This is a genomic window from Streptomyces sp. NPDC005820 (assembly GCF_040630255.1).
In the GTDB taxonomy this organism is placed as follows: Bacteria; Actinomycetota; Actinomycetes; order Streptomycetales; family Streptomycetaceae; genus Streptomyces.
Window position 1 is genome coordinate 1 of record NZ_JBEXXE010000044.1, and the last position, 104111, is coordinate 104111.

The 104111-nt window shown below is 70.4% G+C and carries 94 protein-coding genes, 1 other RNA gene, 4 pseudogenes and 1 riboswitch; of the genes and pseudogenes, 46 read left to right on the forward strand and 53 right to left on the reverse strand.

The features are described from left to right. Positions 1–455, forward strand: a pseudogene (locus tag ABZ464_RS39825) (IS200/IS605 family accessory protein TnpB-related protein); the annotation flags it as partial. 41 nt (positions 456–496) lie between these two features. Further along, entirely contained in the window at positions 497–1231 is a 735-nt protein-coding gene (locus ABZ464_RS39830) for a phosphotransferase (protein WP_359286260.1), read from the forward strand. Between the two features lie 29 nt (positions 1232–1260). Here the strand turns inward: ABZ464_RS39830 and ABZ464_RS39835 are convergent, their stop codons facing one another. Further along, a complete protein-coding gene (locus tag ABZ464_RS39835; protein WP_359286263.1) occupies positions 1261–1725 on the reverse strand; it encodes a nuclear transport factor 2 family protein in 465 nt (154 codons plus the stop codon). A 113-nt stretch (positions 1726–1838) separates the two neighbouring features. Next, positions 1839–2864 carry an MBL fold metallo-hydrolase gene (locus tag ABZ464_RS39840; RefSeq protein WP_359286265.1) on the reverse strand — a complete coding sequence of 342 codons (1026 nt, stop codon included), beginning with the start codon at positions 2862–2864 and terminating at the stop codon, positions 1839–1841. Positions 2865–2969: 105 nt separating this feature from the next. Here ABZ464_RS39840 and ABZ464_RS39845 point away from each other — a divergent pair, with 105 nt between their 5' ends. From ABZ464_RS39845 to ABZ464_RS39855, 3 genes are all read left to right on the forward strand, one after another. Continuing rightward, on the forward strand, positions 2970–4427 hold the full coding sequence (locus tag ABZ464_RS39845; protein ID WP_359286268.1) for an aldehyde dehydrogenase: 1458 nt from the start codon (positions 2970–2972) through the stop codon (positions 4425–4427). Between the two features lie 7 nt (positions 4428–4434). After that, positions 4435–4668 carry a ferredoxin gene (locus ABZ464_RS39850; protein WP_055635455.1) on the forward strand — a complete coding sequence of 78 codons (234 nt, stop codon included), beginning with the start codon at positions 4435–4437 and terminating at the stop codon, positions 4666–4668. A 624-nt stretch (positions 4669–5292) separates the two neighbouring features. Continuing rightward, positions 5293–5571: a hypothetical protein gene (locus ABZ464_RS39855; RefSeq protein ID WP_359286269.1), complete on the forward strand. Its 279-nt coding sequence runs from the start codon at positions 5293–5295 to the stop codon at positions 5569–5571. Here the strand turns inward: ABZ464_RS39855 and ABZ464_RS39860 are convergent, their stop codons facing one another. Continuing rightward, the gene (locus ABZ464_RS39860; protein WP_359286271.1) at positions 5572–6195 is read right to left on the reverse strand and encodes a TetR family transcriptional regulator; all 624 of its coding nucleotides are present in this window, start codon (positions 6193–6195) and stop codon (positions 5572–5574) included. A 226-nt stretch (positions 6196–6421) separates the two neighbouring features. Here ABZ464_RS39860 and ABZ464_RS39865 point away from each other — a divergent pair, with 226 nt between their 5' ends. The 3 genes from ABZ464_RS39865 to ABZ464_RS39875 are packed head-to-tail and all read left to right on the forward strand — an operon-like array spanning position 6422 to position 9611. After that, positions 6422–7804 carry a glycosyltransferase family 4 protein gene (locus ABZ464_RS39865; RefSeq protein WP_359286273.1) on the forward strand — a complete coding sequence of 461 codons (1383 nt, stop codon included), beginning with the start codon at positions 6422–6424 and terminating at the stop codon, positions 7802–7804. Then, entirely contained in the window at positions 7798–8544 is a 747-nt protein-coding gene (locus tag ABZ464_RS39870; RefSeq protein WP_359286276.1) for a class I SAM-dependent methyltransferase, read from the forward strand. Before ABZ464_RS39865 ends, ABZ464_RS39870 begins: the two co-directional genes overlap by 7 nt. After that, on the forward strand, positions 8541–9611 hold the full coding sequence (locus ABZ464_RS39875) for a prenyltransferase (RefSeq protein WP_359286278.1): 1071 nt from the start codon (positions 8541–8543) through the stop codon (positions 9609–9611). Before ABZ464_RS39870 ends, ABZ464_RS39875 begins: the two co-directional genes overlap by 4 nt. A 91-nt stretch (positions 9612–9702) precedes the next feature. Here the strand turns inward: ABZ464_RS39875 and ABZ464_RS39880 are convergent, their stop codons facing one another. Continuing rightward, positions 9703–9993: a hypothetical protein gene (locus ABZ464_RS39880; RefSeq protein ID WP_359286281.1), complete on the reverse strand. Its 291-nt coding sequence runs from the start codon at positions 9991–9993 to the stop codon at positions 9703–9705. A gap of 148 nt (positions 9994–10141) precedes the next feature. Between ABZ464_RS39880 and ABZ464_RS39885 the strand changes: the two genes are divergently transcribed. Further along, complete coding sequence (locus ABZ464_RS39885; RefSeq protein WP_359286284.1) at positions 10142–10615, forward strand: hypothetical protein; 474 nt, start codon at positions 10142–10144, stop codon at positions 10613–10615. A 12-nt stretch (positions 10616–10627) separates the two neighbouring features. On the opposite strand, the gene ABZ464_RS39890 is transcribed toward ABZ464_RS39885, so the two are convergent. The 5 genes and pseudogenes from ABZ464_RS39890 to ABZ464_RS39910 all read right to left on the reverse strand — a co-directional run bounded on the left by ABZ464_RS39890 (position 10628) and on the right by ABZ464_RS39910 (position 15427). Then, entirely contained in the window at positions 10628–11638 is a 1011-nt protein-coding gene (locus ABZ464_RS39890; RefSeq protein WP_359286287.1) for an LLM class F420-dependent oxidoreductase, read from the reverse strand. A 113-nt stretch (positions 11639–11751) separates the two neighbouring features. After that, the gene (locus ABZ464_RS39895) at positions 11752–12564 is read right to left on the reverse strand and encodes a DUF5336 domain-containing protein (protein ID WP_359286290.1); all 813 of its coding nucleotides are present in this window, start codon (positions 12562–12564) and stop codon (positions 11752–11754) included. Positions 12565–12733: 169 nt separating this feature from the next. Further along, positions 12734–12904: pseudogene (locus tag ABZ464_RS39900) on the reverse strand (N-acetylmuramoyl-L-alanine amidase); the annotation flags it as partial. Between the two features lie 5 nt (positions 12905–12909). After that, entirely contained in the window at positions 12910–13788 is an 879-nt protein-coding gene (locus ABZ464_RS39905) for an N-acetylmuramoyl-L-alanine amidase (protein WP_359286477.1), read from the reverse strand. Positions 13789–13960: 172 nt separating this feature from the next. Further along, positions 13961–15427, reverse strand: coding sequence for an MFS transporter (locus ABZ464_RS39910; RefSeq protein ID WP_359286293.1), 1467 nt, complete (start codon positions 15425–15427; stop codon positions 13961–13963). A gap of 239 nt (positions 15428–15666) precedes the next feature. Between ABZ464_RS39910 and ABZ464_RS39915 the strand changes: the two genes are divergently transcribed. Together ABZ464_RS39915 and ABZ464_RS39920 are read left to right on the forward strand one after the other, a co-directional pair. Then, the gene (locus ABZ464_RS39915) at positions 15667–17370 is read left to right on the forward strand and encodes an MFS transporter (protein ID WP_359286295.1); all 1704 of its coding nucleotides are present in this window, start codon (positions 15667–15669) and stop codon (positions 17368–17370) included. Positions 17371–17561: 191 nt separating this feature from the next. Continuing rightward, a complete protein-coding gene (locus tag ABZ464_RS39920; RefSeq protein WP_359286298.1) occupies positions 17562–18215 on the forward strand; it encodes a class I SAM-dependent methyltransferase in 654 nt (217 codons plus the stop codon). 637 nt (positions 18216–18852) lie between these two features. Here ABZ464_RS39920 and ABZ464_RS39925 read toward each other — a convergent pair. Together ABZ464_RS39925 and ABZ464_RS39930 are read right to left on the reverse strand one after the other, a co-directional pair. Further along, positions 18853–19485, reverse strand: coding sequence for a response regulator transcription factor (locus ABZ464_RS39925; RefSeq protein ID WP_359286479.1), 633 nt, complete (start codon positions 19483–19485; stop codon positions 18853–18855). Between the two features lie 32 nt (positions 19486–19517). Further along, positions 19518–21056 carry a histidine kinase gene (locus ABZ464_RS39930; protein ID WP_359286301.1) on the reverse strand — a complete coding sequence of 513 codons (1539 nt, stop codon included), beginning with the start codon at positions 21054–21056 and terminating at the stop codon, positions 19518–19520. A 362-nt stretch (positions 21057–21418) separates the two neighbouring features. Here ABZ464_RS39930 and ABZ464_RS39935 point away from each other — a divergent pair, with 362 nt between their 5' ends. The 3 genes from ABZ464_RS39935 (at position 21419) to ABZ464_RS39945 (ending at position 24426) form a co-directional block, all read left to right on the forward strand. Continuing rightward, the gene (locus ABZ464_RS39935) at positions 21419–22276 is read left to right on the forward strand and encodes a MaoC/PaaZ C-terminal domain-containing protein (RefSeq protein WP_359286304.1); all 858 of its coding nucleotides are present in this window, start codon (positions 21419–21421) and stop codon (positions 22274–22276) included. Between the two features lie 83 nt (positions 22277–22359). Next, the gene (locus tag ABZ464_RS39940) at positions 22360–23436 is read left to right on the forward strand and encodes a Zn-dependent alcohol dehydrogenase (protein ID WP_359286307.1); all 1077 of its coding nucleotides are present in this window, start codon (positions 22360–22362) and stop codon (positions 23434–23436) included. 24 nt (positions 23437–23460) lie between these two features. Next, complete coding sequence (locus ABZ464_RS39945; protein WP_359286310.1) at positions 23461–24426, forward strand: 3-oxoacyl-ACP reductase; 966 nt, start codon at positions 23461–23463, stop codon at positions 24424–24426. Between the two features lie 92 nt (positions 24427–24518). Here the strand turns inward: ABZ464_RS39945 and ABZ464_RS39950 are convergent, their stop codons facing one another. Continuing rightward, entirely contained in the window at positions 24519–24677 is a 159-nt protein-coding gene (locus ABZ464_RS39950) for a hypothetical protein (protein WP_359286313.1), read from the reverse strand. Positions 24678–24773: 96 nt separating this feature from the next. Beyond that, positions 24774–25922 carry a hypothetical protein gene (locus ABZ464_RS39955; protein ID WP_359286316.1) on the reverse strand — a complete coding sequence of 383 codons (1149 nt, stop codon included), beginning with the start codon at positions 25920–25922 and terminating at the stop codon, positions 24774–24776. Between the two features lie 512 nt (positions 25923–26434). Between ABZ464_RS39955 and ABZ464_RS39960 the strand changes: the two genes are divergently transcribed. The 3 genes from ABZ464_RS39960 to ABZ464_RS39970 are packed head-to-tail and all read left to right on the forward strand — an operon-like array spanning position 26435 to position 29487. Continuing rightward, positions 26435–27289, forward strand: coding sequence for a Nif3-like dinuclear metal center hexameric protein (locus ABZ464_RS39960; RefSeq protein ID WP_359286319.1), 855 nt, complete (start codon positions 26435–26437; stop codon positions 27287–27289). Further along, positions 27286–28029 (forward strand): C4-type zinc ribbon domain-containing protein, encoded by a 744-nt coding sequence (locus ABZ464_RS39965; protein ID WP_359286482.1) that lies wholly within the window; start codon positions 27286–27288, stop codon positions 28027–28029. Before ABZ464_RS39960 ends, ABZ464_RS39965 begins: the two co-directional genes overlap by 4 nt. A gap of 12 nt (positions 28030–28041) precedes the next feature. Continuing rightward, positions 28042–29487, forward strand: coding sequence for a bifunctional RNase H/acid phosphatase (locus tag ABZ464_RS39970; RefSeq protein WP_359286322.1), 1446 nt, complete (start codon positions 28042–28044; stop codon positions 29485–29487). Here the strand turns inward: ABZ464_RS39970 and eda are convergent. Further along, entirely contained in the window at positions 29459–30121 is a 663-nt protein-coding gene (gene eda, locus ABZ464_RS39975) for a bifunctional 4-hydroxy-2-oxoglutarate aldolase/2-dehydro-3-deoxy-phosphogluconate aldolase (RefSeq protein ID WP_359286324.1), read from the reverse strand. The genes ABZ464_RS39970 and eda overlap by 29 nt on opposite strands. An 80-nt stretch (positions 30122–30201) precedes the next feature. Continuing rightward, the gene (yaaA, locus tag ABZ464_RS39980; RefSeq protein ID WP_359286485.1) at positions 30202–30984 is read right to left on the reverse strand and encodes a peroxide stress protein YaaA; all 783 of its coding nucleotides are present in this window, start codon (positions 30982–30984) and stop codon (positions 30202–30204) included. A 76-nt stretch (positions 30985–31060) separates the two neighbouring features. On the opposite strand from yaaA, the gene ABZ464_RS39985 reads away from it, so the two are divergent. Then, the gene (locus ABZ464_RS39985; RefSeq protein ID WP_359286327.1) at positions 31061–32494 is read left to right on the forward strand and encodes an RNB domain-containing ribonuclease; all 1434 of its coding nucleotides are present in this window, start codon (positions 31061–31063) and stop codon (positions 32492–32494) included. Here ABZ464_RS39985 and ABZ464_RS39990 read toward each other — a convergent pair. After that, a complete protein-coding gene (locus ABZ464_RS39990; RefSeq protein WP_359286330.1) occupies positions 32445–33059 on the reverse strand; it encodes a hypothetical protein in 615 nt (204 codons plus the stop codon). The two genes, ABZ464_RS39985 and ABZ464_RS39990, sit on opposite strands and share 50 nt — an antisense overlap. Then, positions 33056–33856, reverse strand: coding sequence for a MerR family transcriptional regulator (locus tag ABZ464_RS39995; RefSeq protein ID WP_359286333.1), 801 nt, complete (start codon positions 33854–33856; stop codon positions 33056–33058). The genes ABZ464_RS39990 and ABZ464_RS39995 overlap by 4 nt, the downstream gene beginning before the upstream one ends. Positions 33857–33999: 143 nt before the next feature. On the opposite strand from ABZ464_RS39995, the gene ABZ464_RS40000 reads away from it, so the two are divergent. The 3 genes and pseudogenes from ABZ464_RS40000 (at position 34000) to rnpB (ending at position 36143) form a co-directional block, all read left to right on the forward strand. After that, on the forward strand, positions 34000–34821 hold the full coding sequence (locus ABZ464_RS40000; protein WP_359286336.1) for an AraC family transcriptional regulator: 822 nt from the start codon (positions 34000–34002) through the stop codon (positions 34819–34821). Between the two features lie 52 nt (positions 34822–34873). After that, a pseudogene (locus ABZ464_RS40005) lies at positions 34874–35620 on the forward strand (DMT family transporter); the annotation flags it as partial. A gap of 115 nt (positions 35621–35735) precedes the next feature. After that, positions 35736–36143: RNase P RNA component class A (gene rnpB / locus ABZ464_RS40010), an RNA gene on the forward strand. Between the two features lie 525 nt (positions 36144–36668). Here the strand turns inward: rnpB and ABZ464_RS40015 are convergent. The 5 genes from ABZ464_RS40015 to ABZ464_RS40035 are packed head-to-tail and all read right to left on the reverse strand — an operon-like array spanning position 36669 to position 41744. Then, on the reverse strand, positions 36669–37328 hold the full coding sequence (locus ABZ464_RS40015) for an ATP-binding cassette domain-containing protein (RefSeq protein ID WP_359286339.1): 660 nt from the start codon (positions 37326–37328) through the stop codon (positions 36669–36671). Beyond that, on the reverse strand, positions 37321–38331 hold the full coding sequence (locus tag ABZ464_RS40020; RefSeq protein WP_359286342.1) for an ABC transporter ATP-binding protein: 1011 nt from the start codon (positions 38329–38331) through the stop codon (positions 37321–37323). The genes ABZ464_RS40015 and ABZ464_RS40020 overlap by 8 nt, the downstream gene beginning before the upstream one ends. Next, the gene (locus ABZ464_RS40025; RefSeq protein ID WP_359286344.1) at positions 38283–39170 is read right to left on the reverse strand and encodes an ABC transporter permease; all 888 of its coding nucleotides are present in this window, start codon (positions 39168–39170) and stop codon (positions 38283–38285) included. Before ABZ464_RS40025 ends, ABZ464_RS40020 begins: the two co-directional genes overlap by 49 nt. After that, on the reverse strand, positions 39160–40128 hold the full coding sequence (locus ABZ464_RS40030; RefSeq protein ID WP_359286488.1) for an ABC transporter permease: 969 nt from the start codon (positions 40126–40128) through the stop codon (positions 39160–39162). The genes ABZ464_RS40025 and ABZ464_RS40030 overlap by 11 nt, the downstream gene beginning before the upstream one ends. Positions 40129–40154: 26 nt before the next feature. Continuing rightward, a complete protein-coding gene (locus tag ABZ464_RS40035; RefSeq protein WP_359286349.1) occupies positions 40155–41744 on the reverse strand; it encodes an ABC transporter substrate-binding protein in 1590 nt (529 codons plus the stop codon). Positions 41745–42064: 320 nt separating this feature from the next. On the opposite strand from ABZ464_RS40035, the gene ABZ464_RS40040 reads away from it, so the two are divergent. Both ABZ464_RS40040 and ABZ464_RS40045 read left to right on the forward strand, forming a co-directional pair. Next, a complete protein-coding gene (locus ABZ464_RS40040; protein ID WP_359286351.1) occupies positions 42065–42901 on the forward strand; it encodes a hypothetical protein in 837 nt (278 codons plus the stop codon). Then, on the forward strand, positions 42898–43566 hold the full coding sequence (locus ABZ464_RS40045) for a class F sortase (RefSeq protein WP_359286354.1): 669 nt from the start codon (positions 42898–42900) through the stop codon (positions 43564–43566). Before ABZ464_RS40040 ends, ABZ464_RS40045 begins: the two co-directional genes overlap by 4 nt. A gap of 10 nt (positions 43567–43576) precedes the next feature. Here the strand turns inward: ABZ464_RS40045 and ABZ464_RS40050 are convergent, their stop codons facing one another. From ABZ464_RS40050 to tsaD, 3 genes are all read right to left on the reverse strand, one after another. Further along, on the reverse strand, positions 43577–44386 hold the full coding sequence (locus ABZ464_RS40050) for a MucR family transcriptional regulator (RefSeq protein WP_359286357.1): 810 nt from the start codon (positions 44384–44386) through the stop codon (positions 43577–43579). Positions 44387–44509: 123 nt separating this feature from the next. After that, positions 44510–45082 carry a GNAT family N-acetyltransferase gene (locus ABZ464_RS40055; protein WP_359286491.1) on the reverse strand — a complete coding sequence of 191 codons (573 nt, stop codon included), beginning with the start codon at positions 45080–45082 and terminating at the stop codon, positions 44510–44512. Continuing rightward, complete coding sequence (gene tsaD / locus ABZ464_RS40060) at positions 45079–46128, reverse strand: tRNA (adenosine(37)-N6)-threonylcarbamoyltransferase complex transferase subunit TsaD (protein WP_359286359.1); 1050 nt, start codon at positions 46126–46128, stop codon at positions 45079–45081. The genes ABZ464_RS40055 and tsaD overlap by 4 nt, the downstream gene beginning before the upstream one ends. Before the next feature lie 140 nt (positions 46129–46268). On the opposite strand from tsaD, the gene cbiE reads away from it, so the two are divergent. Genes cbiE through ABZ464_RS40075 form a run of 3 tightly spaced genes read left to right on the forward strand, consistent with a single transcriptional unit; the run spans position 46269 to position 48731 of the window. After that, on the forward strand, positions 46269–47543 hold the full coding sequence (cbiE, locus tag ABZ464_RS40065) for a precorrin-6y C5,15-methyltransferase (decarboxylating) subunit CbiE (protein WP_359286362.1): 1275 nt from the start codon (positions 46269–46271) through the stop codon (positions 47541–47543). Then, positions 47540–48289, forward strand: a complete 750-nt coding sequence (cobM, locus tag ABZ464_RS40070) for a precorrin-4 C(11)-methyltransferase (protein ID WP_359286365.1) — start codon at positions 47540–47542, stop codon at positions 48287–48289. The genes cbiE and cobM overlap by 4 nt, the downstream gene beginning before the upstream one ends. Continuing rightward, complete coding sequence (locus ABZ464_RS40075; RefSeq protein WP_359286368.1) at positions 48279–48731, forward strand: GNAT family N-acetyltransferase; 453 nt, start codon at positions 48279–48281, stop codon at positions 48729–48731. The genes cobM and ABZ464_RS40075 overlap by 11 nt, the downstream gene beginning before the upstream one ends. Here the strand turns inward: ABZ464_RS40075 and ABZ464_RS40080 are convergent. Continuing rightward, positions 48718–49854 (reverse strand): cobalt-precorrin-5B (C(1))-methyltransferase, encoded by a 1137-nt coding sequence (locus ABZ464_RS40080; RefSeq protein WP_359286371.1) that lies wholly within the window; start codon positions 49852–49854, stop codon positions 48718–48720. The two genes, ABZ464_RS40075 and ABZ464_RS40080, sit on opposite strands and share 14 nt — an antisense overlap. An 18-nt stretch (positions 49855–49872) precedes the next feature. Between ABZ464_RS40080 and ABZ464_RS40085 the strand changes: the two genes are divergently transcribed. The 3 genes from ABZ464_RS40085 (at position 49873) to ABZ464_RS40095 (ending at position 52572) form a co-directional block, all read left to right on the forward strand. Then, positions 49873–50643 (forward strand): cobalt-precorrin-6A reductase, encoded by a 771-nt coding sequence (locus ABZ464_RS40085; protein ID WP_359286374.1) that lies wholly within the window; start codon positions 49873–49875, stop codon positions 50641–50643. 191 nt (positions 50644–50834) lie between these two features. Next, positions 50835–51920 carry a HoxN/HupN/NixA family nickel/cobalt transporter gene (locus ABZ464_RS40090; RefSeq protein ID WP_359286376.1) on the forward strand — a complete coding sequence of 362 codons (1086 nt, stop codon included), beginning with the start codon at positions 50835–50837 and terminating at the stop codon, positions 51918–51920. A gap of 52 nt (positions 51921–51972) precedes the next feature. Then, positions 51973–52572 carry a cadmium resistance transporter gene (locus tag ABZ464_RS40095; RefSeq protein WP_359286377.1) on the forward strand — a complete coding sequence of 200 codons (600 nt, stop codon included), beginning with the start codon at positions 51973–51975 and terminating at the stop codon, positions 52570–52572. On the opposite strand, the gene ABZ464_RS40100 is transcribed toward ABZ464_RS40095, so the two are convergent. Genes ABZ464_RS40100 through ABZ464_RS40110 form a run of 3 tightly spaced genes read right to left on the reverse strand, consistent with a single transcriptional unit; the run spans position 52569 to position 55973 of the window. Continuing rightward, a complete protein-coding gene (locus ABZ464_RS40100) occupies positions 52569–54065 on the reverse strand; it encodes a precorrin-2 C(20)-methyltransferase (protein ID WP_359286379.1) in 1497 nt (498 codons plus the stop codon). The genes ABZ464_RS40095 and ABZ464_RS40100 overlap by 4 nt on opposite strands. Continuing rightward, positions 54062–54706 (reverse strand): precorrin-8X methylmutase, encoded by a 645-nt coding sequence (locus ABZ464_RS40105; RefSeq protein ID WP_359286381.1) that lies wholly within the window; start codon positions 54704–54706, stop codon positions 54062–54064. Before ABZ464_RS40105 ends, ABZ464_RS40100 begins: the two co-directional genes overlap by 4 nt. Further along, on the reverse strand, positions 54696–55973 hold the full coding sequence (locus ABZ464_RS40110) for a cobalamin biosynthesis protein CobG (RefSeq protein ID WP_359286493.1): 1278 nt from the start codon (positions 55971–55973) through the stop codon (positions 54696–54698). The genes ABZ464_RS40105 and ABZ464_RS40110 overlap by 11 nt, the downstream gene beginning before the upstream one ends. A 101-nt stretch (positions 55974–56074) precedes the next feature. Beyond that, positions 56075–56150: riboswitch (cobalamin riboswitch) on the forward strand. A 53-nt stretch (positions 56151–56203) separates the two neighbouring features. Here ABZ464_RS40110 and cobN point away from each other — a divergent pair. Continuing rightward, the gene (gene cobN, locus ABZ464_RS40115) at positions 56204–59794 is read left to right on the forward strand and encodes a cobaltochelatase subunit CobN (protein WP_359286383.1); all 3591 of its coding nucleotides are present in this window, start codon (positions 56204–56206) and stop codon (positions 59792–59794) included. 231 nt (positions 59795–60025) lie between these two features. Beyond that, the gene (locus ABZ464_RS40120; RefSeq protein WP_359286385.1) at positions 60026–61144 is read left to right on the forward strand and encodes a substrate-binding domain-containing protein; all 1119 of its coding nucleotides are present in this window, start codon (positions 60026–60028) and stop codon (positions 61142–61144) included. Here the strand turns inward: ABZ464_RS40120 and ABZ464_RS40125 are convergent. Beyond that, positions 61101–61583, reverse strand: a complete 483-nt coding sequence (locus ABZ464_RS40125; RefSeq protein ID WP_359286386.1) for a MarR family transcriptional regulator — start codon at positions 61581–61583, stop codon at positions 61101–61103. The genes ABZ464_RS40120 and ABZ464_RS40125 overlap by 44 nt on opposite strands. 397 nt (positions 61584–61980) lie before the next feature. Here ABZ464_RS40125 and urtA point away from each other — a divergent pair, with 397 nt between their 5' ends. The 5 genes from urtA (at position 61981) to urtE (ending at position 66826) form a co-directional block, all read left to right on the forward strand. Beyond that, complete coding sequence (gene urtA, locus ABZ464_RS40130; RefSeq protein ID WP_359286389.1) at positions 61981–63234, forward strand: urea ABC transporter substrate-binding protein; 1254 nt, start codon at positions 61981–61983, stop codon at positions 63232–63234. Between the two features lie 106 nt (positions 63235–63340). Continuing rightward, on the forward strand, positions 63341–64228 hold the full coding sequence (gene urtB / locus ABZ464_RS40135; protein ID WP_359286391.1) for an urea ABC transporter permease subunit UrtB: 888 nt from the start codon (positions 63341–63343) through the stop codon (positions 64226–64228). After that, positions 64225–65349 carry an urea ABC transporter permease subunit UrtC gene (urtC, locus tag ABZ464_RS40140; protein WP_359286393.1) on the forward strand — a complete coding sequence of 375 codons (1125 nt, stop codon included), beginning with the start codon at positions 64225–64227 and terminating at the stop codon, positions 65347–65349. Before urtB ends, urtC begins: the two co-directional genes overlap by 4 nt. Then, positions 65346–66128 (forward strand): urea ABC transporter ATP-binding protein UrtD, encoded by a 783-nt coding sequence (gene urtD, locus ABZ464_RS40145; protein WP_359286396.1) that lies wholly within the window; start codon positions 65346–65348, stop codon positions 66126–66128. The genes urtC and urtD overlap by 4 nt, the downstream gene beginning before the upstream one ends. Before the next feature lie 5 nt (positions 66129–66133). Then, the gene (urtE, locus tag ABZ464_RS40150) at positions 66134–66826 is read left to right on the forward strand and encodes an urea ABC transporter ATP-binding subunit UrtE (protein WP_359286398.1); all 693 of its coding nucleotides are present in this window, start codon (positions 66134–66136) and stop codon (positions 66824–66826) included. Positions 66827–66902: 76 nt separating this feature from the next. Here the strand turns inward: urtE and ABZ464_RS40155 are convergent, their stop codons facing one another. Then, positions 66903–67355, reverse strand: coding sequence for a Fur family transcriptional regulator (locus ABZ464_RS40155; protein WP_359286401.1), 453 nt, complete (start codon positions 67353–67355; stop codon positions 66903–66905). Between the two features lie 146 nt (positions 67356–67501). Between ABZ464_RS40155 and ABZ464_RS40160 the strand changes: the two genes are divergently transcribed. Next, positions 67502–68143, forward strand: a complete 642-nt coding sequence (locus ABZ464_RS40160; protein ID WP_359286403.1) for a superoxide dismutase — start codon at positions 67502–67504, stop codon at positions 68141–68143. Between the two features lie 241 nt (positions 68144–68384). Here ABZ464_RS40160 and ABZ464_RS40165 read toward each other — a convergent pair whose 3' ends face one another. The 3 genes from ABZ464_RS40165 to ABZ464_RS40175 form a co-directional block, all read right to left on the reverse strand. Next, complete coding sequence (locus tag ABZ464_RS40165; protein WP_359286406.1) at positions 68385–69836, reverse strand: hypothetical protein; 1452 nt, start codon at positions 69834–69836, stop codon at positions 68385–68387. Continuing rightward, positions 69833–71146: a DUF4365 domain-containing protein gene (locus ABZ464_RS40170; protein WP_359286408.1), complete on the reverse strand. Its 1314-nt coding sequence runs from the start codon at positions 71144–71146 to the stop codon at positions 69833–69835. Before ABZ464_RS40170 ends, ABZ464_RS40165 begins: the two co-directional genes overlap by 4 nt. A gap of 321 nt (positions 71147–71467) precedes the next feature. Beyond that, positions 71468–72838 carry a site-specific integrase gene (locus tag ABZ464_RS40175; RefSeq protein WP_359286410.1) on the reverse strand — a complete coding sequence of 457 codons (1371 nt, stop codon included), beginning with the start codon at positions 72836–72838 and terminating at the stop codon, positions 71468–71470. 229 nt (positions 72839–73067) lie between these two features. Here ABZ464_RS40175 and ABZ464_RS40180 point away from each other — a divergent pair, with 229 nt between their 5' ends. The 3 genes from ABZ464_RS40180 (at position 73068) to ABZ464_RS40190 (ending at position 77479) form a co-directional block, all read left to right on the forward strand. Then, positions 73068–73337 carry a helix-turn-helix transcriptional regulator gene (locus tag ABZ464_RS40180; RefSeq protein ID WP_359286413.1) on the forward strand — a complete coding sequence of 90 codons (270 nt, stop codon included), beginning with the start codon at positions 73068–73070 and terminating at the stop codon, positions 73335–73337. A gap of 355 nt (positions 73338–73692) precedes the next feature. Beyond that, positions 73693–75570, forward strand: a complete 1878-nt coding sequence (locus tag ABZ464_RS40185) for an AAA family ATPase (RefSeq protein ID WP_359286416.1) — start codon at positions 73693–73695, stop codon at positions 75568–75570. A gap of 1 nt (position 75571) precedes the next feature. Continuing rightward, complete coding sequence (locus ABZ464_RS40190; protein ID WP_359286418.1) at positions 75572–77479, forward strand: UvrD-helicase domain-containing protein; 1908 nt, start codon at positions 75572–75574, stop codon at positions 77477–77479. 95 nt (positions 77480–77574) lie between these two features. Here ABZ464_RS40190 and ABZ464_RS40195 read toward each other — a convergent pair whose 3' ends face one another. From ABZ464_RS40195 to ABZ464_RS40265, 15 genes and pseudogenes are all read right to left on the reverse strand, one after another. Beyond that, positions 77575–77751, reverse strand: coding sequence for a hypothetical protein (locus ABZ464_RS40195; RefSeq protein WP_359286424.1), 177 nt, complete (start codon positions 77749–77751; stop codon positions 77575–77577). After that, positions 77748–78482 carry a hypothetical protein gene (locus ABZ464_RS40200; RefSeq protein ID WP_359286427.1) on the reverse strand — a complete coding sequence of 245 codons (735 nt, stop codon included), beginning with the start codon at positions 78480–78482 and terminating at the stop codon, positions 77748–77750. The genes ABZ464_RS40195 and ABZ464_RS40200 overlap by 4 nt, the downstream gene beginning before the upstream one ends. After that, entirely contained in the window at positions 78479–80821 is a 2343-nt protein-coding gene (locus tag ABZ464_RS40205; protein WP_359286429.1) for a hypothetical protein, read from the reverse strand. The genes ABZ464_RS40200 and ABZ464_RS40205 overlap by 4 nt, the downstream gene beginning before the upstream one ends. Before the next feature lie 38 nt (positions 80822–80859). Next, positions 80860–81378, reverse strand: coding sequence for a hypothetical protein (locus ABZ464_RS40210; protein WP_359286432.1), 519 nt, complete (start codon positions 81376–81378; stop codon positions 80860–80862). 367 nt (positions 81379–81745) lie between these two features. Further along, the gene (locus ABZ464_RS40215; protein WP_359286434.1) at positions 81746–82048 is read right to left on the reverse strand and encodes a hypothetical protein; all 303 of its coding nucleotides are present in this window, start codon (positions 82046–82048) and stop codon (positions 81746–81748) included. Positions 82049–82173: 125 nt separating this feature from the next. Then, positions 82174–83049: a hypothetical protein gene (locus tag ABZ464_RS40220; RefSeq protein WP_359286436.1), complete on the reverse strand. Its 876-nt coding sequence runs from the start codon at positions 83047–83049 to the stop codon at positions 82174–82176. After that, the gene (locus ABZ464_RS40225; RefSeq protein WP_359286437.1) at positions 83046–83762 is read right to left on the reverse strand and encodes a ParA family protein; all 717 of its coding nucleotides are present in this window, start codon (positions 83760–83762) and stop codon (positions 83046–83048) included. Before ABZ464_RS40225 ends, ABZ464_RS40220 begins: the two co-directional genes overlap by 4 nt. 202 nt (positions 83763–83964) lie before the next feature. Further along, entirely contained in the window at positions 83965–84534 is a 570-nt protein-coding gene (locus ABZ464_RS40230) for a helix-turn-helix domain containing protein (RefSeq protein WP_359286439.1), read from the reverse strand. Next, positions 84531–85859, reverse strand: coding sequence for a helix-turn-helix domain-containing protein (locus tag ABZ464_RS40235; RefSeq protein WP_359286440.1), 1329 nt, complete (start codon positions 85857–85859; stop codon positions 84531–84533). Before ABZ464_RS40235 ends, ABZ464_RS40230 begins: the two co-directional genes overlap by 4 nt. A gap of 887 nt (positions 85860–86746) precedes the next feature. Continuing rightward, positions 86747–87577: a hypothetical protein gene (locus ABZ464_RS40240; protein ID WP_359286499.1), complete on the reverse strand. Its 831-nt coding sequence runs from the start codon at positions 87575–87577 to the stop codon at positions 86747–86749. Positions 87578–88127: 550 nt separating this feature from the next. Beyond that, positions 88128–88874: pseudogene (locus ABZ464_RS40245) on the reverse strand (transposase family protein); the annotation flags it as partial. Positions 88875–89302: 428 nt separating this feature from the next. Next, positions 89303–90496 carry a DSD1 family PLP-dependent enzyme gene (locus ABZ464_RS40250; protein WP_359286443.1) on the reverse strand — a complete coding sequence of 398 codons (1194 nt, stop codon included), beginning with the start codon at positions 90494–90496 and terminating at the stop codon, positions 89303–89305. Beyond that, positions 90493–91386: an ornithine cyclodeaminase family protein gene (locus ABZ464_RS40255; RefSeq protein ID WP_359286446.1), complete on the reverse strand. Its 894-nt coding sequence runs from the start codon at positions 91384–91386 to the stop codon at positions 90493–90495. Before ABZ464_RS40255 ends, ABZ464_RS40250 begins: the two co-directional genes overlap by 4 nt. 97 nt (positions 91387–91483) lie before the next feature. Further along, on the reverse strand, positions 91484–91900 hold the full coding sequence (locus ABZ464_RS40260) for a RidA family protein (protein ID WP_359286449.1): 417 nt from the start codon (positions 91898–91900) through the stop codon (positions 91484–91486). Between the two features lie 26 nt (positions 91901–91926). Beyond that, entirely contained in the window at positions 91927–92637 is a 711-nt protein-coding gene (locus tag ABZ464_RS40265) for a PAS domain-containing protein (protein ID WP_359286452.1), read from the reverse strand. Between the two features lie 246 nt (positions 92638–92883). Between ABZ464_RS40265 and ABZ464_RS40270 the strand changes: the two genes are divergently transcribed. The 6 genes from ABZ464_RS40270 (at position 92884) to ABZ464_RS40295 (ending at position 98798) form a co-directional block, all read left to right on the forward strand. Beyond that, positions 92884–94443: an amino acid permease gene (locus tag ABZ464_RS40270; protein ID WP_359286455.1), complete on the forward strand. Its 1560-nt coding sequence runs from the start codon at positions 92884–92886 to the stop codon at positions 94441–94443. 53 nt (positions 94444–94496) lie between these two features. After that, the gene (locus ABZ464_RS40275; RefSeq protein ID WP_359286458.1) at positions 94497–95510 is read left to right on the forward strand and encodes an asparaginase domain-containing protein; all 1014 of its coding nucleotides are present in this window, start codon (positions 94497–94499) and stop codon (positions 95508–95510) included. 4 nt (positions 95511–95514) lie between these two features. Beyond that, positions 95515–96717 (forward strand): threonine synthase, encoded by a 1203-nt coding sequence (locus ABZ464_RS40280; RefSeq protein WP_359286460.1) that lies wholly within the window; start codon positions 95515–95517, stop codon positions 96715–96717. 472 nt (positions 96718–97189) lie between these two features. Beyond that, entirely contained in the window at positions 97190–97387 is a 198-nt protein-coding gene (locus ABZ464_RS40285; RefSeq protein ID WP_359286463.1) for a transposase, read from the forward strand. Beyond that, the gene (locus ABZ464_RS40290) at positions 97374–98477 is read left to right on the forward strand and encodes a hypothetical protein (RefSeq protein ID WP_359286464.1); all 1104 of its coding nucleotides are present in this window, start codon (positions 97374–97376) and stop codon (positions 98475–98477) included. The genes ABZ464_RS40285 and ABZ464_RS40290 overlap by 14 nt, the downstream gene beginning before the upstream one ends. A gap of 12 nt (positions 98478–98489) precedes the next feature. Continuing rightward, positions 98490–98798 (forward strand): transposase, encoded by a 309-nt coding sequence (locus ABZ464_RS40295; protein ID WP_359286496.1) that lies wholly within the window; start codon positions 98490–98492, stop codon positions 98796–98798. A gap of 419 nt (positions 98799–99217) precedes the next feature. Here the strand turns inward: ABZ464_RS40295 and ABZ464_RS40300 are convergent, their stop codons facing one another. The 4 genes from ABZ464_RS40300 to ABZ464_RS40315 form a co-directional block, all read right to left on the reverse strand. Then, positions 99218–100012, reverse strand: coding sequence for a maleylpyruvate isomerase family mycothiol-dependent enzyme (locus ABZ464_RS40300; protein WP_359286466.1), 795 nt, complete (start codon positions 100010–100012; stop codon positions 99218–99220). 249 nt (positions 100013–100261) lie between these two features. Next, complete coding sequence (locus tag ABZ464_RS40305; RefSeq protein WP_359286469.1) at positions 100262–101419, reverse strand: L-dopachrome tautomerase-related protein; 1158 nt, start codon at positions 101417–101419, stop codon at positions 100262–100264. A 231-nt stretch (positions 101420–101650) separates the two neighbouring features. Then, positions 101651–103150 (reverse strand): MFS transporter, encoded by a 1500-nt coding sequence (locus ABZ464_RS40310; RefSeq protein ID WP_359286471.1) that lies wholly within the window; start codon positions 103148–103150, stop codon positions 101651–101653. Positions 103151–103251: 101 nt separating this feature from the next. Next, positions 103252–104111 (reverse strand): NAD(P)/FAD-dependent oxidoreductase (locus tag ABZ464_RS40315; RefSeq protein WP_359286474.1); only part of this gene is annotated, 860 nt, incomplete at its 5' end.

The window sequence follows — 104111 nt, forward strand, 5'->3', positions numbered from 1 at the left end:
GCATGCCGACCGGCAGGCTCCGCGCCCGCCTGACCTCCATGGCCGATACCACCGGTATCACGGTCATCGCCGTGGACCCGGCCTACACCAGCAAGCGGGGCGCCCAGCACTGGCAAAAGCCCCTCACCGGCAAGACGCGCAAGACGACCCGTCACGATGCCGCGGGCATCGCGATCGGGCGACGCGCCCAGGGGCACCCGATCCGGCGACGGACGACACCGCCCCGTGCACACCAGAGCGATGTGCACGGGCATCGGACCGTCCAGGCCGATCGGCGTGCCCCCCGGGCGTGAGGGACCCCGCCCCGCATCCCCGGACCACGGACCCGATCCGTGCCGTCGGACGCGGCGAGTACACGGGCGACCAGGACAACCAGAACCGTTCGGGATGTCCGCAGTGACCAGGCATGGGTCCAAGACTCACTCCTGCTCACTGATGAGGAACGGTGGCTGTGAGACCCGCGCCGCAGCTCGCCCCGCCCCGCTAGGTTTTGGCCATGACCACTACGGGGAGCGCGCCGGTCCCGGGCAGACTGCTCGGCTCCGGCCGTACGGCGGACGTGTACGAGATCGACGGGGCGTGGGTGCTGCGCCGCGACCGGGAGGGCTGGAGCGACGCGGCCGCCGAGGCGGCGGTCATGGAGCACGTACGGCGGCACGGCTATCCCGCGCCCGCCGTACGCACCGCCGCCTCGCGCACCGACCTGGTGATGGAGCGGCTGGAGGGGCCGACGATGCTCCAGGCGTTCGCGGCGGGCACGCTGGACGCCGCCGCGGCGGGCACCCTCCTCGCCCGGCTGCTGCGCGCACTGCACGCCGTACCCGGCCGCTCCCCGTCCCTGCCCGGTGTGCGCGTCCTGCACCTCGACCTCCACCCCGAGAACGTGATCCTCACCGCCGACGGCCCCCGGGTCATCGACTGGGGGACCGCGGAGGACGGCGATCCCGGCCTGGACTGGGGCATGTCCGCGGTGATCCTCGCCCAGGCCGCCGTCTCGGCCGAGCCGTACGCCGGTGTGGCCCGCGCGACCCTGACCGCGCTGCTCGCCGACCCTTCGGGGCTCGACCCTTCAGGGCTCGACCCTTCCGGGCCTTCCGGGCTCGACGAGAAGGGCCTGGCGGAGGCGCTGCGGCGGCGGGCGGCGAATCCGACGATGAGCGGGGAGGAGGTCGGACTGCTGGCAGCGGCCGAGGAGTTGATCCGGTCGCTGTCCGCCCGGGACCTGCCCTGAAGCGTGTGGGAGAAGGCTGCGAACGCGCTTCAGAGGCGGGGTGTGGGGCGGTCGCAGGGCAGACGCAGGGTGCGGGCCTCGAGCAGCCAGGAGCCGTCGGGGGTGCGGCGCAGGGTGTCCTCGTAGTGGCCGATCCCTACGGGGGCAGGGGCCTTGGCCGGAGCCGGGGTCGGACTGGGGATGAAGGCCGGGACGGGTTCCACGCGGAAGGTCGTGAAGTACGAGGTCGCCGTCGCCGTGTCCGGGGACGTCACCCGGACCCGGACGTCCGCCATCAGCCGGCGGGCGTGCCGGTCGGCGGGGCGGGAGCCGAAGTGGGCGCGCAGGGCGGCGCGCCCCTTCACCAGCCGGTCGCCCTCCGGCCAGGTCCAGACGCCGTCCTCGGTGAACAGCTCGGCCACGGAGCCGGGTTCGCCGAGGTCGAGGCGGCGGACGAGGTCGAGGAGCAGACGCTGGCAGGCGCGTTCGGCGAGAAGCTGCGCGATCGGGTCCATGGGTGACGGCACCTAGGGGTCCGGGACAGAGGTGGCAGCACCGTAGGCCCACGGCGTGAACGGAGCGGTTCCCTCCCGTGAACGGCACCGCTCCTGCGCGCCCCCGGCTTTCCCTAGGTGGCCACGTACGTCATGGGATCGCTCCCCGGCACCGCCTCCGCCCGCCCCAGCTTCACCAGGCGCCGCAGATGGGACTCCGCCTCCGAGACGGCGATGGTCCGGGAACCGTAGGGGATCTGCTCCCAGGGGCGGTTCCACTCCATGCGCTCGGCGAGCTGCCAGGGGGTGAGGGGGGTGGCGAGCAGGGTGAGGAGGCCGGTGAGGCGGGTCTCGTGGTGGGTGAGCAGCTCCCGTACCCGGGACGGGGCGTCGGTGAAGGGGTGCTGGTGGGCCGGGAGGACCTCGGCGGGGGCGAGGCGGCCGACGCGTTCTAGGGAGTCGAGGTAGTCGCCGAGGGGGTCGGTGACGGTGGTGTCGTCGGGGTCCTCGTAGAGGCCGATGTGGGGGCTGATCTCGGGGAGGAGATGGTCCCCGGAGAACAGCCGGCCGTGGCCGGGGAGCCCGGCCGGGTGCTCCTCCTCCAGGTGGAGGCAGACATGGCCTGGGGTGTGGCCCGGCGTCCAGATCGCCCGCAGCCGGCGACCGGGCAGTTCGAGAAGCTCACCGGGGACGATCTCCCGGTCGGGCAGCGCAGGCGAAAGCCCGGGCAGCGTACGCCGCCGGGCCGTCCGCATCGGCGCGATGTGCTCCTCGGGGGCGCCGGCCGCGGCCAGCTTGTCCGCCATGTACGCATACCAGCGCTCGGTACGGGTCTCGCGCGCCCGGCGCACGATCGAGGCGTCCGCCGCGTGCATCGCCACCCACGCCCCGGACACCTCCCGCACCTTGCCCGAAAGCCCGTGGTGATCGGGATGGTGGTGCGTGATGACGACCCCGTGCACCTCCGACACGGCCGTACCGCAGGCAGCGAGCCCGTCGACGAGCGCGTCCATCGACGCCGGATCGTCCCACCCCGTGTCGACCAGCACCGGCCCCCGGTCGGTGTCCACGACATACACCAGCGTGAACCCCAGCGGATTGTCCGGAATCGGCACCCGCAGCGACCGCACACCCCCACCATGATCGAACGCCACCGCCATCTGCCCTCCGTCCCCCGGCCGATCCATGGCCATTGCCCACTATAACTAGAACTGGTATCAGTTTCTGAAACACCGTCAGAAATGATGCGGACGAAGGCAGTGGCCATGGCTGAGCTCGTGGAACACGGAAAGCTGTTCATCGGCGGAGAGTTGACGGATCCCCTCGGCGATGCCGTCATCGAGGTGATCTCGCCGCACACCGAGGAGGTCATCGGGCGGGTGCCGCATGCCTCGGCGGCCGATGTGGACCGGGCCGTCGCCGTCGCCCGGCGGGCCTTCGACGAGGGGCCCTGGTCACGGCTCTCCCTCGACGAGCGGATCGCGGTCGTCAGCCGGATCAAGGACGGCATCGCGATGCGCCACGAGGAGATCGCCCGCGTGATCTCCTCCGAGAACGGCTCCCCGTACTCCTGGAGCGTCCTCGCCCAGGCCCTCGGCGCGATGATGGTCTGGGACGCGGCGATCACCGTCGCCCGGAACTTCACCTACGAGGAGCGCCGCGACGGCGTGCTCGGGAAGATCCTCGTGCGGCGCGAGCCGGTGGGCGTGGTCGCGGCCGTCGTCCCCTGGAACGTGCCGCAGTTCGTCGCCGCCGCCAAGCTCGCGCCCGCGCTGCTCACCGGCTGCTCGGTGATCCTCAAGCCGTCGCCGGAGTCGCCGCTGGACGCCTACCTCCTCGCGGACATCGCGCGCGAGGCCGGGCTGCCGGAGGGGGTGCTGTCGATCCTGCCGGCGGACCGCGAGGTCAGCGAGTACCTGGTCGGGCACCCCGGCGTCGACAAGGTCTCCTTCACCGGCTCGGTCGCGGCGGGCAGGCGGGTCATGGAGGTGGCCTCCCGCAACCTCACCCGCGTCACGCTGGAACTCGGCGGCAAGTCGGCCGCGATCGTGCTGCCGGACGCCGACCTGGAGTCCGCGGTCGCCGGGATCGTCCCGGCCGCCTGGATGAACAACGGGCAGGCCTGTGTGGCCCAGACCCGCATCCTGCTGCCGCGCTCGCGCTACGACGAGTTCGCCGACGCCTTCGCCGCCGCCGCGAGCGCCCTCGTCGTCGGCGACCCGCTGGACCCGGCCACCCAGGTGGGCCCGCTGGTGGCCGAGCGGCAGCAGCGCCGCAACCTCGACTACATCCGCATCGGCCAGGAGGAGGGCGCGAAGGTTCTGACGGGCGGCGGCCGCCCGGCCGGCCTGGAGCGCGGCTGGTACGTCGAGCCGACCCTCTTCGGCGACGTCGACAACTCCATGCGGATCGCCCGCGAGGAGATCTTCGGCCCGGTGATCTGCCTCCTCCCCTACGGCGACGAGTCCGAGGCCCTGAAGATCGCCAACGACTCCGACTACGGGCTGAGCGGCAGCGTGTGGACGGCGGACGTGGCGCACGGCATCGGGATCGCCCGGCAGGTCCGTACGGGGACGTACTCCGTCAACACCTTCAGCCTCGACATGCTCGGCCCGTTCGGCGGCTACAAGAACAGCGGACTGGGCCGGGAGTTCGGGCCCGAGGGCTACGGCGAGTACCTCGAGCACAAGATGATCCATCTGCCGGCGGGCTGGGAAGGCTGAGAGGGCCATGGGGGACCGTTGGCACGTGGAGGTCGACCGCTCGCTGTGCATCGGCTCGGCCCAGTGCATCCACCACGCCCCGGACGGCTTCCGCCTCGACACCGCCCGCCAGTCCCACCCGGTCGCCCCGGACGCGGACGCGAACGAGCGGGTGCTGACGGCGGCGGAGAGCTGCCCCGTGGAGGCGATCGCGATCACCCTGCTGGACAGTGGGGAGGCGGTGTTCCCTCCGGAGGACTGAGACTCCCGAAGGAGCGGAGAAGCCGACTCCCGAAAGGACGGAAAAATCTTCCCCTCAGGGGGTTCCATCCGCTTCTGTCCGTCTTATCCTGTTATTGGCCTACGAGGCGAGTGAGGGAGTCCGACCGGAGTAGCCGACCGCAGCGCGACGCGAAGGCATCCGCTGAGGCCGACGTCGACGGTAGGGCTGAGAGGCCGGAAGGCAGCAGTCGGGCCGGAAGGCGACCCCCAACACCTGATCCGGACCATGCCGGCGAAGGGAACCCGTCTCGTAGGTTTTCGCGTGCCGGTGCGTGGCCTGGCCTGCGGCCATGACCGAGCACGAGCAGCGGTACGGCGCGGCCGACATCCGGGTCGTCGAGGGCGGCGAGGCCGTGCGCCGGACGCCGGGCATGTACTTCGGCGTCGGGCTGGACAGTCCGCAGCTGCCCACACGGGCGTTCGCCCAGGTGGTGGGCTGGTCGCTGCACCCGGCCACGGCGGTCGCCCCCGTGCACGCCCTGCGCGTCGAGGCGGAGATCCTCGGCGACCTCGCCTTCACCGTCGTCGACGACGCGTCCGAGGCGCTGGGGACGGACGGAGCGCCGCGCCCGGGCTTCGGCTCACTGATCGGCCCGTATCGCTGGTGCGGCTGGGCGGCGTCCGTGGTGAGCGCGCGCACGGTGGTCGAGGTCTGGCGGGACGGCCTCGGCTTCCGTCAGGAGCTGGCGGCCGGCCGCTGGGGGAGCCGGAGCGGTTCACCCCGCCGACCGGGTCGGGCACGCGGACGGTCTTCGAGCTCGACGAGGCGTCTCTCGCCCCCGGCGCGGCGATCACCGCCGACCCGGGCTCGCTGGACCTGCACGGTGCGGCGTGCGGGGAGTCCGACGGGCCGGCCCGCCTCCTCCTGCGTGACCTGCGCTGATCAGCCCGAGGCCCGCCCCGGGTCCGTCACGTCGATCAGGCGGCACACCGTCTCGATGTCGATCCGTACCTGGGCGATGGACGCGCGGCCCGAGAGCCAGGTGATCAGGGCCGAGTGCCAGGTGTGCTCGATGACGCGGACCGCCGACAGCTGCTCGGGGGTGGGGTCGGTCAGGCCCATCGCGTCGAGGATGATCGCCGTCGTCTGGCGGGAGACCTGGTCGACCTCGGGGGAGACGCTGCGGTCGGCGAAGGTGAGCGCGCGGACCATCGCGTCGGCCAGATGAGGCTCGCGCTGCAGGGCCCGGAAGGCGCGCATCAGGGTCTCCGCGACCCGCTCCGCCGGGCGCTCCCCGGACGGCGGCTTCTTGCGGAGCGTGCCGTGCATGTGCTCCAGCTGGTCCTGCATGGTGGCGACCAGCAGATGCACCTTGGAGGGGAAGTACCGGTACAGCGTGCCGAGCGCGACCTGCGAGGACTCCGCGACCTCCCGCATCTGCACCGCGTCGAAGCCGCCCCGGCTCGCCAGTTGCGCGCTCGTGTGCAGGATGCGCCGGCGGCGGGCCTCCTGCCGCTCCGTGAGGGGGGAGGAGGCCGGGCGCTGGGGGGAGTCTTGCGCAGGCATGGGGTCCCGTTCCGTTCCGTGACAGTCGGTGAGGGTCGGTGATCACACAGCATGGCAGGGCCGCCGGGGCGCGGTGAGCCGTGGCGTGAATCACCTGATCCACTTCTCCCGGCACCCCTACCAGCCGGTAGATTCGGAGCCTCCCGAACGATCAAGTCTGAAACTTGTTCTAGATTAGCGTCTCGTCGTAATCTCGCGGGACAGTGCAGGCAGAAGGGGGCCCGGAGTGACCGCTGAGGCCAGTCAGGCGGGGTCCCGACATGACCTCGCCGCTGACGGCGGGCGACCGCTCGACATCGCGCTCCTCACCTATAAGGGGAACCCGTTCTGCGGCGGCCAGGGCGTCTACGTACGGCACCTGTCGCGTGAACTGGTCCGGCTCGGCCACCGCGTCGAGGTCATCGGCTCACAGCCGTACCCCGTACTCGACGAGGGCTACGACGGCCTGAGCCTGACCGAGCTGCCCAGCCTCGACCTCTACCGCTCCCCGGACCCCTTCCGGACCCCCGGGCGCGACGAGTACCGCGACTGGATCGACGCCCTCGAGGTCGCCACCATGTGGACCGGCGGCTTCCCCGAGCCGCTCACCTTCTCCCTGCGCGCCCGCCGTCATCTGCGCGCCCGGCGCGGTGAGTTCGACGTCGTGCACGACAACCAGACCCTCGGCTACGGGCTGTTGGGTGACGTGGGCGCTCCTCTCGTCACCACCATCCACCACCCCATCACCGTGGACCGGCAGTTGGAGCTCGACGCCGCGGACAGCTGGCAGCAGCGACTGTCCAAGCGCCGCTGGTACGCGTTCACCCGGATGCAGAAGCGCGTCGCCCGACGGCTGCCGTCGGTGCTCACCGTCTCCGGCACCTCCCGCAAGGAGATCGTCGACCACCTCGGCGTCCGCGACGACCGGATCCACGTCGTCCACATCGGCGCCGACACCGACCTGTTCTGCCCGGACCCGTCCGTGCCCGTCGTGCCCGGCCGGATCGTCACGACCTCCAGCGCGGACGTCCCTCTCAAGGGCCTGGTCTTCCTCGTCGAGGCGCTCGCGAAGGTGCGCACCGAGCACCCCGACGCCCACCTCGTCGTCGTGGGCAGGCGCCCCGCCGAGGGGCCCGTCGCCCAGACGATCGAACGCTACGGCCTCGAAGGCGCCGTCGAGTTCGTCAAGGGCATCTCCGACGCCGAACTCGTCGACCTGGTGCGCTCGGCACAGGTCGCCTGCGTGCCCTCCCTGTACGAGGGCTTCAGCCTGCCCGCCGCCGAGGCCATGGCCACCGGGACCCCGCTCCTCGCCACCACCGGCGGCGCCATCCCCGAGGTCGCCGGACGCGACGGCGAGACCTGCCTCGCCGTCCCGCCGGGCGACGCGGGAGCGCTCGCGGCGGGCCTCGGCCGGCTCCTCGGCGACGCCGACCTGCGCGCCCGCCTCGGCGCGGCCGGACGCGACCGTGTGCTGCGCAACTTCACCTGGGCACGGGCCGCCGAGGGAACCGTGGCCCGCTACCGCGAGGCGATAGCCGGGGGTGCCCACCGGCCGGCGACCGGGGTGCCCCAAGATGTTGACGTCGTAAACCGAGCATCCGATCGCGAAAGCAGGGCCACGTGCTGACCGTCGACTTCTCCCGGTTCCCGCTCGCCCCGGGCGACCGAGTCCTGGACCTCGGCTGCGGCGCCGGCCGGCACGCCTTCGAGTGCTACCGACGCGGCGCCCAGGTCGTGGCCCTCGACCAGAACGGCGAGGAGATCCGCGAGGTCGCCAAGTGGTTCGCCGCGATGAAGGAGGCCGGGGAGGCGCCGGAAGGCGCCACCGCCACGGCCATGGAGGGCGACGCCCTCGCCCTGCCCTTCCCCGACGAGTCCTTCGACGTCGTCATCATCTCCGAGGTCATGGAGCACATACCCGACGACAAGGGCGTGCTCGCGGAGATGGTCCGGGTGCTCAAGCCCGGCGGCCGCATCGCCATCACCGTGCCCCGCTACGGCCCCGAGAAGGTCTGCTGGGCGCTCTCCGACGCCTACCACGAGGTAGAGGGCGGCCACATCCGCATCTACAAGGCCGACGAACTGCTGGCGAAGATCCGCGAGGCGGGACTCAAGCCGTACGGCACCCACCACGCCCACGCGCTGCACTCGCCGTACTGGTGGCTGAAGTGCGCGTTCGGCGTCGACAACGACAAGGCGCTGCCGGTACGGGCGTACCACCAGCTGCTGGTCTGGGACATCATGAAGAAGCCGCTGGCCACCCGGGTCGCCGAGCAGGCGCTGAACCCGCTCATCGGCAAGAGCTTCGTCGCCTACGCCACCAAGCCGCACCTGCCCCGCACCGACGTCGAGGCGGCCGCCCGGTGACGACCCCCCGGACAGAACACCTCGTCCTGCCCGGGGTCCTCACCGCCGAGCAGGCCGCCGCGACCGTCGCCGGCATCCTCGCCGTACAGCGGGAGGACGGCGCGATCCCGTGGTTCCGGGGCCATCACCTCGACCCGTGGGACCACACCGAGGCCGCGATGGCCCTGGACGCGGCCGGCGAGCACGAGGCCGCCGAGCGCGCCTACCTGTGGCTCGCCCGGCACCAGAACGAGGACGGCTCCTGGTACGCCGCCTACGCCGACGGCGCCTTCGACGACGTCACCGACACCGGCCGCGAGTCCAACTTCGTCGCCTACATCGCCGTGGGCGTCTGGCACCACTACCTCTCCACCGGCGACGACACCTTCCTCGACCGCATGTGGCCGGCTGTCTACGCGGCCGTCGAATGGGTGCTGCGGCTCCAGCAGCCGGGCGGGCAGATCGGCTGGCGGCGGGGCGACGACGGCATCCCGACCGCCGACGCGCTCCTCACCGGCTCCTCCTCCGTCCACCAGGCGCTGCGCTGCGCGCTGGCGATCGCCGAGCAGCGGGAAGAGCCCCAGCCGGACTGGGAGTTGGCCGCGGGCGCGCTGCGGCACGCCATACGGCGCCACCCGGAGCGGTTCCTCGACAAGGACCGCTACTCCATGGACTGGTACTACCCGGTGCTGGGCGGCGCGTTGACCGGCCCTGAGGCCAAGTCCCGTATAGAGGCGGACTGGCAGCGCTTCGTCGTCCCCGGACTCGGTGTGCGGTGTGTCGTGCCCAACCCGTGGGTGACCGGCGGGGAGTCGGCCGAACTCGCCCTGGCGCTGTGGGCGATGGGGGAGTCCGACCGGGCGCTGGAGATCCTGCAGTCCATTCAGCATCTGCGGGACGCGGAGTCGGGGCTGTACTGGACCGGGTTCGTCTTCGAGGACCAGGCGATATGGCCGCAGGAGCTGACTACTTGGACTGCGGGGTCCTTGCTGCTTGCGGTGGCTGCGCTGGGTGGGCATGAGGCCACCTGTGCGGTGTTCGGGGGGGAGCAGCTGCCCTGGGGGCTTGAGGTGGACTGCTGCGGGTGACGCGCCATCGGGGCTGGTCGCGCCCACGCGGCGGAGCCGCATATCGACACAGCCCCGCGCCCCTGACGGGGCGCTCCTGTCGGAGGCGCCTTCAGTGGCGGTGGACTCGATTGGCTATGGCGTGTCCTATGAACAGGTACACCACCGCCGCCAAACCGTAGCCCGCCACCACCCTCGCCCACGCCTCGTCGAACGTGAACAGGTCGTGGGACCAGCCGGCGAGCCAGCGGGCCAGCTCGTGGATGAACTGGACGAACTCGTTGCCGCGGTTGGCGTCCAGCAGGTACATGAGGATCCACAGGCCCAGGATCAGGGCCATCACGTCGGCCACGACCGCGATGACGGTGCCGGCCTGGTTCGCGCCGTTGCGATATCGGGACATGTACACCGGGTTACCGCTCCCGCGCGTCCGAAACCCGCCCCACGAAGGACCGTCATTTCGCTCCCTTCGGCGTGGAGTTGACCCTTCCGGGGGACTCCGTTCGAAGGGGTCGCCGATGATCCTGCCCCCTTGAGCGGCAGGAGGGCCGTTGTCCGACTCCGCAAGACACGCGATCGAGGAACCGAGACTCACCACCCGCCGATTACGCCGCCGGCGGGTGCCCCGGTACGTCGTCGCGCTGCCCCTCGCCCTCGACGCCAAGACGGCCTCCAAGTCGGACTTCTTCAAGGACCCCGAGGTACGGCGGCTCCTGCTCCGGCACGGCATCCGCGTCGACATCCACCGGCTCGGCTCACGCGGCATCGCCACCCAGTCCCTGAAGGCATTGGACGTCGTCTTCCCGTCCGGGCAGCCCGCCGACAAGCTCGTCCTCGACCGGCAGGAAGGTTCCGTCGCCTCGGTCCGGCCCTTCGTCACCCCCCTCGTCCTCGGCACGTTCCGCGGCTACGCCGAGACCCTGGTCAAGGCGGGCGTGGCCGAGCCGCAGCAGTCGGACGGCGGCGGCGACACCCTCCGCGAACGCGGCGAACTCACCCTGAACCCGATCGCGATCTTCCTCTGAGCACACCGGCCTTCAGGCGTTCAGGTCGGCCAGCACCCGCAGGGTCTCCGGGTCCGGGGCCACGACCAGCAGATCCGTCACCGGCCCCTTGCGCCACGGCTCCAGCCGCTCCGCGATCCGTTCCCGCGGCCCGACCAGCGAGATCTCGTCGGCGAAGGCGTCGGGCACCGCCAGCACCGCCTCCTCCCGCCGCCCCGCGAGGAACAGCTCCTGGATCCGCCGCGCCTCCTCCTCATACCCCATGCGCCCCATCAGATCGGCGTGGAAGTTACGGGTCGCGTGCCCCATGCCGCCGATGTAGAACCCGAGCATCGCCTTGACCGGCAGCAGCCCCTCGGAGACATCCGCGCACACCTGGGCCCGCACCAGGGGCGCGACCATGAACCCGTCCCGCAGCTCGTCGAGCCCCGGCCCGTACGCGTCCGGCCGGCCCGGCGACCAGTACAACGGCAGCCACCCGTCGGCGATCCGCACGGTCTGCGCCACGTTCCGCGGCCCCTCGGCCCCCAGCAGCACCGGCAGATCCGCCCGCAGCGGATGGGTGATCGACTTCAACGGCCGCCCCAGCCCCGTCCCGTCCGGCCCCCGGTACGGGTGGGCATGGAACCGCCCCTCCAGCTCCACCGGCGCCCGCCGCGCCAGCACCTGCCGTACGACGTCCACGTACTCCCGGGTCGCGGTCAGCGGCGACTTCGGGAACGGCCGCCCGTACCAGCCCTCCACGACCTGCGGACCCGACAGCCCCAGCCCCAGCATCATCCGCCCGCCCGACAGATGGTCCAGCGTCAGCGCCTGCATGGCGGTCGTCGTGGGGGAGCGCGCCGCCATCTGCGCCACGGCCGTCCCCAGCCCGATCCGCGAGGTCCGCGCCGCGATCCAGGTGAGCGGGGTGAACGCGTCCGACCCCCAGGACTCCGCCGTCCACACCGAGCCGTACCCGAGCCGCTCCGCCTCCAGCGCCAGCTCCACATGCCCGGGCGCGGGGCCGCGCCCCCAGTACCCGAGCGCGAGACCGAGCCGCATATCTGCCTCCTGTCTCCTGACGAACCGTCAGATCCTGGACCGGGCTGCGACTGTACGACAACGGCCCCCCACCCGGAAGGGCGAGGGGCCGTCGGTACGAATCGTCTGCTTGCTCAGCCGCGCTGGATACCCGAGGTGTCCCGCAGCACGCCACGCCGGCCGTCCTGCGTCTGGGCGATGAGACCCTGAGCGCCCTGCTCCACCGCGAGGTACCACGTACCCGGCGCCAACTCCGCGATCGGCATCGGCGCACCGTCCTCCGCGTACAGCGGCCGCGGCACCGGCACCGCGAACCAGAACGGCGAGAAGTCCGGCGCCGGCGGCTGCGCGGCCGGCCCCGGCTGCGCCCCGAACGGCTGCCCCTGCTGCGGCTGCCCACCGAACCCGCCCGGCTGCTGCGCCCCCGGATACCCGTAACCGGCGGGCGGCTGAGCACCGTAGGGCTGAGGCGTCGGCGGCTTGGGCGCGGGGATGAGCCCGGCCTGGAGAGCGGGGACGAGGGGGGTGGCGACGGCGGCGCCGGCCATCAGCAGGGTGGCGATCAGGGCGATGACCAGGCCCGTGCCGGCGCTGGGGGCGCTGGAGTTGTCACCGCCGAAGTTGTCCAGGCCGCCCACCGGGTCGATGACGTTGCCGAGGGCGCTCCACGCGGCGAACAGTGCGAACGCGACGCCGAAGGGCCCCAGCTCCAGACCGGCCACCTTGCGCGGCTGCGGGAGGGCGCGGGAGACGACGACGAGCGCGGCACCGATGAAACCCGCCAGGACGACACCGAGGAGAACCGGTCCGTTCGACCACAGGCTCGGGATGTCGAGGCTGTCGGGAGCGTTGTCGTACGAGTAGTTGTCGAGGAACGACGCGATGAACAGCAACACCGCTGCTCCGATCACCACGCCGTCGCCCCGAGTGAGGGAGCGGATATTCACTTCAGGTCCTTCGTCAGTCGTCTCGTCGTCATCGGTACGTCCGGTAGAGGCGTCGCTGTCACCATGCCGCCCTCGGGCCCCGGTGTGAAGCGCGTGGAACCCCCTGATCGCAGGGACGACACTATCGCCCGTGCGATCGGACTGTCCGCCGGGATCCTCGCGCTGATCACTACCCGCGCAGGAAACTCACGATTCCCTCAGAGATCCCCTGCGCCGCCGTCTGCCCCCGGGCGCCGCTGGTCAGCGGTGCCGTGTCCTTGGTATCGCGCATAGTGCCGTACTCGATGAACACCCTCGGAACCGTTGACAGATTGAGACCGCGCAGGTCCTCACGCGTGACGGCGATTATCGGCGCAGGAAGCCTGCGATGCCCTCAGAGATGCCCAGTGCCGCCTCCTGTCTCCACGCGCCGCTCGTCAGTAGGGCCGCGTCCTTGGTGTCGCGCATGTTGCCGCACTCGATGAACACCTTGGGGACCGTCGACAGATTGAGGCCTCCGAGGTCCTTGCGGGTGTCGAGGCCGGTGCCGTCGCCGATGTAGTTGGACGGTGAACTGCCGGTGCTGTGCGCGAAGTCGTCCGCGATCAGCTGCCCCAGTTCCTTCGAGGGGGCGACGATCGCCCGGGTGTCGGCGGCGCCCTCGTGCACCAGGCCCGGCAGGATCACATGGAAACCCCGGTTGCCCTGCGCCGATCCGTCCGCGTGGATCGACACCACCGCGTCGGCGTGCGCGGCGTTCCCGATCCGGGCCCGCTCGTCGACGCACGGACCGAACGGCCGGTCCCCGTCCTGGGTCAGCTTCACCGTCGCGCCCTGCTCCTGCAGCAGCGTCCGCAGCCGGTGCGCCACGTCGAGCGTGAACTTCGCCTCGCTGTACCCCGCGTTGGTGGACGTCCCCGTGGTGTCGCACTCCTTGAGGTTGGTGCCGATGTCCACCTTGCGGTTGATCTCCGCGGTGTGCTGGGCGTTGGCGACGTTGTGGCCGGGGTCGATGACGACGACCTTGCCCTTGAGGGGGGCGGTGGTGGCGGACGCCGAAGCGGAGAGGGTGCCGGCCTTGTCGTCGGGGGTGCCGTCGGACGGCGAGCCGACGGCGCCTGTCGCGGCCGCCCCCGCCGCCCCGCTCCCGCCGTTTCCGGACCCGCCCAGCGCCTCGTACACCAGCCATCCCAGCAGCGCCCCGGGCACCAGCGCGGCCAGCGCCACGGTCAGCGTGCGCCGCAGCGGGGAGCGGCGCGGCTGCGGGGAGCCGTAGGGGTCGTACGGGTCGGTGGGGCCGAAGGGCTCGGAGTGCGGACCGGTGTAGGACACGCCCGCCACCCTAACGGGCACCCCCACCCGGCCCCGGGAACCGCGCCCGCCCGCCGCTCCGCTCTGTCCCGTCCCCTCCGCCGGATCACCTGCCCGGCCGTCCTGGCCGCAGGGCCGATGACCAGGCGCTCGGGCCCTTCGGTGAGCCAGGCAGCCACAGCAGCATCAGCGCCACCCCCACCAGCAGCACCCCCGTCCCCGTCCGGAACGCCAGCGCGTACCCCGCCGTCAGCGCCTGCGGCGTACCGCTGCCGCCGGTGCGGGACGCCGCGAGGGTGGAGAGCACCGCCAGGCCCAGCGAGCCGCCCATCGTGCGGGAGGTGTTGACCAGGCCCGACACCAGACCGGCCTCGCCCGGGGCGGCTCCCGAGGTGGCCAGCGCGGCGAGCGGGGTCGAGGCCAGGCCGGCGCCCAGCATCATCAGCACGCCGGGCAGCATGATCCCGTTGACGTACCCGGAGTCCGCGCGCATCGTCGACTGCCAGCCGAAGCCGGCCGTGGCGACGAGCGTGCCGAGCACGGCCACCGTGCGCGCACCGGCCGTCCGCATCAGGCGGGGCGCGAGCTTGGAGCCGAGGACGATGGCCAGAGAGCTCGGCACCAGGGCGAGACCGGCCTCCAGTGGGTCGTAGCCGAGGACGTTCTGCGCGTACAGCGTCATGAAGAACCACATCGAGAACATCGCGGAGCCGCACAGGAACATCGCGGCGTTCGCGGCGGACACCGAGCGCAGCCGGAACAGTCCGAGCGGCATCAGCGGGGCCGCCGTGCGCGCCTCGACGGCGAGGAAGAGCCCGATGAGGGCGAGTCCGGCGGCCAGCGGGACGAAGGTCGCCGCCGCCGCCCAGCCCTCGGCCTCCGTCCGGGAGACGCCGTAGGCCAGTGTGGCGAGGCCGGCGGTGACCAGGAGCGCCCCGGGGAGATCCAGCCGTCGCCGGTCCCCGGCCCGGCTCTCGGTGAGGCCGCGCAGCGAGCCGAGCAGGACGACGGCCCCGACGGGCACGTTGATCAGCAGCACCCAGCGCCACGACATCAGGTCCACCAGCGCCCCGCCGACCAGTCCGCCGGCGGCCCCGCCGCCCGCGCCGACCGCCGTCCAGGTGGCGATCGCCCGTGCCCGCGCGGCACCCTCGGGCACGGCGGAGGTGACGATCGTCAGCGTCGACGGGGCGAGGACCGCCGCGCCCAGGCCCTGCACGGCTCGCGCGAGCAGCAGCTGCGGGCCCTCCTGGGCGAGGCCGCCGGCCAGCGAGGCCAGCGTGAACAGGGCGAGCCCGGTGAGGAACATCCGCTTGCGGCCGTAGAGGTCGCCGGCCCGGCCGCCGAGCAGCATGAAACCGGCGAAGGCGATGGCGTAGGCGTTCACCACCCACTGCAGTCCCGACGGGCTCATGCCGAGGTTCGCGCGGATCGACGGGAGTGCCACGTTCACGACGGACACGTCCAGGACGACGAGGAACTGGCCGGCACACGCCAGGGCCACGACCAGCCAGGCGGGGGCAGGGGTGCGGAGGATCGTCCGGGGGCGGGCGGTGTCGGCGGACTTCAGCATGAGCGGCATGGTCTCAACCGGCTTGTGCCCCTTGCATCGGGATTTCGGCATAGGGCCGGAGACCGTGTCGCGAGGGTCCGGGGGCCTAGGCCGGTTTCCCAAGAGAAGCTAAAGAAATTGTTAGTACGCCAAAGTATCGGAATAGTTGCCCATGCATACAGGTTCAGCCCCCATGTAGCCATGCATACAGGTTCAGCTCCCATGTAGCTCTGAACATCCCGCCCCGGAGGCCCCACCCCATGACGCACACGACCGACCGGCCCACCCGCGAAGCGAGCGGAGCCGTCGTCCCCGTGCTCGCCTTCGCGGGCATCGTGGTCGCGGTGATGCAGACCCTGCTGGTCCCGGTCATCAAGGACCTGCCGCAGCTGCTGGACACCGCGCCCAGCAACGCCACCTGGGTCCTGACCTCCACCCTGCTGTCCGGCGCCGTCGCCACCCCGATCATGGGCCGCCTCGGCGACCTCTACGGCAAGCGCCGCCTGCTGATCCTCAGCCTCGCCGTGATGGTCGTCGGCGCCCTGGTCAGCGCCCTCACCAGCACCCTGCTCCCGATGATCGTGGGCCGCACCCTCCAGGGCTTCGCGATGGGCGCGATACCTCTCGGCATCGGGCTGATGCGCGACATGCTGCCCCGCGAGAAGCTCGGCTCGGCCATGGCCCTGATGAGCTCCTCCATCGGCGTCGGCGGCGGCCTCGCCCTGCCCGCCGCCGCCCTGGTCGCCCAGCACGCCGACTGGCACGCCCTCTTCTACGGCGCCGCCGGCCTCGGCGTCCTCTCCATCGTCCTCACCCTCCTCGTCGTCCCCGAGTCCCCGATGCGCGCCGAGGGCTCCTTCGACCTGCCGGGCGCGCTCGGCCTCTCCGCCGGGCTGGTCCTCTTCCTGCTGCCGATCACCAAGGGCAGCGACTGGGGCTGGACCTCCGGCACCACCCTCGGCCTGTTCGCCGCCTCGGCCGTCGTCCTCGTCCTGTGGGGCGTGTACGAGCTGCGCATCGCCGCCCCGCTGGTGGACCTGCGGACGACGGCCCGTCCCGCCGTCCTCTTCACCAACCTCGCCTCGATCATGGTCGGCGTCAGCTTCTACGTCGTCTCGCTCGTCCTTCCGCAGCTCCTCCAGCTGCCCACCGCCACCGGCTACGGCCTCGGCCAGTCCATGGTCGTCGCCGGACTGCTGGTCGCCCCGCTCGGCCTGACGATGATGTTCACCGCGCCCGTCTACGCCCGCGTGTCCGCCAAGTACGGCCCCAAGGTCACCCTGATCCTCGGCATGCTGATCATCGCGGTCGGCTACGGCGCGGGCCTCGGCCTGATGGACGCCGCCTGGCAGAGCCTCGTCATCGCGGTCGTCCTCGGCGCGGGCATCGGCCTCGCCTACTCCTCCCTGCCCGCACTGATCGTCGGCGCGGTCCCGGCCTCCGAGACCGGCGCCGCCAACGGCCTCAACACCCTGATGCGGTCCATCGGTACGTCCGTGTCGAGCGCCGTCATCGGCATGGTGCTCGCCAACACGGCGAACGACGTGAACGGCGTCGCCGTCCCGACCATGCACGGCTTCCGGGTCTCCTTCCTCATCGCCACCGGCGCCGTCGCCGTCGGGCTGCTCTTCGCCCTGATGCTGCCGAAGGCGAAGCGGGCGCCGCAGTTGCTGGCGAGTAGTGAGGAGGCGGTGCGCGGCTTCCGGGGGCTGGTGCTGGACGCCGGAGGCGCGCCGGTGGCGCGGGCCACGGTCACGCTGATCGACCACCGGGGGCGGCAGGCGGGGGCCACCGTCTCGGGGGAGGACGGCAGCTATGCGCTGACCGTGCCGGCCCAGGGGGCGTACGTCCTCGCCGCCAAGGCCTTCGGGCACGGGCCGCTCGCTTCGTCCGCGCGTCACCATGGTGAGGAGCGGGCGGTCGAGCTGGATCTTTCGCTGCCGGGGGAGACGGTGACTGCGTAGCCGCTGGGTGCCGGGTGCGCCGGGGGCGTCGGCGTTCGGCGGGTGCGGGTCCGTCGGGGCTTGTCGCGCCCACGTGGCGGAGCCGCATATGAGTACAGCCCCGCGCCCCTTCGGGGGCGCTGGGCGTACTCCCTGTCGGATGAGCGAGCATGGGGCGCCCAGAGCGTCGTACGACCGAGAGGATGCGCCCCATGCCTGCCGCCGCCCCCAAGCCCGAGATTCTCGCCGCGTTCGAGGCGGCCAAGGGGTTCATGCCTGCCGACGAGGGGCTCGCGTTGTACGCCGCTGCCCTCGTAGCCGGGGGGCTCGGGCTGCCGCTGCTGGAGGTCGGGACCTACTGCGGGCGCTCCACCGTCCTGCTGGCCGACGCGGCCCGGCAGGCCGGGGTCCTCGCGCTCACCGTCGATCATCACCGTGGCAGTGAGGAGCAGCAGCCGGGCTGGGACTACCACGACCCGGAGACCGTCGACCCCGAGATCGGGCTGATGGACACGCTGCCCGCCTTCCGCCGCACGCTGCATCGGGCGGGTCTGGAGGAGCACGTCGTCGCCCTGGTCGGACGCTCCCCGCAGATCGCGAAGATCTGGAACTCGCCCCTCGGTCTCGTCTTCGTCGACGGCGGTCACACCGACGAGCACGCCACCGCCGACTACGAGGGCTGGGCCCCGCATGTCGCCGAGGGCGGCCTTCTCGTCATCCACGACGTCTTTCCCGACCCCGTCGACGAGTTCACCGGGCAGGCCCCCTACCGCGTCTACCTGCGCGCCCTGGCCTCCGGCGCCTTCACCGAGATCTCCGACACCGGCTCACTCCGGGTACTGCGACGCACCGGCACCGGGATCTGACTCCCGGGGTCGGCGATCCCGGCCTTGCCGGCTCCGACGGTCCGGCCCTGGCGGTCCCGGCGGTCCCGGCCTTGCCGGCTCCGGTGGTGCCGGCCCTGGCGGTCCCGGCCGCCCTGCCTCCGACGGTCCGGCCCTGGCCCCGGCGGTTCCGCCCCTCGCCCCGGCCTCGGAGGTTCCGGTAGCGGCGGCTCCGGCGGCTCCGGCCCTGGCGGTCCCGGCCGCCCTGCCTCCGATGGTCTGGCCCTGGCCCCGGCGGTTCCGCCCCTCGCCCCGGCCTTGGAGGTTCCGGTAGCGGCGGCTCCGGTGGTGCCGGCCCTGGCGGTCCCGGCCCCCCGCCTCCGATGGTCCGGCCCTGGCCCCGGCGGCTCTGCCCCCCCGCCCCCCGGCCACGGCCCCGGTCCTCGCCGTCCCGGCGGTCCCGGCCCTGGCCGTCCCGGCCGCCCCGCCTCCGATGGTCCGGCCCTGGCCCCGGCGGCTCTGCCCCCCCGCCCCCCGCCCACGGCCCCGGTCCTCGCCGTCCCAGCGGTCCCGGCCGCCCCGCCTTCGACGGTCCGGCCCTGGCCCCGGCGGCTCCGCCCCCCGCCACCGCCCCCAGACCCCGCCCCCGGAGTTTCCGGCCCGCGGCGGTTTCGGTTCGCTACAGCCAGCCCTGGCGGCGGGCCTCGCGTAGGGCCTCCATGCGGTTGCGGGTGTTCGTCTTGCCGATGGCCGCGGAGAGGTAGTTGCGGACGGTGGACTCCGAGAGGTGCAGCCTCGTCGCGATGTCGGCGACCGTCGCCCCGTCCGCCGACGCCTTCAGTACGTCGCACTCGCGGGCGGTCAGCGGGCTCGGGCCGACGCTGAGCGCGGCCGCGGCGAGCGCCGGATCGACGACCGTCTCGCCCGTCAGCACCCGGCGGATCGCCTCCGCCAGCTCCTCCACGGGACCGTCCTTGACCAGGAACCCGGCGGCCCCGGCCTCCATCGCCCGGCGCAGATAGCCGGGCCGGCCGAACGTCGTCAGGATCAGCACCCGGCAGCCGGGCGCCTCCTCGCGCAGGACCGCGGCGGCGTCCAGGCCGCTCATGCCGGGCAGCTCGATGTCGAGCAGGGCGACATCGGGGCGGTGGACCAGCGCCGCGTCCACGATCCTGTCCCCGGCGCCCACCTGCGCGACGACCTCGATGTCCGGTTCCAGCCCCAGCAGCAGGGCCAGCGCCCCGCGCATCATGCCCTGGTCCTCCGCCAGCAGGACCCTGATGGAGCGGGCGGGACGGCGGTCGCGGGGCATCTCGTTCACGGGCCGGCCGCCGGTCGTGTCGTTCACGGCCCAAGCGTAGGGCCGGCCTGCACCGACGGCACCTCCCCTGCGGCGCCGGAGGGGGCGGCGGGTTCTCGCGCGGGCTCGGGGGCCGTGGCGCGGGTGGCCCTTTGCGGCTGCGCGGCTGCGGACGGGGCCGTGGTCTCTCGCGGCGGCTCGGCTGCGGACCGGGCGGTGGCCCCTCGGGGCTGCTCGGCGGTGATGGGGGTGGCGGTGCCCCGCGTTCGCTCCGGTGCGGAGGAAGTGGTCGCCGGGTCCGGCCGCTCCGGCTCTGTGAACCCCGTTTCCACGGGGAGTTCCGCGGTGACCGTGAAGCCACCCCGGCGGCCCGGGCCGGCCGTCAGGGAGCCGCCCGCCGCCGCCAGGCGCTCGCGCAGGCCGGTCAGGCCCGTGCCTGTGCGGACGGCGCAGGTGGCGGCCGTACCCGTACCGGTGCCGTCGGTTTCGCAGCCGTCGGTTGCGATGGCGGCGCCCGTGCCGTTGTCCGTGACCGTGAGGGAGACCCGCTCCGTCGTGACCGACACCGTGATCTCGCAGGTGGTGGCGCCGCTGTGCCGGACCACGTTGGTGACCGCCTCGCGCACCACCCAGCCCAGCAGGGCCGCCGTCTGCGGCTCCACGGGCGCCCCCGACCGGTGCACGGACGGTGTGACGCCCGCCGCGGTCAGCGCGGAGTGGGCCCGGTCCAGCTCGGTCGCGAGGCTGCCCTCGCGGTAGCCGGTGACCGCCTCCCGTATCTCCGTCAGCGCCTGGCGGCCCACCGACTCGATGTCCGCGATCTGGGTCAGGGCCGCGTCGAGCCGGGCGGGCGCCAGCCGGCGGGCCGCCTCCGACTTCACCACGATCACCGAGAGGGTGTGCCCGAGCAGATCGTGCAGATCGCGGGAGAAGCGCAGCCGCTCCTGGTCCACCGCCTGACGGGCCAGCTCCTCGCGCGCCGCCCGCAGCTCCCGGACGGCTTCCGACAGGCTCAGGATCACGGCCGTCACGATCGTCGAGATCCAGGTGGCGTACGCGGTGTCCAGACCGCCCCAGCCCTTGTGGTGGAAGGCGACCGCGCCCGCCACGACGGCCAGGACCACCCCGGCGATCCTCAGCGGCCGGCCGCGCAGGGAGGCGCCCGTGGCGAGGCCGAGCAGCGGGAAGAACAGCACCCAGCTGCCGCCGTAGCCGAGGGCGAGCCCGATGGTCACCAGCGCCATGAGGGCCAGCGCCACCCGGGTGGAGACCGACTCCCGCTTCTCCTTCACGAAGGCGCGGACGGCGACGTAGATGTAGCAGGAGTTGAAGGTGAGCACGCCCAGGCCGCCGAGCCACGGGTTGGGGGTCTCGCCCTGGAAGAGGTTGGAGAAGGCGCCCATGCCCAGCAGCAGCCACGGCAGCAGGGCGAAGGGGTGCGGCGGCGGGCCCGGGGGCTCGGCCTCCTTGCACGCCCGGCGGCGCTCCCTGTTCCGCCGCACCTGCGCACGCCAGGTCTCCCGGCGGCCGGCGAGCGCACGCCACCACTCGGACCGGCGCTCACTCCGTGTCGACCTCGTCATCTCTGCTGCCCCCGTTCCAGCGGTGCCCACGTTCTCGACGCTACGGCCTCGGGCGGCGCTCCGGCAGATCGGGATGTCACCGGTCCACCGGTACAACTGTCATAGCCCCGGAAGACCGCCCCAGGAGACCGCCCCCGCGGACCGCCCCGCCCGTCTCCGGCCCCCGTCTCTGACACACCGTCAGGAGCCTTCACAACTGTCGAGCCCTGGGCTATACAAAAGGCGCCGGACTGGAACGCGTTCTAGATCGGCGAGCGACGGCCTCGGTGCGCCCGATCGGTGCGGACGGTCGCACCGAGGTCTTGACAGTTCCGTGCCCTCCAGAGTCACCACCGTGCCCTCCACGGACACACAGGAGCCCCATGCCCATCGACGCAGCCAAGGCCCTTGCCGCCGAACCCCGGTCCGGCGGGATCTCCTGGACCCGCAAGGACGTCCAGCTCTACCACCTCGGGATCGGCGCCGGAATCCCCGCCACCGACCCCGACGAGCTGCGGTACACCCTGGAGTCGCGCCTGCACGTCCTGCCCAGCTTCGCCACCGTCGCGGGCTCCGGCTCGCCCGGTGTGATCAGCGGACTGTCCATGCCGGGCGTCGACGTCGACCTCGCCCGCGTCCTGCACGGCGGCCAGCGCCTGGAGATCCACCGCCCCCTGCCCACCGAGGGCGCCGCCACCGCGACGGGCCGGATCGCCGCCGTGTACGACAAGGGCAAGGCCGCCGTCCTGGTCATGCGCACCGAGGTCGCCGACGCCGAGGGCCCGCTGTGGACCAACGACGCCCAGATCTTCGTACGGGGAGAAGGCGGCTGGGGAGGCGACCGGGGGCCGTCCGGACGCCTCGACGCGCCCGTCGGGGAGCCGGACCGGACCGTCGAGCGGGCCGTGCGCGAGGACCAGGCGCTGCTCTACCGGCTCTCCGGCGACTACAACCCGCTGCACGCCGACCCCGAGTTCGCCAAGCGCGCCGGGTTCGACCGGCCCATCCTGCACGGCCTGTGCACCTACGGGATCACCCTCAAGGCCGTCGTCGACACCCTGCTGGACGGGGACGTGAGCCGGGTGCGGTCGTACACCACCCGCTTCGCCGGGGTCGTCTTCCCCGGCGAGACCCTGCGCATCCGGATGTGGCGCGGGCAGGGCGAGGTGCGGGTGGCGGTGAGCGCCGTCGAGCGCGACGACGCCGCCGTCCTCGCAGACACGATCGTCGAACACTCCTGACCTGACCTGACCTGACCTGCCTGACCTGCCTGACCTGAACCGAACTGAACCTGAACCCTGGATGCCCCGAGGGGAGCCGCACCATGCGCGCAGCCGTACTGCACGAGATCGGCCAGGACAAGCTGGAGGTCCTCGACGACGTCGAGGCGGTCGGGTTCGGCCCCGGCCGGGTCAGGATCCGGGTCCGGGCCACCGGGCTGTGCCACTCGGACCTCTCCGCGATGGGCGGGGTGCTGCCGCAGCCCGCGCCGTTCGTGCCCGGACACGAGGGCGCGGGCGAGATCCTGGAGGTGGGCGAGGGCGTCACCCGGGTGAAGCCGGGTGACCGGGTGGTGGTCTGCTGGCTGCCCGCCTGCGGCGCCTGCCCCGCCTGCAAGCGCGGCCAGACCGAGCTGTGCCTGGCCGGGTTCATGAACGCCGGAACCCCCAACTTCCGCCGTCCCGGCGGGGATGTCTTCGGCTTCGCCGGCACCGGCACCTTCGCCGAGGAGGTCGTCGTGGACGCGGGCTGCGCGGTCCCGATCCCGGACGACGTGCCCTTCGACATCGCCGCCCTGATCGGCTGCGGGGTGACCACGGGCCTGGGCGCCGCGCTCAACACCGCCGATGTGGAGGCCGGTTCGTCGGTCGCCGTCATCGGCTGCGGCGGGGTCGGCATCTCCGCCGTGCAGGGGGCCCGGCTCAAGGGCGCCGCCGAGATCGTCGCCGTCGACCCGGTCGCCTCCCGCCGTGAGTCCGCGCTCAGATTCGGGGCCACGCGGGCGGTCTCGCCCGACGAGTTGCCCGGCGCGAAGCAGGAGGTCACCGGCGGTGAGGGCTTCGACTACGTCTTCGAGGTCGTCGGCCGCTCCACCACCGCCCGCACCGCCTACGAGAACACCCGGCGCGGCGGCACCCTCGTCGTCGTCGGCGCGGGCGCCATGGACGACCACCTCCAGCTCAACATGTTCGAGCTGTTCTTCGACGAGAAGCGGATACTGCCCTCGATGTACGGCGGCGGAGACGTCCTGACCTCCTACGAGCGGACCATCGCCCTGTGGCGGGCCGGCCGGATCGACCTCGCCGGGCTCATCACCCACCGCGTTCCGCTCGCCGAGATCAACGAGGCCCTGGACCAGATGCGCACGGGGACGGCCCTGCGCACCTGCATAGAGATCTGAGGGGCGGACCCACGGATGGCGCGGATGACGCAGAGGGCGCAGCTGTCACTGCCGTTGGAGGGGCTCACGGCGATCGTCACCGGTGCCGGGCGCGGGCTCGGCCGGGCCGAGGCGCTGGAGCTGGCCCGGCTGGGCGCGGCGGTCGTCGTCAACGACTACGGGCAGCCCGGGCGCGACGGCTCCGGCGAGGCGTCGGCCGCCCCGGCCGAGGAGGTCGCGGACGAGATCCGGGCGGCGGGCGGCACCGCCCTCGTCCACACGGGCGACGTCTCCGACTTCCGGCAGGCCCGTGACCTGGTCGAGGCGGCGATCGCCGGGTTCGGCAGACTGGACGTCGTGGTCAACAACGCGGGCATCCTCCGTGACCGCATGGTCTTCTCGATGGCGGAGGGGGAGTGGGACTCGGTGATCCGGGTCCACCTCAAGGGCCACTTCAACACCACCCGCTTCGCCGCCGCCCATTGGCGGGAGCGGTCCAAGGCGGCGGGCGCCCCGGTATACGGGCGGATCGTGAACACCTCGTCGGAGGCGTTCCTCGCCGGATCGGCCGGGCAGCCCAACTACGCGGCGGCGAAGGGCGGGATCGTCGGCCTGACGACGTCCAGCGCGCTGGCCCTCGCCAAGTACGGGGTGACGGTCAACGCGATCTGCCCGCGCGCCCGGACCCGGATGACCGAGGACGTCTTCGCCGGGCTCGAGCAGCCCGCCGAGGGGCTCGACCCGCTCGCGCCCGAGCATGTGGCCCCGCTCGTCGGGTACTTGGCGTCACCGGCCGCCGCCCGTGTCAACGGGCAGCTGCTCGTCGTGCACGGCGGGATGGTCGCGGTGGTCGAACGGCCCCGGGTGCGGGCGAAGTTCGACAGCAAGGGCGACACGTTCGGCTTCGAGGAGCTGGACACCGTTCTGGGCGCCCACTTCGCGGACCGGCCGGAGGGGGAGACGTTCGCGGCGGCGGAGGTGCTGGGCCTGAAGAGAGAACAGCAGTCCTGAGAGCAGCATTGTGGCTCGATGCGCGACGGGGCTCCGCCGTCCGGGTATGGACGGCGGAGCCCCGTCGGCGTACTGTCAGGCAGCCGTGCCGCTCAGGCTGCCGCCTCGGCCTTGTCCTCGGCCGGCTTGCGGTGCCGCCCGCTGGGGGCCGCGTTGCCGTCCTGGGCCGAGACCTGACCCCGGTGCCGGCCGTGACCGGCCGCCTCCTGGGCGTCGGCGGACAGCGGCTGCGTCGTGCTTGCGTCGCTCATCTGGTGAGTTCACCCCGTCAACATGATCTTTCTTACAGCCGGGCGATTTTATCCGGCGCACCACGGGGCGAATCCAGGCGGCCACGCCAACCGCAGCTAGTTCGTTACAAGTCGGCCCAGGGGAGCCTGCTGCAGGGGGACCGGACGAGCGGCCGCGGGCTCTGGAACCGTCGGTTCCGGTGCGGCCGGCTCCGGTTCCTCGGGGGTGGTCGGCGGGACCAGGCGGGCCACCGCGCAGGGTTCGTCCCGCGTGGCGTACGGCAGTCGCAGCACGCCGTCCGCCGTCCACAGGCCGCTGCCCGCCAGCCAGCCCTCGGGGGCGGCGAGTTGATGGAGCCGCCGTTCGGCGGGGCGCCAGGTGCCGACCCAGGTGCCGAAGGAGCCGTCGATGCGCAGCGCCACCGCACAGCGCTCGGGGAGCAGTATCTGGCCGGGCTGGACGGCGAACGGCGTGAGCGTGCAGTCGGGCAGCCGCAGGGACTCCGGGAACCGGACCGGCAGGGTGCTGCCGAGGACGCCCCAGCCGAGCCGGGGTGCGCCGGGGGAGGGCGCGTCCGAGCGGATCAGCAGCAGGCCGCTGTCGGGGTCGGCGAGCAGGAGCCGGTCGTCGCTGTCGGCGGCGATCTGCAGCAGCGGGGAGACCTCGCCGTGCTCCAGGTCCACCACGACCGTCTTGGTGCGGCCGCCGAGCTCCCGGTCCAGGGCGAGCATGCGGCCCGTACCGTCCAGCCAGACGCCGCCCGAGCAGCGGCCCGGGACGTCGGCGAGCCGCTCGGGGCCGAAGGCGCCGCCGGCCACCAGCCACACGGTGCTGGTGTGCTCGCCCACGGCGAGGGCGTAGGCGCGTTCGCCGCAGGGCGCCGGCGGCAGCAGCCGCAGCCGGGCCCTCTCGCCCCGGCACTCCACGGCGCCCAGGGGGAGCTCGCCGGTGCCGGGGCCGGTCGGGTAGAGCAGGGAGAAGGTGTGCCGGTCCTCGACGGACCGGCGGACCAGCACCCGGCCGTCGGCCAGCGGCTGCACCTCCGTGCCGGGCTCCTCGGGCTGGTGGACGGGCAGCGGTACCGCATAGGGCTCGGGGCCGTCGAGGGTCCAGCGCTCCGGGAACCACGCGTCGGGGTGGGGTCCGCGGGCGAGACGAGCGCCGTAGGCGCCGCCCGCGGTGATCACACAGGGGGCCGAGGGGACGGGCGGGGTGGGGTCCTCGTCGCCGTCCTCCGCGGTGGGTTCGGTCGCACAGGCCGTCATGGGTCGGTCACCTCCGGCGACGAAGCTAGTTTTCGTACGCGCGGGCGGGGGAGCCGGAGGCGGGGGGCTTCCCTCGTACGAGTGGTGCAGAAGCGATTCGCCCGAGGCGTATGGGGTGGTTGTGCTGCTCCCGGTGGGACCGGGCGCCGAGTCGGGTGCCGGCCCCGGCGCGGCCCGGCCCGGCGCGGCCCGGCGCGGCCCGGCGCGGCGCGGCGTGGCCCGGCGTGGCCCGGCGTGGCCCGGCGTGGCCCGGCGTGGCCCGGCGCGGCCCGGCGCGGGACTCGGCGCGGCCCCGGGCGGGACTCGGCGCGGAACCGGGGCGGGACTCGGTGCCGCACGCGGTCGGACTCGGTGTCGCACGCGGCGGGCGTCGCCGGGGTCATGCGCACGGATCCGGTGGGTGTCATGCGTACGGATCCGGTGGGTGTCATGCGTACGGATCCGTACGGGTGTCATGCGCACGGACTCCCGGCCGTCCCAGGTCCGCAGAGCGGCCAGGTAGCCTTTTCCCCGTGCCCCGTCTGTCTGAAGTCATCGCCGCGCTGGAGAACCTGTGGCCCGCCGAGCGGGCCGAGTCCTGGGACGCGGTCGGCACCGTCGTGGGGGAGCCGGATCAGGACGTCTCCCGGGTGCTGTTCGCCGTCGACCCCGTACAGGACGTCGTAGAGGAAGCCGTGAAGCTGGGGGCCGACCTCCTGGTCACCCACCACCCCCTCTACCTCCGCGGGACGACGACCGTCGCGGCCTCCACCTTCAAGGGCCGGGTCGTGCACACCCTCATCAAGCACGACATCGCCCTGCACGTCGCGCACACCAACGCCGACACCGCCGACCCGGGCGTGAGCGACGCCCTCGCCGGCGCTCTCGACCTGCGCGTCGTACGACCCCTCGTGCCCGACGCGAGCGACCCCGAGGGGCGGCGCGGCCTCGGCCGGATCTGCGAGCTCGACCACCCGGTCACCGTCCGAGAGTTCGCCGCCCGCGCCGCCGAGCGGCTGCCCGCCACCGCGCAGGGCATCAGGGTGGCCGGCGACCCCGAGGCGCTCGTGCGCACGGTCGCCGTCAGCGGCGGCTCCGGGGACAGCCTCTTCAACCACGTCCGCGCCGCCGGCGTGGACGCCTTCCTCACCGCGGACCTCCGCCACCACCCCGCCTCGGAGGCCCGCTCCCACAGTCCTCTCGCGCTGCTCGACGCGGCGCACTGGGCCACCGAATGGCCCTGGTGCGAGCTGGCCGCAGCCCAGCTCGACGAGATCTCCGACCGCAGCGGATGGGGCCTGCGGGTCCATGTCTCGCGTACGGTCACCGACCCCTGGACCGCCCACGCGGCGTCCACCACCTCTAGCGCAATGGGAGCCCCCAACTGAACGCCGCGCCCGCCGACCAGATCCGCCTTCTCGACCTCCAGGCCCTCGACGTCCGCCTGCAGCAGCTCGCCCACAAGCGGAGGTCGCTGCCCGAGCACACCGAGATCGAGTCGCTGACCAAGGATCTGACGCAACTGCGCGACCTGCTCGTGGCCGCGCAGACCGAGGAGAGCGACACCGCCCGCGAGCAGACCAAGGCCGAGCAGGACGTGGACCAGGTGCGCCAGCGTGCCGCCCGCGACCAGCAGCGCCTGGACTCCGGCGCGGTCACCTCCCCCAAGGACCTGGAGAACCTCCAGAAGGAGATCGTCTCCCTCGCCAAGCGCCAGGGCGACCTCGAGGACGTCGTCCTGGAGGTCATGGAGCGCCGCGAGTCCGCGCAGGAGCGGGTCGCCGAGCTGACCGAGCGGGTCGGCGCCGTCCAGGGCAAGATCGACGACGCGACCGCCCGCCGTGAGGCCGCCTGCGAGGAGATCGACGGCGAGGCCGCCTCGGTCACCAAGGAGCGCGAGGTCGTCGCCGGGTCCGTCCCCGCCGACCTGCTCAAGCTGTACGACAAGCTGCGCGAGCAGCAGGGCGGCATCGGCGCGGCCAAGCTGTACGCACGCACCTGCCAGGGCTGCCGCCAGGAGCTCGCCATCACCGAGCTCAGCGAGATCCGGCAGGCGGCGCCCGACACCGTCGTACGGTGCGAGAACTGCCGTCGGATCCTCGTGCGCACGTCCGAGTCCGGGCTGTAAGGGGGCCGCGGCGTGCGGGAGTTCATCGTCGAGGCGGACGGCGGGTCGCGGGGCAACCCCGGGCCCGCGGGGTACGGCAGTGTCGTGATCGACGCGGCGACCGGGGAGACCCTCGTCGAGCGCGCCGAGTTCATCGGGGTCGCCACGAACAACGTGGCCGAGTACCGGGGGCTGCTCGCCGGTCTGCGCGCCGTCCTCGAACTCGACCCGTCGGCCACCGTGCGCGTGCGGATGGACTCCAAGCTCGTCGTCGAGCAGATGTCGGGCCGCTGGAAGATCAAGCACCCCGACATGAAGCCGCTGGCCACCGAGGCCGCCCGGCTTCTCCCGCCCGCCCAGGTCACCTACGAGTGGATCCCGCGCGAGCGGAACAAGCACGCCGACCGTCTCGCCAACGAGGCGATGGACGCGGGGCGACGCGGCGAACAGTGGGACCCGGAGGCGTCCCGGGCCGCCCTGAACACGGCCGCGACCGCCCGCGCCACCGCGACCGCGCCGGAGCCCGCCGGCCCGCCCGGAGACGCGACTGCGGGCGCGGCGAGGGCCCGCGAGGCACTGGCCGCGGCGCGTACGTCGTCCTCGACGGCGGCTGATACGACGGCGGCTGATACGACGGACGCTGATACGACGGACGCTGATGCGACGGAGGCCGGGATGAGCAGCTCGAAGGGCGCTGAGGCCAACGGCTCTGCCGGTGCCGCCGACACCGACCCTGCCGCCGACACCGACCCCACCGCCGTCCCGAAGGCCGCCGCCGATCTGCGGGCGGCCCGGACGGTCGCCACGCCTGCCGGTAAACCCTCCGTCGGCTGGGGTTCCGCCCCCGACCTCGGCGCCCCCGCCACCTTCGTCCTGCTCCGGCACGGCGAGACCCCGCTCACCCCGCAGAAGCGGTTCTCCGGCCGCGGCGGCACCGACCCCTCCCTCTCCGAGGTGGGCCGGGAGCAGGCCGAGCGGGTCGCGGCGGCGCTCGCCCGGCGCGGCACGATCCAGCACATCCTCGCCTCCCCGCTGGCCCGCACCCGCCAGACCGCCGGTGCCGTCGCCGCCCGCCTCGGTCTGGAGGTCACGATCGAGGAAGGGCTGATCGAGACGGACTTCGGCGCCTGGGAGGGCCTCACCTTCGGCGAGGTCCAGGAGCGCCACCCCGAGGATCTGACCCGCTGGCTCGGCGACCCCGAGGCCGAACCGACCGGCGGCGGCGAGAGCTTCGCGGCCACCGCCACCCGGGTCGCCGCCACCCGCGACAAGCTGGTCGCGGCGTACGCGGGCCGTACGGTCCTGCTGGTCACCCATGTAACCCCGATCAAGACGTTCGTCCGGCTGGCCCTGGGCGCCCCGCCCGAGTCGCTGTTCCGTATGGAGCTCTCGGCGGCCTCGCTGTCGGCGGTGGCGTACTACGCCGACGGAAACGCCAGCGTCCGCCTCTTCAACGACACGTCCCACCTGCGTCCCTGAGCCGGGAGGCGGCGCGCGCCAGGCCCTCGATCCGGGCCCAGTCCCGCGCCGCCACCGCGTCCGCCGGCAGCATCCAGGTCCCGCCCACGCACGCCACGTTCGGGAGCGCCAGATACTCCGCCGCGTTGTCCGGGCCGACCCCGCCCGTCGGACAGAAGCGGGCCTGGGGGAGCGGCCCGGCGAGCGAGCGCAGATACGCCGTACCCCCCGCCGCCTGCGCCGGGAAGAACTTCATCTCCCGCACCCCGCGCTCCAGCAGCGCCACCACCTCGGACGTGGTCGACACCCCCGGCAGACACGGCAGCCCGGACGCCCGCATCGCCGTCAGCAGTACGTCCGTCCAGCCCGGGCTCACCAGGAACCGCGCCCCCGCCGCCGCGCACGCCGTGACCTGCTCCGGCGCGATCACGGTCCCGGCCCCGACCACGGCCTCCGGGACCGCCCCGGAGATCTCCCGGATCGCGTCGAGCGCGACCGGCGTCCGCAGCGTCACCTCGATCGCGGTCAGCCCGCCCGCCACCAGCGCCCGCGCCAACGGCACGGCGTCGGACACGTCGTCGAGGACCACGACGGGCACGACCGGCGCCAGATCCAGTACCGAGGCAGCCGAAGAGGAGGGCAGCGGTGAGGTCATGCGCCTCATCCTGCCCTCGGGGTGCAACCCGCGCAAAGGTCATTGCGCATGCTGCAATGACGCAGGCCTGGTGCCCGGGTTCAGTGCACCTCGTCCACCAGCACATCCAGCGTCCAGGGCGTCCCTGCCCGCGCCGGCTCCCGCACCTCCACCACGTACCCGAGCTCGCGCAGCGCCTCCACCAGCTCCGCCGGGCCCTTCGGCGCGATCCCGGCCGCCAGCAGACTCCGTACGATCCGCCCCTTCGTCGCCTTGTTGAAGTGGCTGACGACCTTCCGGGTCGGCGCGTGCAGCACCCGTACCGTCGCGGTCCGCCCGGCGACCTCGCCCCTCGGCTTCCACGCCGCCCCGTACGCCGCCGACCGCAGGTCGAGCACCAGCCCGTCCCCGGCCGCCTCGGGCAACGCCTCCGCCATCGGCGCACGCCAGTGCGTGCCCAGCGCCCCGAGCCCCGGCAGCCGCACCCCCATCGAACAGCGGTACGACGGGATCCGGTCCGTCACCCGGACGGCGCCCCACAGCCCCGAGAACACCAGCAGCGACCGCCCCGCGCGCCTCTTCGCGGGCGCGTCCAGCGAGGCCAGGTCCAGGGCGTCGTACAGGACCCCCGTGTAGATCTCCCCGGCGGGCCGCGCGCCCGCGGTGTGCAGTTCCGCGTTCTTGGCGACCTCGCCGCGCAGTCCCTCGCTGAGCCCGAGCACCTCGCGCGCCTTCTCCTCGTCGCTCGCGCACAGCTCGGCCAGCTCACCGAGCACGGCCTCCCGGGCGGCGGTCAGTCCGGGCAGCGCCAGCGACTCCAGCTTCAACGGCGCGCCACGACCGGACGAGGCCTTTCCCTCGGAGGGCGGCAGCAGGACAAGCACGGGGTTCTCCTTCTCGGTGGGGCTCTGCGACAGCGTACGGCGTGCCACCGGGCCGCCCTCGCCCTACGCTCGCCGTATGCCCCGCCGCCACATCCGCGTGACCGGTGCCCCCGAAGCCGCCCTGCGGGACGCCCTCGACCAGCTGCGCACCGAGCTCGGCGCGCCGCTCGCCTTCCCGCTCGGCGTCCTGGCCGAGGCGGAACGCGCGGCCAGGGCCCCGGCGCTGCCGCCGTACGACGCCACCGACATCCCGTTCCTCACCATCGACCCGCCCGGCGCCACCGACCTCGACCAGGCACTGCACCTGTCCCGGCAGGGCACCGGCTACCGCGTCCGGTACGCCATCGCCGACGTCGCCGCCTTCGTCGTACCCGGCGGACCGGTGGACGAGGAGGCCCACCGCCGCGTCACCACCCTCTACTTCCCCGACGGGAAGCTCCCGCTGCACCCGGCCGTCCTGAGCGAGGGCGCCGCCAGCCTGCTGCCCGGCCGGGACCGCCCCGCCGCGCTGTGGACCGTCGACCTCGACGCGGACGGCCGTACCCTCGCCGTCGACCTGCGCCGCGCCCTCGTCCGCAGCCGCACCAGACTCGACTACGCGCAGGCGCAGCGCCGGATCGACGACGGAACGGCGGAGGAGCCGCTGAGCCTGCTCGCCGAGGTGGGGCGCCTGCGGGAGACCCTGGAGGCGGAGCGCGGCGGCATCTCCCTCAACGCCCCCGAACAGGAGATCGTCGACCACGACCACGGCTACGAACTCACCTACCGCGCCCCGCTCCCCGCCGAGGGCTGGAACGCCCAGCTCTCCCTCCTCACCGGCATGGCCGCGGCCGACCTGATGCTGGCCTCGGGCACCGGCATCCTGCGCACCCTGCCCCCCGCCCCCGACGGCGCCGTCGGCAGACTGCGCCGCACGGCGCACGCCCTGCGCATCGACTGGCCGCATCACGTCTCGTACGCCGCCCTCGTCCGCTCCCTGGACCCGCACCGCCCCGCCCACGCGGCCTTCCTCCAGGAGTGCACGACCCTGCTCCGGGGCGCCGGCTACACCGTCTTCCGTGACGGGAGGCTGCCGGACATCACCACCCACTCCGCCGTCGCCGCCCCCTACGCCCACTGCACGGCCCCTCTCCGCCGCCTCGCCGACCGCTACGCCACCGAACTCTGCCTCGCCGCCGTCGCGGGCGAGCCCCCGCCCGAAGGGGTGCTCGCCGCCCTGGACGCCCTGCCGAAGGAGATGGCCGAGGGCGGACGCCGCGCGAACGCCGTCGAGCGGGCCTGCGTGGACCTCGTCGAGGCGGCGCTGCTGAAGGACCGGGTGGGCGAGGTGTTCGAAGGCTCCGTCGTCGACCTGGACGACCACCGCCCGACCACCGGAACCGTCCAGCTGGAGTCCCCGGCGGTCGTCGGCCGCGTCGACGGCGACCCGCTCCCCCTCGGCGAACGCCTCCGCGTCCGCCTCACCGAGGCCGATCCAGCACACCGGACGGTGCGTTTCGCTCTCGCGTGACGGCTTGTGCGACGGCTTGTACGAGACTGCCGGCGTCGTCGGCGTGCAGACGGACGACGGTGATGTCCCGGCGGCGGCCGAGGAGGCTGAAGTGGGGGACGGGCTCGGTCAGTTCCAGGGTGAGGGAGGTCTGTGACCCGACCGCGAGGTTCAGCTCGGCGTCGGCCCGCTCATGGGTGTGCGCCCGCTCACGCCGTACCGCCGCGACCCGATCCAGCGGGATCCGCAGATCGACGTGACCGGCGTACCGGACGCGCAGCTCATGGCCGTACAGGACATGCGGCCGCACCACCATCGCGGCGTACAGCCCGACCACGAACAGCAGGGTGTAGACGTCGACGACCAGCACCACCCGGTGCGCGGTGGGCCGGTCGCGCAGCAGCACCGACATGGTGAACGTCTCGACGAGGCACACGAACCCGAACCCGGCCATCACCGCGCCCTGCCCCCGCGCATACCCGAACGCCCGCCCGCCCCCGACCCCGTGCAGCCGCCGGCCGGCCCACAGCACCAGGCTGACGAGGAGCCGTATCTCATGCAGGACAAGTGCCCGGACCGCTCTCACGGCTCCTCCGTGAGGATGCGCAGGGTCCGGCGGACGGCTTCCGCCTGGGCGGGGGCGAAGTCGGCGTACAGGGCCCGCAGGAAGGAGTGCTCGTGATCGATGGCGGCGCGGTCCGGGAGCAGCTCGCGCGGGGTGCACTCGGCGAGCCGCCGGGCGGCCGTCTCCACCCGGGGGTCGTCGGGCTCGGCGTCGGCGAGGGCGTCCAGCAGGGCGTACGCCTCGTCGACGCGGGCCACCGCCTCCGGTGACTCGAGGAGCGAGCCGAGGGCCGTGAGCAGCCGTTCCCGTTCGGCCGGGGGCGCGGCCGTCTCCATCAGGGCGAGGACCTCGCGGTCCAGGGCGGCCATGGGGGACTCGGAGACCCGCTCCGCCGTCCGCGCGAACAGCGCGGTGAGCTCCGGGGAGACCGGCCCCTCGGCAGGCAGATGCTCCGCCTCCAGCAACACCCGCAACCGTTCCCGCCGCTCCCGGATCGCCGCCTCCTGCCGGGCCAGCTCCTGATCGAGCTCGGTGAGCACCTCGACGAGGTCCTTCCCGGCGACCTCGGCGAGCTCCTCCCCGGGGCCCTCCGCGAGGACCCTCCCCGCATCCTCGGCGAGGACGTCCCTGATCTCCGCCAGCCCGAGCCCGAGCTCGGTCAACCGCCGGATCCGCGAGAGCACGACGGCGTGCCGCAGCGTGTAGTCCCGATACCCGTTGGCCAGCCGCTCGGGCTCGGGCAGCAGCCCCTGATGGTGGTAATGCCGCACGGCCCGCGTGGTGACGCCGACAGCCTCGGCGAGTTCTCCGATCCGCATGGGACCAGTAGAGACGTTGACGCTGCGGCAGGGTCAAGGGCGGACGCCTTCGCCCCGGACACCTCGGACACCTCGGACACCTCGGACTTTCTCCGACCCGCCCCGTGTTGCACCCTTCGAGCGGACGAAGGGGTGCGGCAGGCATGGAACAGGCACTGTGGACGAGAGCGAGGCTGGGCCGCTGCGGCCCGCCCCTCGACCTCCTGACCGCCCGCTTCGACAAGCACGTCTACGCCCCACACGCCCACGACGAGTTCACGGTCGGCGTCTGCGTCGGAGGCTCGGAGATCATCGACTACCGGGGCGGCCACATCCGCACGGGCCCCGGCTCCATCGTCGTCCTCGCCCCCGGCGAGATGCACACCGGCGGCCCCGGCAACCCCACCGACGGCTACGCCTACCGCGCCCTGTACGCCGGCCCTTCCCTCCTCACCGAGGGCACCCTGGGCGGCACCCCGCACTTCCGCGAGCCCCTGATAGACGACCCGGAACTCGCCGCGGCCTTCCGCGCCGCCCACACCACCCTGAGCACCTGCCCCGACCCCCTGGAGGCGGAATCCCGCCTCCCCTGGCTCCTGACGGCCCTGTCCCGCCGCCACTCGACGGCCAGGCCGCTGCCGGACACCGTCCCCGGCGCACACCGCATAGCGCTCGCGGTACGCGACCGCCTGGCCGACGAACTCCAGGCACCCCCCTCCCTCGCCGACCTGGCCGAGGGCCTGGACCTGTCCCGCTACCAACTCCTCCGCGCATTCCGTACGACGATGGGGGTACCGCCGTACGCCTGGCTGGCCCAGCACCGCGTGCACCGCGCCCGCGCCCTGCTGGACGCCGGCCTGCGCCCCGCCGAGGTGGCCCCGCTGGTCGGCTTCGCGGACCAGGCACACCTGACCCGCTGGTTCCGCAGGGTCCTGGGCGTGACGCCGGCGGCGTACCGCAACAGCGTTCAAGACGCACGGTACTGACCGGACCGAAACTGCGGGCATGACTGCACGCGGCTGGTTCCTGTTCTCCCTGATGGGAGTGGTCTGGGGCATCCCCTACCTGCTGATCAAGGTGGCGGTGGAGGACCTCTCCCCGTCGATGGTGGTGTTCACGCGGTGCGCGCTGGGCGCACTGCTCCTGCTGCCCTTCGCGATCCGCCAAGGCGGCTTCGTGCGGACCGTCCGGGCGCACTGGGCGCCCATGCTGGCCTTCGCGTGCATAGAGATCATCGGCCCCTGGTTCACCCTGACCGACGCCGAGCGCCACCTCTCCAGCTCCACGGCGGGCCTGCTGATCGCGGGAGTCCCGATCGTCGGCGTGCTCGCGGCCCGCTTCTTCGGAGAGGGAGAGATCCTGGGCGCCCGCCGGATGACGGGCCTGGCGGTGGGCCTGGCGGGCGTGGGAGTCCTCACGATCCCCCACCTGACCGGCGGAGACGCGCGCTCCCTGGCCGAGGTGCTGCTGACGGTGGTGGGCTACGCGACGGCCCCTCTGATCGCGGCCCGCCGCCTGAAGGACGTCCCGACGCTGCAGCTCATAGCCCCCTGCCTGGCCCTCTCCGCGCTCGTCTACGCCATACCGGCGGCCCTGACCTGGCCTTCTGAGATGCCGTCCACCCCCGTCCTCTCCTCCCTGGCGGCCCTCGGCACGATCTGCACGGCGATCGCCTTCGTGGCCTTCCTGGAACTGATCAAGGAGATAGGCCCGACGCGCTCGACGGTGATCACGTACGTGAACCCGGCGGTGGCGGTGGCGGCCGGCGCGATCTTCCTGGACGAACCGTTGACGACCGGCGTCCTGCTGGCCTTCGCCCTGATCCTGGCGGGTTCGGTGCTGGCGACGGCGGCTGGTCCCCGCCGGGACAGGCGCCCGGTAACATGGTCGACACGGCAGACGAGCCGGGCGGACGGCCGCGTGGAGTCCCCCTAGGGGGCTTCCCGAGGAACGTCCGGGCTCCACAGGGCAAGGTGGTGGCTAACGGCCACCCGGGGTGACCCGCGGGACAGTGCCACAGAAAACAAACCGCCCGGTGCTTCGGCGCCGGGTAAGGGTGAAACGGTGGTGTAAGAGACCACCAGTGCCCAGGGCGACCTGGGCAGCTAGGTAAACCCCACCCGGAGCAAGGTCAAAAGGAGCCGCTGTAAAAGGCGCGCTCTGCGCGGACGCTCGAGGGCTGCCCGCCCGAGTCCGCGGGTAGACCGCACGAGGCCGGTGGCAACACCGGCCCTAGATGGATGGCCGTCTCCCCGGCCGCCGCGAGGCGGTTGGGTGACAGAACCCGGCGTATAGCTCTGCTCGTCTGCCGCCCTTTATTTCCGCAGGTCAGAGGCTATGTTCACTCGCTGAACAAACTCCCCGGGTCGAATCCGGGGCGAATTTGGGTTCTAGGTATCGTCGTCTCTGTCCGCCATGCGTGCGGCATATCCGGCATCTCGGGTGTCAAATGTGGTCTGGTGCCGGTCTGTAGCGGACATCTCGGCACCGGATGCACCGCGAAGTACATGTACGAGGTGTCTTCTTGCCAACCCACTCTGGCTGAACTCGATCACTGCTGGTCGCCCCCGCGGTAGAACCTGGAAGTGATCACTGGCTAGAACATCTCGCTGATTGTCTTTGCCGGGAACCGGGTCGGTTTTGGCCTCAAATACCGTCAGTTCCGTCCGACCTGTCGATACGCAGGTGGGGCACGTGGGGCGCCCTGTGGGGGTGAGAGTGGTCGGGAAGTCTGCGGAGGGCGGGACGGCAAGCCTCGGACGCGCTCGACAGTCTCGTCAGGCGTGTCCGTGCTGGTGTGGGCTGATGTCGCGTTGCCCCCAGCGATGAACGGTTAACCGCGGAGCGTCTCCCAGTGGATGGTGCGGTCGCACCAGCGGGACAGGAGGGTGCGGTCGTGGCCGACGGCGAGCAGGCCGGCGCCGGTGGTGTGGCGGTAGTCCTCGACGACCGTGACGAGGGCTGCGGTGGTGGAGGCGTCGAGCATGGCGGTCATCTCGTCGCAGATGAGCCAGCGCGGGCGAAGGATGAGGGCGCGGGCGAGGCAGGCGCGTTGGAGTTGGCCGTCGCTGACTTCGTGGGGGCGTCTTCCGAGCAGGTCCGGAGTCAGGCCGACGGTTGCCGCGAGCTCGGTGACCCGTTCGGGCAGTAGTGCCTTGCGGCGGCCGGTGGCGCGCAGGGGTTCGGCGATCAGGTCGGTGAGTTTCAGCCGGGGGTCCGCCGAAAGTCTGGGTTGCTGGAAGACGACGCCGAAGGCAGTGCGCTGTTCACGCGGGGCGCGGTGGCGCCAGTGGCGTACCGGTGTGCCGTCGAGGTGGACGGTTCCGGAGTCGGGACGGTGCAGGAGGGCGGCGACACGGGCGAGGGTGGATTTGCCGCAGCCGCTGGGGCCGAGCAGGCCGACGGCTTCGCCAGGTTCGACGGTGAGAGAGGCGCCTCGGATGACGGGTGCGTGGCGGTCGTATCCGGCGGTGATGGCGTGCAGTTCAAGCACGGGCGTCCTCCGCGACGTGCGGGTGATGGCAGGCGACGGAGTTCGTCATCGGAGGGGCTGTGGTGCAGGTGCCGGTGACGCGGGTGCAGCGTGGTGCGAACGCGCAGCCGTCGGGGAGGTCGCCGAGTTCCGGGGGCATGCCGGGGATGGGGGCGAAGACGCGGTCGGGCAGGGCGTCTAGCAGGCCCCGGCTGTAGGGGTGGCGGGGGCCGGGCGTGCCGAAGAAGGCGTTGGCATCGGTGATCTCGACGATGCGGCCCGCGTACATGACGGCGACGCGGTCGGCTGTTCGCTCGGCGGCGGCCAGGTCATGGGTGATCATCAGCAGGGCGCGGTCGGCGTCGTCGATGTGGCGGCGTAGTTCGTCGACCGTGTGCTCGACCAGGTCACGGTCGAGTCCGGTGGTGGGTTCGTCGGCGAGCAGGAGGGGCGCGTTGCCGACGAGGGCGAGGGCGGTGGCGGCGCGTTGGGCGAGGCCGCCGGAGAGTTCGTGGGGGTGGCGGTCGAGGTGGTCGAGGGGGAATGCCGTGCGGGACGCGGATGCTTCGGCGGCTTTGCGTACGGCCGTGCGGCCTCGGACGTCCGTCAGCGCGGTGACCGTCTCCTCCAGCTGGGAGCGGATGGTGCGCACCGGTGTGAGGTGTGCGGCCGGGCTCTGCGGGACGAGGCCGATGCGGCGGCCCCGGATGGCGCGGGCCAGAGTCCGTTCGTCGGCGGCGAGCAGGTCGAGGTCGCCGAGGCGGGCCTCGCCCGCGGTCTGGGCGTTGGCGGGGAGGAGGCCGAGGAGGGCGGAGGCGAGGACGGACTTGCCGCAGCCGCTCTCGCCGATGAGGGCGAGGCATTCGCCGGCCGCGACGTCGAAGCGGGCGTCGGTGACGGCGGCGATGCGGCGATCGCCGGGCATCAGGAAGCGCACCGACATGCCGCGGACCGAGAGGATCGGGGGTGGCTGTGTCACAGCATCAGCTCCGATCGGCTGCGGGGGTTGATCCGTTCCCGCCATGCCCCGGCGAGGCCGGCGATGGCGAGGGTGGGGATGATGATGAACAGGCCGGGGAAGAGGGTCGGCCACCACTGTCCGGCGAGCAGTGAGCCGCGTGCGCTCTGGATGAGGTTGCCGAGGCTGGCCATGTGGGTGGGCAGGCCCAGTCCGAGGAAGGACAGCGCCGACTCGTGCCACATGGCGTGCGGCACCATCAGCACGGCGGCCAGTGCGGCCTGGGGCAGCACGCCGGGCAGCAGGTGTCGTACCGCGATCCGCCACCGGGATGCGCCGCCGGAGACGGCGGCGTCGATGTAGGGGCGGGAGCGCAGGGACAGCACCTCGGCGCGCACGATCCGGGCGGTGGACAGCCAGTGGGTGAGCGCGACCGAGACCACCACCGGCCATACGCCGGGCCGGAACATCGCGACGATGAAGATGCCGAGCAGCAGGTGGGGTACGGACGAGAAGGTGTCGACCAACCGCATGAGGCCGCGGTCGGCCCAGCCGCCCAGGGCCCCGGCGGCAGCACCGACCGCGGTGCCGATCACGGTGGCCGTGAGCGCTGCGGCCACGCCGACCAGCAGGGAGACCCGCAGGCCGTAGACGCAGCGCAGGAGCAGGTCCCTGCCGACGTCGTCGGTGCCGAAGGGGTGCGACCAGCTCGGCGGGAGCAGTTTCGAGGACAGGTCGACGGCCTGCTGGTCGAGTTGGACCAGCGGCGGCACGAGGAGTACGGCGAGGGCCGTCGCGGTGACCAGAACGGCGGAGGTACGCACCCGTACGGTCCGGGTGGAGCGGCGTTTCGTCCCGTAGGACCGCCAGGCGGCCGGGTCGGGAGCGGGGGAGTCACATGTCACTGAACTTCACCCTCGGGTCGAACAATCCGTAGAGCAGGTCGGCGAGCAGGTTGCCGGCGAGGACGGCGGCGGTGGCGAGTGTGGTGAGGGCGGCGAGGAGGGGGAAGTCGACGGCGGTGGCGGCCTCGACTGTGGCCGCCGCGATGCCCGGCCAGCTGAAGACGGTCTCCACCAGCAGGGCGCCGGTGATGAGTTCGGGGACGCGGGAGCCGATCAGCGTGAGTACCGGGAGCAGTCCGGAGCGCAGGGCGTGGCCGAGCAGGACGGTGTGCTCGCTCAGGCCCCGTGCGCGGGCGCCGCGTACGGGGTCCTCGGCGAGGGCGCCGGTGACCCCTTGGCGTACGTAGAGGGTGAACCAGGGGAGTTGGGAGACTGCGAGCACTCCGGCGGGCAGGATCAGGTGGCTTGTCACCTGGCCTGGGGTGACCTGTTCGCTGGCGGTGTCGGTGAGGCCACCGGCCGGGAGGACGTCCAGCTGGAGGGCGAAGAGCCAGACGGCCAGCAGCGCGATCCAGAAGACCGGTGCGGCCTCCAGGGTGTAGGCGAGCGAGGTGACGCCCCGGTCCAGCCAGGAGCCCGGCCGCCGTGCGGCCAGTACCCCCAGCAGGGTGCCGGTCAGCACGGCGGCCACGAACGCGACCGCGCACAGCAGTGAGGACCACAGGAGGCGTTCGCCGATCACCTGGGCGACCGGCTGGCGCAGCACGCTGGACTGGCCGAGGTCTCCGCCGAGGGCGGAGGTCAGCCAGTGCCACCAGCGGGCGGTGAGGGGCTGGTTGACGCCGAGGTTGTCGCGCAGCCGGTCCAGCGTTTCCTGGTCGGCGCCGAGGGCGGCGGTGCCGGCGTACGCCCTGACGGGGTCGAAGGGGGAGGCGGCGGCGATGGCGAAGACGCCGAAGGTGACGACGAGGAGGATGGGGGCGGCGAACAGCAGTCGCCGCCCCGCCAGGCGTGCCATCGCTCCCCAGGGCAGGGATGCGGCGGTCACTTCTTGGGCTGCCAGTCCTCGATGTTCCACCAGGGGCCGCTGGCGAAGCCGTGCTCGTGCGGTTCGAGCTGGGTGGTCAGCCCGTTCCAGCGGTCGGCGAGGACGTAGAGGTGGTCGATGTGGGTGAGGAAGGTGTAGCCGGGGTTCTTCACCAGCTCGCGCTGCAGTGACTCGTACGCGGCTTTCCGTGTCGCCGTGTCCGAGCTGCGGCGGCCGGTGTCGAGGGCCTGATCGACGATCGGGTCGTCGTAGCGGGCCATGTTGTTGAATCCGTCGCCGGCGAGGGAGGAGTGCAGGAGGGTGTAGAGGCCGAAGTCGGGGTCGCCGGTGCTGCCGAAGCCGGCAAGGACGGCGTCGTTCTTCATCCGCGGCTCGATGACCTCCCAGGTGGCGCTCTCCACCTTCACGTCGATGCCCGCCTTCTTGGCGTCGGAGGCGTAGGCGAGGGCGTGGTCCTGGCGGACCTTGTCGCCGGAGGGGTAGAGGAGCGTGAACGCGGCCCGCCGGCCCTCCTTGGCGCGGATGCCGCCGTCTCCGGTCTTCCAGCCCGCCTGGTCCAGGATCCGCTTGGCCTTGCCGAGGTCCTGGGCGCGCTCGATGCCCTTGGCGAACCAGGGGTCGTCGACGGGGAGGGGCCCGTACGCGGGCCGGCCCGCGCCGTCGAGGATCTTGTCGACCATGGCCTTGCGGTCCACGGCGGCGTCGAGGGCCTGCCGGATCGCGCGGTCGGCGGTGACCTTGTTCTCCTGGGGGAGGGTGACGGTGCGGAAGTCGTAGGATTTGGCGTCGTACGTCTTCAGCCCGTTGTCGTTCTTGAAGGTGGCGGCGAGGTTGGGCGGGAGGATCGCGCCGTCGAGGTCGCCTGAGCGCAGGCGGGTGGCGCGTACGTTGTCGTCGGAGATGACGGCCATGGTGAACGTCTTCACCTTCGGCTTCCCGCCCCAGTAGTTCGGGTTGGCCTTGAAGGTGAGCTTCTCGCCCTTGCTCCAGGTGGAGAGGACGTACGGGCCGGTGCCGACCGGTTTGGTGTTGAAGGAGCCGGTGTTGGGGTCCTGCGCTCCGGCGATGTGCTCGGGGACGATGGGCAGGACCGTGCGCCCGGCGAACGGCGCGTAGGGGTACTTCAGTGTGAAGACCACCTTGTCGCCGTCCGCCCGTACGTCCTTGATGGCGTCCAGTTCGCTGCGGGCGGTGTTGTTGGTCTTCGCGTCGAGGATCGTGTCGTAGGTGAAGACCACGTCGGCGGAGGTGAGCGGCTCGCCGTCGCTGAACTCCACGCCGTCGCGCAGGGCGTAGGTGTAGGTGAGCCCGTCGGCGGCGACCTCGGGGAGGGCCTTCGCCAGGGCGGGTCTGAGCTTCAGGTCGGCGTCGCGGGCGAGGAGCCCGTCGAAGACCTTGGAGTTGCCGTCCTTGCCGTAGCCGAGCAGCGGGCTGAGGGTGTCCGGCTCCGACGCCACCCCGATCACGACGGACTCGGCGGCCTTGCTGTCACCGTCGCCTTCGCCGCTGCTGGGCGCCGAGCAGGCGGCGAGCCCGGTGACCATCGCCGCCGTGACGGCGGCACCTCGTATCCGACGGGTCGTCATCAGCCTCACACCTTTGTTGCGATCGAACTGTTGTTGCGAATCATTTGCGACAACAGGGCTACCCAAGGTCGCCGGGCGTCAGTCCGGTTCGCGTCCGGGATCCTTCGGGAGCGTCGCGTGGGCTTGAACACCCGGCACCCTTCTTGCGTTACATAGGTAACTGCATATGAGTCGCAATAAGAGCTTCGATTGCTGTAACTGCTGTGCAGGCAAGGGGCGTTGGTGTCCGGGTGGGTCGTTCGAGGTGCCGCCCGGCGTCGCGCGGAAGCCGTACGAGATGCGGTCACCCGGCTTCCGGGGGCCGCGGAAAAGGAATGAACGTGACAGCCAAGCGCACCGCCCGTCTCGCGGTACTCGCCGCTCTTCCGGCCGCCTTGCTCGGTGTGGCGGGCTCGGCACCGGTGTTCGCGGAGGAGGACACTCCGGCCTACCAGATCGACCTGGAGCAGCTGAACGACTCCGGCTCCAAGGGAACGGTCTTGCTGAGCGCCCGCGGCACGGAGCTGACGGTGTGGATCAAGTCCGAGGGCATGGTGCCGGGCCAGCCCTCGGCGCAGCACCTGCACGGGTCCACCGAGGGGCACGACTTCGTGTGCCCGGACGACAGTGCCGACACCAACGGCGACGGGATCCTGAACAACACCGAGGCCACGGTCCACTACGGCGACATCAACATCGCGCTCACCGTGTCGGGCGACACCGACGCGGCGACCAGTGGTCTCGCGGTGGACCGGATGCCGGTGGCGGACAAGGAGGGGAAGATCTCCTACAAGCGGACCATCCCCGTCTCGCAGGACGTGATCGACCACATCAAGGACCTGCACGTCGTGCAGCACGGCATCGACCGCAACGGCAACGACAAGTACGACTTCGAGGGGGCGGGCAAGAGTGAACTCGACCCGAAGCTCCCGCAGGAGGCGACCGCTCCGACCAACTGCGGCGAGGTCAAGGGCGCGGCGGTCGGGTCCGTCCCGGTCGGCGGGATCGAGACCGGCACCGGGTCTTCCGGCGCAGGCGGCATGTCCCCGGGAATGCTGATCGGCACCGCCGCCGCGGCCTCGGCGACGGCTGCCGGCGTTTTCGTCGTCACGCGTCGGCGGATGGAGTCCACGTCCCGTGCCGCGGCGACGCCGGCGGAGACCGGGAGTGCCGCGTGAACCGCTCCGTCGGCACCGGCGTACGGGCCGGAGGAAGGCGGGGCCGCGCCGCTCTGATCGTGGCCGCTACGGCGGTCCTGCTCCTCACCGGCTGCGCGGGCCAGGACACAGCGGGCTCGCAGACCTCTCCGGGCCAGACCACGGACCTGGGCACGGGCGGCGTTCAGACACCGGCGGCGGGTTCGGGCGGTGCCCAGGCCGTCGCCGCCCTGGACAGGTCGGTGCCGACGAAGGTCACCATTCCCTCCCTCGGTGTGTCGAGCGCACTGGAGACGCTGGGGCAGAACGAGAAGGGGGCGATGACGACCCCGAAGGACCCCGATCTGGCGGGCTGGTACGAGCCCGGACCCACCCCCGGCTCGGAAGGGCCCGCGGTGATCGCCGGGCACGTCACCTGGAACGGAGCGGACGCGGTCTTCAAGAAGCTGAAGACCGTCAAGACCGGTGACACCGTCGAGGTCTCACGCGAGGACGGCAGGACCGTCACCTTCACGGTGGACCGGGTCGAGGAGTACGAGAAGGCGGCGTTCCCCACCCTGGAGGTGTACAAGAACCTCGACTACGCGGGGCTGCGCCTGGTCACCTGCGGCGGCGAGTTCGACGCGGACCGGCACTACTACCCCAACAACGTCGTGGTGTTCGCCACCATGACAGCCGTCGTGTAGAGCGGCGGCCTCACCGCGCACCGGTCCGGGCCGCCACCCATGGGATGCTGCGGCCGGTGGCTGCCGCCAGTTCCCGGAGCGTGGCGCCCTCGGCCGTCCGCTCGCGCAGCCACACCCTGATGTCCTGGGCGCCGACGCGTTCGGCGGCGGCACGGTCGTTCAGCTGGACGCGTGCGCGTCGGCCGGTGGCGGAGTTCTGTCCGCTGGGGCGGATGGGGATGCCGTACTCGGTCAGCAGCCGTCGCACCGGGTTCCTGCCGATGGCGAGGATGCGGGCTGTGTCCTCGATGCTGTGCTGCTGGTCGGCGTACACGGTCCGCAGCGCCTGTTCGAGGTCGGTGAATCCCTGGGCCCGCAGTGCGGCGGCCGTTCGTTCACCGGCGGCGCGGGTCTGGGTGCGGCGGCCCGCGTCGAGGCTTGCCCGCCGGGCCTGCCGTAGCTCCTCCGAGTCCGGTCGGCGCTGTGCGTCGGTGTTCCAGCGTCTGCGGGCCAGTTCGCCGGAGCGGGCCATCGCCCGGCCTGCCTCGAAGCGCGTCTGGGTCTCTTCCGATGCCCGGTATCCGGCGAGGCGGGTGCGGGACTGCTGCCGGGAGAGGGAACGCGCGCTGAGCGCCCGGGTGCGCAGCAGGCCGAACTCCCGGCGGTACTCGGCCGCGGTCATGTCGTGGACGCGGATGTGCGCCCCGAGTGAGCGGAAGGCCCGCCCGCACACGTGGCAGACCACGGTGTCGGTCGCTTCGTCGCGGATCAGTCGGCCGAAGTTGGGATGCCGGGCCCCGAGGGCGGATGGCGGGATCCCGGGGCCGCTCTCGACAGCCATGATCGGACTTCTCCCGGTTAGGCGGCGGGCGCGGGCGGTGCCCAACCCGTGACGACGGTGTGGCCCGCCCGGCGAGGAGGCGGTGCCGGAGCCCGGCGGTGCCTAGGACGGGGCTCCGGGTTCTCAGAGGGGTTGGGGGGCCAGGGAGCGGGCGGGGTGGTGCGGTCCGAGGAAGACGGCGATGCCCTTGCCGTCGGGGGAGGGGTGGGTGGCCTGGGTCCAGCCCTGGCGGCGGTAGAAGGACATGGCCCGGGGCGACCGGACGGAGGTGAGGAGCCAGGAGCGGCCGTCGGGGGCGTCCGCCGTCACCGCCTCCAGCAGTTCGCCGGCCAGGCCCGTGCCCTGGGCCGCCGGACGGACCGCGAGTTCGTCGATCTCGCGGGCGCCGACCAGCCAGGCCATGGTGTGGTCGGGGCCGAGGCCGGCGGCGGCCTGGGGATAGCAGCGGTCGGTGGGGAAGGGGGCGCGGGTCGTCCAGGCCGTGGCGAAGCCGACGACGTCCGATCCCGTGAAAGCGAGCGCGGCGGTGAAGCCGGGACGCCGGACGTCGTTGACCAGCCGGCCCAGGAATTCGATCGCCTTCTCCTCGTCCTCGTTCCACGGCGGCGCGCAGAACGCCTCGACGTAGACGTCGTGCAAGGCGCCTGAGTGCGCGCGCACTTCGGCGCCCTGGAAGATGCGGATGTCGCTCATCAGGCCGCCACCGTCCCTGTCGAAACCGGGTGCAGGCAGGCGTACTCCAAAGGCGCCGACGGGTCGATCGACACGTCCAGCGGTGCGGGATCGACTCCGGCCCGTACGAGGAGGTCACCGACCGCGGCGATCATCGCGCCGTTGTCCGTGCACAGCTTCAGGGGCGGCACACGGAGCATGATCCCGGCGGCCCGGCATCGCTCCTCGGCCAGCGACCGCACCCGGGAGTTCGCGGCGACCCCGCCCACCACGACCAGGGTCCCCACGCCGTACTCGCGACAGGCCGCGACCGCCTTGCGGGTCAGCACGTCGGCGACCGCCTCCTGGAGCGACGCCGCCCCGTCGGCCACCGGCAGCTCGCGGCCCACGTGGCCCTCGGCCCAGCGGGCGGCGGCCGTCTTCAGCCCCGAGAAGGAGAAGTCGTACGACCCCGGCAGCGGACGGGGGAAGGAGACAGCACGCGGATCCCCCGCGCACGCCACCCGATCGATGGCCGGACCACCGGGATACGGCAGCCCGAAGACCCGCGCGACCTTGTCGAAGCACTCCCCGGCGGCGTCGTCGAGGGTGTCGCCGAGGTGGACGATCGGATCGCGGGCCAGGTCGCGGACGAGGAGGAGGGAGGTGTGGCCGCCGGAGACGATCAGCACCATGCAGGGATCCGGCAGCGGGCCGTGCTCCAGGGTGTCGGCGGCCACATGGCCCGCGAGGTGGTGGACACCGTACAGAGGCACACCCAGCGCGTAGGCGATCCCCTTCGCCCCGGCAAGGCCCACCTGGAGCGCACCCGAGAGTCCCGGCCCGGTGGTGACGGCCACGGCACCGACATCGGACAGCGCCAGGCCGGCCTCGTCCAGCGCCTGCCGGACGACCGGGCGCAGCGCGTGCAGGTGCGCCCGGGAGGCGATCTCGGGCACGACCCCGCCGAAACGGGCGTGCTCGTCCATGCTCGACGCCACCGCATGCCCCAGCAGCCGCCCGTCACGGACCAGCCCGGCGCCGGTCTCGTCACAGGACGACTCGATGCCGAGCACGATCGGAGAAGCCATCGCCCACCCTTCCTGCACTCTGAAAGTTATTGCAAGTAGTGTGCAATAGGTCGGGTGGTCGTGTGTACCCCTTCAGGGGTGTGCAGGTCGCCGCCCGTAGAGTGCGTGTTTGTTTGTCCCCGGACCCGAGGTGTCGAGCAGTGACCCCCGAACGCCCCGTCCTGCCCGCCGCCGTGACCGTCGTCGGGATCGGAGCCGACGGCTGGAGGGGCATCCCGGACACCTCCCGCACCGCCCTGCTCGACGCCGAGGTCCTCGTCGGCGGCCCGCGTCAGCTGGACCTCCTCCCGCCGCAGTGCACGGGGGAGCGGATCTGCTGGCCCTCACGCCTGCGGCCCGCGGTTCCCGGCCTCCTCGCCGCGCACACTGGTCGCCGGGTTGCCGTGCTGGCCAGCGGAGACCCCATGTTCTACGGCATCGGGCGCGCCCTCACCGAGGTCCTCGGCGCCGGTGCCGTGCACGTCCTGCCGCACCCCTCCTCCGTCTCCCAGGCTTGCGCGCGCCTCGGCTGGCCGCTGGAGGACGTCGAGGTCGTCACGCTCGTCGGCCGGCCCGTGGCCCGCCTGGCCGCTTCCCTGCACGAGGGACGACGGCTCCTCGTGCTCAGCGCGGACGCCACCACTCCCGGTGAGGTCGCCGCACTGCTGCGGGACCGTGGCTTCGGGCCGAGCCGGATGCGGGTGCTGGAACAGCTCGGCGGTGCGAAGGAACGTACAACCGCCGCGGCCACCGCCGACGACTGGCGCGACGAGCCCTGCGACCCCCTCCACATCGTCGCCGTCGAGTGCCGCCGCGCCCCGGACACCCTGCGCCTCGGCGCCGCACCGGGACTGCCGGACGAGGCGTACGAGCACGACGGCCAGCTCACCAAACGCCACGTCCGCGCCGCCACACTCGGCGTGCTCGCTCCCGCACCCGGTGAATTGCTGTGGGACATCGGCGGCGGGTCGGGCTCGATCGCGATCGAGTGGATGCGCACACACCCCTCCTGTCGGGCGGTCACCGTCGAACGCGACCCGGTGCGCGCCGAACGCATCACCCGCAACGCCGGCCGGCTCGGCGTGCCGGGACTGTCCGTCGTCACCGGTGCCGCACCCGGCGTCCTGGCCGAACTCCCGCCGCCGGACGCGGTGTTCATCGGCGGCGGCCTCACCGCACCCGGCCTCCTCGACGCCTGCTGGGAAGCGCTGCCCGTCGGCGGACGCCTCGTCGCCAACACCGTGACGCTGGAGTCGGAGGCGCTCCTTGCCGACGCCTACCGCCGCCACGGCGGTGAGCTGGTGAAGCTCGCGGTGGCGCACGCCGTGCCCGTGGGCGGCTTCACCGGCTGGCGGCAGGCGATGCCCGTCACCCAGTGGGCCGCCCGCAAAGCCGCCCGGACCACCGTCAACCCCCTTCCAGGAGCAGACAGATGACCGTGTACTTCATCGGCGCCGGTCCCGGCGCCGCCGACCTGATCACGGTGCGTGGCGCCCGTACGCTCGCCGCCTGCCAGGTCTGCCTGTACGCGGGCAGCCTGGTGCCGCGCGAACTGCTCGCCGAATGCCCGCCGGACGCACGGCTGGTGGACACCGCCCAGCTCGACCTGGACGAGATCACCGCCGAGTTGATCCGCGCCCACGAGGAGGGGCACGACGTGGCGCGACTGCACTCCGGGGACCCGTCCGTGTTCAGTGCGGTCGCCGAACAGATGCGGCGCCTCGACACGGCCGGGGTGCCCTACGAGATGGTCCCCGGCGTGCCCGCGTTCGCCGCCGCCGCGGCGTCCTTGAAGCGGGAGTTGACCGTGCCGGCGGTCGGCCAGACCGTGATCCTCACCCGTGTCGCCCATCGCGCCACCGCCATGCCCGAGGGCGAGGACCTGGCCACCCTCGGCCGCAGCGGCGCGCTCATCGTGCTGCACCTGGCCGCCAAGTACGTGGACCGCGTGGTGGGCGAACTGCTGCCGCACTACGGCGCCGACTGTCCGGCCGCCGTGGTCGCCTACGCCTCCCGCCCGGACGAGGTGATCATCCGGGGCACGCTCGACGAGATCGCCGGGAAGGTGAAGGAGGCCGGAGTCCTGCGCACGGCCGTGATCATGGTCGGGCGGACGCTGGGCGCGGAGCAGTTCCGGGACAGCCACCTGTACTCGCCGGAGCGCGAGCGGCATGTCTGCTGAGATGGTGATCCGTCGGGCGGTCGCCGAGGACGCCGAGCGTCTCACGGGCATGGTGCATGCGTCCGGCGCCTATCAGGGGCAGTACGCCCCGATCATCGTCGGGTACCGGGTCACGGCGGAGGACGTCGCCCGGCACGAGGTCTTCCTGGCCGAGGACGGCGAGGGGCGCCTGCTGGGCTTCTACTCCCTGTGGCCCGACGTCCCGGAGCTGGACCTGCTGTTCGTCGCGGACGATGCCCAGGGCAGGGGCATCGGCCGGCTCCTTGTCGAGCACATGCTCGACCGGGCCCGGCAGGTCGGCCTGAGCGACGTCCGCGTGGTCTCCCACCCGCAGGCCGAAGGGTTCTATCGGAGCGTGGGCGCCGAACGGGCGGGAACAGTGCCTCCGACACCGCCGAAGGTCACCTGGGAACGACCGGAACTGTGGTTCAGGACCGGCTGACCGCAGGTCCGGCGACCTCGCTGCGACCCACGATCGTCCCCGCCCGGTCGATGCAGATCACGTCGACTGCGACGGGCGCGCCCCGCAGCACGGCCAGCGCCTCGTCACGGGCGGTGATGGCCACCAGGTCGCCGAGCGGGACCCCGGCCGCCGCGCACAGCTGGAGGGCGGCCAGTCCGGTGTTGGCGTCGGCCACCTCGGCGACCAGGGCCTCGTCCGCGCCGCCGTGCCGGGCCAGTTCGGCGAGGAAGCCCTTGTCGACCTGGGAGCGGGCGGAGTGCAGGTCCAGGTGGCCGGCCGCCAGCTTCGACAGTTTGGCGAAGCCGCCGCAGATCGTGAGGCGGTCGACGGGGTGGCGGCGGACGTACTTCAGTACCGCGCCCGCGAAGTCGCCCATGTCGAGCAGCGCGTCCTCCGGGAGGCCGTACGCGGCGACGACCGTCTTCTCCGAGGTCGAGCCGGTGCAGCCCGCCACGTGGGTCCGCCCGGCTGCCCGTGCCACGTCGACGCCGCGCCGGATGGAGTCGATCCACGCCGAGCACGAGTACGGCACCACGATCCCGGTCGTCCCCAGGATCGACAGCCCGCCGAGGATCCCGAGGCGGGGGTTCCAGGTGGAGCGGGCGATCTCCTCGCCATGGTCGACGGAAACGGTGATCTCCACGTCTGTGCTGCCGCCGTACGCGGCGGCGACCCGGGCGACGTGGTCGCGCATCATCTGGCGGGGCACCGGGTTGACGGCCGGCTCACCGACGGGCAGGGGAAGGCCGGGCCGGGTGATCGTGCCCACGCCGGGACCCGCCTTGAAAACGACACCGGTCCCTGCGGGCAGCCGCCGTACTCTCGCCCGTACCAGCGCGCCGTGGGTGACGTCCGGGTCGTCGCCCGCGTCCTTCACGACCCCAGCCATGGCTGCCCCGTCCGTCAGCTCCTCCGCCGCCAGGGCGAACGACGGCGTCTGCCCCCTGGGCAGCGTGACCGTCACCGGGTCGGGAAACTCGCCGGTCAGCAGCGCGGTGTACGCGGCCGTCGTCGCCGCGGTCGCGCAGGCGCCGGTGGTCCAGCCGGGCCGCAGACCGGTGTGCTTCAGCTGGGCGCCGCGCGCGCCCGTGGGCTCATTCATGAAGGGAACCGAAGTCTCGTGCACGTGCTGATCCTGGGCGGCACCACCGAGGCCCGCCGCCTCGCCGAACTCCTGGCGGCCGACCCCTCGCCCGGGCTGCGGGTGACGACCTCGCTGGCCGGGCGGGTGGCAGCGCCCCGGCTGCCGCCCGGCGAGGTCAGGGTGGGCGGCTTCGGCGGCGCCGAGGGGCTGGCCGGGTGGCTGCGCGAGCACGAGGTGGACGCGCTCATCGACGCCACACACCCTTTCGCCGGGACCATCAGTTTCCACGCGGCACGGGCCGCCACTGCCGTCCATGTTCCCCTGCTCGCCCTGCGGCGCCTCGGCTGGGTCCCGGCGAAGGGGGACGACTGGCACGAGGCCGACTCGCTGGAACAGGCCGCCGCGCTGCTGCCCGCGCTCGGCCGGCGCGTCTTCCTCACCACCGGGCGCATGGGGCTCGCGGCCTTCGCGAACCTCACCGACCTGTGGTTCCTCGTGCGGTCCGTGGACGCGCCCGAGCCGCCCACCCCGCCCCGCATGAAGGTGCTGCTCGACCGAGGCCCCTTCACCCTCGACGGGGAACGCGAGCTGCTGCGCGCGCACCGCATCGACGTCGTCGTGACGAAGGACAGCGGGGGAGCGGCCACCGCGCCGAAACTGACAGCCGCCCGTGAGGCCGGGCTGCCCGTGGTCGTCGTACGCAGGCCGCAGGCCCCGGAGGGCGTGCAGGCCGTGCAAGACGCGGAACAGGCGCTCCGGTGGGTCAGGCGGGGATGCGACCTGCGGGCTTTCCCGGACGCTGACTGAAAGCTGACACGGGCTTTACCGCCATCGACTTGTAGTTGCAACCCATACGCAGAAGCCTGGAAGGCGCGGCTGAAAACAGCCGTACGCCGAGAAGTAAGGCCCACGTCCCCATGACCACCGCTCCCGATCCCGCCGGCCCGGCCTCCCCAGCCGGGCGGGGCGGCATCTCGTGGCACCGCATCCGCACCTCCATGACCCGAAAAGAGTGGGCCAGTGTCGGCGGGATGGCCGCGTTCATCCTGGCACTGCACGTCATCGGCTGGTTCACGCTGGTCGCGATCGTCGCCCCGGAGCACTACAGCCTGGGCACCAAGACCTTCGGCATCGGCATCGGCGTCACCGCCTACACCCTCGGCATGCGGCACGCCTTCGACGCCGACCACATCGCCGCGATCGACAACACCACCCGGAAGCTGATGAACGAGGGCCAGCGCCCGCTGTCGGTCGGCTTCTGGTTCTCGCTCGGTCACTCCACGATCGTCTTCGCGCTCGCCTTCCTGCTCTCCCTCGGCGTCAAGGCGCTGGCCGGACCGGTCGAGAACGACGACTCCACCCTGCACAGCGTCACCGGCTGGATCGGCACCACCGTCTCCGGGACCTTCCTCTACGTCATCGCGATCATCAACCTGGTGATCATGGTGGGTATCTGGAAGGTGTTCCAGCAGATGCGCTCCGGCCACTTCGACGAGGCCGCCCTGGAGGAGCAGCTCAACAACCGCGGCTTCATGAACCGCATCCTCGGCAAGGTGATGAAGTCGATCACGAAGCCGTGGCAGATGTACCCGCTCGGTGTCCTGTTCGGCCTCGGCTTCGACACCGCCACCGAGATCGCCCTGCTGGTCCTGGCGGGCTCGGGCGCCGCCTCCGGGCTGCCCTGGTACGCGATCCTGTGCCTGCCCATCCTGTTCGCGGCGGGCATGTCGCTGCTCGACACGATCGACGGCTCGTTCATGAACTTCGCCTACGGCTGGGCCTTCTCCAAGCCGGTCCGCAAGGTCTACTACAACCTCACCATCACCGGTCTCTCGGTGGCCGTCGCGCTCATCATCGGCACGGTCGAGCTGCTGGGCCTGGTCGCGGAGAAGGCCGGCCTGCACGGCGCCTTCTGGGACTGGGTCTCCGGTCTCGACCTGAACATCATCGGCTACGTCATCGTCGGACTGTTCTTCGCGACCTGGGCGATCGCCCTGCTGGTGTGGAAGGTCGGCCGGATCGAGGAGAAGTGGACGGCGGGGCTGGCCCAGGGGCCCGCGCCCGTCGAACAGGGCGCCGAGTAGCACCGCGTAGAGTCGCCCGGGCATCGTCGTCCCCACCGGAACGGGCTGGTCAGTGAACCTGGGCATCATCGGGCAGGCCGTCGGCCTGTTCGCCGTCACCAACATCGACGACATCCTCATCCTGTCGTTGTTCTTCGCCCAGGGTGCGGGCGGGCGTGGCGAGGCCCGGCGGATCGTGCTCGGGCAGTACCTGGGCTTCGCCGCCATCCTTGCGGTGGCGGTCGCGGCGGCGTTCGGCGCGACCTTCCTGCCCGAGAGCGCGATCCCGTACCTCGGCCTGCTTCCGCTCGCTCTGGGAATCAAGTCCGCTTGGCAGACCTGGCGAGGGCGCGGCGACGACACGGAAGAGGACGAGGAAGGGTGTGCGGGCGGCCCGCGCCCGCTGGAGGTCGCCGCCGTCACCTTCGCCAACGGCGGCGACAACATCGGCGTCTACGTCCCCGTCTTCGCCACCGCCGGAGTCGGCGGCATGACCGTCTACACCGTCGTCTTCCTGGTCCTGGTCGGTGTGTGGTGCCTGGCGGGCCGGTTCTTCGCGACCCGGCCCGTCGTCGCCCGTGCCCTGAGCCGCTGGGGGCACGTCCTGCTCCCCCTCGTCCTCATCGCGCTCGGCGTGCTCATCCTCGTCGAGGGCGGCGCCTTCGGCCTCTAGGAACTGCCCTGCTCGGGATAGCGGCGCGGCGTCCAGACGACCTCCTCGCCGTTCCCGCGCCGTACTGTCCGGGTCTGGGAGGAGCCGACCAGCAGGATCGTGCGCATGTCGACCTCGGCCGGATCGAGGTCGGCCAGCCGCACGATCCGCACCCCCTCACCAGGGCCGCCGACATCCCGGGCGACCACGACCGGAGTCTCCGGCGCCCGGTGCTCCAGCAGCAGGTCGCGGGCCTTGCCCACCTGCCAGGTGCGGCTGCGCGAGCCCGGGTTGTACAGGGCCAGCACCAGGTCGGCCGAGGCAGCGGCGCGCAGCCGCTCTGCGATGACCTCCCAGGGCTTGAGCCGGTCGGAGAGGGAGATGGCCGCGTAGTCGTGCCCCAGCGGAGCCCCCGCCCGCGCGGCAGCGGCGTTGGCCGCGGTCACACCCGGCAGCACGCGCACCGGGACATTCTCGTACTGCTTCTGTGAGGCGGCCTCCAGCACGGCCGTGGCCATCGCGAAGACGCCCGGGTCGCCGCCGGAGACGACCGCCACCCGCCGTCCCCGTTTGGCGAGCTGGAGGGCGAACTCGGCGCGCTCGGCCTCGACCCGGTTGTCGGATCCGTGGCGGCGCTGGCCGGGGCGTACTGGCACCCGGTCCAGGTAGGTGGTGTAGCCGACCAGGTCGTCGGCGGCGGCGAGCGCGCCGCGTGTCTCGGGCGTCAGCCACAGCGGTCCGGCGGGCCCGGTGCCGACCACCACGACCTCCCCGTGCTCCCGTGCGGGGGGCTCGGCGTCGACCTGGCTCGGCAGGACGGCGACCGAGAAGTACGGCACCGACTCCGGCTCCACGGCGGCCAGTTCGGCGAGGCGTTCGCCGCTCATGGTGGCCCGCTCGACGTACCGGGCCTCGCCCAGCCGCTCCGAACCCTCCAGCGCCCGCCGCACCTTGGTGAAGGTGCGTCCCAGCTTCATCACGACGGCCACGTCCGTCGACGCGAGCCGGGCGGTCAGCTCCTCCTCGGGCAGCGTGCCCGGCAGGATGGTCAGCACCTCCTCGCCTTCGGCGAGCGGGGTGCCCAGGCGGGCCGCGGCGGCCGACACGGAGGTGACACCGGGGATGACCTCGGTGTCGTAGCGGTCGGCGAGCCGCTTGTGCATGTGCATGTAGGAGCCGTAGAAGAGCGGGTCGCCCTCCGCCAGGACCGCCACGGTCCGGCCGGCGTCGAGGTGCGCGGCGAGCCGGGCGGACGCCTCGGCGTAGAAGTCGTCGATGGCGCCCTGGTAGCCGCCGGGATGGTCGGTGCTCTCCGTCGTCACCGGGTAGACCAGCGGCTCCTCGACGTGGTCGGCGCGGATGTGCTTCGCCGCGATGGAGCGGGCGATCGAGCGTCCGTGCCGGGCACTGTGGTACGCGATCACGTCCGCCTCGGCGATGACCTCCACCGCGCGCACGGTCATCAGGGACGGGTCGCCGGGGCCGAGCCCGACGCCGTACAGCTTCCCGCTCACTCTTCCTCACTCGCGATCGCGTTGAGCGCGGCGGCGGCGATGGCGCTGCCCCCACGGCGGCCACGGACGACCAGGTGCTCCAGGCCGGACGGGTGCGTGGTCAGCGCGTCCTTGGACTCGGCGGCGCCGACGAACCCGACCGGGACGCCGATCACGGCGGCGGGGCGGGGCGCGCCCGCCTCGATCATCTCCAGGAGCCGGAAGAGGGCGGTGGGCGCGTTGCCGACGGCGACGATCGCGCCCTCCAGCCGGTCGCGCCACAACTCCAGTGCGGCGGCGCTGCGCGTGGTGCCCAGCTCGGCCGCGAGCTGGGGGACGGCCGGGTCGGAGAGGGTGCACAGCACGTCGTTGCCGGCGGGCAGCCGCTTGCGGGTCACGCCGCTGGCCACCATCTGCACGTCGGTGAAGACGGGCGCGCCCGCGCGCAGCGCCTCCCGGGCGCGGGCCACCACGGCGGGCGTGTACGCGATGTCCCGCACGAGGTCGACCATCCCGCAGGCGTGGATCATCCGGACCGCGACCTGGCCGACATCGGCGGGCAGCCCCGTGAGGTCCGCCTCGGCGCGGATGGTGGCGAACGACTGGCGGTAGATCGCCGCGCCGTCCTTCTCGTACTCGAACACCGTGCTCCTACTGGTCATGCATATGGGCCGCCGCCACAGCGGCGGCGAGAAGGGAAGAGTTGTCGGCCGTGTACGTCGTCAGGACACGGCCGGCGCGTACGACGGAAATCCGGTAGCCGCCGTCCGGGGCGGCGACGACGTCCACGTGGTCGCCGCGCGGCCGGCCGCAGCGCCGCTCGCAGCCGGACCAGTACGCCGGGAGCCCGCCGCCCGCTGTGAGCGCCGCTGCCGCCTCCGTACGGACATCCGCCCGCGACTTGGCGCAACCGGGCCGTCCGATGCAGGCGCCGACGCCGAGCCAGGGGGAAGCCGGGCCGGTGATCAGACCGACGGCGTCAAGCCCGGGGAGCCGTTCGGCAGGAACCAGAGGGAGGATCACCCCGCGCCACGGGGTGATGCGCAGTTCGCCGGACGCGGCGGCTGTCACCTCGTCCCACTGGGCGGCGGTGAGACGGCCCAGCGGGGCGAGCACACTGAGACTCGTCGTGCCGTCGGGGCGGGTGACCGGACCGGGCGGCGGTTCCCCGGCCCGGGGCCGGGCAGAGGCGCCCCGGACCTCCGGGGTCCGCAGGCGCCGTGCGACCTCCCGCGCCAACTCCTCACCCGATCCCGGTAGTTCAGCCACTCTCCAGGCCTGGCCGGCACTCGCTTCCAGGAAGACCTCGGCGGCCAGCACCGCGGCCCGGGGCGCGTTCTCGGCGTCCACGAGCGCGGCGGAATCCGACGACCCGATCCGCAGCCACGCGCCCCCGTCCGGCGTGGCCTCCAACGTCACGTCCGCACCCAGCGCCGCCACATCCCCGCGCCCGTCGTCGAGCGCGAAGAGGAACCGCCCGGACAGCCCGGCCGCGGCCTCACTCGCGCAGACGAGCCCGTCCAACTCCCGCAGCCACGCCCGGACATCGGCGCAACCGTGCCCGTCCAGCCCGGACAGCGGCGACGCCACGACGTTGCGCACCCGCTCGTGCCGCCACGACGGCAGCAGTCCGGCCGACTCCAGCCGCTGCGTCAACTCGGCACCACAGCCCGTCGGCAGCCCGCGCAGCTGGACGTTGCCCCGCGAGGTCAGATGCAGCTCCCCGTCGCCGAGTTCCTGCGCCGCGAGCCCAAGCGCACCGGCCTGATCGACCCGCAGCACACCCCCGGGAACGCGGATCCGGGCGAGTGCGCCGTCGTCCGCCGCGTGCAGGCGCAGCGCACCCGGGCATGCGTCACCGCGGTCCCGTGAGACGGCTGTGGCCTGGGACGACGGTGGGAGGGATGGCGTGGACACGGCGGCGAGCATACCCACCATCCCGCCGAATGTATGCCCCGCCCTCTCCCGGTGACCCTTACTATGCTCCTCGGCGGATCACCTGGTCCGCCACCGCCACGACGGCGACAGGGGAGGAAGCCGGTGCGAATCCGGCGCGGTCCCGCCACTGTGAGCCCACCCCGCCCGGGGCGGGTGAGCCAGGAACTCCCGCCGTCCGACACCGCCCGGGGCGCGGACACCCCGAGGAAGGCCGACGCCGCATGATCCTTCTGCTGTCGACGTCCGACACCGACCTGCTCAGCGCCCGCGCGGCGACCGGACCGGTGCCCTACCGCTTCGCCAACCCGGCCCGCCTCCCGCTCGACGACCTCCCCGCCCTCCTCGACGGCGCCGACCTGATCGTCGTACGCCTCCTCGGCGGTCTGCGCGCCTGGCAGGACGGTCTCGACCTGCTGCTCGCCGACGGCCGCCCAGTCGTCGTTCTGACCGGCGAACAAGCCCCGGACGCCCAGCTGATGGCCGCCTCGACCGTTCCGGTCGGCATCGCCGCCGAGGCCCACGCCTACCTCGCCCACGGCGGACCGGCCAACCTGGAGCAGCTCGCCCGCTTCCTGTCCGACACGGTCCTGCTCACCGGGCACGGCTTCGAAGCTCCGGCGCCCGCGCCGGCCTGGGGCCCGCTGGAGCGCCCGGAGCGCGACACCCCAGGCTCCGCGACGGTCGCGGTGCTCTACTACCGGGCCCACCACATGAGCGGCAACACCGCCTTCGTCCACGCACTGTGCGACGCCATCGAGGAAGCGGGCGCCCGTCCCCTCCCGCTGTACGTGGCCTCCCTGCGCGCCCCCGAACCCGAGCTGATCGAGAAACTGCGCGCCGCCGACGCGATCGTCACCACCGTCCTGGCCGCCGGCGGCACCAAGCCCGCCGAGGCATCGGCCGGCGGAGACGACGAGTCCTGGGACGCGGGCGCCCTCACCTCCCTCGACGTGCCGATCCTCCAGGCCCTGTGCCTGACCGGCTCCCGCACGGCCTGGGCGGAGAGCGACGAGGGCGTCTCACCCCTCGACGCCGCAAGCCAGATCGCCGTACCCGAATTCGACGGCCGCCTGATCACCGTGCCGTTCTCCTTCAAGGAGATCGACGCCGACGGCCTCCCGGCCTACGTCGCCGACCCCGAGCGCGCGGCCCGCGTCGCCGGGATCGCCGTACGCCATGCGCGACTTCGGCACATCCCGCCCGGCGAGAAGCGCCTCGCGCTGGTCCTGTCCGCCTACCCGACCAAGCACTCCCGGATCGGCAACGCGGTCGGTCTCGACACCCCGGCCAGCGCGGTCGCCCTCCTGCGTCGGCTGCGGGAGGAGGGTTACGACTTCGGCGGCGCCGACATCCCCGGACTGGCCTCCGGCGACGGCGACGAACTGATCCGCGCGCTGATCGAGGCGGGCGGCCACGACCAGGACTGGCTGACCGAGGAGCAGCTGGCCCGCAACCCGGTGCGGATCCCGGCGGCGGACTACCGGCGCTGGTTCGCCACGCTCCCGGAGGAGCTGCGGACGGCGGTCGAGGAGCACTGGGGTCCCGCCCCCGGCGAGATGTTCGTCGACCACAGCCGCAACAAGGAGGGCGACATCGTCCTCGCGGCCCTGCGCTTCGGCAACCTGCTCATCCTGATCCAGCCCCCGCGCGGCTTCGGCGAGAACCCGATCGCCATCTACCACGACCCGGACCTCCCACCCTCCCACCACTACCTGGCCGCCTACCGCTGGATCGCCGCCCCGCAGTCCGAGGGCGGCTTCGGCGCGGACGCGATGATCCATCTCGGCAAGCACGGCAACCTGGAGTGGCTGCCCGGCAAGAACGCCGGTCTGTCCGCCGCCTGCGGCCCCGATGCCGCCCTCGGCGACCTCCCCTTGGTCTACCCCTTCCTGGTCAACGACCCCGGCGAGGGCACCCAGGCCAAGCGCCGCGTCCACGCCACCCTCGTCGACCACCTCGTCCCGCCCATGGCCCGCGCCGACTCCTACGGCGACATCGCGCGCCTGGAGCAACTCCTTGACGAGTACGCCCAGATCTCGGCCATGGACCCGGCCAAGCTCCCGGCCATCCGCGCCCAGATCTGGACGCTCATCCAGGCCGCCAAGCTGGACCACGACCTCGGCCTGGTCGACCGCCCCGGCGACGACGGCTTCGACGACTTCCTCCTGCACGTCGACGGCTGGCTGTGCGAGGTCAAGGACGCACAGATCCGCGACGGCCTGCACGTCCTGGGTAAGCCGCCGCAGGGTGCGGACCGGGTCAACCTGGTCATGGCCATCCTGCGCGCCCGCCAGATCTGGGGCGGCACCGCCGCTCTCCCCGGCCTGCGCGAGGCCCTCGGCCTCGACGAGTCCGCCGCGACTCGTACGACGGCCGACGAGGCGGAGGAGAAGGCCCGCGCCCTCGTCCAGGCGATGGAGGACTCGGGCTGGGACCCGACCGCGGTTCCCACCGAGCACGGTGAACAGGTCGTCGCCATCCTGGAGTTCGCCGCCCGCGAGGTCGTCCCGCGCCTCGCCGCGACCACCGCCGAACTCGACCACACCGTCCACGCGCTGGCCGGTGGCTTCGTACCGGCGGGCCCCTCCGGCTCACCGCTCCGAGGCCTGGTGAACGTCCTGCCGACCGGCCGCAACTTCTACTCCGTCGACCCCAAGGCCGTCCCCTCCCGCCTCGCCTGGGAGACCGGACAGGCCCTCGCCGACTCCCTCCTCGCCCGCTACCGCGCCGACAACGGCGACTGGCCCACCTCCGTCGGCCTCTCCCTCTGGGGCACGAGCGCGATGCGCACCGCCGGCGACGACGTCGCCGAGGCGCTCGCCCTGCTCGGCGTCCGCCCCGTCTGGGACGACGCCTCCCGCCGCGTGACGGGCCTGGAACCCATCCCCTACGAGGAGTTGGGCCGCCCCCGCATCGACGTCACCCTGCGCATCTCCGGCTTCTTCCGCGACGCCTTCCCGCACACCATCGGCCTCCTAGACGACGCCGTACGCCTGGCCGCGTCCCTGGACGAACCGGCCGAGGCCAACCACGTCCGCACACACGTCCAGGCCGACCTGGCCGCCCACGGCGACGAGCGCCGCGCCACCACCCGCATCTTCGGCTCCCGCCCCGGCACCTATGGCGCCGGACTGCTCCAGCTCATCGACTCCCGCGACTGGCGCACCGACGCCGACCTCGCCGAGGTCTACACGGTCTGGGGCGGCTACGCCTACGGCCGCGAACTCGACGGCCGCCCGGCGCGCGAGGAGATGGAGACGGCGTACAAGCGGATCGCGGTGGCGGCGAAGAACACCGATACCCGTGAGCACGATATCGCCGACTCCGACGACTACTTCCAGTACCACGGCGGCATGGTCGCCACCGTCCGCGCCCTGCGCGGCACCGCCCCCGAGGCGTACATCGGCGACTCCACCCGCCCCGAGACGGTCCGCACCCGCACCCTGGTGGAGGAGACCTCCCGCGTCTTCCGCGCCCGGGTCGTCAACCCCAAGTGGATCGAGGCGATGCGCCGCCACGGCTACAAGGGCGCCTTCGAGCTGGCCGCCACCGTGGACTACCTGTTCGGCTACGACGCCACCACCGGCGTGATCGCCGACTGGATGTACGACAAGCTCACCCAGACCTACGTCCTGGACCCGGCCAACCGAGAATTCCTCCAGCAGGCCAACCCCTGGGCCCTGCACGGCATCGCTGAACGTCTTCTTGAGGCGGAGTCGCGCGGCATGTGGGAGAAGCCCGACCCGGCGGTGCTGGAGGAGCTGCGGCGGGTGTACCTGGAGACTGAGGGGGACCTGGAGGGCGGCGAGTGAGGCCCCCGAGCTCTATTGCAAATAATGTGCAATAGCGATGTACTTGCAGAAAGGGGGAGTCGTGCCCGAGACTGTCACTCGGGCGCGGGGCCATCGTGTGTGACACGTCCGTCCTCGGGTGCTGCCCCGCGCCTCCTGCCGGGTTGCGCGCATCGCCTCCACATGCCTACGAATCGGTTGCGATCCCGGCCGGTGCTTGGGTGCTGATCGCCGTCGGGCAATCATGGGGGCATGCGCCGGCCGCTCCACCTCCACGCCCCCGAGTGGTTCACGGCCGACGATTCGACCCTGAACGTCGCGCTCGTGTACCCGATGCAGGGGCCTGCCGGGATCTTCGGTCCCGCCTGTGAGGCGTGCGCGCGGCTGGCCGCCGAGGAGATCAACAAGGCCGGCGGCGTGCTCGGCAAGGAACTGCGGCTGCTGGAGATCGACGGTGGGGCCGACCCGCAGAAGGTCGCCGAGGAGGTCGAGGCCCTGGTGGCAACCGGTGCGGTGCACGGCGTGACCGGCTGGCACATCTCCTCCGTCCGGCAGGCCATGGCGCCGCGCATCGCACACCGGGTGCCGTACGTGTACACCGCTCTCTACGAAGGCGGGGAGCGCACGGACGGTGTCTTCATGACCAGTGAGACCCCCGACTGGCAGCTGCTGCCCGCCATGCGGCTGCTCGCCGAGACGCGGCGGGTACGCCGCTGGTTCGTCGTCGGCAACAACTACGTCTGGCCCCGGCACACCGCCCGGGCCGCCCGCCGCTACGCCCGCGCGCTGCGGGGTGGACGGGTGTGCGGCGAGGCGTACCTGCCGCTGGGTACCGAGGACTTCGCCGACGTGCTGCGGCGCATCGAGCACACGGACGCGGAAGGTGTGCTCATGCTGCTCGTCGGCAGCGACGCGGTCCGCTTCAACCGGGCCTTCGCCGTCTCCGGCCTCGACCAGCGGTGTCTCAGGCTGAGCACCCTGATGGACGAGAACATGTTGATGGCCAGCGGTCCGGGGACGACCGGGGACCTCTTCAGCACGGCCGGATTCTTCGCCTCACTGGCGAACCAGGACACCCTGGACTTCCACGGCCAGTACGCTCACCGCTTCGGCATCGAAGCTCCGGCCCCCGGCAGCCTCGGCGAATCCTGCTACGAAGGGGTGCTGCTGCTCGCCTCGCTCATCGAGCGGGCCCGCACCCTGGACGTCTCAGCGATCTCCGCCACCGCCGAGACGGTCTCCTACGAGGGCCCGCGCGGCCTGCTCCACCTTCATGACCGGCATGTCCGCCAGCGCATCTACCTGGCGGAGGCGGACGGGCTGGACTTCAACGTGCTCGCCCAACTGCCTTCCCCGCACGACCTGTTGTAACGCGTGCCGGGCCGGTCGTGGGCCGTCCTTCCAGGGCCTCGGCCAGCTGCGTGAGCAGGCCGTCCAGCTCCTCGCCCGCAGGCAGATGCTCCAAGTCCCCCCAGTCGGTCCGTACTTCACGCGCCAGCAACTGCCACCGCTGCTTGCCCCGTGGGGTGAGGTGGGCCAGGACGCGGCGCCGGTCGGCCGGGTCGACACGGCGGTAGACCAGGTTCTGGTCGACGAGTTGGTCCATCAGTTTGGTGAGGCTGGGAGCCGGCAGGAAGGCGTGGTCGGCGAGGGCTGTCATGTTGTGGCCCTGCCCGTCGGATAGCAGGTCGAGCACCCGCCACGCCTCCACGGAGCAGTCGAACTCGTCGAGGACGGACTGCACTCGGCGCACGGCGAGACGTTCGGCCCGCGTGAGCAGGTAGAGCAGTTCCTGGGGCCGTCTCGCCATCGTGCTCCTCCAACTCGTGCTCGCCGGCTGGTGCCTGAGCCTATCGTCGATCACCGGGCTCTTGACAAGGGGAATCAGAAAAACTGATCCTTTCCGCAGGAAGCATTGATCGCCGTTGCTGTGATGCCCTCGAACGGGCGTATTCAGCAGCGGCTTCTTCTGTTTTAACGGCTGCGTTACTTCCGCTGGAAACTGTTCTTCAATTGCTCTGAAACGCGGTTGAAACAGTTTCCCCGCAGGCTGTGGTCGCACTTCAGCGACCAGCCCGGAGGTCACCCCGGAACGGCTGGGGAACCCGTGCGTCGACGCCGCCGCCCCTGAAGCGCCTTCCCCTCATCCCTCCCCCCAGAGTCTTTCCGCTCTCTTCGTATCGCCCTTCGGGGCAAGGAGGTTGTGCATGTCCGGGTTCAGCATCAGCAGACGCGGTCTTCTGGCAGGCATATCGGCCGTCGGCGCGTCCGCAGCCCTCAGCGCGTGCGGCGCCAAGACGGGCGACAGCACGTCCACCGGCTCCGGCGCCAAGGCCGACACCTCCGGGGACACGGTCAAGGTCGGTCTGCTGAACTCACTCTCGGGCACGATGGCGATCAGCGAAGTCACCGTCCACAACGCGCTGTTGCTCGCGGTAAAGGAGATCAACGCGGCGGGCGGCGTGCTGGGCAAGAAGCTCAAGGCCGTCAGCCAGGACGGCGCCTCCGACTGGCCCACCTTCGCCGAGAAGGCCGAGGCGCTCATCACCGACGACAAGGTCGTTGCCACCTTCGGCTGCTGGACCTCCGCCAGCCGAAAAGCCGTCAAGCCGGTCTTCGAGCGGTACAAGTCGCTGCTGTTCTACCCCGTCCAGTACGAGGGCCTGGAGCAGTCGCCGTACATCTTCTACATCGGCGCGACCACCAACCAGCAGATCGTGCCGGCCCTCGACTACCTGAAGAAGCAGGGCCTGACCAAGCTCTACCTGGTCGGCAGCGACTACGTCTTCCCGCGGACCGCCAACAAAATCATCAAGGCGTACGCGAAGGCCAACGGCATGGAGGTCGTGGGCGAGGACTACGCGCCCCTGGGGTCCACGGAGTTCGGCACCATCGTCAACAAGGTCAAGGGCGCCGGCGCCGACGCGGTGTTCAACACCCTCAACGGCGACTCCAACGTGGCCTTCTTCAAGGAGTACAAGTCCGCGGGCCTGACCGCCAAGAGCCTGCCGGTGCTCTCCGTCTCCATCGCCGAGGAGGAGGTCAAGAGCATCGGCACCCAGTACCTGGACGGCCAACTCACGGCCTGGAACTACTACGAGACCACCCCGGGCGCGGCCAACACGAAGTTCGTCGCGGCGTACCAGGCGGCGTACGGCAAGGACAAGCCGACCTCCGACCCGATGGAGGCCGCCTACATCTCCGTCTACCTGTGGAAGGAGATGGTCGAGAAGGCCGGCTCCTTCGACGTGGCGAAGGTGAAGGCCGCCTCCGACGGCATCGCACTCGACGCCCCCGAGGGCAAGGTCACCGTCGACGGTGCCACCCAGCACGTCTACAAGACCGCCCGGATCGGCAAGGTCGGCTCCGACGGCCTGATCACCGAGGTGTGGAACTCCGGCAAGCCGATCAAGCCGGACCCGTACCTCAAGGGCTACTCCTGGGCCTCCGGCCTCTCCTGAGCCACGCCCCGCCCGGCACCGGACCCGGCCCTCTCGTGGGGGGCCGGGTCACGCCCATGGCACACGCGCACACCCGCACCTCCGTCCCCGACCCGGAGCCGACCCCATGACGGTCATCCTCAACCAGTCCTTCACCGGCATCAGCATCGGTGCCGTCCTGCTGCTCATCGCCCTCGGCCTGACCCTGACGTTCGGCCAGATGGGCGTCATCAACATGGCGCACGGCGAGTTCATCATGGCCGGCGCCTACACCACGTACGTCCTGCAGAAATCCATCAGCAGCGCGGGCGTCTCCCTGCTCGTCGCCCTGCCCGTCGCCTTCCTGGTCGCCGGAGCCATGGGCGCCCTGCTGGAATGGCTGCTCATCCGCCGCCTCTACACCCGCCCGCTGGACACGCTGCTCGTGACCTGGGGCGTCTCGCTGATGCTCCAGCAACTCGCCCGCGACATCTTCGGCGCCCCCAACGTGCAGACCCACGCCCCGGACCTGCTCACCGGCAGCATCTCCTTCGGCGGCGGCGTCAGTTTCGCCAGCAGCCGGCTGTTCATCCTCGGCCTCGCCCTGCTGAGCGTCCTCGCCCTCACCCTCATCCTGAAACTCACGTCGCTGGGCCGTCGGATCCGGGCTGTCGTCCAGAACCGCGACCTCGCCGAGGTCTCCGGCATCGCCACCGGCCAGGTCGACCGCATCACGTTCTTCATCGGCTCGGGCCTCGCCGGCGTGGCCGGTGTCGCCCTCACCCTGGTCGGACCGATCGGACCCACGATGGGCACCAACTACATCGTCGACGCCTTCCTCGTCGTCGTGGTGGGCGGTATCGGGCAGCTCAAGGGCAGCGTCATCACCGCCTTCGCGCTCGGTGTCCTGCAGTCGGTGCTGGAGTACTCGACGACGGTCAGCGTCGCCAAGGTCATCGTGCTCGTGGCGATCGTCGCCTTCCTGCAGTGGCGACCCCAGGGCCTGTACACCCTGCGCACCCGGAGCCTGGCATGACGACAACGACCACCGCCACCCCCGCCGTGGTGACGCCGCAGTCCCTGTCCCTGCTGGAGCGGTTCCGCGTCCCGGCCGGGTTCGTCCTCGGAGCCGTGCTCCTGCTCGGCGTCGCACCGGTCCTCCTCTCCGACTTCCGCCTCAACCTCCTCGCCAAGTACCTGTGTTACGCGATCGTCGCGGTCGGCGTCAGCCTCGCCTGGGGCCGCGGCGGGCTCATGGTCCTCGGCCAGGGCGTCTTCTTCGGCCTCGGCGGCTACGCCATGGCCATGCACCTCAAACTCACCGACGCCGCCGCGACCGGCGAGACCCTGCCCGACTTCATGCAGCTCTACGGCACCGGAGACACGCTGCCCTGGTGGTGGAAGCCCTTCGCGAACCCGGCGTTCGCCCTCGCCATGACCGTGCTGCTGCCCATGGCGGTCGCCGCCGTCCTCGGGTTCTTCGTCTTCCGCCGCCGGGTGAAGGGCGCGTACTTCGCGATCCTCAGCCAGGCCCTGGCCGCCGCGCTGTCGATCTGGCTGGTCGGCCAGCAGGCCACCACGGGCGGCACCAACGGCCTCACCGACATCCAGGGCTTCTTCGGCTACTCGCTGGACGACCCGGTCAACCAGCGGATGGTGTACTTCGTCATCGCCGCCGTCCTGCTGCTCCTGATGATCGGCGCCCGCCAGCTGTTCGTCAGCCGCTACGGCGAACTCCTCATCGCCGTACGGGACTCCGAGGAACGGGTGCGCTTCCTCGGCTACGACCCGGCCAACGTCAAGCTCGTCGCGTACGTCCTCGCGGCCGGCGCGGCCGGGCTGGCCGGGGCGCTGTTCGTCCCCGCCGTCGGGATCATCTCCCCGGCGTTGATCGGCATCGTGCCGTCGATCGGCTTCGTCATCGGCGCGGCCGTCGGAGGCCGGGCCTCCCTGGTGGGCGCGGTACTCGGCGCGATCGCCGTGGCCTGGGCGCAGAGCACCCTCTCGGACGCCTTCCCCGCCGCGTGGACGTACCTCCAGGGCCTGCTGTTCGTCGTGGCGGTCGGCTTCCTGCCCGGCGGGCTCGCCTCTCTGGGCGTCGTCCTGCGCAGGCGCCGTACCGCTATTGCTACTCGTACGACGGGAGAGACGGCATGAGCGGCGAGGGACTGACCGTCCGCGACCTGAGAGTGACCTTCGACGGCTTCACGGCTGTCGACGGCGTCGACCTGGATATCGCCCCCGGCGACCTGCGCTTCCTCATCGGCCCCAACGGCGCCGGCAAGACCACCCTGGTCGACGCCGTCACCGGCCTGGTGAAGGCCACCGGCTCGGTCCGCTTCGGCGACCAGGACCTGCTCGGTAAACCGGTGCAGAAGATCGCCCGCATGGGCATCGGCCGTACGTTCCAGACCGCCACGGTCTTCGAGGAACTGACCGTCCTGCAGAACCTCGACATCGCGGCGGGCGCCGGGCGGAGCGTGTGGACGATGCTCCGCCGCCGCAAGGACATCCCCGAGCCGGTCGCGAAGGCCCTGGAGACCACCGGACTCACCGAGCTCCGCGACCGCCCCGCCGGAGTCCTCGCCCACGGACAGAAACAGTGGCTGGAGATCGGCATGCTGCTCGTCCAGGACGTCAAGCTGCTGCTGCTCGACGAACCCGTCGCCGGCATGAGCCACGACGAACGCGAGGCCACCGGCGCACTGCTCCAGCGGATCAGCGCGGACCGCACCGTCGTCGTCATCGAGCACGACATGGACTTCATGCGCTCCTTCGCCCGCAGCGTCAGCGTCCTGCACGCCGGAAAGGTCCTCAGCGAGGGCACCGTCGCCGAGGTACAGGCCGACGCCAAGGTCCAGGAGGTCTACCTCGGCCGCGCCGCGGAACCCGAGCCCGCTCCCGCCACCCCCGTGGCCGTCGCCGAGGAGGCGTGAGTCAGATGCTGGAGATCAGTTCCGTCCAGGCCGGCTACGACCGCACCACGGTCCTGCACGGCGTCACGGTCTCGGTCCCGAAGGACAAAGTCGCCACCGTCCTGGGCCACAACGGCGCCGGCAAGAGCACCCTGCTGCGCGCCGCCATGGGCCTGATCAAGGCCAGGAGCGGCACCGTCCGGCTCGACGGCGAGGACATCACCCACCTCGCCCCGCACCAGCGGGTCGCCCGCGGAATGGCGTACGTCCCCCAGGGCCAGCAGTCCTTCCCCCACCTGACCACCGCCGAGAACCTCCAACTCGTCGCCGACGGACGATCCGACGGAAAGGAGGCCGTCGCCGAGGCGCTGGACCTCTTCCCGGTCCTGCGTGAGCTGTCCGGCCGCCGCGCCGGTCTGCTCTCCGGCGGGCAGCGCCAGCAACTCGCCCTCGCCCGCGCCCTGATCACCCGCCCCAGGCTCCTGCTGCTCGACGAGCCGACGGAGGGCATCCAGCCGTCGGTCGTCGCCGAGATCGAGGAGACGATCCTCGCCCTCACCCGGCGCGGCGGACTCTCCGTCCTCCTCGTCGAACAGCACGTCGGCTTCGCGATGCGCGCCGCCCAGCACTACTACGTTCTGGAGGCCGGACGGGTGACGTCCTCGGGCGAGGGCGGAACGGGCGCCGAGCAGGCCGTACGGGCGGCGCTCAGCGTGTGAGAGCCGGTCCCGCAGCGGGCCCTCGACAGCGAGACATCGGTCTCCGTCGAGGGCCCGCTCGATGTTCTGGCGCGGCTCAGTCGCCGCACCGGGCACAACGGCCGTACACCAGCAGCGACCCCGAAGCGTCCGGCCGCAGCCCGGTCAGCTCCTCGATCCTGCCCACGGCCTCCCTCAGACGCTCGTGAGCGAGCCCCTCCACCTCGCCGCAGTCCTGACAGACGACGTGATGGTGCGGCTCCCCGAGGACGCAGTAGCGCGTGGCACCGGGCCCGTGCACTGCATGCGTCAGGCCGACCGCCGTGAGGGTCTCCAGGGTGCGGTAGACCGTGGTGGGGTGCACAGGAGGCCCACTCCGGCTCAGCTCCTCCCATGCCTCCGCGACGGAGAGATGACGCGCCGAAGCGGCGAACAACGCGACGATCTGCAGGCGCCCCGGGGTGCAGCGCAGCCCGTGCCGCTGCAACAGAGCACGGGGCTCGGGCAGCGCCGCCATGCCGCCACGCGCCGCCCGCGCGGACCCGCTCACCTCCCCGCCCCACTCGAAGTGCCGTATTCCGCGCGCACCACGACACGGCACACGGTCCTAGGACCAACGCCTGATCGGCACCGCGCTTCTCTTGCTGCTAGCGTGCAGTTGCACATGAGTGGCAATTATGTCGGAGGACGTTGGACATGGCGGTTTACACGCTCCCGGAGCTCCCGTACGACTACTCGGCGCTCGCCCCGGTGATCAGCCCGGAGATCATCGAGCTGCACCACGACAAGCACCACGCGGCGTACGTCAAGGGCGCGAACGACACGCTGGAGCAGCTCGCGGAGGCGCGGGACAAGGAGTCGTGGGGCTCGATCAACGGCCTGGAGAAGAACCTGGCCTTCCATCTCTCCGGGCACATCCTGCACAGCATCTACTGGCACAACATGACGGGCGAGGGCGGCGGTGAGCCCCTGGCCGCCGACGGTGTCGGCGACCTGGCGGACGCGATCACCGAGTCCTTCGGCTCCTTCGCGGGCTTCAAGGCGCAGCTCACGAAGGCGTCCGCCACCACCCAGGGTTCGGGCTGGGGCGTCCTCGCCTACGAGCCGCTCAGCGGCCACCTGATCGTCGAGCAGGTCTACGACCACCAGGGCAACGTCGGCCAGGGCTCCACCCCGATCCTCGTCTTCGACGCCTGGGAGCACGCCTTCTACCTGCAGTACAAGAACCAGAAGGTCGACTTCATCGACGCCATGTGGGCCGTCGTCAACTGGCAGGACGTGGCCCGGCGCTACGCCGCCGCCAAGGAGCGCGGCGACAGCCTGCTCCTCGCCCCCTGAGCGCATGAGAACGTCCTGCTCGTGATCGTCTTCTCAACCTTCACTTGCAGGCGGTAGGACGAAGGGCTTCCGCGAGGACGTGACTTGCGGGAGCCCTTCGGTTTCCCCTCGACGTGAAGAGGCGTCAGGTGACGGCGGAGGCGGCCGACAGCAAGCGGTCGCCGACCTTGTCGGTGCTCAGGCACAACCCCCGCCGCGAAGGCGCTGGTGAGGCCGCTCGGGCTATTGAGGGTGCCTTTGCCTACATGTAGTAGGCGTAGCGGGTGGCGATTCGTGCCTCTGCCGGGACGTGTTTGAGGATGGCTCCGACTCGGTAGGCGGTGCGCAGGGTGAGGGGGTCGCGTTCGTCGAGCTGGGCGTTGTTCCAGTTCATCTTGGTCAGGGCGAGAATGTCGGTGCCGGCGGTCAGTAGATCTGTGCCGTGTGTTGCGGGCCGGATCAGCAGGGGCTGGGGGACGTACAGGCCGGGGTAGGTCCGGAAGTACGGTACTGAGCCGCGGGTGTACAGGAGCAGGGAACGGGCGTCCAGTTGGACGCTGGTGCCGCGCAGCGGGGGGAGTTGCCCGGTTCGGTAGAGGTGCGGGGCACCGCGCCGCTGGATCCACAGCAGGTCGACATGGTCGATCTCGCGCAGATCGGCGGCTTCGTGGAAGCCGTCGATCTCATTGGCGGTGAAGTTCGAGGTCTTGTGTACGACGATGCGTGCGGGCTGGTGGCCGTGGGTGGTGCGGTACTCGGCCAGGGCGTCCAGCAGCAGCTGCCGTGCGTCGGAGAGCGTCAGGTGGGGCTGGCGGTCGGTCTTGGAGATCTGGGCGGTGCCGCCGCGGACGACGACGCCGTCGCCGCGTTCGTTGAACACCTGGGCGACGGCGGTGTGCAGTTCGTTTCCGCTCGCGCTGCGGTAGAAGCTGACCCCGACGTAGCAGGTAGCCAGGTCGGAGCTGTGGCGCCGCATACGCCAGGGGGTCCCGCCGGCCTTGTAATACAGGGCGGTGTGCAGGTTCCAGGCCCTGGTGGCCTCGTCCTGCAGCGGGCGAACGGTTTGACCGTTGGTCTTGGCCGGAATCCCGGTCCAGGTCTCCTTGCGCATGAGCTGCAGGGGAGCCGGGAGGGTGAGCGCGGTGGCCTTGAGCAGGTCGTGGAAATCGCCTCCGGCCTCTCGCTCGCACTGTTCCTCCTCGCGGTCACCAGCGGCCTCCTCCGACGACGGACGGTCTTCTCTGTCCTGGAGTTCTTCGGGGCGGGCGCAGATGATGACCCGGCAGCGCCCGGTCTCGGCCAGAGACCGGGCGGCGTCGGCGTACAGCGCGACCGCGTCGGCGGTGGCGGAGGCAATGTCGGCGCGGGCCAGGCGGCGCAGCTGGCGTTCGGGGATCTCGCGGACGAGGGCGTCGTCGAAGACGAGCTGGGCACCGAACGGGGAGTCGGCGCTGAAACCGGGGAACGGCTGGTGGAGATTCTCCTGACCGGGTTTTGTCTCCTTGGCTTCGATTTGGTTCTGGCAGCGCTGCAGCCAGTTCCGGATGCCGTCGACCGCATGGGCGGGGCCGACCAGGGCGATGGGGATCTGACGGGGCCCGGTGGGGGAGTCCGCGTCGGTCGGTCCGTACACGCTGATGCCGTAGCGGGGATCGATGTGGCGGTTTCCGGCGCGGAACTCCAGTTCCGGCTCATGGAGCACTGGTGCTTTCATTGCGGCAGCTCCCACAGTCCCTCGGCCAGCCCGTTCACGCTCGGCTTCGGTGCTGGTTCTTGCGCAATCCAGACGCTTTCGTCGATGGCTGCATCGCAGTCGAGCTGCAGGAGCTGACCGAATCGGATGCGCTCATCCCGGCTCCTGAACAGGGTGTCGTCGCCTTGCAGGTAGTCGGCCCAGGCGCGTACGAGCTGGTAGACGGCGTTGTTGCGTTCCATCCTCTTGATGTTCTGGACGTACTCGGCGTCGTACAGGGAGTCGCGTTGGCCGTCGATGGTGAATTGGTAGGTGGGGTTGATCTCCAGAAACCACTGCTCGCCCCAGCGGCGGAAGTACAGGCCGGCAGCGTAGTGACGGCAGAAGCTGATCTTGGTTGTGTCGTCCTTGCCGAAGTACGGGGCGAAGAAGGCGCGCCCGCGGCTGCCTCGGTAGCGGCCTTTGATCTTCCGGCTGGATCGGTCCGGTGGGGCCTGCATGTAGACGATCTTCTTCGTGGGATGCCAGACCAACTCGGGATGATGGGCGGAGCGCAAGGTGAAGTTCAACAGGGACACGAAGCGTCGCTGGAGATCCGGATCCTCAGTGCTCGCCCAGTTCTGCGTCGGGATGGAGGTGACGGGCCCGTCGCAGAGCACGGAGAGCGGGCCTTCATCCAGTCGGCACAGTGAGATGATCCGTCCGGCGGCCAGGATGAAGCCGCTCTCGAACTGGTTGCCGTTCGACCGCATCCGCTCCCAGGCATCACCGCGGTCGCGACACGGCGTGGACGCCTCGTAGATGAGCGGTGCGAAGCCCTCAATCACGAGGAGGTTCGAGACCAGCTGTTCGCTTCCTTCGAGCCGCGGCAACGGCTCCCCCACGGGCACGCCCATGGCTGACAGCCGGCTGAAGGCATCGGGGTCGAAGCGGTCTGAAGCCTTGTCGAACTGAACGACGCGCCGCGCCTTGCGTTCAGGGTCGGCGAACCAGGTGTCGACGCGCTTCCACCATGCTTGCTGGATACGCAGGTCGACGCAGATGAGCACGATAGGTCGGCCCAGCCGAAGCCAGTAGTCGACGTGGTCGGCCTTGCACGTGAACTTGAACTCGGTGGCGGTCTCGCCGCGAAATCCGACTTCTGTGCCCTTCACTTGGGCCAGTACGGCGACACCGGTGACTTCCCGGTCGGCGTCCACGAACTCGATCTGACCGTCGACGGCGAAGTCACGTTTGGTGTCGTTCCACACGTGGCCGGCGTCGGAGACGGCCTTGTCGACGAATGCTTCGCCCCGAAACCCGGCCCGCTGCTGGACGCTGCGCTGCGGCATCCGGTCAGTGCTCCGAGAAGGACACCGGAGTGCCCGCCGTAGCCCGGCCGGATCTGGGAGGCCGAGGCCGCGTGTTGTTGTCCCACCCCATGGAGTGATCCTCCGTCCTTTATGCGTGGTCCACGTCAACTCAGGATAGGAGGGACCACCGACAACGGCCGGAGTACGCATGCGGGAGGAGACTCGGAGGCTGAGCACTTGGAGGGCTGGAGTCGGGTCTCCGATGTCGACCGGTCCACGGCGGTGAGCATCGAGGCCTCGTGATCGACGGGATCCGGCTCAAGTACCTGACGGCTCCCTCACCGCACACCGGGCTTCCGTCTACTCGCCATAGCCCGGGGCGACGAGTGGCAGCTCAGTGCCCTCATGGGCGAGGCCCTGATGTACCGGGAGCAGGAGGCGAGATACCCCAGCGCAATCCGCTATTACGCCCGTCAGCGTGGCGATGTGTGAGAACGCGGTTCCGAACACGGTGACCGTGACCTCCTCGACAGCGAGGGGTGGGTGGGCGTAGGTGTCCCAGGTCTCGGAGAATTTGGCGTGCCGGGAGAGTGCTTGCACGGTCTTCGGGTCGTGCTTCCCGGAGCCGCCGAGCGCGGTGGTGTAGAAGTGCTTGAGGTCGTGGTAGCGGGTTCTGTCCGGGAGCCCGGCTTGTTTCACTGCCTTCCGCCACTTCTGATGGAAATCGGTGTGCAGTACGGGGCGACCAAGTCGGTTCGTGACGATCAGGCTCTCGTCCGGCGGCTCGACGTAACCTCGTGCCCGGCGACGGCGCTCGGCGCTCGGTGAAATGGACTCTGGCTCGGAGAAGCGTGACGTGTGCCGTGTGAGCTGCTCGATAAGAAAGTGATCCACCGGCAAGGTCGCGTAACTGGCCTTGGTCTTCAGGCGTACGGCCTTACCGCGCTGCCGTTGCTCTTCGATGTGAAGAAGATCGTGTTCCCAGGCGACCTGGCTCCGCTTCAGCCCGAAAGCCTCGCCCTGGCGCAGCCCGGCACAGGCCCCAAGCCAGATGAGGACCTCATAGCGAGGCGCTACCTTCCGCATCGCCGCTGCGACTGCCGCGACTTGTGCAGGTGTCAGGACGACCTTGACGCGTGGCGTGACGTCCGGGAGTTCTATCCGCGCCACAATGTTGGCAGGGAGCGGGACATCCTCGTCCAGCATGTAGTGCATGAGGATGCGCCAGGTCTTGAAGATCTGGACGACGGTGCAGGCTGACTCGATGTCTCGCTTGTCGAGGAGGTAGTCGACGAAGGCCATGGAATCGGGGCGGCGCAGGCTGCTTGCGGTGCGGTGGCCGGCGAAAGGCAGGATGTGGGTCCGGAGATGGCTTTCGTAGGTGTCGCAGGTATTGGCGTTCTTCTTCCGTTTGCGCCTCCTCTTCATTATCTCGGTTGCAAAGTATTCAACCTGCAGACTTCCCGGATTGTTGTCTCGCGACCTCTTCCTTTCGAACTCCATGAGTACCTTTTCCAGGACGTTGCGGGCTTCCTGCCAGGTCGCAAAGGTCGGCCGTCTCTCTTTTCCTGAGCAGTCGGTGTACCGGGCCTGCCAGCGATGACCTCGGCCGTGGTCCGCGGACGGGTAGAGAGGTCGATGCGGCGTGCCGCATCGACATGGTGTGTCACCGCGTTCTGGTTTCGGATATGTCTTGTGCCAGCGGTCGAACGGTTCTCTCGATGTGCTCATGTGCCTGCTCGTAGACCTGATTCGCGTGCTGTTGTGCCAGCTGATGCTTGGTGGCTTGGCCGCGGAGGCGTTTCTCTCTGGATGTTGGCGGCTCGGCGTGGCATGCGTCCTTGGGCCGCTGCGAACCTCTGTGGCTCGCTGCGGGTCTCAGTCCATTCTTTCCGCCGTAGCCGGTAATTATGCACAGCTGTTCATGGTGTCCATGGTGGCGTAACGGTCAAGTCGCCGTGTGCCTGAAAGTCAACCACCGCCGGATCCGCGGCTTCTGTCCATCGGTATGCAAATCCGACGTCTGCGGGAGGAGCAGGGATACAGCCTGGAGGAGCTTGCTGAGCGCAGCGGACTAAGTTTTCGTGGGCTCATCTATATCGAGCACGGGCAGCGCAATCCGAGCGTGTTAACTCTTCTGCGCATTGCTTCAGGGCTCAACGTCCTTCCGGCGAGATTTTTTGAAGGGCTGTCAGCACAGATGCTCGATGACCTCGTATCAGATATGTGACATCTGTGCAGGGCGCCGATGCCTGGCTGGACGAGTAGCCGTCTGACGGAAACGGCCCCTGCGAGGTGGGCGAGACACTCGTCGCTGCCGAAGCGGTGGGCACGGGGCGCAGCGAAGCACCGGCGGGCCAACTCGTTGGCGAAGCAGGAGCGTCGTCGCAGTTGGCCCTTCGGAGGTACCCGAACGTGATGGTGACCGCTCTCGCGGGTGCCGCGCGTCAGCAAGCGCGTTTTCCTCTTTGGGGTGTACGTGACTCTCGTATGCTTACGCCACGAGCCGCAATGGGTGGGGCACTTGAGGCGGCCGTTGTCGCCTGTGCTGTGCAGGGGTGCGGGCTTGTCCGGGGGGAGCTTCGGTGTACCTGGCACATGTGCGGGCCGAGAATTTTCGGATCTTCGGCTCGGCGCCGCAACGGCAGGGGGACGAAGATGAGTCGCTGCGGGTCGACTTCGGTCCGGGCATCAGCGTGCTGGTGGGGGAGAATGACAGCGGGAAGACCGCAATCGTCGATGCGATCCGGCTGTGCCTGCTGACGACGGCGGCTGACTTCTATCGCATATCCAAGGACGACTTCCATGCGGGACGCAACGGACGGGCGGACACGTTTACCATCACGTGCGCGTTCCGGGGTCTCACCGTTCAGGAGCAGGGAACGTTCCTGGAGTTGGTCACCACCGAGGATGGCGGTGAGACGGTTCTGTACGTCACCCTCAAGGCGCAGTTGATGGATCCGCTGCGGCCGAGCCGGGTGTCGGTCACCACGCGGACCGGTCCCGACGGCAAGGGGCCGGCGCTCGACGGCGCGGCCCGGGAACTACTCAAGGCCACCTATCTCAGACCCCTACGCGACGCCGAGGCCGAGCTGCGCTCCGGTCGCGGATCACGACTGTCGCACATCCTCGCCAGCTATCCCGCCATCGCCAAGCAGACCGAAAACGACTTCGACGCAGACAACGACACCGCGACGACGCTGGTGGGCATCCTCAGCAGGGCGGAACACCACATCAGCGCCAATACCGCCGTGGCGGAGGCCCGCGACGCCATCAACACCGACTACCTGGAGAAGTTTTCGATCGGCTCGGACGTCCTGCGCGGCGAGATCGGAGTCGCCGGCGACGCCACCCTCCCCCGCGCACTGGAGCGGCTGGAACTGAAACTGTCCACAGGGGCGGGCGGCCCGGAGGAGTGGACCAAGCGAGGACTCGGATACAACAACGCCCTTTTCATGGCTGCCGAGTTGCTGCTGCTCGGCAATAGCGAGACCGCGCCCCTGTTGCTGATCGAGGAACCCGAGGCCCATCTCCATCCCCAGCTCCAAAGCCGGGTGATGGAACTCCTGCAAGAACGCGCCGAGGAATCCAGCCCGCGGGTGCAGGTCATCCTCAGCACGCACAGCCCTCATCTCGCCTGTGCCGTACCGGTCCAGCACCTCACCCTCGTGGCGCGCGGTAAATCCTTCAGCCTGGCCCCCGACTGCACACAACTGGAGGTCGGCGACTATGCCTTCCTCTCCCGCTTCCTCGACGTGACGAAGGCGAACCTGTTCTTCGCACGCGCCGTCGCCATCGTGGAGGGTGACGCGGAAGCTCTGCTGCTGCCAACTCTCGCCCAGGCAACTGGCCGCTCCTTCAGTCGAGGCGGCGTCAGCGTGGTCAACGTCGGACACACGGGCCTGTTCCGCTACAGCCGCATCTTCCAGCGCAGCGGCGAGCAGATCCCGGTCGCCGTCGCCCGCATCAGCGACCGGGATCTGGTCCCGAAGGACACCCCGAAAGACATGCGCGGCGAACTGCGCAGCTCGGCCGAGATGACTCCGGCGGAGATCGCCGCGCACCTAACGCTCTTGAAAACGGGGGACAGCGGCAACGTACAGACCTTCGTATCCGACCACTGGACCTTGGAGTACGACCTGGCGGCCGCATCCTGGCCACTGGCCACCCTCATGCACCAGGCAGTCCAGTGCGCTCGCATCTCTGAGCGGTCATGGCCCGCCGCAGACAAGCTGGCGGAGACTGAGCGACGGGCAAAAGGCGAGGTCAGGGGCTGGAAAGAGGAAGGCGTTCTGCTGCCCGAGGTCGGCTTGCGTGTCTACCGGCCCCTGCGCATGAAGAACGCGAGCAAGGCGATCGCCGCCCAGCACGCAGCTCGCCTGCTGAAGAACGTCACGCTGACAGACGACGATCTGCCGCCATACCTGCGCGATGCCTTCAGCCACCTCTGCAGCGGGGCGTGACATGACGATTCCGTACGACCCCGCCTCCTTCGCCAAGGACCGGATCGAGGCAGCCGCCGCGCTCCTCGGACTCGACCTCCCGCACCACGAACAATGGGACTTCATCCAGCAGATGATCTCCCTCGACCTCCAGGCAGCACCCGGCTCGGGCAAGACCAGCCTCGTGGGCCTCAAACTGGCGCTGCTGGCCCAGGGATGGAGGTCAGCGACCCGCGGCGTGTGCGTCATCTCCCACACCAACACGGCCAAGGACGAGATCACCGCCCGCCTCGACGCGGTACCAGCTGGCCGTAGCCTGCTCCAATATCCGCACTTCATCGGCACGATCCAGTCCTTCGTCAACACCTTCCTCGCGCTGCCCGCCTTGCGTTCCATGAAGGTCGAGATCCAGACGGTGGACGACGAGGCTTACGCGGCAGCAGCGCTCCGGCTGCTTGAACGCCCCCGCTACCGAGTCCTCAAGGGCACATTGGAGCGCCAGCGAGACGGCCACCAGCTCATCTCTGAGGCCCACTTCGTCTGTGAAGGAAGCCACCTGAGCGTGGTTACCACACGGCCGCTTCCGTTCTCCGCCGATACCAACAGCGGGAAGCAGTTCGACCACCTCAAACGCCGACTCGCCCGAGACGGCCTCTTCCGCTACGACGACATGTTCGCGGTCGCGGAGCGCCATCTGCTGCGAAATCCGACCCTGGCCGAAGCCACGGCCACGCGTTTCCCCTTTGTCTTGCTGGACGAGATGCAGGACACCAGCGCCATGCAGCAACGCCTCCTGGACAAGATCTTCACCAACGGACACACCATCGTCCAGCGCGTCGGAGACATCAACCAGCGCATCTTCGACGACCGCGGAGACACTCAGACCAGCCCCTCCGCATTCCCCCTGCCCATGTCCGCCGAACTCCCGGTCAGCCGGAGATTTGGAAGCAAGATCGCCGTACTGGCCAGTAACCTCACCGTTCACCGCCCACAGCGCATCGAAGGCACAGGGCCCGAGGGCAGCATCGCCCTGCTGCTCTTCGACGAGGACTCCGTCGGCCAGGTGGTGCCCGTCTTCGAGCGCCTGGCCAGCTCTCTGGTCCCGCAGAACGCGCTCCTGCACAATCCCCCCAGGGTGCTGGGCGCCCGACGGCACCCGGGCAGCTCCGCCAAGTTTCCCCAATCCCTGGCGTGTTACGTCCCCGGTTTCCAGTTCCCCGGCCGCGGCGAGACTCGTGGCCTCCTCATCACCTCAGCCCGCACCGCGCAGGAGCAGCGCCGGCACGGTGACAGCCATGCGGCTGTCCAGCAGCTCTGGAACACGGTGCGAGGCGCCGTCCGGCCTTGCGCACCGGAAGGTCTTCCCCCACTTGCCCGTCTCGACCGCGACCCCAGCACAGCGGGCGGACGGATCCGCGCGTTGCTGAACTCGCTGCTGACCGATGCGCTGGACGACGAGAACCGATGGCAACGGCTGACCCAGCAACTGCTTGAGGTGCTGCCCGAACTCACTCAAGCACCGTGGGACGACCACGCCGCACTGCAGGAACCGATGTCCTATCTGCCCGTCGAGAACCCGACGGTACGTCACCTCATCAGCGAGTCCGGCACCGTGACCTCTGTGGTCGGCACCATTCAAAGCGCAAAGGGCGAAACACACGCCGCCACCTTGGTCCTTGAGTGTCTGGACAGAACAGGGAAGAAGCACGACGTCGCCGAGGTACTGGCGCTGCTGGCTGGTGCCGGAGACATCGCGCGCGCTTCCCCCACCGTCCGCCGCGCGGCACAACTCATCTTCGTTGGAGCCACTCGCCCCACTCACCTTCTTGCTCTGGCTGCCTTGCGGGAGCGGGCCGAGCCCTACACCGAGGCCTTGGCCGAGCGGGGCTGGGCCATCCACCATGTCACGGAGCCCTGGCTGCTGGTCTGAACCCTGAAGCGCGCCGTGGTGGTTCCTGTTTGGGAGGCGCATAGCCAGCAGGCTGCAACTGGCCCGAAGGCCGATGAGTGTCGACCGGCCGATGGTCAGGACGGCGGGTTGTGCCCATGGTTGCGGTAGGGCACCTCGTCAGGGTGCAGCCGTAACCGGGCCAGCCGCCAGGCCGTATCTGGGGACATTTCGTGATGCCCGTTCTTGCGGATGCGGCGGGCGAGCAGGCTCGTGCGCGGGGCCAGCAGCCAGCGCAGCACGCTGAGGCTCACTCCGCTTCCTCGGCGGTGGCGATCTCCTCGGCCAGTTGCCGGTGGCCGAGGGTGGTCATCGCGCTGCGCAGGATTTTCAGGAAGTCCTGCGCGTTGTCTTCGGTGATTCTGCCGACGAACGTGTGCAGTGTCTGGGCGACGAGCACCCAGCGGGAATGCGGATGCCACTGATGGATCTGGCGAACCAGCTCGTCGGGATCGCTTCCCTCGGGCGGGCCGCCGATACGGGGGGAGCGTTGGAGGAGCGTGTACAGGCGTGCCGCTGAAGGATTCGCGAGGAGCTCCTCGCGCAGGAACTCCATGCGTGCGCGGGCCTGGCGACGGTCCATCTCGTCGAGTTCGAACTCATGTCGGGCACGCTCCGCGCGGTGGGCGCCCGCCGCGATGTCATCGTCGACGCGCAGGGTCACGCTGACTTTGAGCAGTTCAACGCCGTCTCGGTGGATCGGTAGCTGCTGACCCAACGCTGCTGTGAGTTCCTGTTCCGCGGCTGCGGTGCGCAGCACCGTTTCGCTGGCGAGGACTTTCTCTACCATCAGTCGTGCGGCGCGACTCGCCGCGCAGCGGGCGTCCTGGTTGGCTGGCCCGTGTGGCGAATGGCGCCATTCGACGCGGACGACCGCCTCGAACGGGAGTCCCGCATCACGGCTGTCGGGCCGGTCATGGAAGACGGACGTCCAAGTCTGCGCGGGTGACCGGAGGGTGTCGCGGCGCGTGCGGCGTCGCATCATGCGTGTTCTTCCGGACCGTCGGCGCCGGCCATGGTCTGCTGGAAGGTCTCGATGATGCCGTCGTCGAGCAGCTGCGTGAGTTCGGTGTACACGGTGCGGTGGGCCAGCCCGGCGGACGGGAGCTCGATGCGGCCTGCCGATTGCTGGAGGGCGGCGGCCTTGGCCCATTGCCGTGCGATTGCCCGCAGCCGGTCGCGGGGGCTCTCGCCCGGCGTGCCTGCCTGCTCTGTGAGCTTCACCGCTGTGCTCAAGACCTTCAGCACGTCAGCGTGTATGTCGGGATGACTCAGCGCCGCGTCCAGCCACAGACGCACGACCGCCGATGCCTGGCCGTCCTGCTCGAACCCCTCCGTACCTTGAAGGAGCGCTCGCCAGCCCACGATCAGATCGGCGAGGGGAGCCGTGAATTCCGCCTCGTCGCTGTGGGGGAGCAGGGCCGGGAGCGTGGGAGCATCGGGGTGTGTCGACTCGGCCAGGGCCCTGAATGCTTCTTGCCCGGCTACCAGTTTGGTCCCACCCTCGCGGCACCAGTCGATGACGTAGCCGAACAGAGTCCGGCGCGCACTGGGATCGCTCCACAGATTGTGCACGGCTCCCTGTAGAGCTTGGCGTACTGCCAGGTCTTCCGAGCCGGCTGCATGGCGCAGCCGCCGCAGCGCCTTGCCGGTGTGAAGGACGCCGAACTCCCCGGCGCACACCTGCACGGTGGCCAGCTGTTGGGCGGCGTTGCCGGTTCTGGCCCACTGCAGCAGCATGTCGTGGATGTAGGAGGCGCTGGCCGTCTGTAGACAGGCAGACGTGAGGAGGTCCACGGCCGATGGCCACAGCGGGGTGTTGTGCCAGCGCCGGACCAACTCGCGCAGGGGTTCTTGCCGACGATGACGTACCGCCCACCGCAGGGCGAAGCTGCCGATGCGTTCGGCCATCGCCTGCCGTTCTGCGTCAGTGAGCGTTTCGAGCGCGGACTTGGGCTTCTTCGAGGGGGCGTCGGCCAGCCACTCCAGAAACTTCATCCGGGACAGGGGCCGATCGACCCAGAAGTACTCCAGCGCCGCGTCATCCCATTCGGGGCGGTTGAACGTGACGGTGTCGTCGGCCTGCAGTTCGGCCTCGATCGAGTCGACCATCTCGATGACGCCGGGTTCCTGCTGTCCCTTCAGGGATGGGTCACCGTCCCCGAAGACGAATGCCAGGTCGGCTGTACTGGCGTAGACGTGTGCAACGGACGCTCCGCGCAGGGTGGCGCAGGCCAGCAGGAAGTTGCGCTGGAAGCTGGTACGGCCGGGCTCCTTGTGCCAAGCCAGAAGCTGGGGACGCCAGTTGTTACGGGCCGCGATGACGCTGAGGACCTGGCGGTCGAACGGCGTGTCGCCGCCGCTCTTCCGTTTACGTGCCAGTGCCTCCAGGTTGGGCAGGTTGCTGTCGCTGGCATGGTGCGCGTCCAAAATGAGAGTGACGATCTCCAGGGCCTCCACCGGTGGCTGGCCCTTCAGCAAGGCGATGATGTCGTCATCGGTCAACCATCGGTCGACCGGCAGATCAGGTGGACCTTCCGCGCCCAGCCACTCACGGGCGATTTCCAACGGCGACGGCACCCCCAAGGAGGGTTTGATGCCGTCCGGTGCTCCACCGCCCACGCGGCGCCACTGCTCCGGTGTGGTCAGCACCACGAGCCGGGCACTGCGACGTTTCAGTGTGTACTGCAAACGCTCGATCGTCGCACCGAGCGTGTCGGCTATCTCGAAGCCTTCCTCATCAGGCGGGAGTTCGAGCAGGTAGCCGCGGTTCTCCGCCTGTGGCAGGCGGCGCAAGGGGAACTCCAGGCCACCGCCGAAGCCGAGCGGACCCACACGCACGGCGGGGAATTCATGACGCAATTCCGCGAGGAGCGCGCACGCATTGGTCGTGCGCCCAGTGCCCGGCTTCTGAGCGAGTACTACGACAGAGCCGGGGTTATTCCACCACTGATAGATTTCGTCGAACGAGGCGCCTCCCTCTGGACGCACGTAAACGGTGCGGAGGGCGTCAAGGTAGGTGTCCGAAAACTCATTGTGGTCAAGCGGGTTTTCGAAACTCGCGTTGACTTTCAGGGCGTTCATTTCGCCCAGGTTGAGCAGGGCCATCTGCCGTAGACGCTTAACCGCCTCCGTGTCCAGGAGGGACTTGAGACGTTCCTGTAGTTCCTCATCCAGTTGCACGCCCGCGTCCGGCGGTACGGTGTCCGGTGTCCGCGATGCGTCCGTGGATTCGAAAGCGCCGGTCTCGCCCCAGCGCGGGCCCTCGGACCGCTGGCCGTTCTCGTAAGGTGGCCTCAGGCCGTAGTCCTGCTGATCGTTCACCCATACCCCCGTGGTGTGCAGCCCTCCGACTGCGAGAGCTATCCAAGCGTGCCGTCGATTTCGAGTGCGGTGACCTCGCCGCCCTGGCGCACCACCTTGGTCCGCTGTTCGATGTCGGCTGACGCTTCGGCGGTCACCCGGCCAACCTTGACCGCCCGGGCCACCCCGTCTGCCTCGACTTCCTCAAGGATCTGCCTGACCCTCACGCCCGGTGCCGAACGCCGTTCGCCCATGAAGGACAGACGCTGCCCGTAGACCGCCTCCAGGTCGTCGCGCAGTTCACTCATCGCCTGCAGCAGGTGCTCGTCATCGTGTCGAATCAGAGCGGGGTTACGGTGATAGACGGCCAATTCACGGGCCACGGATTCCAGCCGGCGAATCCGCTGCTCGGTCAGCTCTTCGTCGTGGATGAGCAGGGGAGCTCCCGATTCAACCAGGACTGGGCAGGTCGCCGGTTCGGCCGAGGTCGCGGTGTTATTTCCGCTACGGCGGTCGAGTACAGCACCAAGGCGGCCAAAGAGAAACGCGAATACCTGAGGCATGGCTGACGTGGCCACTGTCGCTAGCGACAGCTGATCTCCCATTGAATCCCCCGAACGGTGAACTTAGGTCACGGCAAGGCCGCAAGATCCCACAAGGCTACGAGTGTCCAGGAGCCGGATACAAAGGAGCATTCCCGCCAAACATGTAGCCGCCATATTCAGACAGGCGAATTCGCATCCCCGGAGACGACCTTAAATTCGCACGAGCGTTCCCGATTTGCTGCGGGAGTCAAGTGCTGTGACATCTGGGGTTGAAATCCCTCGGCTGCGGCACGCCCTGTGGGTGTTTTTCTTGAACCGGAACATGGGCGACAGTGGTGCACGCTGGCCTGAACGAATGGCGCAAAGGGTGCATCGTAGCCGCCTACTTGTAGGTCGCCGGTCATGGACAAGTGGGTTCGGGGTCCGGTGGGTAGCCCTTTGCCCGGAGCCAGGTGTCGAGGGCCAGGGCCACGATGTCTCCGTGTGGGATGTCGGTCTCGGCGTTGTAGCGTCGGATGCGTCGCTGGAGTTGGAGGACCTCGGGGACGGCGTAGTTGAGTTGCCCGCGTTTGGTGTGCCGGTTGCTGATGACGTCCAGCGTGTCCGGGTGCGGCGTGAGAGCGTCGTCGGTTGGCTGGAACTCGGTGTCGAGCGCATCGGCGATTTCACGCAGCAGGCGTGCGTGACGGGAGTGATTGGGCACGAGAGCTGCTCCGGTTGGTCCTTCTAGGCGGATAGCTATCCGCCTATTGGGCTATTGGAATAGTCGGCAGAAGGGGCGGCCGCGCCCTGGTGTGGGTGCGGCCGCCTTGAGCCCTGCGGTCGTGTTCAGAAGCCGCGGGCGGTGAGCCACTCGTCCAGCGCTACGGAGACGATGTCGCCGATGGGCAGGTGATCGAGTTCGTTGTCGAGCGCGAAGCGTTTGATCCGCTTCTTGAGCTTCAGGGCAGCGGGTACCGACGAGTCGAGGCTCTCGCGGGCGATGATGCGCTGGTTGAGAACGGCGGCGACCTCGGGAACGTCCTTGGGACGGCCGGGGCCGTGCGCGTACGGCGCACCCTCGCTGGGCGCCTCCTGCGATCGAGCGTGCTGTTCCTGGTGAGCCCCCGGACCCTCGGTCCTCACCGGGAACGCGGTACCGCCTGCCGCCGGGGGAGCGGCCGAGCGAATGGCCACCTCGGCGGCCGGAGCCGCACCAGAAGCCGTGGATGTCACGTGAGATGGCCCGTTGATCGAAGCGTGCTCGGCCAGCTGCGTGGGCTGGACCGTACGTACCGCAGGCTCGGCAGCCGGGACCCCCGGCGGTACATGCCGTTCCGCAGGCATCCCAGCGGACTCGGTCCCGGCCTCGGGCGCGTCGAAGGCCGGGTGAGCCAGCTGACTGGCGGCTGGCTCAGGGACGGGGCCGCTCGGCGAGGCCTCGATGGTCGGTCGGGTGGACGCCGGCGGATCCTCGGGGACCGTGTTGGTCCGGCTTCCTGCCGCCCTGTCGACGGGATCAGTGGAAGGTGCGGGCTGACCCTGCGACTCGCCCGCAGTGGGGCGGTCTTGGCTCTGGTTGGTTGCCTGCTCGGCGGCGAACTGCTCGGGAGTGAGCTCGGCGGCCGGGGGAGGGGGCGGCGGGGTCGTCTTCTTGGCCCCGCCCAGGGCGCGCCCGCCGGTGCGGCGGGCGGGAGGCTTCGGCCGCTCGTTCTTCTCGCTCATGCCTGGGTCAGCTCCTTCATCAGGTTGGCGTACTCGCTCAGTTCGGTGGGGATCTCGCCGAAGGCCTCCATGTAGTGGACCCAGGAGTGGATGGTGGTTTCGGCGAGCGGGAACGCCTCGTCGCGGTCCGGGCCGATGCCCTCACCCTCGGCGGGCTCCAGCAGCTGCTCCTTGGCGGTGCGGGGAAGGCTGGTGCGGTCGTCGGCCTTCACCATCACCACGTGGGCGGTGACGCCGTGCTCGTTGCGGGCGGCGGCGCGCTCGGCCTCATCGAACGTGGCCACGAGCTTGCGGCGCTCTATCTTGGTGGGGGCGACCGGCACGAGCAGCAGGTTCGCCTCGGTAACAGCCTCGTGGAAGATCCGGGCGCTGCCGCCGCCCGCGTCGACCACGATCGCGCCGAACTCGGCGCGCTTGGTGCGGATGTACTCGGCGATGTCGTCGAACGGGTACCGCTCGACCACCAGGTTGGCCGGGATCTCGAAGCCTGCGGCCTGGGCGACCTTGAACCAGTCGTAGGCGGACTGACTGGTGGCGTCAGCGTCCAGCAGCAGCGTCGGGACGCCGAGGACGACGGCGTAGTAGAGGGCGATGAACCAGGCGGAGGTGGTCTTGCCGGTGCCGCCCTTGAGCATGCCGACAACGATCACGAACGCGTCCCCGACGTGTTCTGTGGCCGCGGCCAGGGTCTTGTGACGGGTGTTCTCGTTCACGTGTGCTTGATCTCCTGAAACTGGAAAGGTGCGTTGACTCGGCGGGTTGTCGACGGCGTCGACGCTTGCTTGGGGGCCTGGCTGCCTGGCTGCCTGGCGACGGGCGGGGGAGCCCTTGCTGCGCAACCGAAGCTGGGATGGTCCATGGGCGGGTCGCTGAGCCGAACGGCACCGCGTGGGACATCGGAGAGGGCCGCGGTGCTCATGACTGCCTCGCCTGGTTCGCGGGCCCATGGCGGTGCTGGGGCCGCATGGGAGTGCGGGCCTGCTGCAGGAGCCGGTAGACCGTGGCCACGGAGTAGTTGCAGTCCTCAGCGAGCTCCGGCACGGAGGCGCCGGCCTCGTACCGTGCCCGTAGGGACAGCGCGAGCTTGTGTCGCTTGGCGGCCCGTGCTGCGGCGCGCATCCGCAGGGTCTGCTGCGTGGTGCGCACGGTGCCGCCGGCCTCGATCAGCAGGCGCCGAGCACTCCGCCTCGTCTCTCCCGCAGCCGTGGCGAGTTCGGTGAGGGTCGCGCCGTGCTGCTCGTAGAGGGTGCGTAGGTGAGCTGCGAGTCGCTGGCGGGCTTGTGGGTTCTGGCGCATCCGGCGGGTCTGCCAGGAGGTGCGCATGACGGTCCCGGCGTCGTGCAGCCGGTTGAGGACGGTGCCATACGACAGGCCGCTGGCAGTGACGAGCTCGTCGACCGTGGCGCCGGACTCGTACTGCTGGCGCAGGGCTTGGGGCGCCACCTCCTTGCTCGGGTCGGAGGTGATCGGGCGTTCTGGGTTCATGCGACGGACTCCCATTCGCTGAGGGCTTCGGCATGGGCGGCGGCCAGCTCGTCGTAACTGCGCTGGTCGGATGGGGTGATGAGGATCAGGCGGCCGTCGGTGGCGACCCGCCAGTCGACGGCCGGACGGCCGGTGAGCGGGTCGAGGACGCGCCCGTCGGGGGCGTGCCACACGGGCGGGATCTCGTCGGGGCGCGGCGCTGGGACCAGGACCTGGCGGCCGTCGCGGACGATCACCGCAGCCCTGCCGCGATGCTCCGCAAACCGGTCCAGTGCCTCCTGGTAGGCCGCCCGCTCCGCCGTGTGCAGGGCCTTCCTCCGGGCCGCGATGCCCCAGGTGCCGTGTTGCTCGGCGACCTTCTCCCAGCCCCGTGCCGGCGTGTGGCCGTTGTCGGCATCCGGGATGCTGATACCGAAGCCCTCCAGCGCACGCGGTGTAAGGGTCCAGGTCTCTCCGGTGTGCTGGACGAGACCGTGGTTGGCGAGGCGCCGCAGGGTCCGGTAGGTGGTGGCGCGAGAGACCGAGGACGTACCGACGAGTTCGCTGACGCTCTGGTGGGGGTGCTGGTGCAGGGCGCTGATGATCATGAGGGCGGCACTGCCGAGGGCGTGGTGGGCGAAGGCGTCGTGGCCCATGAGTTGGCCGAGGACGGTGGAGTCGATGTCGGCCGTCGTGGCCGTCTCAGAGGTGATCCACTCCTCAAGTGCCGGGTCGGGGGGGAACTGAGTGGACCGGAATCGAGACAGCAGAGCCGGGTCACCGTGACTGGGGATGGTGCCGTCGCCCAGGTACCAGGTGGAGCCTTCCCGGCCATGACCCACCCGCAGACGCCGCAGCCAGCCCCGTGGCCGGAGGACCGTCTCGTAGACGACCCGGAGTGTCGTGCGGGAGACCCCGGCTTCCTCCGCGGTCTGCCGCTCACTGGCGTGGTGCAGGGGTCCGCCCGCGATCTCGGCGAAGTTCAGGTGCGCCCGCAGCACCCGCAGCGCGGTCCGCCCACGCTCCCCGCGCCACGGTGTCGTCTCGATCCGGTCGCGCAGTGCGGCGAGAACTTCGTACGCCTCGTGCCGGGAGCCCAGCGCCGTGGTGCTGCTGATCGCGTCCGAGGCGCTGGCCCACACCCGGCGGATGTAGTCCAGGGCGCGCGACTGCCCGGATCGCACCGCGATGTGCCGGGTGTGCCGTCCGCCTTCGTGCTCGGGGTGCAGCAAGAGCTGCGTGAGCTGGTCGACGGTGCCGCCGACGCGAGCCACGTGGCAGGCGATGGCCGCGGTGATCCGATGCCCGTGCTCAGCCGCGCCCTGATGGTCCGCGCGCAGGATCACGCTCCGACGGTCGGAGCCGAGCCGGCTGTAGCTTCCCGCCGCGTAGCGGCCGGTGAGGTCTCCGAGCAGAACCAGGTCAGCCGCAGCCGGAGACAGCTGGTGAAGCCCCAGTCGCTCACTCGGGTGAATGGGGCGTCGGGATGGGTCTGCCTGGTGGGTGTGGTGTGGCACTGTGGGGTCGTCTCGCAAGGACGTGGACGCCATCCAGGCCCGCTAAAACCACGGGTGGTGTCCGGAACCGACCTCCAATCGGTGCCAGGCGAAGCCTCCAGGATTGCCGTCCTGGAGGCCTTCGTATGCCTAGCCCCGCATCAGAGGCAGGCGTCTCCATCGCGGCTCGACCGAGAACGACTCGGAGTGCCGTCAGAGGAGTCCTTACCGGTTCGACGCGGTCCTGACCTCGGCTGATTCGGGGCCAGACAGAGGGCGATTGCCTCTGAGCGGCTCCGAGCAGCTTGGGTCGAACCCGGGTCGAATCAGAGCGGTTTCCTCTGACTGCCTCCGATCGCCTCTGCAACCCGACCTAGCAGGTCACAACCGATACGACCCACGAAGCCGCAGGTCAGAAAGGTGCGTCAGGAATACCCGGCGTACAGCCTGACTCGTCTGCCGCTCCACATTTCCGCAGGTCAGAGGCCATGTTTTCTCGCTGAACAAACTGGCCGGGTCGAATCCGGGTCGAATTCGGGTCGTGTGGGTGGGTGACGGTGCGGAGATATACCGCTCGTATTGTCCATCCTGTCCTGTCGATAAGGGGTGGATCGGGCGTATGGGGCATCCGGCGGGTGCAAGATGCGGCCCCAGGTCAGTTGCCAGCGAGTTGGGACGCTTCGGGCGCCTTCGAAAGTATGGTCCGGGGTGTCCCTGCTGGCGGGACAGGGTGCAGGTCATTCCGTCCGCTGTGACTCGCTGGTGGATTCGCTTTCCGGTGGTGCTTGCTTCACGCGTTGTGCTGCGTCGAGATTCACGTCAATCGTCACGTTCTCGCGGTTGTCGTTGATCCTCGCGGCGAGCGCCTGGATGGAGGTGGCGTCGAACCGGTATCGCGGCGGCCAGTCGAGGGGATTGGCCGGAGGCCAAATCGGCACGACAGAACCGTGAAAGTCCTCTAGGGGAGCGAGGTCTCCATCGAGGAAGGGGATGAGGACCTGGAACGCGACCTTGACCACTGAGAAGGTGACGCACAGGCCGAGGAAGTCGTCACTTGAATCGTTCCCCGGCATGTAGATCGGGCGCGACACCACAGCCAGCGGGTTTACGTCGTGGTACGCGGCGATCCAGACCCGCATCCCGTGGTGCGGTTGGCGGAAGACCTCCAGGCCCTGCCCGGCGCCGTGAGGAACGATGCTGCTGCCTATCGCATCAAAGAGGATGGCCATCTTGGCGGCCCACAGGGCGAGCCGGCCTTGGGCGTGCTCGTCCAGCGATCTCACGTGGAAGAACATCGGGACGAGGATGTCCTTGACGTCGTTCTCCAGCGTTGACATCCATGTGTTGTTGCAGTGTTGGCAGACAGGTGTTGTCGGCCAGTTGATACGCCGCCGATAGGGATCCGAGCTCCGCACGCCGTGGCGCTTCATCTCGCGCACGAGCCACTTGGGGTAGATGTCCTCGTCGGTGGGCTGGGCGTGTGGGTCCTGGCAGAAGGGGCAGCGGCCTGGTGGAGGGGCCATCCAGTTCGTGTGGGCCTGGCCTTCGAGATTCGTGTCGATATCCATCGTGGTCAGGATGTCGGCCAGTTGGGCTCTGCCCGCGCGGAGGAGTTGGACAGCCGTTCCGAGGCAAGCGCGGTGAGCCGCCCCCAACATATAGAGCGGTTCGTCGTTCGGTGGTGGAAGGGGATCCGAGAACATGCGTCCTACGTCGACGCGTGTTCCGATCAACCAGCTCCCAGAGCGCGTGCCGCCGATCTCCACCCATGAGTCGCGGGCGCGCTTGACGAGCTCGCCGCAACCAGCGAGGCAGTCCAGCCTGCGCCAGTCCCAACTCCATGAACTCCATGCAGTCGCCATGGCTAAGCGTGGCAGGGGTTGAGCTGATCTGTCCCGAAGATTTCTGCAGACAGCATTTGCCCGCAGCCGAATCCGAAAGGCGGCAGAGCTTCAGTGCCGACCAGCAGCGGTGTGAGGCAGTCGACACCTGTCGGCAGCCGGGCGTGGTGCCAAGGTCGCGTAGCTGGCGGCGAGGTAAGCGGCAGGGATGGGGCATGCCCAGAATTGCTCGGACGTGACCCACCGGCTGGCGCTTGGTAGTTAGTGAGCTTCTTGAGCGTTGCCGCTCCAGTGTGAGGATGGCCTTGGCGATTGACGTCATTCGGTTCGGGCTGCACCGGGACCTGCGGAAGATGCGCCAGGACTTCAAGCGGGCGATGCCGCGCCCGACTGGCGCTCGTGCAGCGGCCAGTGCCCGGTTGAGAGTCTTCTCGGTGGGGGTGAGTTCCTGCAGGGGCTTGCGCTTGATGCCGGTGGTCAGCCAGGGGCCGCCGCCCTGGTAGGCGAGATCGGCCAGGATGGGCACGCCCTGGCGCTCGCAGATCCGGATGATCCGGTGGGTGCGGGCCGCGGTGAGGTCGTGAGTGCGGCCCGGCAGAGCGGGCGAAAGCCACAGCAGCTGGCCGCCGGGGTCGGTGACGACCTGCACGTTCACGCCGTGGCGCCGGTGTTTGTGGGAATGGTCGGCCCGGCCGTCGCCGACCCGGTCGCACTCGGCGAGGGTGCCGTCCAGCAGGACGAAGTCCGCCTCGGTCTCCCGCAAGACCTTCAGCAGACCCGGTGCTCGTTCGGCAAGCAGGTCGACGACCGCGCTGGTGTAGGCGTGAGCGGTGGACTCGCTGATCCCGAACCCGGCCGCGATCTTCGCGAGGGTGGTGTGTTCGCGCAGGTACACCAGTGCCACCATCGCGCGTTGGGACGGGCGGAGCTTGCAGCGGCGGTCACCTTCACGGGTGACGATCAGCTTGGTGACCCACTCCACGAGTGCATGCGGCAGGTCGAGTGAGGCAGGATGGACGACCAACGAGGCCCCCGAGCAACGTGATGGAGACGTCAGACATCTCGATCAACAGCCCGGGGCCTCGCTCGTTGCGCTTCGCGGACCATCACCTGATCGGTGGCCAACTCGAAGAAGCTCATTGAGGGCGCACTGGTGTTGTGACGATCCTGACCGAGACGCTCAGCGCCGACGATGATCTCCCTCTCGCCCTCCCTCTCCGTCGGACCGAGGTCTGCATCGGGTCCGCGCATGCACAAGCGTCTCGACACCTCCCGGTGCACATAGCTGAGGTACAGGAAATCCCGGCGCGAACGATCATGGTTGGCTAGTGCACCGGCCGGAGGCCCCGGTGAGGTTCGCGAAAAGGTCGCCGACCGGGGCTTCTCTGGCCTATCCCGCGCCGGTGCAGTTGGGACAGCCGACCGCTGGTCCGTGATGACTGCTCCGGTGGGTTACCAGCCGGTGACGCGCTCCCAGAAGGTCTGGATCGCGGGTGTGGACGGTGTGCTCTGGCCGCTGGCGACGACGTGGTAGCCGCGGTGCTGCGCCGCGGTTGCGCAGGCGTGGTTGGGGAGGATACGCAGTCGTGTACCGACTGGCAGGTCCGGCAGGGGGGATCCGTCTCGGGTGGAGAGGATGCCGTGTTCCTGACTGGCGTCGCTCATCAGGAGGTTGGGGATGAGATTTCCGGTCAGGTCGGTGACGAGCCCGTAGCCCTGGTCGGTGCTCTGGTTGGCGGTGCCGCGGTCGCGGGACATGGCCATCCAGCCGCCGTCGGTGAGGATCCATCCGTGCTCGGCGCGATGGCCGATGACGGTGACGACGACGGACAGCGCGAGGTCGTCGACGCCGCACACGCCCAGGCCTGCCATGACGAGGTCGAAGAAGACGTAGTTGCCGGCGCGGACTTCGGTGACACCGGTCAGGTCTGTTGCTGCGTGGGCGGTGGGGGTGGATCCGACGCTGACGACGTCCGCGCTGAGGCCGGCGTCGCGCAGCTGCTGTGCGGCGGCGACGGCGACATCGCGCTCATGGCCGGCGGCCTTTCGCTGCGCGGCGCTAGTGGTGGCGAAGTAGGACTCGCCCGCGTGGACGAGGACGCCGCGGAGGCTGCTGGCTTCGGTGAGGATGCGGCCGATCTCCACAAGCGCGGGCTCCTGGAGGGTCACGCCGCCGCGGTGGCCGTCGCAGTCCACCTCGATCAGGGTCGGGATGGGCGTGTGTGCACTGGCGGCGGCGTCCCGTACGGCCCGTGCCTGCTCGGTGCTGTCCAGCAGAACGGTCAAAGTGATCCCGCGTCGAAGCAGGGCGATGACGCGGGGGAGTTTGTGCGGGTCGATGCCGACCGCGTAAAGGATGTCGGTGTAGCCGCCGTCCGCGAAGGCTTCCGCCTCGGCCAGGGTGGAGACGGTGATGGGGCCGGGCTCGTCGCCGTGGATCAGGGAGGCGACCTCTAGGGACTTCGTGGTCTTCAGGTGTGGTCGCAGGCTGACACCGAGCTTGTCGACGTGGTCCGCCAGCCTTGCGATGTTGCGCTTGGCCTTGGTCGTGTCCAGCACCGCGAACGGGGTGTCCGGGTCGGACAGGCTGAGTTGGCTCACGTTGTCCGACGTGCTGGCGGTGGGGTGGGGGGGCTGTGTCGTCATGGTGCGGTATCCAGTCGGTCGAGGAGGGCCAGGCCCAGGTAGAGGTCCTGAAGGCCGATGCCCGAGCTGTCGAAAAGGGTGATGTCCTGAGGTGATCTCCGCCCGGGTGCTCGCCCGGTGAGTACGTCTCCCAGCTGAGTGACGTGTGCGTCGGCCGGGGCGTGCTGCAATTCGCCGATCCTGCGGGACTGACTGGTCGCATCGCAGAAGAGCTGTGCGCGGGCCACTAGTTCGGCGGGGAGTTCCCGTTTGCCCGGGGCGTCCGCCCCCATGGCCGATACATGGGTGCCGGGCCGGACCCACTCTGAGTCGAACAAGGCCGGGTCGGCTGTGGTGGAGGTGGTAGCGGTGATGATGGTGTCGGCGCTGGATGCGGCCTCCTCGGGCGCTGCGGGTCGTGCGGGGATTCCGTCACGGGTGAGCGCGTCCGCGAACGCCCGGGTCCGGTCCGGGTCGCGTCCCACGGCCAGGACCAGGCCGATGGGGCGGACGCGCGCCACGGCGCGGACGTCGTAGCCCGCTTGGTGGCCGGTGCCGAAGACAGCGAGTGTGCTCGCGTCCGGGCGAGCCAGCAGGTCGACGGCCAGGGCGTCGGCGGCCGCAGTGCGATAGGCGTTGGCGGCGCCGACCTCGAGCACCGCTGCGATGCGGCCGATTTCCTGATCGAGGATCAACAAGGTGGAGTGGTGCCTCGGCAGTCCGTGGCGGTCATTGCCCGGCCAGTACGTGCCGATCTTCAGTCCGGCGTGGGTGGAGGAGGCCGCCGGCTTGACTGTGTAGCGGTTGTTCGGATCCGATCCGTGCACGTTCAGCGTGTCCTGCACCGCGCGACCGACGGTGGCCGAGAAGGCCTCCTTGGCGGCCTGGAGTGCTAGTTCGTGGCTGATCACGGCGGCGGTCTGTTCCTCCGTGAGGTAGAGCAGTCCGCGTCCGCCTGCGGCGGGTCCGACGGGGGCGGACCCGCTACTGCCCGAAGGGGCCTGGGGTTCAGTCGAGGGCGGCAACGGAGTGCACCTCCACGGCGGATCCGTAATGCAGTTCCTTGACGCCGGCGACGGCCCTCGCGGGCCGGACCGGACCGAGCCAGGTCCGGTACAGCTGGTCGAAGGCCGGCCAGTTGGCGATGTCGGTCACGTAGACGGTGACAGAGATCAGCCGCTCGCGACTGGTTCCGGCCGCGATCAGGCACGCATCGAGGTTGGCCAGGACCTGCTCGGCCTGGACTTCGAACGGCTCGTCGGCGAGCTGGGTCCCGTCGGGTGCCAAGGGAAGCTGGCCCGAGATGTAGGCCAGGCCACCGTGGGTGGCGATGTGCGAGTAATGGCCCGCAGGTGGTGCCAGCTGAGGGCTGTCGAACGTCGCTGTCGAGGCCCTCGCACCCTCGCCTGAGCCGGTGTCCTGCACGGTGCTCTCACTGATGCTCATCGTCCTCATTTCGTGTAGGCGTAGACGCTGGCCCGGGAGATGCCGAGGAGGTCTGCGATGGTCTGGGCCGCGTTGCGGGTGTCGAAGTAGCCGTCCGTGTACAGGCGGTGTACGAGGTCCTTCTTGGCGTCCTTGGGAAGGGCCCGCGGGGTGCTGGAGCGTTCGGCGGCGGCCGTCTCGATGACCTCGCGCAGTTCCCGGCGGGTGCGGTCGCGCAGGGTCTCCAGTTCCACCTCGCGGAACTCGGGGTCCGTCGTCACGAGGTTGGCCAGGGCCAGGGTGACCGGCGAGAGTGTCGAGACGTCAAGGTTGAGGCAGAGGGCGGCGACATACTCCCCGGCCTCGTTCTTGATCCCGATCGAGGTGCTCTTGGCGGGGCGCCCGTCAGGGAACTGGTTGGCGTAATTCTGAATGACGCTCGGGTAGTTGGGGTCCTTGATGCGAGCCAGGCCCAGCTCGGTGGCCGAGTCGCCCACCTGCCGACCGGACAGGTTGTTCTCGATGACACGGATGGCGTGAACCGGGTTTCGCAGGTCGTGCAGAACCACCTCACACAGGCCCGGGAACATACGCCCCAAGGCGATGGCAATCTTCTCGGCCTCGGCGAGCAGATGTTCGTCGCCTGCCGCCGCAGACGGCGCCGACCCGAGCGGCTGTCCGTCCCGTTGCTGCGCGTCGTCCCGGCCATCCCCGCGGTTTTCGTCCTTCACGGACATCGATCGTTCCCTCCCTGTGCTGCCGTTGCTGCCGCTCATCCTGCTCCTTGCGCCCGTCCGCCTTCTGCGTCTCCAGGAAGGGCACGCCCTGCAGATGTGCCGCCCGTGCGCGGGCCTCAGACGACTCCACCGAAACCTTCTCTAGAAATTTCATCCATCTATGGACAGACAATCTATCTAGTTCTAGAGTTCCCGTCCAGTTCCCGGTGTCGATCGATGCCGGCCACCCACGAGGAAGGCAGGCCGATGACAGGTCGTTCCCCGAATCCGCCGGCCGACGAGCCCGCATCGGCCGCCATGGCGGCCGCGCAGCCACCCGTCACCGACCAGCCGCGTCCCCGTCGACGAAGTGTCGACCACGCGGACGCCGGATACGCGAAGTCGCTGCGCCCTCGGCACATCCGGATGATCGCGATCGGCGGCTCCATCGGCACCGGCCTGTTTCTCGGGGCCGGCGGACGCCTGGCCCAGGGTGGACCGTCGCTGGCCCTCGTCTATGCCGTGTGCGGCGTGTTCACCTGGTTCATGATGCGGGCGCTGGGCGAGTTGGCCGTCCACCGGCCGTCGTCGGGAGCATTCGTTTCCTACGCACGGGAGTTCATGGGGGAGAAGGGCGCGTACATCACAGGCTGGCTCTTCTTCATCGACTGGTGCGCCAGCGTCATGGCCGAGACCACGGCCATCGCCCTGTACCTGCACTACTGGGACGCCTTCAAGTCGGTCCCCCAGTGGGTCCTCGCCCTGATCTCTCTGGCGTTGGTCGTGGCCGTGAACATGCTCAGCGTCAAAATCTTCGGCGAGACCGAGTTCTGGTTCGCCATGATCAAGATTGTCGCGATCGTCGGGTTCATGGTGGTGGCCTCGGCCGTCGTACTGCTGCAGTTCCAGGTCGACGGACACAGCCCCGGGCCGGCCCTGATCACGGACCACGGCGGCCTGTTCCCCCACGGCTGGCTGCCTGCGATCACCCTCGCGCTGGGCGTCGTCTTCGCCTTCGGCGGTACCGAGATGGTCGGCGTGGCCGCCGGTGAGAGTGACAAAGCCGAGGAAGTTATTCCCAAGGCGGTCAACTCCACCTTCTGGCGTATCGCGATCTTCTACGTCGGCGCGGTGATCCTCTTCACCCTGGTGCTGCCCTGGACGGCCTACAGCAAGTTCGAGTCACCCTTCGTCACGTTCTTCTCCGCACTCGGCGTGCCGGGCATGGGCAGCATCATGAACCTCGTCGTCATCACTGCGGCGATGTCCTCGATGAACTCGGGTCTGTACGCCACCGGCCGCACCCTGCGCTCCATGGCCATAGCCGGCAGTGGCCCCAAGGTCGCCGCCCGCCTCAACCGCAACCAGGTCCCCTTCGCCGGTGTGCTGATCACCGCCGGACTCGGCGTGATCGGCGTCCTGATCAACTACGTGCGCCCGAGCCAGGCCTTCGACATCGTCATGAACCTTGCCGGAATCGGCATCGCCGGCACCTGGATCTCCATCATGGTCAGCCATTGGCTGTTCGTCCGGCGCGCCCGGCAGGGGCTGCTGACCCGCCCCGCGTTCCGGTTGCCTGGCGCGCCCTACGTCAACCTGCTCACCGTCCTCTTCCTGCTCACGGTGATCGTCGGCATGTGGTTCGCCGACGAGATCGGCAAACCCACCATCCTGCTGTTCCTCGGCATCTGCGTCCTCATGACCATCGGCTGGTACAGGATCCGTGGCCGCATCGCCGCCACCACCCTGACACCTGCTCAGGAACCACAGACGGTTCCCGGAACGGACGGCACCACCTCCCGGTCCCACGGGACCGAGCTCGAGTGATCCCCCTGGCCACAAACCCCTGGCCGACACATCTCATGAAGGAGAACCCCGCTGTGCCCAGCACACGCCGCATCCAGCTCCTCTACACCGGAGGCACCATCGGTATGGTCCCGTCGCCCCGCGGGTTCGACACGGGCGGTGACATCCAAGCCGCGATCGAGGGGGCACTCCGCACCCAGGGAACCCCCGTCTCTCCAACCGACCTTGAGCTCGGCTTCGCCCAGATCAAAGAGGTCGTCGACTCCTCCAATATCACCCCCGAGCACTGGCAGGAGATCATCGATCACCTCCGCGCGCACAGAGATGCCTATGACGGCTTCGTCGTCCTGCACGGCACCAACACCCTCGCCCACTCGGCGGCTGCGACAGCATTCGCGCTGACCGGATTCGACAAGCCCGTGGTGTTCACCGGCTCCCAGATTCCCTTCGGCATCCCTGGCAGCGACGCCCCCGGCAACGTCATCGGTGCGCTCCAGACCGCGGCCGAAGGGGGCAGCGGCGTCAGCCTGTACTTCGACAACACCCTGCTCCCCGCCACCCGTGCCACCAAGATCTCGGCGCTGGATCCGCACGGCTTCATCAACCCCTACGACGACGAACTCGACACCCCGAACCAAGGATGGGCCTGTCCCGCCCCGTACCGTCGCCACGACATACCGGTCATCAGCATGGCCCCCGGCACGACAACCGACCGCTTCAGGGCGATGACGACGCCCGCCCCGGCCGCCGTCATCCTCCGGGCTTACGGCGCCGGCGAAGGCCCCGGCGACGAGCCCGGCATGGAGCAGGCCGTCCGTGACCTGGTCAACGGCGGTACACCCGTCGTCGTCATGAGCCAGTGCGTGCGCGCCCGTATCGATCTCAACAAGTACGCAGCCGCACACTTTTACGCCCGGGCCGGGGCGATCGGCGCGGACGACATGTCACTGGAAGCTCTGTACGCGAAGCTGCAGTTCCTGCTCAGCCAGGACGTTCCCCCGGCCCAACTCAGTGCCTGGCTGCGTACCAACATCGCCGGCGAAGTCACGGTGGATCTCCAGGCTGTCGCCGCCGCACAGATCTCGTAGGCCCTTGCGCTCGGTCACCACCGGGCCGACAGTGCCAGCATCGACCCAAGGAACACCACGACAGATGTCCAAGAATCTTCCCCGGCTCGTCGACCGCAGCGGCCACCTCTACGCGTCGGACCAGCCGCGCTGGCGCGGCGACGACGGCTCTCCTCTGATGATGGAACCGATGCCCGGCATCAGCCGCCGTCAGATCGACACCAGCATCAACACCCAGTGGCGCTACCGGTCCGCACTCCCACCGACCCAGGCCGAACCCGTCACCCTTGGCGAAGGACGCACCCCCCTGCTACCGCGGGCCCTGGCCGGACTCGACATCGCCGTCAAGGTCGAGTCCATGAACCCCACCGGCAGCTTCAAGGACCGCGGGAGCTCCGTGATGATCACCGCGCTGCGCCACCAGGGCATCGGCCGCCTCCTGGAAGACTCCAGCGGCAACGGAGGTGCATCCGTCGCTGCCTACTGCGCCGCGGCAGGCATCGACGCACAGATCATCGCCCCCGCCTCCACCTCCCCCTCCAAAATCGTGCAGAGCCGTCTGCACGGCGCGAGCGTTGGCCTCGTCCCGGGCAGCCGCCAGGACGTCGCCGACGAAGCCATCCGCCAGGCCGACACCAGCTTCTACGCCAGCCACAACTGGCACCCCCAGTTCCTGCAAGGCATCAAGCTGATCGCCTACGAGATGTGGGAGGACCTGGGCTTTACCGCCCCCTCGGCCGTCCTCGTCCCAGCCGGCGCCGGCAGTCTTGTCCTGGGCTGCGCCATGGGCTTCGCCGAACTCCAGCGCGCCGGCGAGATCGACCAGGTACCCCGCATCCTGGTCAGTCAGCCCGAACACTGCTGCCCCCTCGTTCAGGCCCTCACCGACGGCGCCGCCGCCATTGACGCCCGCGACTGGCCCCGTACCCTCGCCGAAGGAACGGCCATCGCACAGCCCGTGCGAGACCGGGAAGTCCTCCAGGCCATCCGCGACAGCGGCGGCGCCGCTACTGCCGTTGCCGAAGAAGAACTCCTGCCCGCAGTCGGTGAACTGGCACGCACCGGCGTCTTTGTCGAGCCGACGAGTGCCCAAGTCCTTCCCGCGCTACGCCAGTTCCGCGCCGCTGGCCACATCAGTCGGGATGACACTGTCGTCCTCATACTGACCGGCTCCGGCCTCAAGGCCACCCAGGCCCTCAGCCAGTTGATCACCGACACCCCCGCCTGACAACCAGCCCGGGCCCAGCGGGTTCATCCTCCGCCCCTCAGCGCTCGCCCCGTTCTGGAACAGCGTCCAGGCTCCGCACCTGAGCGGGACTCCAGCCGGGCCCATCGACAGACCGCCCACACTTCTTGATCTCGGCAATCCGTACCCGCTGCTCGGCGTCCGGGCCGCCCACGCTTGCTCGGTGTTTCTCTCACGTCACTGTCGGCGACGAGATCATTGTCCCCGCCGGAAACCGACTCCCAGGGCCTGTACATCGGTCTGTACTTCCTAGTAGTGCTTCGTGACTCTGTCGGGGATCTTGGAGTTTCGCGGTGCGGCAGCATGATCAACGGGCATGCTCGGGTCGTTCCGATGACCGATGCAGCTGTCGAGGTGCCCGTTGTCCCTCCGTTCCCGTTCCGGTGAGCAAGTCCCGTCTCTGACTGCGCAGATCGCGCGGGCGAGCAACCCGGGCGGTACGACGGCGACATGGGTGCGTGACCGGCTCGATGGGCTGTGGTGCGACGAGGACTTCGTCCACTGGTACCCGCGCGACGGGCGTCCGCTCTCTCCCGCTCAGCTGGCCACCGTCTGTGTGCTGCAGTTCCTGCTCGGTCTGTCGGACCGGCCGGCCGCCGAGGCGGTCCGCTGCCGCATCGACTTCACACGCCATGGCCATGGAGCTGGATGATCCAGGCTTCCATCACAGCGTGCTGGCCGACTTCCGCGACCGTCTCGCCGAAGACGACCGTGCCGACCGCCTCCTCGACCTGGCGCTGGCCCGCCTCAAGGAGGCCGGCCTGGTGCGCGAACGCACCACGCAGCGCACCGACTCCACCCATGTCCCGGCCGCGGTGCGGGATCTGACCCGCCTGGAGCTGGTCACTGAGGCGGTCCGCGCGGCACTGGAAGAAGTCGCGGGCATCTCTCCTCACCTGCTGGACGATCTGGTCGATGAGGACTGGGGACGCCGTTACGGCCGTCCGGTCCGCCTGGGCAAGAACCCCACCAAGCCCAAGACCAGGATCCTCGCCACCGGAAACGACGCCGTCCGGCTCTTGGAGCACCTCTACCGTCGCGGAGCGGACCGCGCGTGGGGCCCGCGTGTCCAGGCCCTGCGCCAGATCATGATGCAGAGCTACCACCGGAACGCCGCAGGACACCTGCGCTGGCGCACCGCCGAGAAGGAAGGCGGGCCCGGGCTGCCACCCTCGTCCCGGGCGATCGTCTCTCCCTACGACACCTCGGCCCGCTACGCACGGCACGGACACATCATCAGCTGGAAGGGGTTCTCCGCCCACCTGACCGAGACCTGTGCTCCCGACCGTCCCAACGTGATCACGGACGTGGCCACCACCGCGGCCACCACCCACGACAGCCAGGTCCTGCCCGGCATCCACACCCGCCTGGCCCGACGCGAGTTGCTGCCCGCCGAGCATCTGGTCGACGCCGGCTACACCTCCCTGCCCCACCTGGAACAAGCCGCACGTGAACACCAGGTCACCGTCTCCGGGCCACTCCGCAGCAACCCCACCCGCCAACACCGCCGAGGCGAGGGCTTCGCCCGGGACGACTTTCACATCGACTACGACCGCCAGCAGGTCACCTGCCCCCAGGGCCAGGTCAGCGCGGGCTGGCACGGCCCCTACCCGACCTCCTCACCCACCGCGGCCCCGTTGATCGTGGCCCGGTTCACCAAGAGCCAGTGCCACCCCTGCCCGGCCCGCGCCCAGTGCACCACCTCCCGCGAAGGCACCCGCACCGTGGGCTTTCCCCCATGAGAACTCCGCGACCTGCAACTCCGCGTCCGCACCGAGCAGCAGACACCCGAGTGGAAGAGCCGCTACGCGGTGCGCTCCGGGGTGGAAGGAACGGTCAACGAGTTCGCCCACGGACACGGCATGCGCCACTGCCGCTACCGAGGACAGGGAAAGGCCCACATCCAGCACGTCCTGACCGCCATCGCCATCAACATCGAGCGCCTCAGCGGACTGCCGCCGACCGAGGAAGCACCCACGCCCCGCCGGCCGACTGCCTTCCAGAACTACCTCGACCGGCGCGAGATCCCCCGGCCGAAGTCCTGGCGAACCCTCGGCACCTGACCTCGGCAACTCCAAGATCCCCGACAGAATCAAGCGTAAAGCACGTCGTCGGAGAGCATGGTCAAGGCCTCCTCGACGCGATTGGCGTTCCAGTGCGCGATGAATGTCTCAGCGATCTCGGTCGGGGTAGCGGACATGGCTTGTCTCCTGTGGTGTGGGATAGAGAGAGCGTCGATCTGTTTCCTGCGGTGTTCCGTCGACCTGCGATCCGTCCGTATGCGGGCGAGGGCAGATCGCGGTCATGGCCCCCGACGTCGGCGAGCGTCGCCAGTTGTGGTCCGAGGCGATCTCTGTCGTCACGCCGGCTGGGCGGGGGCGCTGATCTGCGGCTTTCGCTGTGCCGCTCATGCTCCGGACACGACCCCAAGTGAAACGCGCGGGCGAGGGCGTGTTCCCGTGCCCGTTGCCTCGCCGCCGGGTCAGAACCCGGGGAAAATCCTGCGCAGGTCGTCGAGGGTGACGGTGTCGCCGGTGAGGGTCACGGAGGACGGGGTGTGGGCGGGGGCGTGCCGACCGGCGACGAGCCGCAGCCACCACTCGGCGGGAGCCGTCAGCACGGCGTCGGCGTTCTCAGGTTCGCCGGTGAGCGCGACCGTCTCGCCGACCAAGAGACCGAAGGCGCGCTCGGGTGCGGTGGTGTGCACCGCGACGGCGACGGGGCGGTCCTCCAGGGCGTCCGCCTTGCCGATGAAGCCCAGCATCATGCCGGCCTGGTCGAGGAGCGGCCCGGTCGCGGCGGATGGCAGGGTCGTCGACGGGTCGAAGGCCACCTCGACGTCCCACGAGTGGTGGGCGAGCTCACTGAGCCGGAGCCCCGCCGCGGTCGCGACGTCCACCGGCGCTGGCAGGAAGCCGAGGTCGATCCGGAGGTCACTGCGGGCCCCCGCGTCGAGGCCCTCGTAACGTTCGACCAGCGCCTGGTTCGCGGTGACGAAGCCTTCGGCGCGCTCGGCCGGGGTCATCGCGTCCCAGCGGGCCCACACCGACTTGTTGAAGTCGCCGTCGGGGGCACCCGTACCGCCCGTCGCGCCCTCCAGTGCGGCCAGGCCTATTGCGGCGCCGCTGCCCAGATGGCTGAGCACCTGGGAGACGTCCCACTCCGACGCGCCGGACGGGCGGCTGAGATCGGCCGCGGTGAGTCTGTGCACCACAGCGGCGAGGTGGTCGTGCCCGCTGCGCAGGGCGTCGATGATCCGGTCTGCGGTTTCGGTCATGTTCGTTTCCTCAATGAAGGCGATCTGATTCGGTGTTGTCGTCACACGGCTGTCGGTGTCACACGGCGGTCTGCAACGAGCGGCATGGTTCCGGCGACCCGGCGGGCGAGCGCGGTCGCGTCGGGGGTGTCGTACCGCCTCGTGTAGTAGCGCGGGTGGAAGCCCCCGAAGGCGTAGACGAGCGGGGTGTGCGCGGCCGGTCCAGACAGGGACAGCGACCAGGCAGTCGCGTGACGCGGGCCGGAGAGGTCATACGAGCCTGACCGGCCCGGCGTCGATCGGCAGGCGGACCAGGAGATAGGGCTTGCGGCGCAGATCCTCGCCCTCGTGGAAGGGCGACAGCCGGTTGAGCTGGTTGGCGATGGCGTACAGGTGCCGGTCCGAGGCGACGGACAGGGTGTCGACCCAGATCAGGTCACTGCCCTGGGCGAGGGTCCGGTAGGTGCCGTCCAGGTTCCTGCGCCAGATGGAGTTGTGTTCCAGGTCGCCGCCGTAGAGCCGTCCCTTGTCGTCGCTCTCCAGACCGTCGGCCATCGGCTTGAACCCGTGGTCCTCGACCGTCGCCGCCACCTCGGCGCCGGTGGCGTCCGGGTTGGCGAGTGCGTCGGTGGACACGCTGTGCAGTCGGCGGCTGGACAGGGGGCAGTAGTAGAGGCGCGTGCCGTCGGCGCTGAGAGCGATGCCGTCGGAGCCGGTCTCGAAGTGCATGGGTTCGCCGCCCGCGGGGCGGATCATGAAGGGCTCGCCCTCGATGGTCGGAAGGAACTGCTCGTCGGGGAGCACTGAGGGCTGCCCGGCCAGTCGCCGCCAGGAGCGGCCTGTGGCGAGGTCGACCACGATCACGCCGTTGGAGCTGCCCGAGTCGGTGATGAAGGCCATGCCCTCGGCGCCGCGCCGCAGGTCGAAGCGCACGTCGTTGGGGTAGCTGTTCGACGGCACCACCTCGGGCGGGAGGAGGATCTTCCGTACGATCCGGTCGGTGCGCAGGTCGACTGCCACGAGCTTCGGGCCGCCGTAGGAGGACCCGGCGAGCAGCGGGTTTCCGGTGTCGAGGATCCACAGCCGGTCGGCCGGGTCGACGATGACGCTCTGCACCGACTGGAAGTGCCCGGCCAGGTCGGAGGCGTCCTCGCGGTTCACCTCGGCGTTGGGGTAGGCCACGGGCTTCCCGTGCCGCAGTTCGGCGACGGTGAACGGGACGTCCTCGCCCCAGCGGGGGAAGTTGACGAAGATTCGGCCGTGGCGTGAGACGGTGACACCCGTCGGCATCGAGCCCCAGAAGCGGGCGACGACTGTGTACTGACCGGCGGTTGGACCGGCAGTTGGACTGGTGGCGTGGGCGGGCCCGGCGAGTTGGGTGGCGGCCAGCGATGCGGTGGTCGCGCCGAGGAATCTACGTCGTTTCATGCGAGTGTGTCCTGTGGGGTCTGGCGCGCCATGAACTTCGCTGTGGACAGCAGTTCTCCGGTGCGCGGGTGGCGGGTGGTGAGGTCCATCGCGGAGGACGTCCCGTCGTGGATGCGCAGGGCGGGACGGTCGCGGTGGAACCCTGGAGATGTCCCGCATTCCTGTGCTGATGCGTGTCCTGAGAACGACAGTCATCGCGGGTAGCAGGGCCTCTGTGGGGTGGATCCAGGCTCAGTGGGCCATCACGGGCTCGCCCTCGGACGGCTCCAGGGCCCGGTTCGGGATCAGGAACGCGGCGATCACCGCACCGGCCAGGAAGAACCCGGAGCCCCACGCCAGGGTGGCCGTGTAGCCCTCGACCCCGGCCTGCGCCGCGGCCAGCGCGCTGGGCTTGTGGGAGGTCAGGTAGTCGGTCGCGGCCGACGAGGCGACGGTGGTCAGCAGCGCCGTACTGATGGAGCCGCCGATCTGCTGGCCGGTGTTGATCAGCGCCGAGGCGACACCCGCGTCCTCGTGGTGAATGCCCGAGGTCGCCCCCTGGATCGCGGTGGTCATCACCGCGCCGATGCCGAGACCCAGCAGGATCAGGCCGGGCATGATGTGGGTGGTGTAGGTGCTGTCCAGCTCGAGCCGGGTCAGCAGGGCCATACCGGCTGCGGCGACCAGGAAGCCGGCGCTGACGACGATCTTCGGGCCGATCCTGGGCAGCACCAGCGAAGGCATCGTGGTCGACGAGGCGACGACGGCCGCGACCATCGGCAGGAACGCCAGACCGGTCTTGATCGGCGAGTAGCCGAGGCTGGCCGCGAAGTAGTAGGTCAGGAACAGGAAGATCGAGAACATCCCCATGCCCAGGACGAACACGGCCAGGAACGAACCACTGCGGGTCCGGTCCAGCACGAGGCGCAGCGGCAGCAGCGGATGCGCGACCCTGGTCTCCAGCCGGACGAACACCGCGAGCAGCACCGCGCCGGTGATCATGGAGCTGAGGGCGACCGGGTTGGTCCAGCTGGTGGACTCGACGTGTGCGAACCCGTAGACGACGGCGAACAGCGCGGCGCTCACCACGACGATGCCAGGGATGTCGAGCTTGGGCTTATGGGTGATCGCGGGCTTGGCCAGCAGCAGCAACGCGCCGATCAGGGCGGGGACCGCGAAGGCGACGTTCACGTACATCACCCAGCGCCAGGACGCCCATTCGGTGAGCATGCCGCCGACCAGCAGCCCGATCGCGCCGCCCGCGCCGCCCAGCGCACTGAAGATACCGAAGGCCTTCGCCCTTTCGGACGGTTCGGTGAAGGTCACGCTGAGCAGGGAGAGTGCCGCGGGCGCGAGCACCGCGGCGAACAGGCCCTGGGCCACACGTGCCGCGACGAGGATCTCGAAGCTGCTGGCCGAGCCGCCGACGACGGACGCGACCCCGAAACCTGCCAGGCCGATCACGAAGAGGGTGCGTCGGCCCAACAGGTCACCGAGGCGGCCGCCGAGCAGCAGCAGGCTGCCGAACGCCAGGGCGTACCCCGTGATGACCCACTGCCGGCTGCCGTCGCTGAAGCCGAGGTCCTGCTGCGCCTCGGGCAGCGCGATGTTCACGACGGTCGCATCGAGCATGACCATCAGCTGTGCCGTGCCTATGACGACCAGCACCCACCAGCGCACGGCGTGTGAGCCGCGAAGGCCCGAGTCGGTCTTACCGGGGGCGGGCGCCCCGCGGTCGATGCTGGTACTCATTTTCTTCCCTTGCTTGGTGGGCATGACTGAAAACCGTCTGGAATGGAAACTGATTGGTTTCCTCACTGATGAAGGTGAGGCGAGGGTGACGGGCCGAGATCTCAGGGCTTCGAGATCCCCTGGAGGGCCGCGTCGGTGTCCGCGATGGCCAGCATCCTGTTGATGTCGGCGCCGGCGAGTGCGCCGGCTGCTGCGGAGGCTCCGACCTGGGCGACCAGATCGGTGGCGTTGCCGGCCACCCACACACCCGGCACGTCGGTGCTGCCGGACAGGCCGGAGGCGAAACCGTGGCCCTTGCCCGGCAGTTCCTGAACCGGCAGGTTCAGGCCTTCCAGGCCCTGGGTGCGGGCCTGCATCGGCGCGGCGACCGCGAGGACGCGGCGGGCCACGACCTGGCCGTCGGCCAGGCGCACTCCGGCGAGGGCATCGTCCTCGTCGTCGACGACCTCGGTGACGGGGGTGTCGATGAGGCGGATGCCGCGGGCGGTGAAGCGGGCGCGGTTGTCCTCGTCCAGGTCGGTGCCGTGGGTGAAGTAGGTCAGGTCCTCGGTCAGCTGACGGAAGAGATACGCGTGGTTGATGGAGGCCGGGCCGGTGGCGAGGATGCCGATGGGCTCGTCGCGCACCTCCCAGCCGTGGCAGTAAGGGCAGTGCACCACACTGTGTCCCCAGTGCTCGGCGAGCCCGGGCACTTGCGGCAGCACATCCTTCAGGCCGGTGGCCACCAGGATGCGGCGGGCGGTCATGCGGCGGCCGTCGGCCAGGGTGACGGTGAACCGCAGGTCCCCGTCCGCCGACGGGGCGGCAGGCCCGGCGGAGACCACCTCGCCGAACACGACGCGTCCGCCGTACTGGCGCACCTGCTCCCGGCCCCGCCGGAGGATCTCGGACGGCGGGGTGCCGTCCAGGGCGAGGAGGCCGTGCACGGCATCCGCGGGCGCGTTGCGCGGGGAGCCGCTGT

Coding starts and splice junctions, on each gene's coding strand:
- urtC (WP_359286393.1), top strand. CDS start 64,225: ATGACGACAACGACCACCGCCACCCCCGCCGTGGTGACGCCGCAGTCC.
- ABZ464_RS40230 (WP_359286439.1), bottom strand. CDS start 84,534: ATGAACCCAGAACGCCCGATCACCTCCGACCCGAGCAAGGAGGTGGCG.
- ABZ464_RS40105 (WP_359286381.1), bottom strand. CDS start 54,706: ATGACCAGTAGGAGCACGGTGTTCGAGTACGAGAAGGACGGCGCGGCG.
- cobN (WP_359286383.1), top strand. CDS start 56,204: ATGATCCTTCTGCTGTCGACGTCCGACACCGACCTGCTCAGCGCCCGC.
- ABZ464_RS40220 (WP_359286436.1), bottom strand. CDS start 83,049: ATGAGCGAGAAGAACGAGCGGCCGAAGCCTCCCGCCCGCCGCACCGGC.
- tsaD (WP_359286359.1), bottom strand. CDS start 46,128: ATGGCTTCTCCGATCGTGCTCGGCATCGAGTCGTCCTGTGACGAGACC.
- ABZ464_RS40110 (WP_359286493.1), bottom strand. CDS start 55,973: ATGCTCGCCGCCGTGTCCACGCCATCCCTCCCACCGTCGTCCCAGGCC.
- ABZ464_RS40035 (WP_359286349.1), bottom strand. CDS start 41,744: ATGACGACCCGTCGGATACGAGGTGCCGCCGTCACGGCGGCGATGGTC.
- ABZ464_RS40050 (WP_359286357.1), bottom strand. CDS start 44,386: ATGGCTGTCGAGAGCGGCCCCGGGATCCCGCCATCCGCCCTCGGGGCC.
- ABZ464_RS40240 (WP_359286499.1), bottom strand. CDS start 87,577: ATGGATATCGACACGAATCTCGAAGGCCAGGCCCACACGAACTGGATG.
- ABZ464_RS40080 (WP_359286371.1), bottom strand. CDS start 49,854: ATGAATGAGCCCACGGGCGCGCGCGGCGCCCAGCTGAAGCACACCGGT.
- ABZ464_RS40200 (WP_359286427.1), bottom strand. CDS start 78,482: ATGATGCGACGCCGCACGCGCCGCGACACCCTCCGGTCACCCGCGCAG.
- ABZ464_RS39930 (WP_359286301.1), bottom strand. CDS start 21,056: ATGACGAGGTCGACACGGAGTGAGCGCCGGTCCGAGTGGTGGCGTGCG.
- ABZ464_RS39995 (WP_359286333.1), bottom strand. CDS start 33,856: ATGCGGATCGGAGAACTCGCCGAGGCTGTCGGCGTCACCACGCGGGCC.
- ABZ464_RS39860 (WP_359286271.1), bottom strand. CDS start 6,195: ATGCCTGCGCAAGACTCCCCCCAGCGCCCGGCCTCCTCCCCCCTCACG.
- ABZ464_RS40175 (WP_359286410.1), bottom strand. CDS start 72,838: ATGAGCACATCGAGAGAACCGTTCGACCGCTGGCACAAGACATATCCG.
- ABZ464_RS39950 (WP_359286313.1), bottom strand. CDS start 24,677: ATGAGCGACGCAAGCACGACGCAGCCGCTGTCCGCCGACGCCCAGGAG.
- ABZ464_RS39835 (WP_359286263.1), bottom strand. CDS start 1,725: ATGGACCCGATCGCGCAGCTTCTCGCCGAACGCGCCTGCCAGCGTCTG.
- ABZ464_RS40125 (WP_359286386.1), bottom strand. CDS start 61,583: ATGGCGAGACGGCCCCAGGAACTGCTCTACCTGCTCACGCGGGCCGAA.
- eda (WP_359286324.1), bottom strand. CDS start 30,121: ATGACCTCACCGCTGCCCTCCTCTTCGGCTGCCTCGGTACTGGATCTG.
- ABZ464_RS40290 (WP_359286464.1), top strand. CDS start 97,374: ATGGAGCTGGATGATCCAGGCTTCCATCACAGCGTGCTGGCCGACTTC.
- ABZ464_RS39845 (WP_359286268.1), top strand. CDS start 2,970: ATGGCTGAGCTCGTGGAACACGGAAAGCTGTTCATCGGCGGAGAGTTG.
- ABZ464_RS40270 (WP_359286455.1), top strand. CDS start 92,884: ATGACAGGTCGTTCCCCGAATCCGCCGGCCGACGAGCCCGCATCGGCC.
- ABZ464_RS40305 (WP_359286469.1), bottom strand. CDS start 101,419: ATGAAACGACGTAGATTCCTCGGCGCGACCACCGCATCGCTGGCCGCC.
- ABZ464_RS40075 (WP_359286368.1), top strand. CDS start 48,279: ATGTCTGCTGAGATGGTGATCCGTCGGGCGGTCGCCGAGGACGCCGAG.
- ABZ464_RS40165 (WP_359286406.1), bottom strand. CDS start 69,836: ATGAAAGCACCAGTGCTCCATGAGCCGGAACTGGAGTTCCGCGCCGGA.
- ABZ464_RS39830 (WP_359286260.1), top strand. CDS start 497: ATGACCACTACGGGGAGCGCGCCGGTCCCGGGCAGACTGCTCGGCTCC.
- ABZ464_RS40160 (WP_359286403.1), top strand. CDS start 67,502: ATGGCGGTTTACACGCTCCCGGAGCTCCCGTACGACTACTCGGCGCTC.
- ABZ464_RS40250 (WP_359286443.1), bottom strand. CDS start 90,496: ATGACGACACAGCCCCCCCACCCCACCGCCAGCACGTCGGACAACGTG.
- ABZ464_RS39910 (WP_359286293.1), bottom strand. CDS start 15,427: ATGCTGAAGTCCGCCGACACCGCCCGCCCCCGGACGATCCTCCGCACC.
- ABZ464_RS39915 (WP_359286295.1), top strand. CDS start 15,667: ATGACGCACACGACCGACCGGCCCACCCGCGAAGCGAGCGGAGCCGTC.
- ABZ464_RS40020 (WP_359286342.1), bottom strand. CDS start 38,331: ATGGCGGGAACGGATCAACCCCCGCAGCCGATCGGAGCTGATGCTGTG.
- ABZ464_RS39940 (WP_359286307.1), top strand. CDS start 22,360: ATGCGCGCAGCCGTACTGCACGAGATCGGCCAGGACAAGCTGGAGGTC.
- ABZ464_RS39945 (WP_359286310.1), top strand. CDS start 23,461: ATGACGCAGAGGGCGCAGCTGTCACTGCCGTTGGAGGGGCTCACGGCG.
- ABZ464_RS39955 (WP_359286316.1), bottom strand. CDS start 25,922: ATGACGGCCTGTGCGACCGAACCCACCGCGGAGGACGGCGACGAGGAC.
- urtB (WP_359286391.1), top strand. CDS start 63,341: ATGACGGTCATCCTCAACCAGTCCTTCACCGGCATCAGCATCGGTGCC.
- ABZ464_RS39840 (WP_359286265.1), bottom strand. CDS start 2,864: ATGGCGGTGGCGTTCGATCATGGTGGGGGTGTGCGGTCGCTGCGGGTG.
- urtA (WP_359286389.1), top strand. CDS start 61,981: ATGTCCGGGTTCAGCATCAGCAGACGCGGTCTTCTGGCAGGCATATCG.
- ABZ464_RS39935 (WP_359286304.1), top strand. CDS start 21,419: ATGCCCATCGACGCAGCCAAGGCCCTTGCCGCCGAACCCCGGTCCGGC.
- ABZ464_RS39925 (WP_359286479.1), bottom strand. CDS start 19,485: ATGCCCCGCGACCGCCGTCCCGCCCGCTCCATCAGGGTCCTGCTGGCG.
- ABZ464_RS40265 (WP_359286452.1), bottom strand. CDS start 92,637: ATGTCCGTGAAGGACGAAAACCGCGGGGATGGCCGGGACGACGCGCAG.
- cobM (WP_359286365.1), top strand. CDS start 47,540: ATGACCGTGTACTTCATCGGCGCCGGTCCCGGCGCCGCCGACCTGATC.
- ABZ464_RS39880 (WP_359286281.1), bottom strand. CDS start 9,993: ATGTCCCGATATCGCAACGGCGCGAACCAGGCCGGCACCGTCATCGCG.
- ABZ464_RS39920 (WP_359286298.1), top strand. CDS start 17,562: ATGCCTGCCGCCGCCCCCAAGCCCGAGATTCTCGCCGCGTTCGAGGCG.
- ABZ464_RS39890 (WP_359286287.1), bottom strand. CDS start 11,638: ATGCGGCTCGGTCTCGCGCTCGGGTACTGGGGGCGCGGCCCCGCGCCC.
- ABZ464_RS40000 (WP_359286336.1), top strand. CDS start 34,000: ATGGAACAGGCACTGTGGACGAGAGCGAGGCTGGGCCGCTGCGGCCCG.
- ABZ464_RS40120 (WP_359286385.1), top strand. CDS start 60,026: ATGCGCCGGCCGCTCCACCTCCACGCCCCCGAGTGGTTCACGGCCGAC.
- ABZ464_RS39850 (WP_055635455.1), top strand. CDS start 4,435: ATGGGGGACCGTTGGCACGTGGAGGTCGACCGCTCGCTGTGCATCGGC.
- urtE (WP_359286398.1), top strand. CDS start 66,134: ATGCTGGAGATCAGTTCCGTCCAGGCCGGCTACGACCGCACCACGGTC.
- ABZ464_RS40300 (WP_359286466.1), bottom strand. CDS start 100,012: ATGACCGAAACCGCAGACCGGATCATCGACGCCCTGCGCAGCGGGCAC.
- urtD (WP_359286396.1), top strand. CDS start 65,346: ATGAGCGGCGAGGGACTGACCGTCCGCGACCTGAGAGTGACCTTCGAC.
- ABZ464_RS40310 (WP_359286471.1), bottom strand. CDS start 103,150: ATGAGTACCAGCATCGACCGCGGGGCGCCCGCCCCCGGTAAGACCGAC.
- ABZ464_RS40030 (WP_359286488.1), bottom strand. CDS start 40,128: ATGGCACGCCTGGCGGGGCGGCGACTGCTGTTCGCCGCCCCCATCCTC.
- ABZ464_RS40090 (WP_359286376.1), top strand. CDS start 50,835: ATGACCCGAAAAGAGTGGGCCAGTGTCGGCGGGATGGCCGCGTTCATC.
- ABZ464_RS39985 (WP_359286327.1), top strand. CDS start 31,061: ATGCCCCGCCGCCACATCCGCGTGACCGGTGCCCCCGAAGCCGCCCTG.
- ABZ464_RS40190 (WP_359286418.1), top strand. CDS start 75,572: ATGACGATTCCGTACGACCCCGCCTCCTTCGCCAAGGACCGGATCGAG.
- ABZ464_RS40170 (WP_359286408.1), bottom strand. CDS start 71,146: ATGCCGCAGCGCAGCGTCCAGCAGCGGGCCGGGTTTCGGGGCGAAGCA.